The organism is Acinetobacter sp. AOR18_HL, from assembly GCF_027855145.1.
GTDB lineage: Bacteria > Pseudomonadota > Gammaproteobacteria > Pseudomonadales > Moraxellaceae > Acinetobacter > Acinetobacter pittii.
Genome location: NZ_JAKTIG010000029.1, coordinates 57,672 through 173,014 on the forward strand (window position 1 = coordinate 57,672; position 115,343 = coordinate 173,014).

Annotated in this window: 114 protein-coding genes and 4 pseudogenes (2 of these 118 cut by a window edge); 67 read left to right on the forward strand and 51 right to left on the reverse strand. The window is 39.1% G+C overall.

Annotation, left to right across the window (positions count from 1 at the left end; translation table 11 throughout):
• Positions 1-178, forward strand: partial view of a multidrug efflux RND transporter periplasmic adaptor subunit AdeD gene (adeD, locus tag MKL51_RS07355; RefSeq protein ID WP_032041957.1) — the 3' portion only. It extends 947 nt beyond the left edge of the window; the window shows 178 of its 1,125 coding nt (coding positions 948-1,125); the start codon falls outside the window, past its left edge; it ends in the stop codon at positions 176-178.
• 9 nt (positions 179-187) lie between these two features.
• The gene (gene adeE, locus MKL51_RS07360) at positions 188-3,301 is read left to right on the forward strand and encodes a multidrug efflux RND transporter permease subunit AdeE (protein ID WP_032041959.1); all 3,114 of its coding nucleotides are present in this window, start codon (positions 188-190) and stop codon (positions 3,299-3,301) included.
• A gap of 78 nt (positions 3,302-3,379) precedes the next feature.
• On the opposite strand, the gene MKL51_RS07365 is transcribed toward adeE, so the two are convergent.
• Both MKL51_RS07365 and MKL51_RS07370 read right to left on the reverse strand, forming a co-directional pair.
• Positions 3,380-3,985, reverse strand: coding sequence for a nitroreductase family protein (locus tag MKL51_RS07365; protein ID WP_002118380.1), 606 nt, complete (start codon positions 3,983-3,985; stop codon positions 3,380-3,382).
• Positions 3,986-4,022: 37 nt separating this feature from the next.
• Entirely contained in the window at positions 4,023-4,805 is a 783-nt protein-coding gene (locus MKL51_RS07370) for an SDR family NAD(P)-dependent oxidoreductase (RefSeq protein WP_032007044.1), read from the reverse strand.
• Between the two features lie 122 nt (positions 4,806-4,927).
• Here MKL51_RS07370 and MKL51_RS07375 point away from each other — a divergent pair, with 122 nt between their 5' ends.
• A complete protein-coding gene (locus tag MKL51_RS07375) occupies positions 4,928-5,494 on the forward strand; it encodes a TetR/AcrR family transcriptional regulator (protein WP_032007046.1) in 567 nt (188 codons plus the stop codon).
• On the opposite strand, the gene MKL51_RS07380 is transcribed toward MKL51_RS07375, so the two are convergent.
• Positions 5,483-6,649, reverse strand: a complete 1,167-nt coding sequence (locus MKL51_RS07380) for a glycerate kinase (protein ID WP_032007047.1) — start codon at positions 6,647-6,649, stop codon at positions 5,483-5,485. The two genes, MKL51_RS07375 and MKL51_RS07380, sit on opposite strands and share 12 nt — an antisense overlap.
• Positions 6,650-7,048: 399 nt before the next feature.
• Here MKL51_RS07380 and MKL51_RS07385 point away from each other — a divergent pair, with 399 nt between their 5' ends.
• From MKL51_RS07385 to epmA, 5 genes are all read left to right on the forward strand, one after another.
• Positions 7,049-9,457 (forward strand): FdhF/YdeP family oxidoreductase, encoded by a 2,409-nt coding sequence (locus MKL51_RS07385; RefSeq protein WP_032007048.1) that lies wholly within the window; start codon positions 7,049-7,051, stop codon positions 9,455-9,457.
• Positions 9,458-9,535: 78 nt separating this feature from the next.
• The gene (fdhD, locus tag MKL51_RS07390) at positions 9,536-10,327 is read left to right on the forward strand and encodes a formate dehydrogenase accessory sulfurtransferase FdhD (protein ID WP_032041960.1); all 792 of its coding nucleotides are present in this window, start codon (positions 9,536-9,538) and stop codon (positions 10,325-10,327) included.
• 119 nt (positions 10,328-10,446) lie between these two features.
• Positions 10,447-10,839: a YkvA family protein gene (locus tag MKL51_RS07395; RefSeq protein WP_032007049.1), complete on the forward strand. Its 393-nt coding sequence runs from the start codon at positions 10,447-10,449 to the stop codon at positions 10,837-10,839.
• Positions 10,840-10,945: 106 nt separating this feature from the next.
• The gene (locus tag MKL51_RS07400) at positions 10,946-12,013 is read left to right on the forward strand and encodes a 4-phosphoerythronate dehydrogenase (RefSeq protein ID WP_032007050.1); all 1,068 of its coding nucleotides are present in this window, start codon (positions 10,946-10,948) and stop codon (positions 12,011-12,013) included.
• A complete protein-coding gene (epmA, locus tag MKL51_RS07405) occupies positions 12,010-12,984 on the forward strand; it encodes an EF-P lysine aminoacylase EpmA (protein ID WP_032007051.1) in 975 nt (324 codons plus the stop codon). Before MKL51_RS07400 ends, epmA begins: the two co-directional genes overlap by 4 nt.
• Before the next feature lie 58 nt (positions 12,985-13,042).
• Here the strand turns inward: epmA and MKL51_RS07410 are convergent, their stop codons facing one another.
• Both MKL51_RS07410 and radA read right to left on the reverse strand, forming a co-directional pair.
• Entirely contained in the window at positions 13,043-14,014 is a 972-nt protein-coding gene (locus MKL51_RS07410) for a Tim44 domain-containing protein (protein ID WP_270904259.1), read from the reverse strand.
• Positions 14,015-14,096: 82 nt separating this feature from the next.
• Positions 14,097-15,485 (reverse strand): DNA repair protein RadA, encoded by a 1,389-nt coding sequence (gene radA, locus MKL51_RS07415; RefSeq protein ID WP_005073053.1) that lies wholly within the window; start codon positions 15,483-15,485, stop codon positions 14,097-14,099.
• A gap of 343 nt (positions 15,486-15,828) precedes the next feature.
• Here radA and MKL51_RS07420 point away from each other — a divergent pair, with 343 nt between their 5' ends.
• The 5 genes from MKL51_RS07420 to dapF all read left to right on the forward strand — a co-directional run bounded on the left by MKL51_RS07420 (position 15,829) and on the right by dapF (position 21,528).
• Positions 15,829-17,322 (forward strand): alanine/glycine:cation symporter family protein, encoded by a 1,494-nt coding sequence (locus tag MKL51_RS07420; RefSeq protein WP_049069154.1) that lies wholly within the window; start codon positions 15,829-15,831, stop codon positions 17,320-17,322.
• A 313-nt stretch (positions 17,323-17,635) separates the two neighbouring features.
• Positions 17,636-19,042, forward strand: a complete 1,407-nt coding sequence (locus tag MKL51_RS07425) for an amino acid permease (RefSeq protein ID WP_014207418.1) — start codon at positions 17,636-17,638, stop codon at positions 19,040-19,042.
• 140 nt (positions 19,043-19,182) lie between these two features.
• Positions 19,183-19,404, forward strand: a complete 222-nt coding sequence (lptM, locus tag MKL51_RS07430) for an LPS translocon maturation chaperone LptM (protein ID WP_002118887.1) — start codon at positions 19,183-19,185, stop codon at positions 19,402-19,404.
• Between the two features lie 22 nt (positions 19,405-19,426).
• A complete protein-coding gene (gene lysA, locus MKL51_RS07435; RefSeq protein ID WP_032007053.1) occupies positions 19,427-20,677 on the forward strand; it encodes a diaminopimelate decarboxylase in 1,251 nt (416 codons plus the stop codon).
• Between the two features lie 5 nt (positions 20,678-20,682).
• Positions 20,683-21,528, forward strand: a complete 846-nt coding sequence (dapF, locus tag MKL51_RS07440) for a diaminopimelate epimerase (protein WP_002118553.1) — start codon at positions 20,683-20,685, stop codon at positions 21,526-21,528.
• A gap of 86 nt (positions 21,529-21,614) precedes the next feature.
• On the opposite strand, the gene MKL51_RS07445 is transcribed toward dapF, so the two are convergent.
• Positions 21,615-22,238, reverse strand: a complete 624-nt coding sequence (locus MKL51_RS07445; protein ID WP_032007054.1) for a LysE family translocator — start codon at positions 22,236-22,238, stop codon at positions 21,615-21,617.
• Positions 22,239-22,403: 165 nt separating this feature from the next.
• Here MKL51_RS07445 and xerA point away from each other — a divergent pair, with 165 nt between their 5' ends.
• The 4 genes from xerA (at position 22,404) to gyrA (ending at position 28,532) form a co-directional block, all read left to right on the forward strand.
• A complete protein-coding gene (gene xerA / locus MKL51_RS07450; RefSeq protein ID WP_080973505.1) occupies positions 22,404-23,291 on the forward strand; it encodes a site-specific tyrosine recombinase/integron integrase in 888 nt (295 codons plus the stop codon).
• Between the two features lie 461 nt (positions 23,292-23,752).
• Positions 23,753-24,502 (forward strand): electron transfer flavoprotein subunit beta/FixA family protein, encoded by a 750-nt coding sequence (locus MKL51_RS07455; protein ID WP_002118903.1) that lies wholly within the window; start codon positions 23,753-23,755, stop codon positions 24,500-24,502.
• A 17-nt stretch (positions 24,503-24,519) separates the two neighbouring features.
• A complete protein-coding gene (locus tag MKL51_RS07460; RefSeq protein WP_002118921.1) occupies positions 24,520-25,452 on the forward strand; it encodes an electron transfer flavoprotein subunit alpha/FixB family protein in 933 nt (310 codons plus the stop codon).
• Between the two features lie 365 nt (positions 25,453-25,817).
• Positions 25,818-28,532, forward strand: coding sequence for a DNA gyrase subunit A (gyrA, locus tag MKL51_RS07465; RefSeq protein WP_032007057.1), 2,715 nt, complete (start codon positions 25,818-25,820; stop codon positions 28,530-28,532).
• 44 nt (positions 28,533-28,576) lie between these two features.
• Here gyrA and MKL51_RS07470 read toward each other — a convergent pair whose 3' ends face one another.
• Genes MKL51_RS07470 through MKL51_RS07485 form a run of 4 tightly spaced genes read right to left on the reverse strand, consistent with a single transcriptional unit; the run spans position 28,577 to position 33,426 of the window.
• Positions 28,577-29,674, reverse strand: coding sequence for an A1S_2622 family ABC transporter permease subunit (locus tag MKL51_RS07470; protein WP_032007058.1), 1,098 nt, complete (start codon positions 29,672-29,674; stop codon positions 28,577-28,579).
• Positions 29,671-30,801, reverse strand: coding sequence for an ABC transporter permease (locus MKL51_RS07475; protein WP_181949731.1), 1,131 nt, complete (start codon positions 30,799-30,801; stop codon positions 29,671-29,673). Before MKL51_RS07475 ends, MKL51_RS07470 begins: the two co-directional genes overlap by 4 nt.
• Before the next feature lie 3 nt (positions 30,802-30,804).
• A complete protein-coding gene (locus MKL51_RS07480; RefSeq protein ID WP_032007062.1) occupies positions 30,805-31,926 on the reverse strand; it encodes an HlyD family secretion protein in 1,122 nt (373 codons plus the stop codon).
• Between the two features lie 12 nt (positions 31,927-31,938).
• Positions 31,939-33,426, reverse strand: a complete 1,488-nt coding sequence (locus MKL51_RS07485; protein ID WP_270904260.1) for a TolC family protein — start codon at positions 33,424-33,426, stop codon at positions 31,939-31,941.
• Between the two features lie 385 nt (positions 33,427-33,811).
• On the opposite strand from MKL51_RS07485, the gene serC reads away from it, so the two are divergent.
• On the forward strand, positions 33,812-34,891 hold the full coding sequence (serC, locus tag MKL51_RS07490) for a 3-phosphoserine/phosphohydroxythreonine transaminase (RefSeq protein WP_032007064.1): 1,080 nt from the start codon (positions 33,812-33,814) through the stop codon (positions 34,889-34,891).
• Between the two features lie 58 nt (positions 34,892-34,949).
• On the opposite strand, the gene MKL51_RS07495 is transcribed toward serC, so the two are convergent.
• Positions 34,950-35,096: a hypothetical protein gene (locus MKL51_RS07495; protein ID WP_270904261.1), complete on the reverse strand. Its 147-nt coding sequence runs from the start codon at positions 35,094-35,096 to the stop codon at positions 34,950-34,952.
• 259 nt (positions 35,097-35,355) lie between these two features.
• On the opposite strand from MKL51_RS07495, the gene MKL51_RS07500 reads away from it, so the two are divergent.
• A complete protein-coding gene (locus MKL51_RS07500; RefSeq protein ID WP_270904262.1) occupies positions 35,356-36,576 on the forward strand; it encodes a tyrosine-type recombinase/integrase in 1,221 nt (406 codons plus the stop codon).
• Positions 36,577-36,583: 7 nt separating this feature from the next.
• Here MKL51_RS07500 and MKL51_RS07505 read toward each other — a convergent pair whose 3' ends face one another.
• From MKL51_RS07505 to MKL51_RS07520, 4 genes are read right to left on the reverse strand one after another with little or no spacing between them, the layout of a single operon-like run.
• Positions 36,584-36,793 (reverse strand): helix-turn-helix transcriptional regulator, encoded by a 210-nt coding sequence (locus MKL51_RS07505; protein ID WP_068544770.1) that lies wholly within the window; start codon positions 36,791-36,793, stop codon positions 36,584-36,586.
• A gap of 2 nt (positions 36,794-36,795) precedes the next feature.
• Positions 36,796-37,065: a hypothetical protein gene (locus tag MKL51_RS07510; protein WP_270904263.1), complete on the reverse strand. Its 270-nt coding sequence runs from the start codon at positions 37,063-37,065 to the stop codon at positions 36,796-36,798.
• Position 37,066: 1 nt separating this feature from the next.
• On the reverse strand, positions 37,067-37,402 hold the full coding sequence (locus MKL51_RS07515; protein ID WP_016802901.1) for a hypothetical protein: 336 nt from the start codon (positions 37,400-37,402) through the stop codon (positions 37,067-37,069).
• Positions 37,399-37,731 (reverse strand): hypothetical protein, encoded by a 333-nt coding sequence (locus MKL51_RS07520; RefSeq protein ID WP_270904264.1) that lies wholly within the window; start codon positions 37,729-37,731, stop codon positions 37,399-37,401. Before MKL51_RS07520 ends, MKL51_RS07515 begins: the two co-directional genes overlap by 4 nt.
• Before the next feature lie 12 nt (positions 37,732-37,743).
• Between MKL51_RS07520 and MKL51_RS07525 the strand changes: the two are divergent.
• The 10 genes and pseudogenes from MKL51_RS07525 to MKL51_RS07570 all read left to right on the forward strand — a co-directional run.
• A pseudogene (locus MKL51_RS07525) lies at positions 37,744-38,559 on the forward strand (phage terminase large subunit family protein); the annotation flags it as partial.
• 7 nt (positions 38,560-38,566) lie between these two features.
• Entirely contained in the window at positions 38,567-39,970 is a 1,404-nt protein-coding gene (locus MKL51_RS07530; protein ID WP_270904265.1) for a DUF4055 domain-containing protein, read from the forward strand.
• Complete coding sequence (locus tag MKL51_RS07535; RefSeq protein WP_270904266.1) at positions 39,936-41,021, forward strand: minor capsid protein; 1,086 nt, start codon at positions 39,936-39,938, stop codon at positions 41,019-41,021. The genes MKL51_RS07530 and MKL51_RS07535 overlap by 35 nt, the downstream gene beginning before the upstream one ends.
• Before the next feature lie 206 nt (positions 41,022-41,227).
• Positions 41,228-42,076 carry a hypothetical protein gene (locus tag MKL51_RS07540; protein ID WP_270904267.1) on the forward strand — a complete coding sequence of 283 codons (849 nt, stop codon included), beginning with the start codon at positions 41,228-41,230 and terminating at the stop codon, positions 42,074-42,076.
• Positions 41,995-42,468 (forward strand): annotated as a pseudogene (locus MKL51_RS07545) (Rha family transcriptional regulator); the annotation flags it as partial. The gene MKL51_RS07540 and the pseudogene MKL51_RS07545, both read left to right, overlap by 82 nt.
• Positions 42,468-42,734 (forward strand): hypothetical protein, encoded by a 267-nt coding sequence (locus MKL51_RS07550; protein WP_009499909.1) that lies wholly within the window; start codon positions 42,468-42,470, stop codon positions 42,732-42,734. The pseudogene MKL51_RS07545 and the gene MKL51_RS07550, both read left to right, overlap by 1 nt.
• A gap of 66 nt (positions 42,735-42,800) precedes the next feature.
• On the forward strand, positions 42,801-43,730 hold the full coding sequence (locus MKL51_RS07555; RefSeq protein WP_270904268.1) for a phage tail tube protein: 930 nt from the start codon (positions 42,801-42,803) through the stop codon (positions 43,728-43,730).
• A 15-nt stretch (positions 43,731-43,745) separates the two neighbouring features.
• Positions 43,746-44,240, forward strand: a complete 495-nt coding sequence (locus MKL51_RS07560; protein WP_270904269.1) for a hypothetical protein — start codon at positions 43,746-43,748, stop codon at positions 44,238-44,240.
• Positions 44,241-44,732: 492 nt separating this feature from the next.
• Positions 44,733-44,942, forward strand: coding sequence for a hypothetical protein (locus MKL51_RS07565; RefSeq protein WP_228128884.1), 210 nt, complete (start codon positions 44,733-44,735; stop codon positions 44,940-44,942).
• Between the two features lie 11 nt (positions 44,943-44,953).
• Positions 44,954-45,424, forward strand: a complete 471-nt coding sequence (locus MKL51_RS07570) for a DUF2335 domain-containing protein (protein WP_000077909.1) — start codon at positions 44,954-44,956, stop codon at positions 45,422-45,424.
• Positions 45,425-45,508: 84 nt separating this feature from the next.
• Here MKL51_RS07570 and MKL51_RS07575 read toward each other — a convergent pair whose 3' ends face one another.
• The gene (locus tag MKL51_RS07575) at positions 45,509-46,015 is read right to left on the reverse strand and encodes an Arc family DNA-binding protein (RefSeq protein WP_139887724.1); all 507 of its coding nucleotides are present in this window, start codon (positions 46,013-46,015) and stop codon (positions 45,509-45,511) included.
• Between the two features lie 126 nt (positions 46,016-46,141).
• Between MKL51_RS07575 and MKL51_RS07580 the strand changes: the two genes are divergently transcribed.
• The 17 genes and pseudogenes from MKL51_RS07580 (at position 46,142) to MKL51_RS07660 (ending at position 61,091) form a co-directional block, all read left to right on the forward strand.
• Positions 46,142-46,312, forward strand: coding sequence for an Arc family DNA-binding protein (locus MKL51_RS07580; RefSeq protein ID WP_139887723.1), 171 nt, complete (start codon positions 46,142-46,144; stop codon positions 46,310-46,312).
• A gap of 79 nt (positions 46,313-46,391) precedes the next feature.
• The gene (locus MKL51_RS07585) at positions 46,392-46,778 is read left to right on the forward strand and encodes a hypothetical protein (RefSeq protein WP_139887722.1); all 387 of its coding nucleotides are present in this window, start codon (positions 46,392-46,394) and stop codon (positions 46,776-46,778) included.
• The gene (locus MKL51_RS07590) at positions 46,775-47,329 is read left to right on the forward strand and encodes an antA/AntB antirepressor family protein (protein WP_139887721.1); all 555 of its coding nucleotides are present in this window, start codon (positions 46,775-46,777) and stop codon (positions 47,327-47,329) included. Before MKL51_RS07585 ends, MKL51_RS07590 begins: the two co-directional genes overlap by 4 nt.
• A 96-nt stretch (positions 47,330-47,425) precedes the next feature.
• Positions 47,426-47,602 (forward strand): hypothetical protein, encoded by a 177-nt coding sequence (locus MKL51_RS07595; protein WP_014466185.1) that lies wholly within the window; start codon positions 47,426-47,428, stop codon positions 47,600-47,602.
• 8 nt (positions 47,603-47,610) lie between these two features.
• Positions 47,611-47,785 (forward strand): annotated as a pseudogene (locus MKL51_RS20980) (DUF4236 domain-containing protein); the annotation flags it as partial.
• 611 nt (positions 47,786-48,396) lie between these two features.
• The gene (locus MKL51_RS07605; RefSeq protein ID WP_110981820.1) at positions 48,397-48,798 is read left to right on the forward strand and encodes a J517_1871 family lipoprotein; all 402 of its coding nucleotides are present in this window, start codon (positions 48,397-48,399) and stop codon (positions 48,796-48,798) included.
• A gap of 66 nt (positions 48,799-48,864) precedes the next feature.
• Positions 48,865-51,633 (forward strand): hypothetical protein, encoded by a 2,769-nt coding sequence (locus tag MKL51_RS07610; protein WP_270904270.1) that lies wholly within the window; start codon positions 48,865-48,867, stop codon positions 51,631-51,633.
• A gap of 80 nt (positions 51,634-51,713) precedes the next feature.
• On the forward strand, positions 51,714-52,139 hold the full coding sequence (locus MKL51_RS07615; RefSeq protein ID WP_270904271.1) for a hypothetical protein: 426 nt from the start codon (positions 51,714-51,716) through the stop codon (positions 52,137-52,139).
• Positions 52,140-52,389: 250 nt separating this feature from the next.
• Positions 52,390-52,548 carry a hypothetical protein gene (locus tag MKL51_RS07620; RefSeq protein WP_162901060.1) on the forward strand — a complete coding sequence of 53 codons (159 nt, stop codon included), beginning with the start codon at positions 52,390-52,392 and terminating at the stop codon, positions 52,546-52,548.
• A 75-nt stretch (positions 52,549-52,623) separates the two neighbouring features.
• A complete protein-coding gene (locus MKL51_RS07625) occupies positions 52,624-53,091 on the forward strand; it encodes a hypothetical protein (RefSeq protein ID WP_110138879.1) in 468 nt (155 codons plus the stop codon).
• Positions 53,088-53,585, forward strand: coding sequence for a DUF1833 family protein (locus MKL51_RS07630; protein WP_270904272.1), 498 nt, complete (start codon positions 53,088-53,090; stop codon positions 53,583-53,585). Before MKL51_RS07625 ends, MKL51_RS07630 begins: the two co-directional genes overlap by 4 nt.
• Complete coding sequence (locus MKL51_RS07635; protein ID WP_086324228.1) at positions 53,585-53,968, forward strand: hypothetical protein; 384 nt, start codon at positions 53,585-53,587, stop codon at positions 53,966-53,968. The genes MKL51_RS07630 and MKL51_RS07635 overlap by 1 nt, the downstream gene beginning before the upstream one ends.
• Entirely contained in the window at positions 53,934-56,768 is a 2,835-nt protein-coding gene (locus tag MKL51_RS07640) for a host specificity factor TipJ family phage tail protein (protein WP_270904273.1), read from the forward strand. The genes MKL51_RS07635 and MKL51_RS07640 overlap by 35 nt, the downstream gene beginning before the upstream one ends.
• Before the next feature lie 55 nt (positions 56,769-56,823).
• The gene (locus tag MKL51_RS07645) at positions 56,824-59,979 is read left to right on the forward strand and encodes a hypothetical protein (RefSeq protein WP_270904274.1); all 3,156 of its coding nucleotides are present in this window, start codon (positions 56,824-56,826) and stop codon (positions 59,977-59,979) included.
• Positions 59,980-60,042: 63 nt separating this feature from the next.
• Positions 60,043-60,330 (forward strand): phage holin family protein, encoded by a 288-nt coding sequence (locus tag MKL51_RS07650; RefSeq protein ID WP_000397631.1) that lies wholly within the window; start codon positions 60,043-60,045, stop codon positions 60,328-60,330.
• Entirely contained in the window at positions 60,323-60,772 is a 450-nt protein-coding gene (locus MKL51_RS07655) for a lysozyme (protein WP_270904275.1), read from the forward strand. The genes MKL51_RS07650 and MKL51_RS07655 overlap by 8 nt, the downstream gene beginning before the upstream one ends.
• A 124-nt stretch (positions 60,773-60,896) precedes the next feature.
• A complete protein-coding gene (locus MKL51_RS07660) occupies positions 60,897-61,091 on the forward strand; it encodes a hypothetical protein (RefSeq protein WP_151305591.1) in 195 nt (64 codons plus the stop codon).
• 95 nt (positions 61,092-61,186) lie between these two features.
• On the opposite strand, the gene MKL51_RS07665 is transcribed toward MKL51_RS07660, so the two are convergent.
• Positions 61,187-62,119, reverse strand: a complete 933-nt coding sequence (locus MKL51_RS07665) for a hypothetical protein (protein WP_057086101.1) — start codon at positions 62,117-62,119, stop codon at positions 61,187-61,189.
• Between the two features lie 246 nt (positions 62,120-62,365).
• Here MKL51_RS07665 and MKL51_RS07670 point away from each other — a divergent pair, with 246 nt between their 5' ends.
• Positions 62,366-62,854 carry a YaiI/YqxD family protein gene (locus MKL51_RS07670; protein WP_078210287.1) on the forward strand — a complete coding sequence of 163 codons (489 nt, stop codon included), beginning with the start codon at positions 62,366-62,368 and terminating at the stop codon, positions 62,852-62,854.
• A gap of 7 nt (positions 62,855-62,861) precedes the next feature.
• Positions 62,862-63,770 (forward strand): DMT family transporter, encoded by a 909-nt coding sequence (locus MKL51_RS07675; protein WP_005067734.1) that lies wholly within the window; start codon positions 62,862-62,864, stop codon positions 63,768-63,770.
• A gap of 29 nt (positions 63,771-63,799) precedes the next feature.
• On the opposite strand, the pseudogene MKL51_RS07680 reads toward MKL51_RS07675, so the two are convergent.
• Positions 63,800-63,901, reverse strand: a pseudogene (locus MKL51_RS07680) (PilZ domain-containing protein); the annotation flags it as partial.
• Positions 63,902-64,029: 128 nt separating this feature from the next.
• Between MKL51_RS07680 and MKL51_RS07685 the strand changes: the two are divergent.
• From MKL51_RS07685 to MKL51_RS07695, 3 genes are all read left to right on the forward strand, one after another.
• A complete protein-coding gene (locus MKL51_RS07685) occupies positions 64,030-65,265 on the forward strand; it encodes a lipoprotein-releasing ABC transporter permease subunit (protein ID WP_031944989.1) in 1,236 nt (411 codons plus the stop codon).
• The gene (lolD, locus tag MKL51_RS07690) at positions 65,258-65,944 is read left to right on the forward strand and encodes a lipoprotein-releasing ABC transporter ATP-binding protein LolD (protein ID WP_002118798.1); all 687 of its coding nucleotides are present in this window, start codon (positions 65,258-65,260) and stop codon (positions 65,942-65,944) included. The genes MKL51_RS07685 and lolD overlap by 8 nt, the downstream gene beginning before the upstream one ends.
• A gap of 81 nt (positions 65,945-66,025) precedes the next feature.
• Positions 66,026-68,458 carry a DNA internalization-related competence protein ComEC/Rec2 gene (locus MKL51_RS07695; protein WP_032041965.1) on the forward strand — a complete coding sequence of 811 codons (2,433 nt, stop codon included), beginning with the start codon at positions 66,026-66,028 and terminating at the stop codon, positions 68,456-68,458.
• Here MKL51_RS07695 and MKL51_RS07700 read toward each other — a convergent pair.
• The gene (locus MKL51_RS07700; RefSeq protein WP_080612814.1) at positions 68,411-69,394 is read right to left on the reverse strand and encodes a lysophospholipid acyltransferase family protein; all 984 of its coding nucleotides are present in this window, start codon (positions 69,392-69,394) and stop codon (positions 68,411-68,413) included. The two genes, MKL51_RS07695 and MKL51_RS07700, sit on opposite strands and share 48 nt — an antisense overlap.
• A gap of 133 nt (positions 69,395-69,527) precedes the next feature.
• On the opposite strand from MKL51_RS07700, the gene sppA reads away from it, so the two are divergent.
• Positions 69,528-70,544 (forward strand): signal peptide peptidase SppA, encoded by a 1,017-nt coding sequence (gene sppA, locus MKL51_RS07705; protein WP_002118954.1) that lies wholly within the window; start codon positions 69,528-69,530, stop codon positions 70,542-70,544.
• Between the two features lie 23 nt (positions 70,545-70,567).
• Entirely contained in the window at positions 70,568-71,368 is an 801-nt protein-coding gene (locus MKL51_RS07710; RefSeq protein ID WP_002118584.1) for an alpha/beta fold hydrolase, read from the forward strand.
• A 77-nt stretch (positions 71,369-71,445) separates the two neighbouring features.
• Here MKL51_RS07710 and purN read toward each other — a convergent pair whose 3' ends face one another.
• Positions 71,446-72,075 carry a phosphoribosylglycinamide formyltransferase gene (gene purN / locus MKL51_RS07715; protein WP_270904276.1) on the reverse strand — a complete coding sequence of 210 codons (630 nt, stop codon included), beginning with the start codon at positions 72,073-72,075 and terminating at the stop codon, positions 71,446-71,448.
• Positions 72,072-73,142 carry a phosphoribosylformylglycinamidine cyclo-ligase gene (gene purM / locus MKL51_RS07720; RefSeq protein WP_002118876.1) on the reverse strand — a complete coding sequence of 357 codons (1,071 nt, stop codon included), beginning with the start codon at positions 73,140-73,142 and terminating at the stop codon, positions 72,072-72,074. Before purM ends, purN begins: the two co-directional genes overlap by 4 nt.
• A gap of 135 nt (positions 73,143-73,277) precedes the next feature.
• Between purM and cxpE the strand changes: the two genes are divergently transcribed.
• From cxpE to MKL51_RS07740, 4 genes are all read left to right on the forward strand, one after another.
• Positions 73,278-74,471 carry a chloramphenicol efflux transporter CxpE gene (gene cxpE, locus MKL51_RS07725; protein WP_002118385.1) on the forward strand — a complete coding sequence of 398 codons (1,194 nt, stop codon included), beginning with the start codon at positions 73,278-73,280 and terminating at the stop codon, positions 74,469-74,471.
• A gap of 20 nt (positions 74,472-74,491) precedes the next feature.
• Complete coding sequence (gene hda / locus MKL51_RS07730; protein WP_002118656.1) at positions 74,492-75,190, forward strand: DnaA regulatory inactivator Hda; 699 nt, start codon at positions 74,492-74,494, stop codon at positions 75,188-75,190.
• Positions 75,191-75,527: 337 nt separating this feature from the next.
• Positions 75,528-77,378 carry a rhombotarget A gene (rbtA, locus tag MKL51_RS07735; protein WP_032006977.1) on the forward strand — a complete coding sequence of 617 codons (1,851 nt, stop codon included), beginning with the start codon at positions 75,528-75,530 and terminating at the stop codon, positions 77,376-77,378.
• Between the two features lie 14 nt (positions 77,379-77,392).
• On the forward strand, positions 77,393-79,810 hold the full coding sequence (locus MKL51_RS07740; RefSeq protein WP_032006979.1) for a CSLREA domain-containing protein: 2,418 nt from the start codon (positions 77,393-77,395) through the stop codon (positions 79,808-79,810).
• A 103-nt stretch (positions 79,811-79,913) separates the two neighbouring features.
• Here MKL51_RS07740 and MKL51_RS07745 read toward each other — a convergent pair whose 3' ends face one another.
• The 5 genes from MKL51_RS07745 to MKL51_RS07765 all read right to left on the reverse strand — a co-directional run bounded on the left by MKL51_RS07745 (position 79,914) and on the right by MKL51_RS07765 (position 83,184).
• Positions 79,914-80,303 (reverse strand): DUF3106 domain-containing protein, encoded by a 390-nt coding sequence (locus MKL51_RS07745; RefSeq protein ID WP_002118619.1) that lies wholly within the window; start codon positions 80,301-80,303, stop codon positions 79,914-79,916.
• The gene (locus tag MKL51_RS07750) at positions 80,293-80,613 is read right to left on the reverse strand and encodes a hypothetical protein (RefSeq protein ID WP_017399235.1); all 321 of its coding nucleotides are present in this window, start codon (positions 80,611-80,613) and stop codon (positions 80,293-80,295) included. The genes MKL51_RS07745 and MKL51_RS07750 overlap by 11 nt, the downstream gene beginning before the upstream one ends.
• A complete protein-coding gene (locus MKL51_RS07755; RefSeq protein WP_002118814.1) occupies positions 80,603-81,217 on the reverse strand; it encodes an RNA polymerase sigma factor in 615 nt (204 codons plus the stop codon). Before MKL51_RS07755 ends, MKL51_RS07750 begins: the two co-directional genes overlap by 11 nt.
• A gap of 159 nt (positions 81,218-81,376) precedes the next feature.
• Positions 81,377-82,153 (reverse strand): TrmH family RNA methyltransferase, encoded by a 777-nt coding sequence (locus MKL51_RS07760; protein ID WP_032006980.1) that lies wholly within the window; start codon positions 82,151-82,153, stop codon positions 81,377-81,379.
• A 59-nt stretch (positions 82,154-82,212) separates the two neighbouring features.
• Complete coding sequence (locus MKL51_RS07765; RefSeq protein ID WP_032006981.1) at positions 82,213-83,184, reverse strand: class 1 fructose-bisphosphatase; 972 nt, start codon at positions 83,182-83,184, stop codon at positions 82,213-82,215.
• Between the two features lie 185 nt (positions 83,185-83,369).
• On the opposite strand from MKL51_RS07765, the gene MKL51_RS07770 reads away from it, so the two are divergent.
• Positions 83,370-83,555 (forward strand): NF038105 family protein, encoded by a 186-nt coding sequence (locus MKL51_RS07770; protein ID WP_002118730.1) that lies wholly within the window; start codon positions 83,370-83,372, stop codon positions 83,553-83,555.
• A 50-nt stretch (positions 83,556-83,605) separates the two neighbouring features.
• Here MKL51_RS07770 and pal read toward each other — a convergent pair whose 3' ends face one another.
• From pal to MKL51_RS07820, 10 genes are all read right to left on the reverse strand, one after another.
• Positions 83,606-84,166, reverse strand: a complete 561-nt coding sequence (pal, locus tag MKL51_RS07775) for a peptidoglycan-associated lipoprotein Pal (protein WP_002118513.1) — start codon at positions 84,164-84,166, stop codon at positions 83,606-83,608.
• Positions 84,167-84,193: 27 nt separating this feature from the next.
• Positions 84,194-85,474, reverse strand: coding sequence for a Tol-Pal system beta propeller repeat protein TolB (gene tolB, locus MKL51_RS07780; protein ID WP_032006982.1), 1,281 nt, complete (start codon positions 85,472-85,474; stop codon positions 84,194-84,196).
• A gap of 93 nt (positions 85,475-85,567) precedes the next feature.
• On the reverse strand, positions 85,568-86,968 hold the full coding sequence (gene tolA / locus MKL51_RS07785; RefSeq protein WP_032006983.1) for a cell envelope integrity protein TolA: 1,401 nt from the start codon (positions 86,966-86,968) through the stop codon (positions 85,568-85,570).
• Between the two features lie 3 nt (positions 86,969-86,971).
• A complete protein-coding gene (gene tolR / locus MKL51_RS07790) occupies positions 86,972-87,424 on the reverse strand; it encodes a protein TolR (RefSeq protein WP_005067772.1) in 453 nt (150 codons plus the stop codon).
• A complete protein-coding gene (gene tolQ / locus MKL51_RS07795; RefSeq protein WP_016140259.1) occupies positions 87,424-88,122 on the reverse strand; it encodes a protein TolQ in 699 nt (232 codons plus the stop codon). The genes tolR and tolQ overlap by 1 nt, the downstream gene beginning before the upstream one ends.
• Before the next feature lie 24 nt (positions 88,123-88,146).
• Complete coding sequence (gene ybgC / locus MKL51_RS07800; protein WP_004699892.1) at positions 88,147-88,554, reverse strand: tol-pal system-associated acyl-CoA thioesterase; 408 nt, start codon at positions 88,552-88,554, stop codon at positions 88,147-88,149.
• A gap of 212 nt (positions 88,555-88,766) precedes the next feature.
• Positions 88,767-90,101, reverse strand: a complete 1,335-nt coding sequence (locus MKL51_RS07805; RefSeq protein ID WP_017385824.1) for a M20 family metallopeptidase — start codon at positions 90,099-90,101, stop codon at positions 88,767-88,769.
• 204 nt (positions 90,102-90,305) lie between these two features.
• Positions 90,306-91,310, reverse strand: a complete 1,005-nt coding sequence (gene ruvB / locus MKL51_RS07810; protein ID WP_032006985.1) for a Holliday junction branch migration DNA helicase RuvB — start codon at positions 91,308-91,310, stop codon at positions 90,306-90,308.
• A gap of 7 nt (positions 91,311-91,317) precedes the next feature.
• Positions 91,318-91,917: a Holliday junction branch migration protein RuvA gene (ruvA, locus tag MKL51_RS07815; protein WP_002118762.1), complete on the reverse strand. Its 600-nt coding sequence runs from the start codon at positions 91,915-91,917 to the stop codon at positions 91,318-91,320.
• A 93-nt stretch (positions 91,918-92,010) separates the two neighbouring features.
• Positions 92,011-93,351 (reverse strand): deoxyguanosinetriphosphate triphosphohydrolase, encoded by a 1,341-nt coding sequence (locus tag MKL51_RS07820; protein WP_005067780.1) that lies wholly within the window; start codon positions 93,349-93,351, stop codon positions 92,011-92,013.
• Between the two features lie 309 nt (positions 93,352-93,660).
• Here MKL51_RS07820 and purL point away from each other — a divergent pair, with 309 nt between their 5' ends.
• The 5 genes from purL (at position 93,661) to MKL51_RS07845 (ending at position 100,304) form a co-directional block, all read left to right on the forward strand.
• On the forward strand, positions 93,661-97,494 hold the full coding sequence (purL, locus tag MKL51_RS07825) for a phosphoribosylformylglycinamidine synthase (RefSeq protein WP_270904277.1): 3,834 nt from the start codon (positions 93,661-93,663) through the stop codon (positions 97,492-97,494).
• Between the two features lie 119 nt (positions 97,495-97,613).
• Positions 97,614-98,351: an abortive infection family protein gene (locus MKL51_RS07830; RefSeq protein ID WP_032006989.1), complete on the forward strand. Its 738-nt coding sequence runs from the start codon at positions 97,614-97,616 to the stop codon at positions 98,349-98,351.
• Between the two features lie 35 nt (positions 98,352-98,386).
• Complete coding sequence (locus MKL51_RS07835; RefSeq protein ID WP_262728297.1) at positions 98,387-99,592, forward strand: multidrug effflux MFS transporter; 1,206 nt, start codon at positions 98,387-98,389, stop codon at positions 99,590-99,592.
• 200 nt (positions 99,593-99,792) lie between these two features.
• Positions 99,793-99,918, forward strand: coding sequence for a KGW motif small protein (locus MKL51_RS07840; protein WP_002118600.1), 126 nt, complete (start codon positions 99,793-99,795; stop codon positions 99,916-99,918).
• Between the two features lie 68 nt (positions 99,919-99,986).
• Positions 99,987-100,304 carry an NIF3 1 gene (locus MKL51_RS07845; protein WP_002118807.1) on the forward strand — a complete coding sequence of 106 codons (318 nt, stop codon included), beginning with the start codon at positions 99,987-99,989 and terminating at the stop codon, positions 100,302-100,304.
• On the opposite strand, the gene MKL51_RS07850 is transcribed toward MKL51_RS07845, so the two are convergent.
• On the reverse strand, positions 100,301-101,101 hold the full coding sequence (locus MKL51_RS07850; protein WP_270904278.1) for an enoyl-CoA hydratase-related protein: 801 nt from the start codon (positions 101,099-101,101) through the stop codon (positions 100,301-100,303). The two genes, MKL51_RS07845 and MKL51_RS07850, sit on opposite strands and share 4 nt — an antisense overlap.
• A 109-nt stretch (positions 101,102-101,210) precedes the next feature.
• Between MKL51_RS07850 and MKL51_RS07855 the strand changes: the two genes are divergently transcribed.
• Positions 101,211-101,786 carry a nicotinate-nicotinamide nucleotide adenylyltransferase gene (locus tag MKL51_RS07855; protein ID WP_078221487.1) on the forward strand — a complete coding sequence of 192 codons (576 nt, stop codon included), beginning with the start codon at positions 101,211-101,213 and terminating at the stop codon, positions 101,784-101,786.
• 11 nt (positions 101,787-101,797) lie between these two features.
• Here the strand turns inward: MKL51_RS07855 and MKL51_RS07860 are convergent, their stop codons facing one another.
• The 8 genes from MKL51_RS07860 to dapD form a co-directional block, all read right to left on the reverse strand.
• Positions 101,798-102,160: a glyoxalase superfamily protein gene (locus MKL51_RS07860; RefSeq protein ID WP_032004427.1), complete on the reverse strand. Its 363-nt coding sequence runs from the start codon at positions 102,158-102,160 to the stop codon at positions 101,798-101,800.
• A gap of 11 nt (positions 102,161-102,171) precedes the next feature.
• Positions 102,172-102,741 (reverse strand): CAP domain-containing protein, encoded by a 570-nt coding sequence (locus MKL51_RS07865; RefSeq protein ID WP_068529052.1) that lies wholly within the window; start codon positions 102,739-102,741, stop codon positions 102,172-102,174.
• A 118-nt stretch (positions 102,742-102,859) separates the two neighbouring features.
• On the reverse strand, positions 102,860-103,321 hold the full coding sequence (locus tag MKL51_RS07870) for a peroxiredoxin (protein ID WP_270904279.1): 462 nt from the start codon (positions 103,319-103,321) through the stop codon (positions 102,860-102,862).
• 17 nt (positions 103,322-103,338) lie between these two features.
• Positions 103,339-104,025 carry a diphthine--ammonia ligase gene (locus MKL51_RS07875; protein WP_270904280.1) on the reverse strand — a complete coding sequence of 229 codons (687 nt, stop codon included), beginning with the start codon at positions 104,023-104,025 and terminating at the stop codon, positions 103,339-103,341.
• A gap of 96 nt (positions 104,026-104,121) precedes the next feature.
• A complete protein-coding gene (locus tag MKL51_RS07880; protein ID WP_002118993.1) occupies positions 104,122-104,538 on the reverse strand; it encodes a hypothetical protein in 417 nt (138 codons plus the stop codon).
• 16 nt (positions 104,539-104,554) lie between these two features.
• Positions 104,555-105,223, reverse strand: a complete 669-nt coding sequence (queC, locus tag MKL51_RS07885; protein WP_002118843.1) for a 7-cyano-7-deazaguanine synthase QueC — start codon at positions 105,221-105,223, stop codon at positions 104,555-104,557.
• 40 nt (positions 105,224-105,263) lie between these two features.
• Entirely contained in the window at positions 105,264-105,974 is a 711-nt protein-coding gene (queE, locus tag MKL51_RS07890) for a 7-carboxy-7-deazaguanine synthase QueE (RefSeq protein WP_002118723.1), read from the reverse strand.
• 98 nt (positions 105,975-106,072) lie between these two features.
• Positions 106,073-106,894 carry a 2,3,4,5-tetrahydropyridine-2,6-dicarboxylate N-succinyltransferase gene (dapD, locus tag MKL51_RS07895; RefSeq protein WP_002118664.1) on the reverse strand — a complete coding sequence of 274 codons (822 nt, stop codon included), beginning with the start codon at positions 106,892-106,894 and terminating at the stop codon, positions 106,073-106,075.
• A gap of 295 nt (positions 106,895-107,189) precedes the next feature.
• On the opposite strand from dapD, the gene carO reads away from it, so the two are divergent.
• A complete protein-coding gene (gene carO / locus MKL51_RS07900) occupies positions 107,190-107,939 on the forward strand; it encodes an ornithine uptake porin CarO type 1 (RefSeq protein WP_014207379.1) in 750 nt (249 codons plus the stop codon).
• Between the two features lie 96 nt (positions 107,940-108,035).
• On the opposite strand, the gene MKL51_RS07905 is transcribed toward carO, so the two are convergent.
• The 6 genes from MKL51_RS07905 to MKL51_RS07930 all read right to left on the reverse strand — a co-directional run bounded on the left by MKL51_RS07905 (position 108,036) and on the right by MKL51_RS07930 (position 113,545).
• A complete protein-coding gene (locus tag MKL51_RS07905; protein WP_002118601.1) occupies positions 108,036-108,959 on the reverse strand; it encodes a CysB family HTH-type transcriptional regulator in 924 nt (307 codons plus the stop codon).
• 71 nt (positions 108,960-109,030) lie between these two features.
• Positions 109,031-110,092 (reverse strand): sulfate/molybdate ABC transporter ATP-binding protein, encoded by a 1,062-nt coding sequence (locus MKL51_RS07910; protein ID WP_233733012.1) that lies wholly within the window; start codon positions 110,090-110,092, stop codon positions 109,031-109,033.
• An 11-nt stretch (positions 110,093-110,103) separates the two neighbouring features.
• Positions 110,104-110,988, reverse strand: a complete 885-nt coding sequence (cysW, locus tag MKL51_RS07915; protein ID WP_002118746.1) for a sulfate ABC transporter permease subunit CysW — start codon at positions 110,986-110,988, stop codon at positions 110,104-110,106.
• Positions 110,985-111,818 (reverse strand): sulfate ABC transporter permease subunit CysT, encoded by an 834-nt coding sequence (cysT, locus tag MKL51_RS07920; protein ID WP_005073131.1) that lies wholly within the window; start codon positions 111,816-111,818, stop codon positions 110,985-110,987. Before cysT ends, cysW begins: the two co-directional genes overlap by 4 nt.
• Positions 111,819-111,898: 80 nt before the next feature.
• The gene (locus MKL51_RS07925) at positions 111,899-112,507 is read right to left on the reverse strand and encodes an RBBP9/YdeN family alpha/beta hydrolase (RefSeq protein WP_002118423.1); all 609 of its coding nucleotides are present in this window, start codon (positions 112,505-112,507) and stop codon (positions 111,899-111,901) included.
• 30 nt (positions 112,508-112,537) lie between these two features.
• On the reverse strand, positions 112,538-113,545 hold the full coding sequence (locus MKL51_RS07930) for a sulfate ABC transporter substrate-binding protein (RefSeq protein ID WP_001212602.1): 1,008 nt from the start codon (positions 113,543-113,545) through the stop codon (positions 112,538-112,540).
• 263 nt (positions 113,546-113,808) lie between these two features.
• Here MKL51_RS07930 and pabC point away from each other — a divergent pair, with 263 nt between their 5' ends.
• Complete coding sequence (gene pabC, locus MKL51_RS07935) at positions 113,809-114,621, forward strand: aminodeoxychorismate lyase (protein WP_002118496.1); 813 nt, start codon at positions 113,809-113,811, stop codon at positions 114,619-114,621.
• Position 114,622: 1 nt separating this feature from the next.
• Positions 114,623-115,343: the 5' portion of an endolytic transglycosylase MltG gene (gene mltG / locus MKL51_RS07940; RefSeq protein WP_262439995.1), read on the forward strand. The gene runs 350 nt beyond the window's last position; only the first 721 of its 1,071 coding nucleotides appear in the window; the start codon lies at positions 114,623-114,625; its stop codon lies beyond the right edge, outside the window.

A 115,343-nucleotide genomic window follows, 5' to 3' on the forward strand; every position in this document is an offset into this window, starting at 1 on the left:
ACTTGTTTGGATTGTTGGAAAAGAGAATAAAGCCGAGCAACGAAAAATTACTCTAGGTGATGCAATTGATAATCGTTGGTTAGTGACCTCTGGCTTGAAAGCAGGAGATCAAGTCATTGTTGAGGGTCTGCAAGGCTTAAGTGCCGGCATGACGATTGAACCTACCCCAATGAGTTGAGGATTGCGTATGTTGTCGAGTTTTTTTATTGCACGACCTATTTTTGCTTGGGTCCTCTCTATTTGTATTATGGCATTGGGGACGATTTCGATTTTAACGTTACCCATTGAACAATATCCTGACATTGCACCACCGGGTGTAAATGTTACTGCAAACTATCCGGGAGCATCTGCCAAAACTGTTGAAGACAGTGTTACCCAGATTTTGGAGCAACAAATTAAAGGGATTGATGGTCTACTTTATTTTTCATCGAGTAGTAGTTCGGCGGGGCAAGCAAGGATAAGTCTTAGTTTTGATCAGAATACCAATCCTGACACTGCTCAGGTGCAGGTGCAAAATGCTGTGAATCAGGCACTTAGTCGATTGCCTCAAGAGGTTCAGCAGCAAGGGATCACTGTGACAAAGTCACAAGGCGATAGTTTACTGGTCTTTGCGCTTTACGATGAAAGTGGGACTAGATCTTCTGTCGACATATCTGACTATATGGTGAGTACACTGCAAGACCCATTAAGTCGGGTCGATGGAGTGGGTGAAATCACCGTATTTGGTGCTCAATATGCAATGCGCATCTGGCTTGATCCTCATAAATTAAACAGTTATGGATTAATGCCATCAGATGTTAGAACTGCAATTGAAGCACAAAACACTCAAATTACAGCAGGAGAATTGGGCGCATTACCCACGCGTGATGGGCAGGCTCTAAATGCAACAGTAACAGCATTATCTCGGCTACAAACTGTGGGCCAATTTGAAAATATTATTTTGCGGACACAAACAAATGGTGCGGTTGTATTACTTAAAGATGTTGCCCGAGTCGAGCGTGGTGCAGAGAGTTATCAGACTTCTACACGTTTGAATGGAAAACCAGCTTCGGGTATGTCTATTCAACTTGCTTCTGGTGCCAATGCATTAGAAACGGCTGAACGAGTTAAAGCTGAAGTCACACGGTTAACTGCCTCTATGCCAGCGGGTTTAAAAGTTGCATACCCACGCGACAGTACGCCATTTGTAGAAGCTTCTGTAAATGGAGTGATTAAAACTTTAGCTGAAGCGATTGTTCTCGTTATTATTGTCATGTTCTTATTTTTGCAGAGCTGGCGTGCGACTTTAATTCCGGCAATTGCTGTTCCAGTTGTATTGTTAGGAACATTTGGTGTGTTGAGCGTACTTGGCTATAGCATTAATACACTGACTTTGTTTGCGATGGTACTCGCAATTGGTTTACTGGTAGATGACGCGATTGTCGTTGTAGAAAATGTCGAGCGGGTTATGCATGAGCAAAATCTTGATGCTCGGCAAGCCACCCTAATTTCAATGCAGGAGATATCGGGTGCGCTCGTGGGTATTGCCATGGTACTCGCAGCGGTATTTTTACCTATGGCATTTTTTGGTGGTTCCGTCGGGATTATCTATCGCCAGTTCTCGGTAACGCTCGTATCGGCAATGGTACTTTCAGCAATTGTTGCTTTAACACTTTCACCTGCGTTATGTGCAACATTACTCAAACCTGCAAATGAAAAACATAAGCAGAGAAAATTCTTTACTTGGTTCAATCGTAAAGTCGAACAAGGGCAGTCAGGCTACCGCACAAAGCTAGTTGCTGTTTTAGGTAAACCCAAAGTCTTTATGATCATATTCGTAGGTATTACAGCTTTGTTAGGTTGGCAATATACGCGTATGAATACGGGGTTTTTACCACAAGAAGACCAAGGCTCGGTTATGGTTCAATTTAGTACGCCTGTAGGCACGACACTAGCTGAAACAGAGCGGGTTGGTAATCAGATTGCAGATTACTTTTTGACGAAAGAAAAGAATAATCTCAATGTGATTTTCATGGTGATGGGTAGAAATAACGCAGGCAGTGGGCAAAATGTGGGAATGGCATTTGCCGGACTCAAACATTGGGATGACCGAGAAGGTAGTGAAAATACAGCCGAAGCTGTGATTGCTCGTGCAAATGCACATTTTAAGTCACTGCGTAACGCACGTGTTCAGGTACTTTCACCCGCTGCTGTAAGAGGCCTTGGGCAATCTAGTGGCTTTGAATTTTGGTTGCAAGATGCTGAAAATAAAGGACGAGATGCTTTACTCGCAGCACAAAATAATGTGTTAAAAGCAGCAAATGCTGATTCTGGCCTAGCTGCAGTACGTTTAAATAGCTTAGAAGATAAAGCCCAGTTACAAGTCGATATCGATCAAAGAAAAGCCAGTGCTCTTGGATTAGCCCAAGCAGATATTAGTAATACGCTCTCATCGGCGTGGGGCGGATCTTATATTAACGATTTCATAGATCAGGGACGTGTTAAGCGAGTTTATTTGCAAGGAGAGGCAATCTATCGTTCCTTACCTCAAGATATTGGGCAATGGTATGTTCGCGGTGCTACTGGTGAGATGACGCCATTTTCTAGCTTCTCTTCTGTGAAATGGCAGATGGGCCCTCAAATGCTGCAACGCTTTAACGGTCTTTCAGCCGTTCAAATACAAGGCTCTGCGGCAGCTGGTGAGAGTTCTGGTGGGGCTATGGATAAGATGCAGCAGTTAGTAGACCAACAACAAGGTTTTAATCTTCAGTGGAGTGGGTTGTCTTATCAAGAGAAACTAGCGGGTGGCCAAACGATCTGGTTATATTTAGCCTCAATCATCTTTATCTTTTTATGTTTGGCAGCACTTTATGAAAGTTGGTCTATTCCTGTCTCTGTCATGCTAGTGATTCCTTTAGGTCTTATTGGGGCTGTAGTTGCTGCAAGTCTGGCAGGTTTTGTTAACGATATTTACTTTCAGGTCGCTATGCTTACCACCATTGGGCTTTCTGCCAAAAATGCCATTTTGATTGTTGAATTTGCGGCAGCCAAGTTAGAGGCTGGTCAGGCATTAATGGACGCTATTATTGAAGGTGCGGGTCAGCGATTACGGCCAATTATTATGACATCTCTGGCTTTTGTTGCAGGTGTTCTTCCATTGGCTGTATCTACAGGAGCAGGGGCTGTTAGCCGAAAAGAAATTGGTATCGCCGTAACTGGTGGGATGATTTCGGGAACTCTACTTTCTATTTTCTTTGTGCCTTTATTTTTTCTTTTAGTTCGTCGTTTAACCAATAAGTTAAACACCAAAAAGGCCAAATGATTTTACAAAATAGAATGTCATTAACAATTAGGCCCTCATGCTATAAATAGCATGAGGGCCTAAAATCTGACTAAAAACTTAGAATGTATTTTGAATAATGACATCGTCGTAAGGAAGTTTGCCCACGCGTGGGTAAGGTTCGGAAGCTGACTTACCAACAGCAATCATTAAACATACCACGTGATCTTCAGGTAAGTTAATGAGCTTCGCCATTGCGTCAAAGTCAAAACCATCCATAGGGCAACTGTCTAAACCATGCTCTTGAGCAAGAAGCATCAAGGTTTGAGCAAAAATACCTGCACTACGCATAACTTCGTCACGTTGGGTTTGTGGACGGTCACGGTAATATTGGTCAATTGCGCCAGCCATAATATTTTGTACTTCTGGAGTCGCGCCATCCCACACACGCTTAGCATCAACTTCCCATGTATTTACTTTTGCACACAACACAATTAGTAATGATGATTCTGTAACTTGTGGTTGATCCCAAGCAATGGTGCGAATTTTTTGTCTTAACTCAGTATCTTCAATGATGACTGGACGCCAATGTTGTAAGTTAAAAGCGCTTGGCGCATTTGCTAAAACTTCTTGCAACAACTGCTTTTTGTTATCTTCAGAAAGTTGAAAAGCAGGGTCGAAGCGTTTAACTGCGCGGCGGTTACGGATGGCATCAATAACATTCATAAGATTTTCCTACTTAAGAGTTGGGTAGCGGTATTCGTTAATTTTTATAACGTTGGGCTACATCAGCCGAAGAAAAGTTTGGTAGTAATGTGATACGTGATTTTTCAAAATTATTCCATTGATTTTCGTCTTTCAGCACAGGAATTGTAATTGTTTCTTTACGATCAAAACCAATCAGAGCGGCATCGACCAAATCATTGACATCCATTAATGGTGGAACTTGGCTTAAGTCGATGCCAGAACGTTCCCAAATTTCGGTTTTAGTTGCCGAAGGCAATACGGCTTGAACATGCACGCCATGATTTTTTAATTCTAAATATAAGCCTTGGCTAAAAAATTGGATGAAAGATTTACTTGCGCCATAAATGGTAGAACCAAATTCAGGCGCTAATCCAAGCACAGAGCCTAAATTAATAATTGCGCCTTTACCTTTATGTCTAAGTGATTGCGAAATTGCATGAGACAAACGAACAACCGCAGTCATATTTAAATTAATAAGTTTTTCAATGTCTTTAATATCTTGAGTTAAAAAGTTTCCGTTCAGTGCAATGCCAGCGTTATTTACCAAGATTTCAATATCAGCATCGTTTTTGAGTACATCTTCAATTTTACTGATGTCTTGATCGTTTGATAGATCGGCTTGAATGAACTCGACTTGTACGCCGTATTTTTCTTGAAGATCTTTTGAGATTTTATCTAGACGGTTGGTGTCTCGTGCAACCAAGATTAAGTTATGGCCACGTTGAGCAAATCGGTCTGCATAGACAGAACCAATTCCTGACGAAGCTCCTGTAATAAGTACTTTCGATTGAGCTGACATGTGATGTCTCCACGCTTTAATTTTTAGATGATAACTATAATCTAAAATATGCAAGTTTTGATGTCAACCATAATCAATGTATAATTGTGACGAATAGGGTGAGTAAAAGTGGGTAGGCCAACATGAAAGTCAGTAAAACTCAGGTAAAAGAAAACCGAGAAAAAATTGTCGAGAAGGCGACTCAACTGTTTCGTAGCAAAGGCTATGACGGTGTAGGCATTGCTGAATTAATGTCTAGCGCAGGCTTTACCCACGGTGGGTTTTATAAACATTTCAGCTCGAAAACAGACCTTGTCTCAATTACTGTTAAACATGGGCTTGAGCAAGTCTTAAAAAGAATAGAAGGCTTAAACTTAACTCAATTTATTCAGCTTTATGTGTCTCGCACTCATCGAGATAATCGAGATTTGGGATGTACTCTAACAGCATTATCTTGTGATGCTGCAAGACAACCAGACGAAGTAAAAGTCGAATTTGAAGAGGGCATTGAGCAACTTATTCAGTTCATTATGAATGAACGTGCAAAACAAGCTTCTTTGGAAGCGCCAGAGTTGAGAAAGCAAGCTATTAATATTCTTGCTCAATCCGTAGGGGCAATTGCCTTGTCTCGCGCATGCCCAGACCAATCAATCCTTAGCGATGAAATATTGGAAAGCTGTAAAGAGAGTCTTTTAAAGTTAGCCGATTAAACTTTTTTTATCTTTCAAGCTGGTTTGGCTAAACTGAATTAACCTCGCTATATCGACGGTTCGCTCATAAATGAGTTTGGTTGCATGTTCGCAGGCTTGTTCTAATGTGATGGGACCATTTGTTAGCGAAAAAGCAGCCGTAACGCCGTGCTCATAAAGTGCTTGATAGCCTTGGCCTAAAGTTCCTGCAATCACAATGACAGGAACATTGTGGGCTTTGGCAATTTGGCTTACCCCGAAAACGGTTTTACCGCTTAAGGTTTGTTGGTCAAATTTACCTTCACCGGTAATGACCCAATCTGCGTCAGAAATTTTATGCTCAAGCTGATTCAGTTCAGCCACGACTTTGACTCCAGCTTTAAAGTCTGCATTTAAATAACTTTTGGCTGCAAAGCCTAAACCTCCTGCAGCACCAGAACCCGCTTCATCTCGTTTATCGAAACCTAAAAGTTCCGCAGAGACATCGGCAAAATTGGAAAGCGCTTCATCAAGTAGTTGTACTTGAGCAGGAGAAGCTCCTTTTTGTGGCCCAAAAATAGATGATGCACCGTTAGGACCGCAAAGTGGATTGCTCACATCGGCAGCCAGTAAAAACCGCGTGTGCTGAATACGTGAGTCGAAATGTGTTAAATCAATTTTTGATAGGTTGCTTAGAGCGAGACCACCTGCGGGTAAAACCTCTTGGTTGGCATCGAGTAAAACCACACCTAAAGCACTCAGTAATCCTGTGCCGCCATCATTAGTAGCACTACCACCCACAGTTAAAATAATGTCTTTTGCGCCTGCGTCTAAAGCATCCAGAATGAGCTGGCCTGTTCCAAACGTTGTGCTGTGGCAAGCATCACGCTCTGACGGTGGGACTAACTGTATGCCGCTCGCTTGAGCCATTTCAATGATGGCGATTTTTTGTTTTTCTAACCAGCCCCATTTGGCTTGAACAGGCTGACCTAATGGCCCGACTACAGTTTTTTCACGCCATTCACCTTCACAGACCTCTAACACTGCTTCAATAGTTCCTTCGCCGCCATCGGCCATCGGGCATAAAATCGTTTCTGCATGAGGAAAAACTTCTTGCCATCCTTTGGCAATGGCCTGAGCTACGTTTAAAGCAGATAAGCTGTCTTTAAATGAGTCAGGGGCGATCACAACCTTCATAAATGCTCTAATGTGGATAGATTTTTAATTGTTTTATACTGTTTAATACGAAAAAAACATAGATAAAGACATGTAAACATCAATTTTAAAAGGCTTTCAATCTGTTAAAAATAAAAGCCAATAATGTTTTGATCTGTAAAAGGCGGAGTTTCTATCTTTTTAACTCATTGTTTTATATGTTTTTCTATAAATAGCGCCGTTGGCCTAAATGATTGTAATTGTAAAAAATATGGCACATATTATAAGAACAGTTGAGCCAGCTTTTTAAAATATGGTGAATAACATACCAAGCGGACTCTGCCCATAAGATAGACAGCAGCGATTCTTAATATAAGCATAATTAAATTGTGGTTTTATTGGATCTGTTGAATGCCTAAGAAGAAATAAGAGGATGAAAAAGTGGATAATTCAGAAGAACAAAAGCATATACAGGAAAATAACGGTTTTGCGCGAATTGAGCCATATACTCATCCTGCTGGCGGGTGGGGCGCACTCCTTAGTGTTGCTCGAAACTTAAAGCGACAAGATATTTTAGGTAAAGGTTCAATTACCTTACTCAACATTAACCAGCCTACAGGTTTTGACTGTCCCGGCTGTGCATGGCCAGAAAAGAAAGATGCTCATGCCTTTAACTTCTGTGAAAATGGTGCAAAAGCAGTTGCCTTTGAAGCAACCAGTAAAACAGTGACTCCTGAATATTTCGCAGGGCATACCGTCAGTTGGTTATCAGAACAAAGTGACTTTTTCCTCGAAGACTTAGGCCGCTTAACAGACCCAGTTCGCTATGATGCTGCAACCGATAAATATGTGCCTATTTCATGGGACGATGCATTTAAACTCATTGCTCAACATTTACATGTGCTAGACAACCCAGACCAAGCGGCATTTTATACCTCTGGCCGTGCCAGTAACGAAGCAGCATTTTTATATCAATTATTTGTGCGAAGCTTTGGTACAAATAACTTTCCAGACTGCTCGAACATGTGTCATGAAACCACAAGTGTTGGCTTACTTGACTCGATTGGTTTAGGAAAAGGCACAGTCACCCTAGAAGACTTTGACGTAGCCGATGCTATTTTTAGTTTTGGTCATAACCCCGGAACCAACCATCCACGTATGTTAGGTACTTTGCGTGAAGTATCTAAACGTGGCGGCAACATTATTGCGATTAACCCAATTAAAGAGCGAGGTCTTGAGCGTTTCCAAGACCCGCAAGCACCGCTTGAAATGATGACTAACGGTAGTACGCCAATTAGTCGTTATTATTTCCAACCTAAAATTGGGGGCGACTATGCACTAATGTTAGGGATGTTAAAGCACTTAAATGAGTGGGATAAAAAAGCACTTGCCTCAGGTAAACCAAGCGTTTTTGACCGAAACTTTATTGCGGTTAATACCGTTGGTTTTGATGAAATGATTGCTGAGGTTGAAAGAACTGAATGGGCAGATATTTATAAACACTCAGGGTTATCGCCTGAACATTTAGAAAAACTCGCCAAACTCTTTTTAGAATCAGAGCGTTCAATTTTCTGTTGGGGAATGGGTATCACGCAACACCGCCACGGCACAGCTAACGTACATATGCTGGCAAATTTATTGTTGGCGCGTGGACAAATTGGCAGACCGGGTGCAGGGCTATGTCCAGTTCGTGGACACAGTAACGTGCAAGGCGACCGAACCATGGGTATTAATGAACTGCCTAGCCCTAAATTACTCGATAACATTGACCGCGTATTTGGAATTAAATCACCGAGAAAAAATGGGCATGGTGTTGTTGAGACCATTAAAGCCATGGCTGAAGGCGAGGTCAAAGTCTTTATTGGTTTGGGTGGGAACTTTGCAGTTGCAACGCCAGATACGCCGCATACCCAAGAAGCACTTAGAAAGTGTAATTTAACCGTTCATGTCGCAACCAAGTTAAACCGTAGCCATTTGGTGTGTGGTAAAGATGCACTTATTTTGCCATGTTTAGGGCGTACCGAAATTGATGAGCAGCTTCATGGCCCACAGGCAATTTCAGTCGAAGATTCGATGAGTAATATTCATTTGTCAGCAGGGCGTAACGCTCCAATTTCTGACAATATTTTGTCTGAACCAGATATCGTCGCCCGAATGGCTGAAGCAGTGCTTCCAGACAGCCAAATTAAGTGGAAATGGTATATCGAAAGCTATGACCGTATTCGTGACTCAATTGCCGATGTATTTGATGAGTTCCATGACTTTAATTTACGTGTTTATAAGCCGGGTGGCTTCCACCTTGAACATCCAGCCAATCAGCACATCTGGAATACAAAAAGTGGTAAAGCGCAGTTTATGATTACACCGCTGAGTGAAGTCTATGCCGATAAAGAAAATCAGTACGCTGCCGCATATACCGACAGTAAAGTTTATACCTTAATGACCACGCGTTCTCATGACCAATACAACACGACACTTTATGGTCTAGATGACCGTTACCGCGGAGTGTTTGGTCAGCGCCGTGTGTTGTTTATGAACCAAGCTGATATTGATGAAGCTGGTTTCGAAGCAAACCAATGGGTCGATATTGAAAGTGTTTTCTCGGACGGTGTGAAACGTATCGTGCATAGTTTCCGTATTGTGCCGTACAACATTCCGCGAGGCAGTTTAGCCGCTTACTATCCAGAAACTAATCCTTTGGTGGCATTAAGTAGTCATGATAAATATGCCAAGATTCCTGCTTCAAAAAGCGTTCCTGTGATTTTGCATCCCGGAAATGCGCCAGAGCATTTTAACTTGGCAACCGCAGTAGCCCCTGAAGATGCCGATAAGAAAGTAAGCAACCTTTAATCAAAGGCAATATTAAAAAATATCATCCAAACAAATGGCGCTCTAAACAAGCGCCATTTTGAAATAAAGGAAATAATTTTGACACCACATTCTTATGGGGTTGAAACATTACTAGTACAGCGGTTTAACAAAACCAACTCTGAAAATGTTTTAGATCATATTGTGCAAGAGTACCCAATCGCCTTGGTGTATAACGGTATTTCGCATGCGGTGATGATGGCCACACCGACTGATGTTGATTTATTTGCCAAAGGCTTTAGTCTCTCCGAAGGAATTTTAACAAGCTTAAAAGAGCTATATGCGCTTGATGTACATCAAAATGAATTGGGCATTACGGTTGAAATGACCATTTCATCTAGAGCGTTTGCTGCATTAAAAGAACATCGCCGAATGATGGTAGGCCGTACAGGCTGTGGTTTATGTGGAATTGAAAGCTTAGAGCAGTTTCAGTTAGATGTTCCTAAAATTACAACGCATGCATCAAAAATATGGCTTGAGCAAATTCCGAGTGCCATTTCTCACTTAAAAGCCCAACAGGAAATTACCGCTTTAACGGGTGGCGCACATGCCGCAGCATGGGTGATTGATGGACAAATCGTGGCTTTATTTGAAGATGTTGGCCGCCATAATGCTTTAGATAAATTAATCGGTTATTTAGCGCAAGAAAACTACGACACCAGTTTAGGTTTTGTGGTGATGACCAGTCGGGCAAGTTATGAGCTAATACGAAAATGTGCTCAGCTGAACATCAGCCTACTGGCGTCAATTTCAGCACCTACCAGCATGGCTATTCAATTAGCAAAACAATCTGGCCTGACTTTGGCGAGTTTTTGTAGAGGAGATAGATTTGTTTTATATACAGAAATTTAAAATATATTGTTCAAGATGAAGAACCTAAAATAGAGCTCATCTGACATTTCTTTGGCTTTTAAGCTAAGGATAGGTTTTATGGATTATTATAAAACTCTAAAGGTTCAGAGTCTGTCCAAATGTCTTGGTTACAATCACTAAAAGAATGGGCAAAACGTCTAAAAAAACAAATTATTATGCTTTGGTTTGCATCAAAGCATCCTCAAATGCCATGGTTCCCAAAAGTTATTGCTGTGGTGGCTGTGGCTTATGCCTTTAGTCCAATCGATTTAATTCCAGATTTTATTCCTATTTTAGGCCTTTTAGATGAGGCCATCATTCTACCGATGCTGATTTGGTTAGCTATGCGTTTTACACCTCAACAAGTCATTTTAGATGCGGAACAACAAGCTGAAGAATGGTTAGATCAACAGGAGCGTCGACCTCAAAATTATTTGGTTGCTGTGTTGATTATTCTAGTTTGGATCACACTGGCCGTAATGGCCTATTTCTACTTTGGTGGTGGCTTGTAATTTGCAAACCGTCAAAGTTTAGAATCGTGAATTTAAAGGCATTAACATTGTGCTTTGCTACAACTCAAAGGATAATAACGTTTTTATAAGCTATGGGTTGCAGACAATGAAAATCGTCGCAGATGAAAATTTGGCATTTACCGATTACTTTTTTTCTGAGTTTGGCGATATTCAACACAAAGCAGGGCGCACTTTAACCCATGCAGATGTAAAAGATGCTGAAGCTTTACTGGTCCGCTCGGTTACTGCAGTTAACGCAAGTTTAATTGAAAACACAGCATTAAAATATGTGGGCAGTGCCACAATCGGGACCGATCATTTAGATATTGCGGCGTTAGAAAAACAAGGAATTACATGGGCAAATGCGGCTGGTTGTAATGCGCAAGCGGTTGCTGAATATGTCATTACTGCTTTACTTCATTTAGATGCAAACCTTTTAGAACAACAAGAAAAATTTACCCTAGGTATTGTTGGCCTTGGCAACGTCGGTAAGCGCTTGGCTTATATGGCTCAGTTACTTGGCTGGAATGTAATTGGCTTTGACCCATATGTGAAACTAGACACAATTGAAAATGTAAGCTTAGAAACTCTGTTGCAACAAGCCAATGCCATTTCAATTCATGTGCCGCTTACAAAAAACGGTCAACATCCCACATATCATTTGTTTGATGAAAAAGCTTTTGCAGCGCTTCAACCTGACACGATTTTAATTAATAGTGCACGTGGTCCAGTCGTGAAAGAAGCCGCTTTAATGGAAGATATTCAACGTACACAGCGTAAAGTGGTGCTTGATGTATTTGAGCATGAACCAGTCATATCAGAAGAACTCATAGACATGTTGGCTTTAGCAACACCGCATATTGCTGGTTATAGCCTTGAAGGAAAAGCCCGCGGTACCCAAATGATTTATGAAGCGTTTTGCCAAGAATTTGGATACGACATTAATAAGCGTTTTGAAACTCAGCTACCTGCATGCGAAGACTATTTTTCAGGATATGATTTAAAAGCGGTGTTAAACCAAAAACTATCTCAAATTTATGATATTGCTCAAGATGATGCCAACATTCGTGCCTGTATTAAAGACGGAAAAGTAGAGCAAAAAGCATTTGATTTATTACGTAAAAATTATCCGCTGCGCCGTGAATGGGCAGCACATGGGGGACCACAGGCATGAGTTTAAGTTATCAACCTACTTGTTCAATTGATGCCTTAAAAGCACGTGCCAAGCTCTATACCCAAATTCGTCAGTTTTTTGCGGAACGTGATGTTATGGAAGTTGAAACACCGATCGTTTCACAAGCAGGTGTCACCGATGTGCATCTAGCTTCGGTTCAGGCTTTGCGCCATATTAATGGCAAATTGCAAACGCAATATTTACAGACTTCACCAGAGTTTGCGATGAAGCGTTTATTGGCGAGCGGTAGTGGGCCGATTTACCAGATTTGTAAGGTGTTCCGCGATGATGAACACGGGCGTAAACACAATAGTGAATTTACCATGCTTGAATGGTACCGTCCGGGTCTGGACTTAAAAGCGTTAATGCATGAAACAGCCGATTTATTGCAAACCTGTTTGCAGCATCGTTTTGGTGAAGTTCGTCCTTTTGTTTTAAGTTATAAACATGCCTTTCAAGATCGTCTTGATATCAACCCTTTGCAGGCAACTTTGAAACAACTCAAAGATACGGCAAATCGTGTGGGGTTAAATCTCGACTTGGGTGATGATCGCCTAGCTTATATGGATTTGTTATTTTCTCATTTTGTTGAACCAAGTTTAGGTTTTGATGCTCCAGTTTTTTTAACTGACTTTCCAGCAGAAATGGCCTCTTTGGCAAAAGTGAAAGTAGATGAAGATGGGGAAGAGGTCGCGGCGCGTTTCGAGGTTTATATTGAAGGCTTAGAGCTAGCCAATGCCTACGATGAATTGCTCGATGCAGATGTGTTACGTTCACGCTTTGAAGCAGATAATGCAGAGCGGGCTAAGCAGGGGCTTCATGTTATGCCTTTAGATGAGCATCTGTTAGCAGCGTTGCCTCATATGCCGGAATGCTCAGGTATCGCTTTAGGTGTAGACCGTTTACTCATGGTTGCAATGGATCAGGTCAAAATTGAAAAAGTAGTGACCTTTCCAGCAGAAATTGCTTAAACGCTGACAAATAAAAAAGCCACAATATTGTGGCTTTTTTATTTAGGATTTATTTAGCTTAAGCTTGTTGAATACCTGCAACAACCCAGTCTTGCTGAGAGCCAGCAGGTTTAACAAAGTGCCAGATTTCGGTAAACGGTTGTGGCAAGCTGTTTAAGTCTTCACTTACTGTACCAGTGAAACGTACGCTTACTACGTATTGACCATTTTCAGTCGCACTATCTACAACCATCGCATTCAAGTTACTAAATTCAGCAACGTCTTGATCTTGGTTGGCCATGATGTCGTTATACATAGAACTATAAAGTTCTGGTGTTAAGTAACGGCGAATTTCTTCAATGTTACTTGCAGTATTCATCGATTGGATGTGATTAAAACGTTGACGTGCAATACGTAAGAACGCAGCTGGTTCACTACCATCTGGAAGTTGATTGCCATTGCTCGTTGTAACACCGCCAAAAGGTGCTTGCGTTGCTGCACCGCCACCCACAGATTGACCAAAGATATTTGTATTATCGCCAGCAATACGTGGAGTTGCTTGTGGTGCAGCAGAACGGCCAAATGGGTTTTGACCGCCATTATTTGGTGCGTAAGGATTATTAGCTGCTAATTTTTTTTTTGATCCCAATTTACGGAATACAAAGAAAGCTAGAGCTGCTGCAAGTAATACCCAAATCCAACTTGGAATACCACCTTTTTTCTCTTCTTGTGCTTGCGCCTGTGTTGCTTGTTGTTCAGTAGATGTTGGTTTGTCATCAGCTAAAGCATTTGCTGCAACAGCACCTACGGCAGCACCAGCCACACCAGCTGCAACCATTGAACCAACGCCTGGACCAGATTTCTGAGGCGCTGTAGTAGTTTGTTGAACTGGAGTCACTTGACGAGGTTGTTGATAAGACTGGCTTGAAGTGGTAGATCGTGCCATACCGTGGCTTTTACCACCACCTGCACGTTTAGCTTCAGCAAGAGGCGAAATTGCTAAAGCAGCCATTAAAATACCGGTAATCAAGCCACGCTGGTGTACTTCCATAGGAAATTCCTGTTTAAAGTTAATTTACAATAGTATTTATGCAGGTATTTACCTTAAATTTCAACCTTAAAAGTATGTTTTTTTATGTCAATTCATCACTGAGTTGCATGGCTTCGGTCAAGGCTTCATGCAATCGAGCAACAGCAATGACTTGTACGCCCGGAATTGCCTTTTGAGGGGCGTTTCCTCTTGGTAAAATGACATATTTAAAGCCATGTTTTGCTGCTTCTTTTAAGCGCTCTTGACCATTAGGAACAGGACGAATTTCACCTGAGAGACCAACTTCACCAAAAACTGCAAGTTGTTGAGGTAATGCTTTAGTACGTAAACTTGAAGCACAGGCTAATAAGACAGCCAAATCAGAACCTGTTTCGGTAATTTTTAAGCCACCTACAATGTTGACGTATACATCTTGTCCAGTGGTTTGCACGCCGCCATGACGATGCATTACAGCAAGTAGCATATTTAAACGGTTTTGTTCCAGACCAAGTGCAACACGTCGTGGTTGTCCTTGAGCATCATCAACTAAAGCTTGCACTTCGACCAAAAGAGGCCGAGTTCCTTCACGGCTAATCATGACAATTGAACCGGGAATCGCTTCATCATAACGACTTAAGAAAATGGCAGAAGGGTTAGCAACTTCACGTAAGCCTTTATCAGTCATGCCAAATACGCCAAGTTCATTGACGGCGCCAAAACGGTTTTTAACAGCACGAATCATGCGATAGCGAGAGTCTGATTGACCTTCAAAGTAAAGTACGCAGTCCACCATATGCTCTAAAACACGCGGACCTGCCAGTGCACCTTCTTTGGTCACATGGCCAACAATGAATAGCGCTGTGCCACTATTTTTTGCATAACGGGTTAATAAAGCAGCAGATTCACGAATTTGTGAAACACCACCCGGAGCTGACTGGAGGGTTTCTGTATAAAGTGTTTGAATCGAATCTAGAATAGCGACTACAGGTTTTTCTTGTTCTAAAACCTCACAAATGCGTTCTACACAGGTTTCAGCCATGACTTTTAATTGGTCAGTTGGCAGGTCAAGACGTTGCGCACGAAGCGCTACCTGAGATAAAGATTCTTCACCCGTAATATAAAGTGCAGAGCTTTTTGCGCTTGCCATATGGGTCGCAGTTTGCAAAAGAATGGTTGATTTACCAATACCGGGGTCACCACCAATCAGCACCACAGAACCGGTCACCAAACCGCCGCCAAGCACTCGGTCAAATTCGCTAATACCTGTAGGTAACCGGGTTTCATGCGAAACTGAAACTTTATTTAGCGTTGTAATGTTAGCAACTTGACCCGCATAGCCCCCAATTTTAGGGCGTGCCCGGTGAGCAGTAGTTGGCTCAAGTTTAACTTCAGTCAGAGAATTCCATTCACCACACTCTGAGCACTGACCAGCCCATTTAAGATGATCGGCACCACATTGCTCGCAACGGTAAACAGTTTTGACTTTGCTCATAAAAAATTGAAATTTTGCTCGATATTATATAAATATAGTTCTTAGGAAGTTCTTCATTCTTATTTCCAAAAATTTTCATAAAAGATAATGAGGAAATTTGAAGGAATCTTCTAAGGAACTAATAAGGGAAAGACACCAAAAATAACACGATATAGGATTTTTACAAGTCAGATAGAGTTTGTTTTCAGTGGATATAAAAAATCTAAGCTATCCCCAAGGAAGGTGTTTTTACTGAGGTATGTATCTAACTGTTTATTATTGATATGGCATAGATATTGCTGAAGTGAAAAACGAACAAAATAATATGAGTATTGTATTTTAAAAATACAAAAGGTTGATATCTATGAGTGCAGCAGAAATTGTTGATTGGATAAATAGCATAATCTGGAGTAAAGGACTTATTTACCTGTGCTTAGGCGCGGGTTTATTTTTTTCTATTTTGACAAGGTTTGTTCAAGTACGTCAAATGAAGGAAATGGCCAGACTATTAATAAAAGGTACTTCTTCTGAACAAGGGATTTCATCTTTTCAGGCTTTAGCCGTTTCATTATCAGGTCGAGTTGGGGTCGGTAATATTGCAGGGGTGGCGGCAGCAATTGGTTTTGGTGGACCAGGTGCTGTCTTTTGGATGTGGTTGGTTGCATTTTTAGGAGCAAGCACGGCATATGTAGAATCAACTTTAGGTCAAATCTATAAAGTTGAGTATCAAGGACAATATCGCGGTGGCCCAGCATTTTATTTTGATAGAGGTTTAGGTCAGCGTTGGTTAGGGGTTTTATTTGCAATTTCAGCAATTGTAGCCTGTGGTTTGTTTTTACCAGGCATTCAAGCAAATGCGGTAGGTAAGGCATTTACCCAGATTACAGGCGAAGGGGCAATTATTTTTGGTGATATTGGTTTATTTAAACTTGTAGCACTTGTAGTGATTGTGGGTTTACTCGCCATCATTATTTTTGGTGGAATTAAACGGATTGCACGCTTTGCTGAATTCGTTGTTCCTTTTATGGCAGCTGGTTATATCCTAATGGCTGTTGTGATTGTTATTGCGAATATTCATGAATTACCTGGAGTAATCAAATTAATTTTTGAAGATGCTTTTTCTCCTATGGCGGGTCTTGGTGCAGCGATCGGTTGGGGGGTAAAACGTGGTGTTTATTCAAATGAGGCGGGGCAAGGAACAGGGCCACACGCAGCTGCCGCAGCGGAAGTTCAACATCCGGCTCAACAAGGTTTTGTGCAGGCATTCTCGATTTATGTCGATACATTATTCGTCTGCTCTGCAACAGCATTCATGATTTTAATTACAGGTATGTATAACGTACAAGGTACATTAGAAGCAGGCCAATTTATTGTACAGAATGTTGGGGCTACTGTTGAAATTGGCTCTCCTGCATTTACTCAAATGGCAGTAAGTACAATGTTTGGTAATTTTGGCCAAATTTTTGTTGCCTTAGCTGTGTTCTTCTTTGCCTTCACAACGATTGTTGCGTATTACTATATTGCTGAAACTAACATTACTTATCTAAGTTATATTACAAAATCTCCATCATTATTGTTTGTGACGAAGTGCTTTATTATTCTATCTGTGTCTTATGGAGTATTAAGTGCAACTGGCTATATATGGGGAATTGGTGATATCGGTGTCGGCTTAATGGCGTGGATTAATATCGTTGGTATTATCGTGACATATTTTGTATGGAAGCCAACGATTAAAGCACTGAAAGATTATGAAGCACAGCAAAAAGCTGGAGTAAAAGAGTACACATTTGACCCTGTGAAATTAGGAATTAAAAATGCGACATTCTGGGAAGAAAAACTGAAGAATAAGCAAAAGTAAATTTTCAAAATATAAATTTATTTCCTGATCCTTAATCGAAAAGACTACCTTACTGGTGGTCTTTTTATATATGCGGAAGTTAAACAAGTACGGCAAAAATTGACTTGAGAGTCCGTTGTATTGCAAAAGGCTTGTGCGTATTATCGGATTTAATTGTATGTAGCTTGGAATCATCAGCAATACAGACAAATTGGTTAGCTGAAAAGTTGTCAAAAAATATACATTTAAAAGATACCTGCAAATGGTGCGATATCGTCTTTTTGATTTGAATTTAGCTAACGGACTAAAAAAATTACTGGAGTGTATTTATAAAATGTCGAATCAAAATCTGAGCGAGCCTCATGAACAAGGTGAGCTCCATCGAAGCCTCTCCAATCGGCATTTACAGTTGATTGCGATTGGCGGTGCAATTGGTACAGGATTATTTATGGGATCGGGTAAAACAATTAGCCTTGCTGGTCCATCAATCTTATTCATTTACCTGATTATTGGTGTGATGGTGTTTTTTGTCATGCGTGCGCTTGGTGAATTACTTCTTTCAAATCTTGCCTATAAATCATTTATTGACTTCACCACAGATTTAATCGGTCCATGGGCGGGTTACTTTGTGGGATGGACATACTGGTTATGTTGGATCACCATTGGTATCGCTGACCTTTCTGCAATTATCTACTACTTACAATTCTTCAATAATGGTCTGCCTTTCTCGCCTGTCGAAGGGGCGATGATCAGTGTTGCCGCGATTGTATTTATTATGGGTTTAAACCTGTTAACAGTTCGCTTATTTGGTGAGTTAGAATTCTGGTTTGCGCTTATTAAGATTCTTGCGATTATTATTTTAATCGCTGTGGGCCTATGGATGATCTTTACAGGCTTTACCTCAAGTACAGGGGAAGTTGCTTCATTTACTCATCTTTGGGCTAACGGTGGTTTCTTCCCAACAGGTGTACATGGTTTCTTGGCAGGCTTCCAGATTGCAATCTTTGCTTTTGTTGGTGTGGAACTTGTGGGAACAACGGCTGCGGAAACGAAAGATCCAGCACGTAACTTACCAAAAGCAATTAACTCAATTCCAATCCGTATCATTATTTTCTACGTATTGGCATTGTTGATCGTAATGTCTGTAACACCTTGGAATAAAATTGATCCGGCGATTAGTCCATTTGTAAACTTGTTCAGTCAAGCAGGTGTGGCAGCAGCAGCGATTTTGATGAACTTGGTGGTATTGTCATCAGTTATGTCGTCAATGAATAGTGGTGTCTTCTCAACAAGCCGTATGTTATTTGGTTTATCTCGTGAAGATCAGGGTCCAAAAGCTTTTGGTAAATTGAACAGACGTGCGGTACCGGCAAATGCATTGTATTTCTCTGCTGCGTGTTTATTGTTAGGTGCGGCATTACAGTATTTTGTTCCAAATACAGTTGAGGCATTTACGCTTGCAACTACACTTTCAACGATTCTGTTCATTTGCGTGTGGTTACTCATTATCTGGAGTTATATCCGTTACTACACTACGCGTCCTGAGCTACATGCGAAATCAACATTTAAATTACCGGGTGGTCTATTTACATGTTGGATCACGATTATTTTCTTTATTGGTATGATTTATGTGCTGTCTTTAGAACCAGATACGTTCAAAGCGCTTAAAGTCAGCCCAATTTGGTTTGTTATCTTGATCATTGGTTATTTCTTCTTCTATAAACCACGTCATAAAAAGTAATTAAATTTATTTGCTTATGATCAAACGCTGGCTGAAAAGCTGGCGTTTTTTATGCATATTGTTTTTCTCTTTAAGTTTACTCTTTAGCCGCCTGCATGATCACGGTATACTGCATCGAATTGTTTAAATCAGGTGCTCAGATGCGTCGTGTCATTTGCCTCATCAGTTTATTGAGCAGCAGTATTTTGCTTAGCGCTTGTGGTCAGTCAGGAGCATTACAGCTACCTTCTGATCCGAATTATGACAAACGTGCGAAATACTTGCTCTATCGTAATAAAGAACAGAAACAAGTTGTTCAACAGGATGAGCAGGCTGAACAGCCAGTTGAATCATCAGCCCCAACCCAAACAACTTCACCTTAAGCTTTGAAATAAGGACACATTCATGAGTTTCACTCGCATTAATGGAGTATTGCATGCAGAGCAATGTTCTATGGAGCAGCTTGCGCAGCAATTTGGCACCCCTTTGTATGTTTATTCAAAAGCAGCTTTTGAAAAGCATTACTTAGATATGGACCGTGCTTTTGATTTTATTGATCATCAAATCTGTTTTGCGGTGAAATCTAACTCAAATATAGCTGTTCTTAATGTGTTGGCAAAACTTGGTGCTGGTTTTGATATTGTATCAGGTGGTGAACTTGCACGCGTTTTAAAAGCAGGTGGAGATGCATCTAAAGTTGTTTTTTCTGGCTTGGGTAAAACCGAAGCCGATATCGAAACATCGTTAAATGTAGGCATTGCTTGTTTTAACGTAGAGTCTTATGCAGAACTAGACCGCCTTCAAAAAGTTGCAGCTCGTCTAGGCAAAAAAGCGCCAATTTCTTTACGTGTAAATCCAGATGTAGATGCAAAAACTCATCCTTATATTTCAACTGGTTTAAAAGAAAATAAATTTGGTATCCCAAGTGATACCGTTTATGAAACTTATCAATATGCTGCATCTTTGCCAAACCTTGAAATTATTGGGATTGACTGTCACATCGGTTCGCAATTGACCGAGACTAAACCGTTTGTTGACGCTTTAGATCGTGTCATGTTGATGATCGAAGAATTGAAAAAACTTGGTATCAATCTTAAACATATTGATATCGGTGGTGGTTTAGGTGTTTGTTATAAAGATGAAACACCGCCAAGTGTTGAAGAATATGCCAACTCAATGAAACCTGCTTTAGAAAAATTAGGTCTCAAGGTTTATATGGAACCGGGTCGTAGCATTAGTGCAAATGCAGGTGTGCTTTTAACAAAAGTTGATTTGCTCAAACCAACGAGCCACCGTAACTTTGCCATTATTGATGCTGCAATGAATGATTTAATTCGCCCTGCTTTATATGAAGCTTGGATGGATATCCAACCTGTAGTGCCAAGTTCAGATACTGAAGAAAAAACTTGGGATCTCGTTGGAGCAATCTGTGAAACAGGTGACTTCATTGGTAAAGATCGTTCATTGGCTTTAAAAGAAAATGACTTGTTAGCTGTTCTTGGCGCTGGCGCTTATGGTTTTGTAATGAGTTCAAATTACAACACACGTGGCCGTGCCGCAGAAGTGATGGTGTCAGGCGATAAAGCCCATTTGATTCGTGAGCGTGAAACGGTTGAATCCCTTTGGGAAAATGAACGCTTGTTGCCTGAGGAGTAAATGAAATGTTGTTAGAATTTACTAAAATGCATGGCCTAGGCAATGACTTTATGGTGGTTGATCTGATCAGCCAACGTGCTTATTTAGATACGGAAACAATTCAACGCTTAGCCGATCGTCATTTTGGCATCGGTTTTGATCAACTTTTAATTGTTGAACCACCAGATTTACCGGAAGCAGATTTTAAATATCGTATTTTTAATGCAGATGGTTCTGAAGTTGAACAATGTGGTAACGGAGTACGCTGTTTTGCTCGTTTTGTACATGAGCGCCATTTAACAACTAAAACAAGTATTACTGTCCAAACCAAAGCAGGTATTGTAAAACCTGAGTTGGGACAAAATGGTTGGGTTCGCGTCAATATGGGCTACCCAAAGTTCTTGCCGAATGAAATTCCATTCATTGCAGAACAACCAGAAGCTTTATATACACTTGAGTTAGCTAACGACCAGAACATTAATATTGATGTGGTCAATATGGGCAATCCTCACGCTGTCACTATTGTTCCAGATGTATTAACTGCAGATGTTGCCGGCATTGGTCCACAAGTTGAGTCACATAAACGGTTCCCTGAACGTGTAAATGCTGGCTTTATGCAAGTAATTGATGAAAAACATGTTCGCTTACGTGTATTTGAACGTGGTGTTGGTGAAACATTAGCTTGTGGTACAGGGGCATGTGCTGCTGCGGTAAGTGGTATGCGCCGTGGCTTACTTGCGAACTCAGTTGAAGTTGAGCTTGCTGGTGGTAAGTTACAAATTGAATGGCAAGAAGGCGATGTGGTCTGGATGACTGGTCCAACAACTCATGTTTATGATGGGCGTTTGGATTTACGTTATTTCCAAGGTTAATAGCATTACCTAAATGGAAGCCTCTTTTCATCAGCTAAAGTGATAAAAGAGGCTTTCTTTTATATGTATAATAATATTTGATTTAATTATCTTTTACTCAAAGCTAATTTCAAAGCAAACAACACAAAAATACTGCCAGTAATTCGGTCCATATATTTCACAAATTTAGGTTGCTTAAGATAACGTGACAGTGGTTGCATAGTCAAAATTAATAAAGTTGACCATAACATTCCAATCACCACATGAATCATTACCAGTCCCATCACCCAAGTAACTGCTGATGCTTGTGGTGGAATAAACTGTGGAAGAAATGAAATATAAAAAATACCAACTTTGGGATTAAGTAAATTACCTAAAAAACCCTTAATAAACCAATTTTGTGAAGGAGAGGTATTTGAACTATTCTCTTGCATATCTGCAAGTTGGCTACGTGGTTTTAAAATCATATTTAAACCCAGCCAAGCTAAATAAGCAGCACCCATCCATTTTAGAATATTAAAAGCGATATCAGATGCCATGAGCAAGGCACCTAGACCACAGGCAACCACAATTCCCCATACAATACAGCCAAGGCTAATACCGACCGCTGCTTGAAATGCTTTCGATTTACCTTCAAGTGTTGCTGTACGAATAATTAAAGTCGTATCCAAACCAGGGGTAAGTGTAAGTAAGGTAATCGCAATTAAATAAGGGATGAGTATGGTGGTCATGGCAGCAAGGTCCAATGAATACTTGGTTTAAATTGTAATATATAAATTAGATCAGCATTAGGTTGTGCGATATCAAATTTTCATGATCACATAGTTTTTGGTACACTCAAAAAAATGAACAAATAAATGGAGAGCAATTTGGATTTTGCATTACAACTGCTCTCAATGTGGTTAAAAGAAAGAAAAATACAGAATCAATCTGAGCACACGATTACTGCTTATGAACGAGATGTTAAAAGCTTTCTTGAGTTCTGCGAGCACAAACAACTAGATTTGAGAAATATTGAAGCTTCAGATTTAAGAGAGTACTTAGCGCAGCGTGTCGAACAGGACCAGTTAAGTTCAAGTAGCATGCAACGTCATCTCACTTCAATTCGTCAATTTATGAAATGGGCTGAACAAGGTAAATATCTAGAAATTAATCCTACTGACGATTTTAAGTTAAAACGACAACCTAGACCTTTGCCCGGCATGATCGACATAGAAACGGTTAATCAAATTTTAGATCAACCTATGCCTGAAAAACCAATTGATCAGCAGCTTTGGTTAAGAGATAAAGCGATGCTCGAGTTACTTTACTCAAGTGGTTTACGTCTGGCTGAATTGCAGGGATTAACTGTTAAAGATGTAGATTTTAATCGCCAACTTGTTCGTATTACAGGTAAAGGAAATAAAACACGTATAGTACCATTTGGGAAAAAAGCAAAAGAAAGCCTATTGAACTGGTTGAAAGTTTATAAAATTTGGAAAGGACATTTTGATCAAAATGATTCTGTCTTTATTTCCTTACGAGGAGGGGCGCTCACTCCAAGGCAAATTGAAAAACGTGTGAAGCTTCAAGCACAAAGGGCAGGTGTAAATGTCGATTTACATCCGCATTTACTCAGACATTGTTTTGCTAGCCATATGCTATCGAGTAGCGGTGATTTGCGTTCAGTACAAGAAATGCTAGGCCATAGTAATTTATCTACGACACAAATTTATACGCATATTGATTTTGATCATTTAGCACAAGTATATGATCAAGCTCATCCAAGGGCACATAAAAACTAAAATTTAAAAATAGACTCAATAAATAGATAATTAAATTGATAAGTTTTAGCTGAATGTTGAGATCATTTGTATTTTTTTACAAATTTGTTTAAGAGAAATAAGGGAAACTACCCAATTGACAATTTTGATCTTTGAGTATTTTGTGGACGACAGGGTCTAAAAAACGTCGGATTTATGGTTTTTAAAAGTAATCTTATGTTTCTAGCTAATATGCTAAATAAGATAAAAAGATAATAAAAATCAATGTATAAAATAGAGTTTAAAAAGAATAAAATAGGCCCTCATAGCAGTCTAAAATTTTTTTATGAACTGATGATTTCATTTTTTTTGTGCTGTTCCAGAAAATTGTGACTTGACCGAAATGCCAAACACATTGCAAGATAGGGTACCTAAAAAATTTTAATTGAAGAGTTAATATACTTTTCTCAACATTTACTTTTGCTAGAACAGCCGAGGATTACATGAAGGCTCTTGTTGCTGTAAAACGCGTGGTTGATGCCAACGTTAAAGTTCGTGTTAAGCCGGACAATAGTGGGGTTGACCTTACCAACGTAAAAATGTCAATTAACCCATTTTGTGAAATCGCAGTGGAAGAAGCGGTTCGCTTAAAAGAAAAAGGAACAGTATCAGAAATCGTTGTTGTTTCTGTAGGTCCTAAAGAAGCTCAAGAACAAATCCGTTCTGCAATGGCTCTAGGCGCAGACCGTGGTATTTTGGTTGAAACTACTGATGAAATTGGCGCTTTAGAAGTTGCTAAAATTTTAAAAGGTGTTGTTGAAGCTGAAAAACCAGAACTTATCCTTCTTGGTAAACAAGCAATTGATGATGACTCTAACCAAGTAGGTCAAATGCTTGGTGCATTATTAGGTGCTGGTCAAGGTACATTCGCTTCTGAAGTGAAAGTTGATGGCGGTAAAGTACAAGTGACTCGTGAAGTTGACGGTGGTTTACAAACTGTTGAACTTACACTTCCTGCAATCATCACGACTGACTTGCGTTTGAACGAGCCACGTTATGCAGCATTGCCTAACATCATGAAAGCTCGTAAGAAGCCACTTGATACAAAATCTCCTGCGGATTATGGCGTTACAGCTGGTACTAAGCTTAAAACTGTTAAAGTTGAAGCTCCAGCAGAACGTAAAGCTGGCGTACAAGTGAAATCTGTAGATGAGCTTGTTGAAAAATTGAAAAATGAAGCGAAAGTGATCTAATACGGAAGGATAAAATCATGAGTATTTTAGTTATCGCTGACCACAACAACCAAGTACTTAACGGTGCTACTTTAAACGTTGTTGCTGCAGCACAAAAAATCGGTGGTGATATTACTGTATTAGTTGCTGGTTCTGGTGCTCAAGCAGTTGCTGATGCTGCTGCTAAAGTTGCTGGTGTAAGCAAAGTTTTACTTGCTGACAACGCTGCTTATGCAAACCAATTAGCTGAAAACGTAGCTGGCTTAGTTGCTGACTTGGCTAAAGGTTACAAATACGTTTTAGCTGCTTCTACAACGACTGGTAAGAACATTCTTCCACGTGTTGCTGCTCTTCTTGATGTAAGCATGATCACAGATATTATTTCTGTTGAATCTGCGAACACATTCAAGCGTCCTATCTACGCTGGTAACGCGATTGCAACTGTTCAATCTGACGAAGCAATCATTGTGGGTACCGTTCGTGGTACAGCATTTGATCCAGTTGCTGCGGAAGGTGGTTCAGCTGCTGTTGAAACAGTTGGCGAAGTAAAAGATGCGGGTATTTCTCACTTCGTATCTGAAGAAATCGTTAAGCTTGATCGTCCAGAATTAACTGCGGCTCGTATTGTAGTTTCTGGTGGTCGTGGTGTAGGTTCTGGTGAGAACTACCATAAAGTACTTGATCCATTAGCTGACAAGCTTGGTGCAGCACAAGGTGCTTCACGTGCAGCAGTTGATGCGGGCTTTGTACCTAACGATTTCCAAGTTGGTCAAACTGGTAAAATCGTTGCGCCTGAGCTTTATGTTGCTGTAGGTATTTCTGGTGCGATCCAGCATTTAGCTGGTATGAAAGATTCTAAAGTTATTGTTGCAATCAACAAAGACGAAGAAGCACCAATCAACAGTGTTGCTGACTACTGGTTAGTTGGTGATTTGAACACTGTAGTACCAGAATTGGTATCTAAACTTTAATCTTTACCGATTAAAGTTAAAAAACCCTTAGTTTTTACTAGGGGTTTTTTATTGTGGATAGTGACATGGAATGTATAACTGAGAATTTTATCTCATTTGAGGTTTGATTTTTATAGAATAAAAATCACATAGTTTTATTAAGAATAGAACATGCTCGTTATGGCGATATGATAAGAATAATATGCAATTAAATTATACAAATATCACCAGATTGGCGGTGTAGATTCCGCACATTACACAGTGCTTTTATGCTATAGTATACAGCTATATTTTTTTCGATTTTAGTTCAGTTTCCGGAACTAAATTTTTTGCAAGATCAAGACATATAAGCAGATGGAAATTTCTATCTGTAAGAAGGAGTATGCATGAGCGTATCGGAAATCCGACCGATTGCCATTGAGGACGAACTCAAGCATTCATATTTAGATTACGCGATGAGTGTAATCGTATCTCGTGCATTGCCGGATGTGAGAGACGGTCTGAAACCTGTTCACCGTCGTGTGCTTTATGCCATGCACGAATTGGGCAATGACTATAACAAAGCCTACAAGAAATCTGCGCGTGTTGTTGGGGACGTAATCGGTAAATATCACCCTCATGGTGACTCAGCTGTTTATGAAACCATTGTACGTATGGCTCAGGACTTTAGCTTACGTTATTTATTGGTAGATGGTCAGGGTAACTTCGGTTCGATTGATGGTGATAGCGCAGCTGCAATGCGTTATACCGAAGTCCGTATGACCAAGCTTGCACATGAGCTTCTTGCAGATCTAGAAAAAGACACGGTTGACTGGGAAGATAACTACGACGGATCTGAGCGTATTCCTGAAGTACTTCCGACACGTGTTCCTAACCTGTTAATTAATGGTGCTGCTGGTATTGCCGTAGGTATGGCAACCAACATGGCACCGCATAACATGACAGAAGTTGTAAATGCGTGCTTAGCCTATGCTGACAATCCAAATATCTCGATTGAAGGATTGATGGAATATATTACTGGTCCTGACTTCCCTACAGGCGGTATTATTTACGGTAAATCAGGTATTGTTGATGCTTACCGTACAGGTAAGGGCCGCTTACATATTCGTGGTAAGTACCATTTCGAAGAAGATGAAAAGACAGGCCGTACAACGATTGTCTTTACTGAAATTCCATATCAAGTAAACAAAGCAAGAGTTATTGAACGTATTGCCGAGTTAGTGAAAGAGAAAAAACTTGAAGGTATTTCAGAACTTCGTGATGAGTCTGACAAAGAAGGTATGCGTATTGCAATTGACTTAAAGCGTGGTGAAAACGCGGAAGTCGTTGTAAATAACTTATTCTTAAATACCCAGCTTGAGAACTCATTCAGCATCAACATGGTTTGTCTTGATAATGGACAACCAAAATTGATGAATTTGAAAGATATTATTGCGGCATTTATCCGTCACCGCCAAGAAGTTGTGACACGCCGTACTATGTTCGAACTGCGTAAAGCACGTGAACGTGGTCATATCTTAGAAGGGTTAACCGTTGCTTTAGCCAATATCGATGAAATTATCGAGACTATTAAAACTTCTGCTAACCCTGCTGAAGCGCGTGAGCGTTTACTTGCAGGTGAGTGGGCTGGTGGTGGTGTCGTTTCATTGCTTGAAAAAGCTGGCGCAATTTCTGTTCGTCCAGATGAAATCGAAGGTGAAGATCCAAATCGTCCATTTGGTTTAACTGAATCGATTTATCGTTTATCACCAACACAAGTAGGCGCAATTTTAGAATTACGCTTACATCGTTTAACAGGTCTTGAACAAGACAAATTACATGCAGAATATACTGAAATTTTAGGTCAAATCGCTGAACTTACTGCGATTTTGAATGATTTCAACTTATTGATGGCTGTAATTCGCGAAGAGTTGGCACTGGTACTACAACAGTATGGTGATGGGCGTCGCACTGAAATTATTGAATCACGTATTGATTTTAGTCGTGAGGATTTAATTCCTGAAGAGCAAGTTGTATTAACGGTTTCACAAACAGGTTATGCAAAAACTCAACCACTTTCAGACTATCAGGCTCAGCGCCGTGGTGGTCGTGGTAAGTCGGCAACTTCAATGAAAGATGATGATTTTATTCAACATCTCATTGTAGCTTCAAACCATGCGACTGTGCTGTGCTTTACTAACGTAGGTAAAGTATATCGTCTTCGTGTGTTTGAAGTGCCTCAAGCATCACGTGGTGCCAAAGGCCGTCCGATTGTGAACTTGTTACCTTTAGATGCGAATGAAACAGTAACAGCTATCTTGCCGTTAACTGAGTTCCCAGAAAACCATTACGTATTTATGGCGACAGCATCAGGTACGGTTAAACGTGTTGATTTAGAGCAATTCGCTAACATCCGTTCAAATGGTTTACGCGCAATTGAGCTCAATGAAGAAGATACCTTAATTGGTGTTGCGATTACTGATGGTAATCAGCAAATCATGTTGTTCTCGAACGAAGGTAAGGCAATCCGTTTTGCTGAGACTGACGTACGCGCAATGGGTCGTACTGCGAAAGGTGTTCGTGGTATGCGCGTGAGCTTTGCAAGCAGCACTTTAAGTGAAGAAGATGCAGATGTTGAAAATGATGAATCAGATGACAATGACGATTCAGCAGATTCAAATTTAGTAAGCCGTATCGTATCGCTTGTAGTTGTACCTGAAACAGGTGAAGTACTGTGTGCAAGTGCCAATGGTTACGGTAAGCGTACTCCAGTAAATGACTTCCCGACCAAGAAGCGTGGCGGTAAGGGTGTAATTGCGATTAAGACAAGCGAACGTAACGGTGAGCTTGTTGGTGCAGTGTCTATTGACGAAACCAAAGAATTGTTACTTATTTCTGATGGCGGTACATTAGTTCGTACCCGTGCAGCAGAAGTTGCAATGACTGGTCGTAATGCACAAGGTGTACGTCTAATTCGCTTAAGCGAAGAAGAAACTCTAGTAGGCGTTGTTTCTATTGAGGCTGTCGAAGATGAAGAAGAGTTTCTCGAAGGCGAAGTAGATACTACTGAAACTGATAGCGAAGAAGCTGTATCAAATAATGAAGATGCTTCTGAAGACTAAGTAAAACTTAAATAAAAAAGGAAGCATAAGCTTCCTTTTTTATTTTATGAAGAAGATTTTTTAACAAGCCGATAATAAGATAAACCCACCAATATTAATCCAAGGGTTCCAAGAAAAATCAGTTTTGGTACAACCGTGGCTAATGGAACACCCATCTGATTAAGTTGCACAAACATTTGTACCGCATGTGTTGAGGGTAAACACCACGCAAACCATTGTAGCCATTCAGGCATTGCTTGATGAGGCCAAGCAGCTCCAGTTAGTAAGAATAAAGGTACAGAGCTAAACACAATAATATGTCCGGCACGTTCCGGCATATCCAAAAGTGATCCGATCAACATACCTAATCCAATCACACAACTAATAAAAATAGGAACAGCAACTAGTAAACCAGTGAAGTTTCCACCGTGTGGGTAGTCATTGAACCACAAGGTAAAACCGAAAAGATAAAAACATCCTAAACAGCCAATGGTAAATATACTTGCGAAGATTCCAGCAAAACGAACAGCTGTAATTTTTTCATGTTGCTCCCGATAGCTAGCTATTAACATTGCCAAACCTAGCACAATCGTTTGATGAATAATTAAAGATGCAACAGCCGGAAAAATATAACTTCCATATCCTGAAAGGGGATTAAATAACGGCACTTGATGAATAGAAAGCGCTGGCTGGAAGTGTGTGCGTTGTCCAAATTTTTCAATATATTCTTTTAATGTAGCTTCTATCGAGGTTGCCAGACCTAAACCAATTTCTTTAGTTTTTAAAAAGTTGGTTGTGCTTAAATATAAGCCGATTCCACCTGTTTCTCCGCGGCGTAGGCTTTGGGTTAAGTTATTTGGTAAAAGTAAAATACCATCAGCTTTTTGCTCACGTACCATTTGTTCAGCTTGTAAAAAATTGCTGGTAACGGTAACGATATGAACATGGGGGCTATTTGCACTTTGGCCAATCAATTGAGAAGTTAAGAGGCTTTGCTCTTCATCGACAATCACGATTGGAATAGATTCTGCACGCTCAGCTTTATAGGCGGTAGGATAAAAAAAGCTATAAAGAATGACCGATAAAATTAGCGTTGTGAAAACTGAGCTATTACTTACAATGTCTTTAAATGTTTGCCCATAAGCCTTAAAGAATTCTTTCATTGCGTTGCCCCTCGAACTAATTTTTTAAGCAATAGACAACTTAAAAAGAAGTAAATCAGGCAATAACCGATGAGTATTAAAAAAGGAATCATTGAAATGAAAATTGGACTGCCGATCACCCATTGTTCGGTTTGAAGCTTGGCATAAGGAGTATACGGAATAATGAGTGACCAAAATTTGGTAAAAATAGGGGCATTATTTAAAGGTAGCGTAACGCCAGCGAAACTTAAAGAAGACCCGCCATATACCGCGATAAAACCAAAAGTTTTACTTAAATTTTTGGTTGCAAGAATGACGGTGCTGCTAATCAAAGCGTAGGCAAAATAAAGTAGAAACTGTGCGCATAGCAATAAACTAAGAGAACCTGCTACGAACCAGCCCCGGATTTCGACTAGCCAAAACATCCATACCCATGTCCATGCACAAAATATAAGGCTATAAAGCAGATTTTTGGCCAATAAGCCTTGAATAAAACTTTCTCGGTTTACCCATGCTGTTAATGTGCCACGTTTAAGTTCTTGTCCAATAGCAAAGGCAACACAGCAACACAGCAATAAGTGCAATACAGCAGGAACCATGAAGGGTTCTAAATAAAACTCATAGCTCATGCTTGGATTATAAAGCGTTGAGATTTTTACATGAGCTGTAGGAACATCTAAATAGGGAATACTATTTACAAGATAACTTTGACCAGCATAGTCTGCTAAAGCATTGAGGGTACTGATCAGCATTGCTGAAGAAATCGTATTTCCGACACTAAAAAAAGACTGGTTAAATGCAATGCTGATTTGAGCATCTTGTGCTTTAACGAAGCGCTTTTCAGCACCGTCTGGAATAAAAACATACCCCCATATTTTGGTTTCATTGAGTAGTTGTTCAGCCTCAGCAGAACTTGCCGTAATTGTTTTAATGTCTACTGTATGATTCAACGAAAGATACTTTTCAATATTACGGCTGAGTTCACTTTGGTCCTGATCAATAATTGCAATTGGTAAGTGTTCAGCTTTACCTGCGTAAAACATGCTGCTAAACATGAAAATGATAAAAGCAGGGATAAGTGTCACCATGCACAAATCCCATTTATTGCTTTTTAGATAGTTTAGTTCCCGTAATATACTGGCAAACATGCTTTATTTTTCTTCTTTAATTTTAAATAGAACACTCATACCAACCTTTAAGTCTTTGACAGGATTTTCAGGTACCAGATGTAATTTGAAGCTACGAATATCATAGCCTCCAGTTTGGCGAGTCGTTTTAATGGTGGCAAATTCACCTTCAGCATCAATATTCTTGATTTTAAAATTCACATTCTGATTAAGAGCTGGAATGAATCCTTCAAGAGTTTTATTTTTATAAACAGAGGCGTATTGATTTTCACCTACGTTTAAACTTACCCATAAATCATCATCTTCTAAAATGCTGACAACAGGCACGCCCATAGCGACTAATTCAGAAGGTTTACCATAAGTTTTTGAAACTGTGCCTGAAATAGGTGAGAGTAAACGTGTCTCTTCCTCTAAAGCTTTTGCTTCAGCTACTGCAGCTTTTGCAATTTCAACCTGTGCATCTGCTGTGGATTTTTGTTGGCTGGTACTGCCACGTTTTGCACGGGCATATTGCTGATAAGAGGCTTCACTTAATTCTTGAGCAGAAGTTTGTGCAGCAAGCATTTCATCTCTTCTTTGACGTGAAATGACGCCTTGTCTATATAAATTCTCACCACGTTGGTAAGTAGTTTTGGCAAGGTTTGCTTGTGCTTTCGTACTTTGCCAGTTGGCATAAAGAGTATCGATATTTTCTTGTTGAGAACCTCGATCTATCGTAGATTGAAATGCTAAAGCCGATTGTAAGGTAGCCAAAGCTTGTTGCTTTTTAGCTTCTATTTCAGGGCTAACCAAACGAACAAGGGGCTGGCCTTTGGAAATTTTCTGGCCTTCTTGTACATAAATTTCTTCAATACGACTTGGAACTTTTGTACTTACGTGAATAGTTTCAGCTTCAACTCGGCCTTGAAGTTCAATAGGTTTCGGCTGATAGCTTTTCCACAAACCAAAAATAATTAAACCTAATAGGGCAATAATAATTACACCAATAATCAGTTTAATTTTAGAGTTTTTAGGTGGTTTTGAATCATCTTTATTTGTGTTTGATTCTTGATGGTCACTAACTTGATCATCTTTTTGAACTTGGGTGGTTTCTGCCGTATCCGCAACAGGAGAATCTTGTTCTGAATGAGCTGAGTCTTGATTCATTTTATACTCCCATTAACGAATATAGTCGGTATGTGGTTGATTGACATAAGCTTTAAACTGGTCAATTGAGCCGTGACTTTGCAATAAAGTCGCGAGTGACATGACATATTTATAAGCATTTAAAGCCATTTCAGTTTTTAACGCACTTAATGCATTTTGCGCATCAATCACTTGGGTTGCTGTACCCATTCCTTCGCGGAAAGAAAGTTCTTGAATACGTAGGTTTTCTTGAGCGGCATTTACGTTTCTTTGTAAAAGCTGATGACTTTGTTGAGCAGAGTTGAGCTCGTTATATGATTTATTCAAAAGTGCTTCAATCTCTTGTTTAGTTCGTTCAGTCATGAGTTCAGAAGCGTAGCGCTTTAATTCAGCGGCATGAATATTCTTATTTTTATCTACCCCAGAAAATAGGTTGTATTTTGCCATTACACCGACAATCCAGTTTTCATTTTCATCAAGAGCATATTCACCAAATGCAAATAGACTTGGTTTTTTTGCTGCTTGTTGAGCTTGAATATTTACGTTAGCCAGTTGAGTATCCATCTGCATTTTTTGTACAAGGCTAGACTTTTGTGAATAACTGGTTAAAAGTGATTCTAGAGACTGGCTGGGAGTGTTGTTTACAAATAATGGTGTACTTAAATCGACATTATTTTGTTGATGTAAAAGATTATTAAGGCTAAAGCGGCTGGCGTTTAAGTTAGCTTGAGCATTTTGTAAAGTACGTTCTGCATTATTACGAGCGACTTCAAACTGCATGCGTTGCCCTTTACTAATAAATCCTTGTTGTTCGAGCTTTAGGGCATTGCTGTAATGTTTTTGCATTGCATTAAAGTTAAATAAGCTACTTGCAACCAGCTGCTGCTGTAACTGCACATTAAAGTAACTTTGTACTACTTCAAATCGCTGTATATCTTGTTGTTGTTGGCTTGAAAGTTCAGAGCGCTGTGCTTGTATATTTGCTATTTTTTTAGCACTGCTGGTTAAGCCGCCTGTATAGAGTGGCATTACGACTGAAATAGAAGGGCGTACCACCTGATCTTCGATAGTCAGGTTTGCGTAATCAGGAAAGCGATTTATACCATCATGTATGGTTTGGTTTGCACCTTCTTGAACTTGTCCCAGCACATCTGATGGAATGACATTGTTCCACTGTGAAAGTTTGTCAGTTAGTCCTTGGCTTAAATCATTCTCAAGTTTTTGTTTAAAAGAACCAAGGGGAACATCTGTTTCACTATGAAAAGCGTAGGCTCTGACATTTAAATCAACTCTAGGTAATCCGAGGCCTTTTACTGCTTCAGCTTCTAATTGAGATGCTTGCTGTAATGCCTGGTTGGCCTGAGTGCTATATGAACTTTTCAAAGCTTGTTGTTCTGCTTCAGCATAACTTAAGCTTTCGGCGTATAAGTGATTAGTGAAAAAAAAGCCTAAAGCCAAAGCAAGATGTTTGGGTTTAAATGAAAAGGGAAAAATAGACTGTTTATATCGATGTGTTGGCATTTTAAATAACAATTTTTGGCATCCCTTATAGTTTAAATTTCTTGTTATTAAATTCAATTATCATCTTGTTTATTATACATTTGTATAAAAACATGGTGGTTTTTAGCTCCTTTAATTATTGAATTTACTAAGCCAATATTTTTGTAATAGCTATCAAGGTATGTGAAATGATAATCACAAGTCAAGTTGATCTTTTTGCTTAAAAAATTTTTTAAATGAGGAAGCTGGTCATTAAAACTAAAGAAATAACGACAACAATAATTGAAAAAATAAAGCTAAATACAGTCCAGCATTGAAATATTTACTTGAGAAGCTGCTGCAAGCTTAAGCAATCTGTGGTTAAATGCCATTTTTATTGTGTTTGACTTTATACAAGGGAAAAATCATGCGCGCGTACAATTTCTGTGCTGGTCCTGCTGCATTACCTACTGCCGTTTTAGAAAAAGCTCAACAAGAATTGTTGGATTGGCAAGGTAAAGGTCTATCCATCATGGAAATGAGTCACCGTAGTGCTGACTATGTTGCTGTGGCTGAAAAAGCTGAAGCAGATTTACGCAAGTTAATGAATATTCCAGAAAATTATAAAGTACTATTTTTACAAGGCGGTGCGTCATTACAATTTTCTGCGATTCCTTTAAACCTTTTAGGTAAGAACAGTAAAGCCGATTATATTCACACCGGCATCTGGTCTGAAAAAGCGTTAAAAGAAGCAAAACGTTATGGCGATATTAATGTTGTAGAAGCTGGCATTAAAGTAGATGGCAAGTTCGCAATTTCTGAACAAAGTGAATGGAATTTATCTGACGATGCAGCATATGTACATTATGCGGATAATGAAACGATTGGTGGCTTACAGTTCGCAGGAATTCCTGATGTAAAGGCTCCACTTGTTTGTGACTATTCATCAAGTATTTTATCTGCTCCATTAGATGTGACCAAGTTTGGTTTAATCTATGCTGGCGCACAAAAAAATATTGGTCCTGCTGGTTTAACAATTGTCATTATTCGTGATGACTTACTTGATCAAGCTAAACCAGAAATTCCAAGTATTTTAAAATATGGTGACCAAGCCAAAAATGGTTCTATGGTAAATACGCCATCGACTTACGCTTGGTACTTGTCTGGTTTGGTATTTGAGTGGTTGCTAGAGCAGGGTGGGGTAGAGGCGATCCATAAAGTGAACCTTGAAAAAGCTCAGTTGTTATATGGTTATATCGACTCAAGCGATTTCTACAATAACCCGATCGCAATTCCAAACCGTTCAATTATGAATGTACCGTTTACCTTGGCAGATGAAGCTTTGGAAAAGCAATTCTTAAAAGAAGCGGAAGCTAATCACTTGTTGAATTTAGCTGGACACCGTTCTGTAGGTGGTATGCGTGCAAGTATTTATAATGCCGTACCATTAGAAGGCGTACAGGCTTTAATCAAATTTATGGATGATTTTGCAAAGCGTAATGGTTAAGCAAATCAAATAAATAAAGCCCTCAAATGAGGGCTTTATTTATTGAATAAGTTATAAATTAAAAAGGCACTAAACCAAACTGGTGCATGAATAGGGTAGCTAAGAACATACCCAAGACAAAAAAGCAAAACGCACCAGTATCGACCTTTACGCGCAGGCTACTGGATTGAATGAGGCTGGTAGTTTGTTCGGGTATAATCTTCATTCAATAACCTAATTATTAAAATATTAGTGAAATTCAATTAGTTTCACCCTTTTTAGCACAAATATCAGTCTATTGAAAGTATTATCGCATACTAGAACATACTGAATAACTAAAAACATAAAATATGCACCATTATATTGTTTAGCTATAACTAACTAGAACATAATGACACATCCAAACAAACAGCTTTTGCGTACATATTCGTGTACACAAGCTTTTGTTTATCTCATCTGTGTACATATTCTAGCGAGTTTTAATAATGGCTCTTTCAGAAGCTTGGCTAAAAACTAATAATGGCAAGGTTCGCGATAAAGTAGAAGAAGTTGCTGATCGCGACTCAATGAGCGTAAGAATTTCGCCTAAAGGTAAAATTGTCTTCCAACTTCGATATAGATTTAATGGCAAGCCACATCGTTTAGACTTAGGCTCATACCCTAATATAAGTTTAAAAGATGCTCGTGCAGAGGCTAATAGATTGCGTGCTTTGCTAGAACAGGGTAAAAATCCTAAAGTCGAGGTTTTTGTAGAGCGAAATAAACATATTGATCCACTTACCTTGGACCAGCTTTTTGACAAATGGTATGAATCATTTTGTAAGCCTAATAAAAAACTACATGATCAAGTAAAGAGTGCTTATTTAAATCATATATCACCACAGCTGGGTAAATATCCAATTGAGCGAGTTGATATTGAGCACTGGCTAGAATTATTTGAGAATCTAGCAGCTAAGCAACCAGGCACAGCTAAAGTACTTTTATCGAACATAAAACAAATGTTGAAATGGGCAGCAAAACGAAAGCTTATTTTAACTAATGTACTTGCTGATATTTTCCCTAAGGAAGATTTAAACATTACTTATATCCCCTCTAAACGAGTTTTAACTGATGAGGAATTAGTAGTTTTATTTGAATGCTTGAAATGGTCTAGATTAACTGAAAAAAATAAAATATTTATTCAGCTATGCCTTATATATGGTTGCCGTAAAGGTGAACTTCGCCTTGCTGAGAAAAAGCACTTCGACTTAAAAAAGAAAGTCTGGTTAGTTCCACCTGAAAACCATAAGACAGGCTATAAGAATGATAAAACCTTAATACGTCCAATTTTGCCAGAAATGGAAGCTCTAATTTTAGAAGCCATGGAATTAAGCAAAGGGAAGTACTTATTTAATAATGGCGAAAAAGATGAGGCTATGAGTAGCTCGGCATCTACTGCCTTATCTGCGAGTGTTATTGGTTGGGTCAAGCGCTTCAAGAAAGAAGATATGAACCACTGGTCTATGCATGACTTAAGGCGTACAGCACGTACTAACTTTAGTAGATTTACTGAACGTAGAGACGTTGCGGAAATGATGATTGGACACAGTATGCCGCAGATTCAGGAAGTGTATGACCTTTATGACTATGTAAAAGAACAAGCTGAAATTTATGAAAAATGGATTGCTAGATTAGAAAAACTTAAGAAGGGAATTATTGAAGATTAACGGCTGCTTATACAGCCGTTTTATATCGATCTATGCACATACGCTCCCAGCGACTTACCTCTTTTGATAAGTAGCGTTTCATACCACCACCTACTGAAGGTAATGCTGGAGCAGGGAAAGGCTCCCCATATTGAGTGCCTTTCTCCCAACGATTTAAAGTCTGCTTAGTAATCCCAAATCTTTCACAGACTTCATTTGAAGTGAGATACTTATTCAATTTCACCCCTCCACCTCATTAAATTTCTTAACTATTGCCTCTCTAGCTTTCATTAAGAAATGTTCACGTTCATTGTCTTCAAACTTCCCATCGCCCTGCATTTCTTGCGATTGGTAAATTGTCTCATCACCGCAATCAGGGTAATCAACTCGAAATTCGCCATGTCTCAAGCGGAGATATCCAATCTGATGGCCTTGGAAAACAGCATCATATTGTTCAGGGCTTTCATCACATGTTTTGATTAATTCAACTTCATCAGCAGTCAATAACATTTCACCCCTCCTTACTTTCCGCTTTAGGCTTTGCCCACCACAAACAAGGCCCATCTTCTGTATCAAAACCGGCAATAAGAAAGGCATCTTTTATAGGTGTTTGTGGTTTCCAGTTTGACCAATCTGCACAGTCGTCTTCAGGAATTTCTGGAATATCCCAATATTCCAAACGCTCAACAAGAATTTCTACACCAAGATTAATTTGTAGCTGAGCCCATTGTTCTTTTGTATAAAACTCAGCATGCTCTCCAATAGTGTCGTGCTTCTCTATATCAGGGTGGAACCAGCAGCTATTTAAATCATCTGGTACTTGTGTTGGTTGTATTTGATATTTCATCCCTCAGCCCCCGATTCGCTTGCTACAAATAACGTTCCGTCTGGATCTACATTCATTTTTTGGCATAAAAGAGTTGCGGTTGTAGAGCCTATGCCTACCATCTTTGAAACATGTGACCAGTTTTCACGAGTCTTCAATACTTTTGAGCTCTTTAATGATCTGCGTAGTAAGTCCAGTAAATCAAACTTAAAAACTTCGCCATTTCTTTGAAGGGTTATGGTGTAATCTGGCACCGCCTGAGCTTTGGCTTTTTCTTGCCACGCATACCAAGCACCATTTAAAAAGTAAACACAATGTAAATGATCGGAATTGTTGGACTTGTAATTCATGCTTAGGGTGGGGTAGGCGGCAATGTTCTAAGAATTGGTACTCCAAAGGGTTATAACCATTGCTATGACACTTGGATGGATGGTCAGGATGGTAGAGAGCCTGATCATAAGAGTTGGATCTATACATCATTACAAGGCGGGAACATTCCAGAAAGCGAAATTGATGTCGCTCGTCGCAAGATGGACCCAAAGACCTTTCGTCAAGAATAAGAAGCAAGCTTTGAAACTTATCAAGGCGTTATTTATTACTGCTTTGAGCGCGCCTTTAACTGCACAGAAAGGGTCGTAAAAGAAGGTGATGTACTTCATATCGGCATGGACTTTAACGTGCAGAAAATGGCAGCAGTTGTCTACGTTCGAGATGGTGAAGAGCTTTATGCAGTGGGTGAGTTTAAGAATCTATTCGACACACCAGCGATGATTGAAGCAATTAAAGCTAAATATCAGAACCATGAAATTATCGTTTACCCAGATGCTTCTGGTGATAACCGCAAATCAAGTAATGCAAGCGAGACAGACATTGCGCTACTCAAGAAAGCTGGGTTCAAGGTTCAAGTTAATAGCAAAAACCCTGCTGTTAAAGATCGTATCAACTCAATGAATAGCCGCTTATGCAACACAATGGGCGAAAGACGTCTATATGTGAATCTCAAGCAGTGTCCAGAGTTTGCACGAAGCCTTGAACGCCAAATCTATGATGAAAATGGTCAGCCAGACAAGAAGGCAGGCTTTGACCATCTTAATGACGCTGGTACTTATCCAGTTGCTTATATGTTCCCATTAAACAAAAAGACAGTGGGAGAAACTTCAATTATTGGACTACTGTAGGTGAAGTATGACAGTTAGTACTGTTCATCCGGATTATGCAAAGGCATTGCCGGATTGGGAATTTATGGATTATGCCTTGGGTGGGGAACGTTGTGTAAAAGAGCAAGGTGTAACGCTTTTACCAAAGTCCCAAGGCATGATAATGGCCGAAGAAGTAGATCCAAAAAATAAGTGTATCTATGAGGCATTCAAGCAGCGAGCAGAATATCCTGAATGGGTGCGTGATTCTAAAAGAGCAATGATTGGTTTAGTGTCAAAACTTGAGCCAGATATCAATATTGTAGATTCACGCCTAAAACCATTAATTGAACAAGCAACTACAGATGGTTTTGGCTTAAAACAATTATTCCTGCGAGTTGTTGAAGCTCAGCTTTCTTATGCTCGTTGCGCTTTGATGCTAGATTTTGATGATTCAGGCAAGCCATACATAGCTTTGTATTGGGCAAAAGACGGCATTAACTGGAAAGAAAAGACAGTTGCAGGTCGTACAGACTTGACGCTTTCAGTATTTAAAGAAGCCCATGATAATTCTGAAGATGAATTTGCTCACAATAAAGAATGCTTTTACCGCGCTTTAGATATCAATGATGGCAAATACAGGTCACGTTTATTTGCTGACGACAATACAGTTAGTGAAGAAACATATCCGGGCTTAGGTAATAAGACACTTTCTTTTATCCCAGTTGTATATGTTGGCAGCATGAATAACACGCCTTCAATTGACGAAATGCCTCTAATGACAATGGCTAAAGCAGCTGTGAAGTATTACCAGTTAAGTGCTGAATACTTTCAGGAGTTGCATTTAACTAGTCATCCTCAGCCTTGGGTTTCGGGTGTTGATGAAGATAAGCCGTTACGGGTGACAGGCCCAATGGCTGCATGGCAATTACCGCAAGGTGGTCAATGCGGATATCTCGAAATTCAAGGTGTAGGCATTGAAGCGAAACGCATTGCAATGCGTGACCAAAAGAACGCAGCTTTAGAGGCGGGCGCTCGTGTAATGGATATTGGTGGGGCTGAGTCGGGTGAAGCTCGCAAAGCCCGCCAAGATGACCAGTATTCGACATTGTACGGAATGGTTATTACTGCCGCTGAAGCAATTGAACAGGTCATTAAATATGGTGCATTGTGGCTAGGTCTTAGTGACAAAGACTACCGTTTCAATGTTAAGCCTGACTTTGGCTCACTAGGTTTTGACGTCAATCTTGCTAAGCAACTCTATGAGGCTGTATTGGGAAATAAAATCTCTATGGAAACTTATTGGGATTATATTCGTACTGGGAAAATCCCTGATATCGAATATTCCCAAGAACTAGAGCGTATTGAAACTGAAATGACCAACAGTCCTATGACTGGATATGTTGCAGGGGTGACTAATGGCAACTCAGATGTCACAACAGGCGCTACTTGATGCTTTGGTATCACATCAGGCATATCTTTATAGGCTCTCATCTACTGAAATCAATAATCTCTTAACACAGTTTGATTCACTATCAAATGAGATGATCTCAAAGTTAAGAGATTTATTAGATGATTTGAGTGATGCTGAAAAGACTGCATTGATGGCAGGGCAATACACAACGCCAGCTTTAAAAGAAGTTAGAACATTAGTTCAGACTTGGCAGGCAAATGTTGCAGCAGGATTGCTTGAGAGCTTCACAGTAAGCGCTACTGCCTTGGCGGTATACGAAGCCACATATCAGGCTAAAACTCTCGATAATCGCAAAATAGACCCAAATGGAAAGACACTATTCAACAAGGCAAAGAAAACGCCTTTGAGTGGTGGTGTACTGCTTGATTCTATTTTTTTGCGTATTGCTGATGACACACGGGTGAGGGTTGAGCAGACTATTCGAGATGGTTTATCTCAAGGCCAGACGAACCAGAAGATTGTTCAGCGGATCAAGGGGAAAAAAGCTCTTAATTACCAAGATGGCTTGCTTGATCAGAGTAGAAATCAGATTTCTACAATGGTGCGAACTGCACGAAGTCATGTGTCTAATGTCGCCTTGAATGAAACATACACTGCTATTGGAGTTGAGTATGTGAAGTTCATTGCAACACTGGATAGTCGAACTTCTAAAATCTGTATGGGCTATTCGGACAAGGTTTACAAGAAAGATGAGCCTCATCCGGTTCCGCCGCTTCATCCAAACTGTAGATCGATTCTAATTCCTGTTTCTGATGACTCAGGAAAAACGATTGGTATGCGTCCATTCAACAACAAGGTGAATGGCGAAGGTGAAATAGGTGTTGTAAATTCAAATACAACATTCAAAGGTTGGTTTGACAAACAAGATGCAGCTTTTCAAAAGTCTTGGCTTGGGCCCGCACGTTACAAGCTATTCAAAGATGGTAAATACTCTCTTGATAAGTTTTTAGATCCGTTAACAGGTCAGCCATTCACACTTACAGAACTCAAAAAGCTTGATGAAGAAATGTTTAAGAGGTTGGGATTATGATCATTGATTTAAAAGGTGAAGGCTCACTAGAGCTTTCAAGACTTTCAACGCGAAGTAAGTTCAGATTGCGTCGATGGCTTAGAAGAATTAACAAGCCTGTCAAATAAATTAAACCTTAGCACCTTCGGGTGCATTTTTATTGCCTGAAGCAAAGCCAAAGGCTCCAACAATTAAATCCGCAAGGCGGTGTCTCTAGGAGATTTTAGATGTCTGAATTTTTAAAACGCCAATTAATGTCTTTACAAAATCAAGCTGGTGCAGATGGAGGTGAAGGTGGTTCTGGTGGGCAAGGCTCAACACAGATCAACTTTGAAGATCCAGCGATTAAAGCACAGCTAGACCAATACGTTGAACAGCATGTTTCTGGTCTTAAAGCAAAAAACAACGAGCTTCTTGGCAAGAACAAAACTTTATCTGATGAACTAACAAACTTCAAAGGTCAGTTCGAAGGTCTGGATATTGGTGCAGTTAAAGGATTGCTTCAAAAAGCAGGGCAAGACGAAGAAACGAAATTACTTGCTGAGGGCAAGATTGACGAAGTATTCGGGAAACGCACCGAGAGATTAAAGGCTGAACATCAGAAGTTGTTTGATGCAGAGAAGGCTCGTGCAGATAAGGCTGAAGCTTATGCAAATAAGTTTAAGCAATCAGTTGTTAAAGGCCAAATTGCACAAGCATTTAGTGCGGCACAAGGTTTATCAGAAGCGACAGACGACATTACAGCACTCGCTTTATCTAAGTTCTCCTTGGATGAAAACGGCAATGCTGTAGCGATCGATGCTAATGGCGACGTAATTATTGGGAAAGACGGGAAAAACCCGCTTACTCCAAAAGAGTGGATTGAAGATATTCGTGAATCAAAACCCTACTTCTTCCCAAAACCTAATGGTGCAGGTGGTCAAGGCGGGAACAATTCAGGCAGCAAAAACACAATTAAACGTAGTGAGTTCGATGCAATGAACCCTACTGAAAAGAGCCAAGAACAACAAGTTATGCAGTTGCTCAAGCATTTGGAAAGAGGCATTCAGACGTTCTCCGCTCCATTAAAAATATGAAGTGCTCCACAAAGTTTCGTGAGCGCAATTTTGCGTTTACCTTAGAAAACAAGAAGATAGGGAATACAAAGCGACAAACAGGTTTTTATCAGATGACTGAGCGAGGCTTCATGTTCCTTGTAATGGGATTCAACGGTGAAAAAGCAGATGCCATTAAAGAGCAATTTATTGATGCATTTGAGTGGATGGCTAATCAACTCAGTCAAGTTTTCCAATCAAAATGGGCTAGATATAACTCTCTAACGAATTATCACCAAGGCAGAAAAGCACAAATCAGTGGATGTGCGAGCGCAATGGGCCAGTGGCGATGGGAAAAGGAACCACTAGAAACTGAAATTAAGGAATTGGAGTACCAGCTTCAGCCACAACTTGACTTTAAGGATGCCAAGTAATGGAAATCGCATACATTGTTGCTGAATGCCGTCCATCCACTGACGAAGATAATTATGCCGATATTAATATTGGTGATGATAGCTACATTTTCTGCTCAATTGAGCCTGTTATGGATACAGGTAATTGGCAGAAAAACATTCAGGCTGCAATTCTAATTGGTATCGATATTGAGCGAACTAGGCCAGAACACAAACATATAACCCTTCATGCAGAAAGCATTTTGAAACTATGCAAGGGTATTCAAGGTAAGCCCTTAAATGCCTGAGAACACAACCAAACAACGCCCTCAATTCGAGGGCTTTTTAATGCCCGAAAATTAAGGAGAACTTAGATGAGTTCTGGTGCACGTATTAAATTATATTATGCTGAAGAGCAAACCCCCGAAGTATTACCAACTACACCCGTATGGAAAACCGTACGCCGAGTTACTGATGGCTTAACTGAAAACGTCACTACTGAAGCATCAAGCAGCGTTGCAGATACTCGCTTCCGTCAAGGTGGTTTTGCAACTGAAGCAGAAATCACAGGTTCTTTAGAAGTTGAATTATCTATTGGCTTGTTTGATGACTTCTGGTCAGCAGTTGCAATGAATAACTGGGCCAGTGATGTTCTTAACTTTGGCGGTAATGTGCGAAAGACATTTACCTTCGTCAAAGTATTTGAAGATATTAACCAGGTATTTATTTACCGCGGTGTACGTATAAATGAAGCTACGATGTCTATTGCTACTACTGGCAAAATCACAGCTACATTTGGCTTGATGGGCACTCTGTTTGAGCTCACTACTACAAACCCTGTTATTTCGCCTTTACCAGTCCCTGAATTAGTCCTTGTTTCAGCGCTTAACGTTGGTGATCTTAAAGTTAATGGTGAAACTGTGGTTGGTACTGCTTGTATGCAGTCTCTTGAATTGACCATTAACAACAACATGGAAGCAATTCGCTGTATTGGATCTAAAAAGCTCACTGCAACGACTTATCTTGAAAAGATCGTAGATGTGACTGTTAACACTCAATACATGTTCTCAGCGCAATCAGCAGCCTATATCGACTTCATTAAAACCCGTGACACCATGCCGCTAGAATTCTCTATTGAAGATGATGCAGGTAATGGTTATGCATTCCAGTTCCCACAATTGGAAGTAGCAGAAGCCAATCACCCGGATGGTGGAGGTGAAGATACGATTACTATCGACATTAACTATAACCATATTCGCGTATCACCAGTTATTACTCGTGTGATTGCACCTGTAACACCTTAATAAGGGGAATTAAAAGTGGCTTTTGATATTGTTGAAAAGAACAAAGACATTACTTACCCATTTGAATGGGTGGACTTCCCAACTGGTGGAAAATTTAAGATTAATGGAATTATGCAGCCAGAGTTTCAGCGAGCACTAGAGATTTTTAATCTAGAAACCGCAGAAGAAAAGGCTGACATTAACCTTATTACAAATGAACGCATTGAAAAGCGTAATGACAAATTCGCTTATGCAGTTGGTGTATTCCTTGTGAATGATTGGAAGGGAATTGAATTAACAGATGGATCAGCACTTGAATACAACCGTGCCAATGTTGAAACTATCTTCTGTAAATCTGCACAAAAGAATCAGTTAATTGATTTTGTGATTAAAGAAGCTACCCGCATTCAAACAGAATCCCTTAAGAAGCTTCAGGACATTGTGGGAAAGTCACAAACCTCTACACCTATGCGAACAAATACGCGGGGCTCACGGACCACGAAAAAAAGCAAAGAGAAGCACTCGGTGTAAAGCTTCCTGATGCGCCTGACTATTCTTATGTAGCTAATGCAATTCTGTCTGCATATAACACAATTGCAAGATCTAGACGCTATGAACAAGGTGTTCCTCTGGCGCTAGATATTTCAGCAATTAATGCTTATGTAGAGCAATACGACTTACCAGTTGAGCGAAACATCTTTAATGACTGCATCTTTACACTCGACGATATGTTCTTGGATGAGGCGCATAAGAAGGCGACGCAACGAGCGACGAAGACTTAAATGCTGACTTTCGGTACATATCTTAGACTTTGCGACGTGATATAGCGCACTTGATGTTACATAATACGCCTATTCCCTTGACATTCCCGTAAAGATTCCTTATTGACATAAATGTCATTAGTGCGTACCCTTGTTCCTATAGAGACCCTGTTATCGAATGATAAGAGGGTTTTTCTGTCATAAAAATTGTATGTTTTATGACACCCATTAAATATAAGGGCGATAAAAAATGAACAAAGGTATGAAGTACTTTACAGAAGGTCTGCTAGCAGCTTTTGTATTAGCACCTCGTGTCCCAGTACATGCTGTTGAGCCTGCAAAAATGGAAGATCCGCGACCAATTGGTAATGCAGCAAAACATTGGGAAGCAGTCGGTAAAAACATGACAAAAGCTACCAACAGAATCGCATGTGACTTGCGCAGTAAACAACCTGAACTTAACTCATTATAAATACCTAATTAATGTCTCAACATCGTCGAACTAAACGTGGCATCGCAACAAAAAATGGCAATGATGTATCAGTTGCTGTGGAAGAGGCGGAAAGCTACTCACCATACCCGCCTCCTGATTTGGTTAAGGCATTTGAAGAAATCCAACCTGGTCTAGCTAGCCGTTTAATGCAGATTGTTGAGAATGAGCAAACGATGAGTCATGAAGTGGCTCGTCATCAAATGGCAGAAAATAAACGTATCAACACTGCTAACATTGAGAATCAAAAGCACAACTCTCAATTATTCCTTCTTGGTTTAATATTTGGCGTGTTGATAGGAATAGGAATTCTTTGTGTAGCAGTTTATGCACTGTATGCTGGTTATCCTTGGGTTGCAACGGCTGCTTTCTCAACCTTAGCAGCTATTTTAGTAATCCTAGTGCTTCGCAAAGTGCCTGCTTCTAATGGTGAGCAGACATCTAAGCCGTCTACTCAAAAATAGTAAGCAACACCCAAACAACCGCTAGAGATAGCGGTTTTTTATTGCGCCAAAAAGCACCGTGGGGTGCTTTTAATATATTGGGGATTACCAAGAGCTTTTAACTGGATCATCTTTATCCTGATCATCATCAATTAACTTTTTAGACTCTTCTAAAGACTTGTTATAGAACTTTTTAACATTTGGATACTTCTTAAAAACCTTATCCATATATTCATCTTGGGTACCATTAAGCATTGATTCGAACATGCCTGTAATCATTTCCATCATTTTCATGGAATTAGCGAGTTGTTCTTCTAAGCTTTGAATCTTTTTGTCTTTCTCAGATTCAGAAGAAATCTCAATGTTGAGTTCTTCACCTTTACTTTTATTTAATTCGCGCTCTTCAAGAACTTTGGTAAGACGTGCCTCTAGTTCTTCAGGTGGCATATTTAAAGGTGATAATTCAGGCTCTAAGAGGAAGCTTCGCTCTAAACGAGCAACAATATCTGCATTCATAGAACGATTATAAGCTTTAGCTGAGGCAGCAACTTTATCTCTGAGTTCCTCTGGCCATCTAAGCTTATATTGTGGATCTCTTTGATTTTCACTCATGAAGCATATACCGCATATTCTAAACTAAATACATCATAAAGGACCCATAAGGTACTTGACAACGGTCCCCATTGGGTCCATTATTGCTGTGTACCCAAGAGGTACTTGATTTAATAGGAGTGAATTATGTCAGTTTTAACAAAACCTCATCGGAAATTGCAATACAACTTGCGAATCGAACACGAACTTCATGATTGGTTAAAGAAAATAGCAGAGGAGAATGAAAGACCAGTTAACTATGTAATTAACCAAGCGATTAAAAATATGCGCAAAGAAATTGAAGGTGCGAAAGCATGAATTTAGTAGACAACAAAAAAGCCCCTGAATCTTGGCGGATGCGGAGCTTGATTGAAGTCATAACAGTGAGATATGAACTATGTTAAATATACCATTCGAATTTAATAAAGACAAGGTTCCTGACCTAATAGACCTATTGCCAAGTATGCCTGTCGATATGTTTGTGAAAGTTGCTGATCAAAATGGATCTGTTTCATTAGAAGAGGAAGAGTTTTTGGAGAAGGTTAGTAAAGCTGCTAAAAATGCATGCCACCCAGTTTTAAGAGGAATCAGTGCAATCGGTGTATTGCTTGCTACTGCTACAGAAGAAGTTCCACTTGAAACTTTTAATGATATTGGCTGGTTAATCCAGTCACTTGGTGAGCAAGTTTCTGCTTTGAATAACGTTCAAAGTGAAGCAGAAGTACTTTTAGGTGCTAGCCGCAAAAACAAAATCTCTAAAGGTAATGGAGGATTAATGTCATGAATATGCTTATAAACCAAGAAACATTAATTTCTGTTATTGATAGAGATATTGGTGGTGAAGTTCAACCATGCGTAGATGCGCGTGAGTTGCATAAATGGCTCAAGTCAGGAGAAATGTTTTCTAAGTGGATTGTTAGCCGCATAAAGAAGTATGGGTTTGATGAGAATCAAGACTTTACTTGCTATTGGGAAATTTCCCAAACCCAAACTAAGACAGGGCGAAAGGGTAAAGCAAGGATTAAAACTTATATTCTTTCATTGGATATGGCTAAAGAACTTTCCATGGTTGAAAACAATGAACAAGGTCGGGTTGCAAGGCGTTATTTTATTAATTGTGAAAAAGCATTACGCCAAACAGCATTTGGATTAATGAATCAGTTTAATAAAGCAGTTTTAGAGTTTGAGAAATTCACCGAAATAGCTTCAAATGCTGGGCGAACTTTATGTTTAGTTGGAAAACAATACAAACCACAAGCATTAAGTAGGGTTGAGGAGTTGAAACAAAAGATTACTCCTTTACTTCCATTCGAAGAAGATGAGATGCAAGCTTAAATTCGACAGGAACCCGCCTAGTGCGGGTTTTCTTTATGTGACATTTAATGATCAGTTTGTTAAAGTTAGTACACTTTATAATAAACGGTAAAAACCATGAAACAAGTCATTTTAAGTCTTTTATTAGTTTTAAGCTCATTAAGTGTTGCGGAAGCAGGTAGAGGGAGACAACCGTGCTCTGGTAAGAAAGGTGGGATAAGTCATTGCGATGGTAGTAAGTTTGTTTGTAATGATGGTTCCATCAGTGCTTCTAAAAAGATCTGCTCTAGATAGGTGATGTGATGGGATTGAATTTTAGAAAAAGTATAAAAATTGCTCCTGGAATCCGTGTCAATATTAGTAAAAAAGGGCTATCAAGTGTTTCTGTGGGTGGGAAAGGTGCACGTGTAAATGTAAGTAAGAAGGGTACTCGCACAACAGTAGGTATTCCAGGTACTGGTCTTTCTTATACAACAAATACCAGCTACAAGAAGTCAAAAGGGACTTTAAATGACCCTATTCACTTAATACAACAAGAAGGTTTAGGTAAAGAAAAAAGAAACATTTTAGTTTCTATTCTTTTATGGATAGGGATTCTATGGGCGCCTTATATTTTTGCATGGTTCACTTTGCAAAGAAAATACTCCAATACTGAGAGATTTATTGCTTTTGGTTGGCTGATAATTGTTGTAATAGCAATGTTGATTAAATAACAATGAAGCTAATAATAATTTTATCATGCCTATTGCTTAGTTTGATTAGTATTAATGTATTGGCAGATAGTGATAGTGCTGACCCAAATAGACTGGAAGAACTTGCAAAAACACTTTCTTCCGGCTCATATCCGCATCCAAACGATATTGAGTTGCCAAAGGTGAATTACTCTAATTTGCCTTCTATAAGGAAGTCAATTGAGCAAGGTGATCGGCAAATAGGTAATGAAAGCAAAAATAGAAAATCTCAAAAGATGCATAGTAAAAATGCACAATTAGGATGTTCATGTAGCTCATATAAATATTGTATTGGTCCACGCGGTGGTAGGTATTGCTATACTTCAGGCGGAAATAAATCTTACAGATAGGTTAATTATGAATAAATTATTTTTACTTGGTTTAACGGTTTTGTTAACAGGGTGTGTGACTCCCGTAACTCAAATGATGAATAATAATTTTAGTGATATTGAACCAACTAAACCTCAAGCAACAGGTATCTGGACAACTACTGTTGGTGCAGGGCTTTCAACTATTAAATTGAGCGAAGATGGTAATGGGATTCTTTGTGAAGACACAAGTGGGCACCTTAACCTGAATAGACTAAAGTATTCAAATGGGCAACTTTATGCTCAAAATGGAATGATCTTAAAAGTAATTTCTCTTAATCAAGATATTTTAGAAGCGAAAACAACTTTATCCGCTTTTAATATTAATATGGTTTACAAGAAAGATAGTGACCTTAAAGCTGCATCCCTTAAGTGTGCCAAAGAGTTATAGAACTAATTTTTTAAATAAACCCGACCAAGTGTCGGGTTTTTTATTGCCTAGAATTTGGAGAATGAAATGCCTGAATCTGTAAGCCGCTTGGTTATTGTGGTCGATGCCAAAGATGGCAAAAAAGAAGTCGATGCTTTAGATAAGTCTCTAGGTAATGCTGAGAAACAAGGCGATAAGACTGCAAAATCAATTAAAAATGTAGGTCAAGAGACAGGTAAAACTACTGATTTATTCTCCAAATTTAAGGAACAAATTAATTCATCTCTTGGCAATACACGCATTGGGTCTGTTATTGGTGATGTCACTGAAAAAGTTGCAGCTTTGCGTGGTGGCGCTTTGATGACAGGTGCAGCACTTACAGGAATGGCGGTGGGTGGTGCAGCAGTAGCACTTGCTGGACTTTCTGCAATGGCAATTCAAGCCGCTAAAGCTGATGCTGAGATGATTGTTTTAGCAAATAGAGCAAACACTAGCACACAGAACTTTCAAATCCTTTCTCATGCTGCTGAACAACTTGGAATGTCGCAAGATGGTTTGGCACAGTCATTGGCAGATGCACAAGAAAAGCTTGGTGAATTCACTGCTAGTGGTGGTGGAGGTGAGGCAGCAGACTTCTTTGATGCCTTAAAAAATAACACCAAAATGACAGATGCAGAGATTCAAAAATTTGCGAAGACTTTGCAGGGTAAAGATGGTGTTGAAGCACTTCAGCTAATGAAAGATAAGCTTGATAGTGTTGGAGCATCTGCACAAGAACAAAGATTTGTCTTTGAAAGTCTAGGTAATGATTTAGGTAATTTACTTCCATTGTTCGAAAATGGAGGGGCTTTATTAGATCGTTATGGAGAGGCATTAACAGAAGCGGGGATTATCAAAAGCAAAGAAGCTATTGAACAGTCTCGACTGCTTGCTGCTCAAACTAAGTCAGTTCAAACTCGTTTTGAGGGATTTAAAACCCAATTAGCATCTCAGACGATGCCTGTCTTGAACTCACTTTTAAGTAGTTTCTTACAAGGGGCTGAAGATGGTGGCCAATTTGGTTCCGTAATTCAATCTGTAGGTGTAATTGCCAAGGGTGTGGCAGTAGGAATTATTGGTCTAGCAAGTGCAATTCAGGTCGTTATACGACTCATTCAAGGCTTTGTAGAACAAGCAGCAAACGTTGGCGCTACTTATGCAAATGTGATGACAGCTGATGGAGTTGTTGCTAAAGGGCAAGCTCTAGTAAATGGTTTTAAAAATGGTTGGTCTATCGCCAGTGATACTGTAAACGATTCAGTAGCGACCATTAAAGGCTCCATGAAGTCCATGAATGATGTGCTAGATGCATCAGTTCCTAAACTTGATAAGTTAGGTCAGTTGTACTACGACACTAGTGGAGCAATAGACAAAACTAACAAGGGCCTTAAAACAAACGCAAAAGAAGCTAAAGATGCAGAGAATGCTGCAAAGAAAGCTGCTCAAGAGTCGAAAAAGCATGCTCAAGAATTAAAGAAGATCAATGAAGAACGTCTCAAAATTCAATATGAGTATTCTGATAAATCCAAACAAATTGAAATGGATTTACAGAAGGAAATTGAACGCTTGCAAAAATACGGCATGACTCAATATGTCTCTGTGGCGATTCAGAAAGCAAATGATGCAAAGCTCATTAGTGATGCTCAACTTGCTTATGATCTTTACTCCTTCAAGATGAATGAGCAAGAGAAACTTAACGCAAAAACTAAGGTTGAAGGACTGAGAATCCAGAAGAGTCGTGAATATAACGCAGAGGAAAAGAAGTCTCGTTTAAAAGCCTTAAAGGAACAATACGATTATGAAACTAACCTAATAAATCTTGCTGCTGAACAAAGAAAACGTGCTTATGAGCAGACTTATAGTAATTCACTAAGAGATATTCAACAGGCTAGAGCGCTCTTGGCAGCACCCAAGGGAGAACGCGAAGGTTTATCAACGCAGTTCGGGGAAAGTAATGCAATGTCTGATAATGACAATGCATTATTGAATGAACAAGATAACTTAAAAACAAAACTAGCCAAAGGTGAAATTCTAACTCTTGAATACAACAAGCGTATTGAGGATGCTGTTAGGCTCCATGAGGAGACCAAGCATAAGATACAAGAGGAATATGCAGAAAAGTATCAGGACTTGCAGAATACGCAATATCAGGCTGAATTGGGTATGTATAACAACCTTTTATCTCAAGCGTCTAATGTTTGGGGTGGGTTTACTCAGTTAATTAAAGATAGTGCAGGCGAACAGTCTGCTGCATATAAGTCTATGTTCTTGATGCAACAAACAATGGCAATTGCATCTGCTCTCGTTTCAACTCATTTGGCTGCTGCACAAGTAATGGCCGATCCTTCTGCATTAACGCTTGCCCAAAAAACAAGTTATGCAGCAATGATTACAGGTTTGGGTTATGCGAATGTAGGATTAATCGCTGCTCAGACAATTGCAGGTATCGCTGGCTTCTCTTCCGGCGGCTACACAGGCAACATGGGCCGTGGTGATGTTGCTGGTGTAGTTCATGGTCAGGAATATGTATTGAATGCCGCAGCGACTAAGCGAGTCGGTGTTGATACACTGAATGCCATTAACTCAGGGCAAAGTCTTGAGAAAGCTACTTCTAATCAACCTATTGTTAATATCTATAACTTGCCGGGGCAGACTGCTGAGGTAACTCAGAATAATGACGGATCTTTGGATGTTCGCATTAGGCAGATTGCTGGCGAAGTTGCGGAGCAGGTTTTCTTACAGGGAATTCAAAACCCTAATAGTAGAATCAGCAAGGCATTCAAGCAAAACTACAATGCAACACCTAGACGGCAATAATTAGTAGCCACTTCGGTGGCTATTAAATTTATTCTTTGATAAATTCTAATCTTCTTAATTAAACTTTATGGAAAAGAAGAATGAGTAGAAATGATACTAATTTATTGATAAAAGCAATTTCAGAAAATGCACATCGAAATGAAGATTACCCAGATTTCTATGTAACAGTCGGGGTTGGTGGCAGCGTAATTACTGGCACTGCAATCAGTGAAGAAGAATTTTTCGAACTCGAAGAAAATTCACTTTGGAAGGAATTCTTTTATTCCCATATCAAAGAGCCGAGAGAAAAGATAATTAAAAAGTTAGATGATGGTGAGGAAATTAAATTTCCAGACTCACTTAAAGAACGTTTTTTGTATCTTAAAGATGCAAAATATATTCAAAACTCAAAATTGTTCCCAGCTGCGGGCAGACCATTAAGTATTCAGATCCGTGTTTCTGATATTTCAACTTTAAGCCTTGTTGAATTTTGTCAGGGCAAGCCTGCTGATGAGCAAAACCCTTAATTAAAAGTACAGGCATAAGAGAAGAACCGTAAGCGGTATGTAAGTAAAACCGTTTGACGTATCACGTATAAAAGAGAACAAACGAATAGCTGTCTACGGGCGGCTTTTTCTATTTCTGAATGCGGAAAAACCGCATGAGGAATTAAAAAAGATGGGATTTTAAAATCCATAAAAGCAAAAACCCCGATGTTGACGCATCGGGGTTTTTTACAACTTAACCAGAGCAAGATTATGGAGATTTACAATCTATATGAATAATCATACATCAAAATCACAGTTAAAGGTAGATGGTAAAATGAGTGAATCAGGTGCCGATCGTGTCGGATTATTACAAGGTGTAGCTTATATAATTATTGCTCTTTCTGTTCTGATTACAGCAGTTGGAGGTGTACTTTGGCTCTTAAAATAATCTCTAAACTTAAATTTTAAAACCGACCCAATATGAGGTCGGTTTTTTAATGTCTAAAATTCAGGAAAGGCAAATATGAGAAAGCTATTCTTGCCACCCAATGAGCAGGACTATAACCCAACTTTGGGAGATGGGGTGTTAACCCAGCAACTCACAGTTGGGATGCCACGGCAAAGACGCAACTTTATAGGTGCAACACATGGCGTTCCGTTAAGTTGGTCGCTCGATATTGATCAAATGGAGTTACTGCTAACCTTTTATTTTGCAAATCAATATGACCCTCAGCCTTTCTTGATGGATCTGATTTTAGATTACACGGAAATTAAGGAATATCAGATAGCGTTCATAGGGGCTTTGAGATGGAGTAAACAGGGTAATTTGTGGCGGGCTAATATTGAGGCTGTTGCTAAGCCATCACCACGAAACCCAGATGAGGATAACCAGGTCATTGAAGCATGGAGACTTGGACTTATTCAAGCATCGCCATCATTAGAAAAATTAGCTAATAAAGCAGCAGCAGACGCTCTGGAGCCATTCCTATGAGTGATATTACTGAATTTCATTTGGATTCTAGCCCATCAGTTGTTTTGCTTGAATGTATTGAAGTGAAGCATAGCTTGTGGCCGAACCCACTTCGATATGTGACTAATCATGCAAATGGCATAACAGTTACCCATGAAGATTCGACCCAAGCTGTTTATGAGTATATGCCCCTAGCCATCCAGAAAGGCAAGACCTCTGATGATCTGGACCAATCTATCAACATAACGATAGGGGAATTGGGGCAGATAGTGCCGCAACTAATCAAGATCATTCTTGATGCGAACAGCGAAGAGAAGCCACAAGTAATTTATCGCTCTTATTTGTCGAGTGACTTAACTGCTCCAGTTGATGTTATTCAGGGTTTAGAAGTTGAAACAATGAATCAAGACTATCAGGCCTGTACTTTTGAAGCTGCAGCACAAAGATTAAATAGCGTTGGAACTGGACGTATTTATACAACTGATATGTTCCCAAGTTTAAAAGGGTTCTTCTGATGAAAAGTATTGATAGTTTGCTAGATCGACACTATGACCCGCAAAACTATCATTGTGTTCATTTTTTGCTTGAAGCTGCCCATTTTATTTTTGACAAGGATTACTCCAGTTCTTTTATTGGTTTGACTGGATCGCTGCACGAGACATTAAAAACATCACGCAATACAGCTGTAAAAAACAGGCGAATTGATCACCCAATTGACGGCTCCATTGTCCTGATGACAAATCACAATCAAAGCTCCCATGTGGGGCTTTTTTATTGTGGGCGTGTTTTGCACCTCACTGAGCTTGGTGTTCACTATTTAAACATTCAAGTATTGAAGAAGTTCTACAAACGGATTCGCTATTATGAGCCGATTACGCATATTCACAAATCCAATTGATGGACAAGACAATGTTCTACATGTTCGCACTGATCGGGTTCTTGAAGCATTTAAATACATAAAGAAAAAACATCCCCAAGCACGAATTTACTTGCAGCCAGCATGTGCCCACAATGATGTTACGCCTACTAATAAAATTGATGAAGCATCACTATTAATGTTGTCCAAAAAGCATGACTTTGATGTTGTGTGTGAAGCAGGTGAGCCAGCAACAATTATTGCTGTGGTGTCCCTTGTAGTATCTCTAGCATTCTCAATTTATACAATTTTGACTATGCCAGATGCGAACAAAGGTGTAGAAAAAACTTCATCTAACAATAAACTTGGCAACCGCGAAAATACACAACGAATTGGTGGTCGCATTCCTGATCCATTCGGTACTGTTCTAGCAATCCCGGATCTTATTGCTCCACCACTTCGATACTTTCAAAACAATGTCGAAATTGAAGAATGTTTGATGTGCTTGGGTCGTGGTTATTATGAAATATCAGATGTGAAAGAGGGTGAAACTTCAATCAACCAGATTGATGGCGAGTCCGTTTCTGTATATGACCCAAATCAAAGCCTTGATACTACTAACCCAATGTATCGCTATGGGGATGTTTTAAATTACGCTCCGCTAGTTGGTAAGCAATCCCGAAGCATTACAGGGCAAACGCTTTTAAATCCAAGCTCTGCGCGTGTTGTTGAAAATACAATCACCTTTACTTATCCAAACGTTATTAATGTCGCTACAACAGCTTTCGTAAATGGCGAAACTATTTCTATTGAAGGTGCTCAATACGGGGTTAAAGATCAACTGTTATCGGGAACTGTAGATATAGGTCTTGACTATGTATTAACAGTTGCAACAAGTACAGATATTTACCAGCCTCAAAACTTCAAAGGCCTAACGATCCAAGCGTTACTAATAGACGATCCAGTAGAGGGGACTCTAGATTTAGCTGGAGTTTACGAAGTAAGTAATATTGTTAAATCAGGTAGTGCTGGTTCATGGGTATATGAGATCTCATTAGGTAATCCGCAAGCTGTTAACCAGAATTTCTTGAAGATGACAGAAGCGGCCTCTAGCTCTATTTCTGGCACACTCACAGATAACATCGACAGTATGGACCTAGATGGAACATACACAATCAATATTAACTCAGGCACAACTATCACCTTGTCGGCGCCTGATGTCATCAATCCAGATTGGTTGAAACTTCAGAATTGGGGCAGTACAGCAGGCAATATGGTTGGCTTATATGGTTCTCAAGAGAATTGGTTGGGGTGGTATGAAACCGACACAGAAGGCGACCAAATATTTGCTAACTTCAATGGCCCCCAAGGTCTATATCATATTGGCGAGAAGGGCTATAAAGAGGTTATTGGTGTTCAGCTGGAAATGGAGTATCAACTTCTAAATTCAAATGGTTCGCCTACAGGTTCGATATATAGTATTTCTGAAAACCTTTTTGGCAATCCTCAGAGTATTGCCAGCCCTGTAGGCTTGACTTTGAAAGCAACACTGCCATCTACTAGCCGTCTTAGATATCGCCTGAGACGTCTTACTGTGCATTCTTCAAAGGGTACAGTAGTCGATGAAGTTCAAGCGCATTCTGTTTATATCATGACGGCTTTAACTAAGCTTTCTTACGATGATGTAACTTTAGTTCGCACAGTTACTGTTACGAATGACATTACATCTGGAGTAAAAAAGCGTGAGTTAAATATGCTAGCTACGCGCAAAGTGTATTCTTATGAAACCGGTACTCAGTCTGTAGAGCGTATTGCATCTAACAAGTTTGCTGACATCGTTTGTGCCGTTACTACAGATGATTATATTGGCCGTAGATCAATAGACACCATCGATATTCAAGACTTGTATGCAACTCAAAGTCAGATCCAGAACTATTTCGGAACTTCTAAGGCTATTGAGTTTAACTACACGTTTGATAATGACAACATGTCATACGAAGAGACCCTTGCAACTATAGCATCTTCTGTCTTTTGTAATGCACGAAGAACATCAGGGAAAATCTATTCTCAATTTGAGAAGGTGAATCCATCGTCATCAATATTGTTTAACCATCGCAATAAAAAGCCTCAGTCTGAGACTGTGACAACTCGGTTTGGCAAGGACAAGCAATATGATGGTGTTGAAGCGACGTGGCGTAATGCTAGTGAAAACTACACAGAAGAGTCAATTAAGCTTCCGAATGACGGTATCACCAATCCGAAGAAAATTGATTTGATAGGTGTTACGAATAAAGTTCAAGCGCATTTCTTGGCACATCGAGCATGGAACAGGATTAAGTATCAAAGAGAGACAATTCAATTCACTGCCTACGGTGAAGCGGATTTAGTCACTATTAATGATCGCATTGCAGTAGTGAAAGATTCTATCCCTACATTGGTTCCGCTGGGCGAAGAAGGTGGTTTTACATCTGGAGAAATTGAAGCTTGGACTGGTCAAAATATCCAAATCTCTCAGCCTGTCCATTTGGATGCAGCTAGGGCATACACAATTCATCTGCAATTAGCAAATGGCTCAGTAGAAACAATGCTGGTCACACAAGGAGTAGATGAATGGCACTTAGTTTTAGAGCGTTTACCAATACTGCCATTGATCACTAGTTCTGATGGAAAAGTTACAGCAACGAATTATTCAATCACACTGTCAAATGAATTAGATAGTGAGGCTTATCTCATTTCTGAAAAATCGCCGAGCGCCACTTTTGAAAGTGAGATTACTGCTGTGAACTATGACGAACGTTACTACTCAAATGATAGTGATTACATCAACAACCTAATTCCATAAATCAAGATTAACCACAAGCCCGCTTTATGCGGGCTTTTTTATTGGGTGTAAAAATATGTCAGATTTACAAACCAAAGTAGATAACTCAATTGTCGACATGGGGACAGTTGAAGAGTTCACGAGTGCCGATGAGTTTACAGATATAATTAGTCGATTAGGGCGTATTTTTCCAAGCCTTGCAAAAGCTATTCGCACACTGATGGAAACTGGCGGCTGGAAAGCTTACAGTACTGAAGTTGAGCTATTAGCTACCGTTCCAACAGTCAACCCATCAGTTGGATATGCTTTTGACACCAAAAAGCTTTATAAGTGGAATGGCACTGTCTGGATTGACGAAGGGCTGAGCCCATTAGATTTATCTAAAGACTACGTAAATCAAAAAACAAATCCACTCTTAACATCGTTATTGGTTTCACTAAGTGTGCTTGATAAAACGATAACGTCTGATACAAGTGTTGCGCTTAAAGAAGTATCAAAAATGCTCATCAAAAATGTAAAAAATACAAGTGAAACTAGCAAGTTAACTGTTTCTATTGATAACAATTCCGAAAACTCAGCATCTATTGTTCTTTTACCAAATGAGTCTGTGTCGAATAATATTCAAACAGACCTTTGGTCAAAATTGAGCATGAATAGTGCAGACTTTACAAAAGTTGTTGTTGCGGGAACAAATGGCTGGCGTATTCAGTATCAGTATTATGCGTATGCATTTGACAAAGCAGTTGATAAGTATAATGTTTTTGATAAAAATTCTATCTTTGAAAGCCGCACTCAAGTCAATCTAGAGTCAGCTACGGGAATTGCTATTTCAAGCCATGGCGGTGGATATCTGCAATTCTATGTACCAACATCTGTGTTAACAGCTGCAGGCTTACCGAACAATGCAGAAGCAGCAGATGGTTATCTAATTCCGCGCATCGCTCAATCGGACATCTTTGCAATTCAAAGAAACTCAACTTTAACAAAAAATATTGATGAGATTCTTTTGAATAAAGGCTCTTTAGTGGTTGATTTCACTGGTAATCATACATCTACTTTAGAAACTTATGTGCTTGAAAAGCCGAAGGTACTTGATGTGACAAATCTTGACTTTAAACAGTATATCGCAGATGTAAAAAATAGTACTGGCGTTGCTTTAACTAACCAGCCGATTGAATTAAAAGTAAATTTTAATTACGGTGAAGTTGCAAGCAACGAGCACTTAATTGTTTTAGATGAATCCGGCAATGAGTATGAATGTCAATTTGGTGATGAATATCACGTGAATCACCGTTTTGATAAGTCCACGGGTTTTTATGCAGATGGCTCATTAAGATCAGGCACAATTGTAATTTATGACTCATTAGCAATTAATGAGAAGAAAAGTTATGTTGTTCGTGCATATCAGCAAGTTGTTCGTGATTCAATTAAACCTGAACTTGTATTTGATTCTGTAAATAATCGGTACTCAATTGATTTTGATGGCTTCACATACTATTTCACTAAAGATAATAGTTATTATCTAAAATCGATTGTGAATGGCTCTACTACACATAACATCAAATACAGCACAAGAATCCGTGCTTTTGACCTAGCCTCTTACGTATTTGCTGGCGATGCAAGTATTAAGCTAGTTAACGCCGGGGATAACTATGTTGAAGTTGAAACGGTTGTATACAATCAAGCTGTTTCTACGTTAGCTGCAAATCAGCTTAAAGCGCGAACTAGAACAAAAATATTCAAAGCTGGAAAAGTAAAGATTGAGACTGCAATTATCTGTGTGAATCAGATTGATGGTCCAACAATTTGCGGCTTGATGGGCGAGATTTATAACTCAGACGTGACGTCAAATGCAGGTTCTACAAACCCTGTGACTGCATCATTGTCTGACTTCTATCGAACGCTCACATACAGCAAAAATGGCACAGTGAACATTCTTCCGCTTTATTATCACGGTGATAACAACCGAGGTGACACGGTCGCATACGGCCCGATTCGTGACATGTATTTAGGCCAAGTACTCACAACATCTTATTATCAGTGTCGAATTGGTTTCACTCAAGAACCGACTAGCGAATCTGCAACTACGTGGGATTATGAAAAAAATTGGGCGTTTGTACATGGCTTTTTTATTGATCTCAAGTCAAATCTTACAGATCCGAAATCAATATGCGATAGAGCTTACAATCAGACCACTGGATTTTTAGGCACTGGTCAGCGTATTGCTGTGACTCGCAGAAACTTACTCGGCCGTATGGCTGAATATGTGTCTGGCGCTGATGAGTGGTGGGAAGACTTCTATGCACCAGCTTCCAACGACACGCTTAAGATGTATGCTGCAAAAATTGTTTCAGCACTAGCATTCAACAGCGGTTCTATTGATGAAATTTACACACAGTTTATTGCTTCAACAAATGCGCGATTCGGTTCGAATCTAGGGGCTGCGTGGAAGAACGGAACTTTTTCACTATCGTTTGGGACTCGTAATACGATTCCAGCTTTGCAGTGGCTTTATTTTTACTATCTTAAAAATGGAGATACAGTAAAAGTCGATGCATTAAAAGCTTTGATACAGCCTTTAGCAACAGAATTTGTAATCTATTACAACTCAAAGGGAGGTATCGGAAATGTTGGCTCGGGTTCTGATGTGGGTGCTGGCAACATTATTCTCGCTGGTTATCGTGTGTTAGCTTTAGCACATAAAATGGGTCTTGATACAGATAACAGTATTAAGACTGTTATTGATAATCTACTCACAAATGTTCATTCAAATTATCAGATTTGTAAGAACTATGTGAATGATGCTAAGTCAGCTCGTTATACACAAACAATCTGGCTGCATTATCATGCGTTTGCGATTTATAGCTATGTCATCGGTAACAAGTTGATGAACTATGAAAACTCGATTGATGTTCAGTCGTGGTTGCTAGCAAACATCAATGGAAATGGTATGCCGAAAGACATGCAAGCAAATCAAGCTGAGTCTAGACGCGGTGGGCGTAATACTCTTGCATTTATGTCTGCACCGTTCTTATTCACTAAATCGAATTCAGGGATTAATGCTGTTAGCGAGATGTTTAAGCAGCTTGATTTTGAAGAGAAAGGTGAAGTCAGTAATGTGCCGATTTTCGGGTTTAAGCGCTTCACACAAGAGTCTGTAGATTCAGACACAGTGATGACAGCCGAAGCTTTTGCAGACATTTGGTTGAGCTTTTACTTTAATCTTTATTAATAAATCAACTTAATAAGACCCGCTTCGAGCGGGTTTTTTTATTGCCGGAATTAGGGGGAAGGCATGGAATTTTGGAAATTCATTCAGGAGTTTCTACAAACTTTTGGCACAGCAATCACTTCATTTTTTATGGGGTTCATTATGGCTTATTTCCGAACGAAGAAAAAACTAGGTAAGGCTGATTGGGCAGAGTCCATTATGTGTGGGCTTTTTTCAGTTGGTGTCTGGTCTTTACTTGAGTGGCTAAATGTCCCGCAGATTGTATCTGTTGGTATCGCTTCTGGCATTGGTTATATGGGCACTCATTTTGTTAGTAACTTAATTGAAAAGCGAGTGAATAGAAATGAGTAAAACCACAAGCAATGCAGGGCTAAATCTCATCAAAGGTTTTGAAGGTAAGCGCCTTAATGCTTACGATGATGGGGTAGGGGTTTGGACAATTGGATTTGGAACTATTAAATATCCTAATGGTGTCAGAGTTAAAAAAGGTGATACCTGCACAGAACAGCAAGCGGATACTTATTTGAAAAATGATTTAACTAAGTTTGAAGTAGCTATTAATAAATTAGTTAAAGTGCCTCTTACTCAAAATCAATTCGATGCACTAGCATCTTTCACATATAACCTTGGTGAAACTAATTTAGCCAATTCAACCCTATTAAAGAAGCTCAATAAAGGCGACTATCAAGGCGCTGCTGACCAATTCCTTGTCTGGAATAGGGCAGGCGGTAAAGTTATGAAAGGTTTAGTTCGTCGCAGAGAAGCTGAACGAGCACTCTTTTTAAAGAAGTAACTTATATGTGTAAGCGTACTAAGGTTGCATCCATCATCACATTGCTGTGCTTCCTTTTCTCAGGTTGCACAGCTCACACTATTAATAGTAACGTTAATGTCTCTATTTGTGTGAGAGCGCTTTAATGTCCAGTCAGCTAATTAAGATTCATGATTTTGCCAATACTCGAACAGAGGACCTTTTAGCAGATCTAGACAAAAGCGGAGAGGTCACTAAAATTTATGACCGTAACGGCAATGAACTAAAAATTAATTTCTTGCGTGAAGAAGTCTATTATAAAAAAACTTGGTGGAAGTTTAGTAAGAAACAAAAGAGCTAATTTTCTTTATGTGTACAGAAGTGTGTACATACATTGAAAACTAGCTATTTAAGTTTAACGTAACTTATTGAATATAAAAATTAAAATTATATTAATCAGGTATTCTTAGCACAAATAGTCGCCTGAATCCAGATATTACCGCGAATATATTCGCCAATATTAAAGTTTTTATACAAATCGTTTTTGGTCGCAATGCGCACTAATATGGCAGGAAGATCATCTTCTAAAACCAAAGTGACATCATAAAGGGTATATTCTGCCCCCATAAATGTCATAGAAGTTTTACCAACAATATTACCTTGGAACCATGCTTCATCTTCTTGACCAAGATTTTCGCCATATAAATAAGCGACCATTTTAGAAAAATCAACGGTTACAGGTTCTTGATCTTCTGGAGTTTTTGGTTGCCATTCATTAATGAGTTCCTGTAAGTTTTCAGGAGCAACACCATTATGTTCAGTTAAAATTGCATTTAATGCACGGTGATGTTTAATAGAAGCGGGGTCATCAACAATGATTTTTTCACCTGCTGGAACAGGTTCTAATTCATAAGCCCATGCATTAAATTGGACTTGATAGTTTTGATTTTTATCATATTGACAGTAGTTAACACTAAATAAATTATCAAATGCATAAACAGTTGTATTTTTATTTAATCTTAAACTTAACACGGCTTGTGTAGCAGAGTCGCAAGTAATGATGCGTTCAATTTTCGCATTATATTGATATGGACTTTCAAAACTTGGGAAGGCTGTTTTAAGCGCGCGAGGTTTTTGATTTTCAACAGCAATAATTTGATTGATGGTAACTTTTTGGTCTTGTGGACCTTGAATGAGCCAAAAAGATTGATCCATGTCTTCTTCATGTTCACACAAACCCATTGGCATTACAGGTGCATCAAGTGCCAGTCCTAACCATTTTGGTACATCTGTTTCGGGATGGGAGGTCAATAGATTCCAATGTTCTCCATGACTACCAAAATTTTGGTCATTTACTTTAATAACTTCTGGACTGTTTTGATTTTTCATAAGCACGATGCTGTTGGGTTCACATTACTTGTTATATTAAATCGAGGGTGTTTGCTATTTTTCAAGTCACCATATGTAAATTCTCTTGTAAAAGCGCGTATTTAGTCATTTAAGGGGAAGCAACGTTTCTATTTATAAGTTAAAAGTACGTTTAACTTATAAAAAATTTAAATGTTGAAATTAAAAATCAGTTTAATCGTTATTTTTACTCACCTTAGAAAAGCATCTGTTAGACTAATATTTTTAGTGGAAATAGAGAATAACGTGCTGCCATTTAAGCTATGGGTAGACGCAGACGCCTTACCGAAAATTTTACGTGAAGTGATTTTACGTGCATCAGATCGTTATCAATTAGAAGTCATTTTTGTAGCCAATCAAAATGTTGGGATTACGCCTTCTGTTCGTATTAAATCAATACAGGTTTTAAGTGGTGCCGATCAGGCAGATAAAGAAATAGTTGATCGTATGGTTGAAAATGACATTGTCATTACGCAGGATATTCCACTGGCAGCTCAGGTGATCGAGAAAGGTGGAGTTGCTATTCATCCCCGTGGTGAAGTCTATACAACGGCGAATGTTAAAGCGCGTTTACATCTACGTGATTTCATGGATACGCTCCGTGGTGCAGGTGTGCAAACTGGTGGACCGCCTCCTATTTCCGAACGAGATAAACGTGAATTTTCAAGTTCATTAGATCAAACGATTTTAAAGCAAAAACGTAAAACAGCTAAGTGAGCATCGCATGCCATCGCAAACCAATTTGGCTCTAACCTATGCCTTGTTAGTGTTTATCTGGGCAACAACTCCGTTGGCAATTGTCTGGAGTGTGTCTGATCTACATCTGATGTGGGCATTGTTATTACGCTTTTTTATTGCATTGCCTTTGGCTGTCATCATATTACTAATTTTGAGAACACCTTTTCCAACGCATCGACAAGCAGTTCATAGCTACATTGCCGGATCTTTTAGCTTAATTGGTTCTCAAATTTTCACTTATGCCGCGACCCAATATTTAAGTTCAGGCATGATTGCGCTTATGTTTGGCTTAGCACCGATTATGGCGGGGCTTATTGGTCGGTTTGCTTTTGGCCAACAACTTTATAAGCTGCAATGGTTGGGTATGGCAATTGCGGTCTGTGGGCTAGCTATTATTTGTCTGAGCGGTGCGAATCAGCATGTACACCCGTTTGGTATTGTTCTTATGCTGATCAGTGTGTTTGTTTATTCATTTTCAATTTTCTGGGTTAAGAAAGTTAATGCACAGATCCAGCCGATGGCTCAGGCAACAGGCTCTATTTTAGTGTCTTCTATTTTTGCTAGTTGTTTTATTCCATTTATTTGGCAATATGCACCGACACATTTGCCAGAAGCCAAATCACTATTTGCCCTAATTTATACGGTACTCATGGCTTCACTCGTTGCCATGTTCTGTTATTTCAAACTTATACAAAATATTCAGGCAACGACTTTATCTTTAACGACAGTTATTACCCCTATGTTAGCGATGATCATTGGGGCTGCTTTAAACCATGAACAACTTTCAATTATGGTTTTTGTAGGTGCTTTCATTATCTTGTCTGGACTCTTTTTATATTTCTATAAAGATATTCAGGCAAACCGGAACTTTGCTCAACATATGAAGTCTAAATAGGAGAAGATTTGGGTAATTTGTTGAGCTTATTCATTAAATTGTTCTAATTCGTAGCGAAATGCACGATCAAATTGATCTCCCAACTCAACTAGTAGAAAATAGCGCAGCAATATAATATTAGGATTATTAAGGATAAGTCAGAACTTACTGATTTTTAAACCTTAATACAGCATCTAACGGTATGGCCAAATAGTAGATGTTGGTGCAATTTGCCATCAACATCTTATATTTTCCATCAATGACCTTGGATTTAGAAGGTATGTTTAAACCAATCTCACTGTATATAGGGTTGAGATATACTCGCGCAAGACGCAGTAATCATTTTATTTCTTTTATTGCATTGGTTTCGATGGTCGGTTTGACACTAGGTGTCGCTGTGCTGATTACAGTACTTTCTGTCATGAACGGTTTCGATCGCGAATTGAAAAACCGTGTGTTAGGAATGGTGCCGCAAGCAACAGTTTCATCTACACAAATCCTCACGGATTGGCCTGAACTCGTGAAGCGAGTTGAACATCATCCACATGTAACAGGGGTTGCACCTTTTACGCAATTGCAAGGTATGTTAACTGCGCAAGGGCAAGTCGCTGGTATTATGGTGACGGGTATTGACCCAAAATATGAAAAGAATGTCTCTATTATTCAAAATCATATTGTTGCCGGAAGCTTAGATTCACTTAAAAAAGGTGAATTTGGTATTGTTCTTGGTAAAGATATGGCTGATTCATTGGGCTTACGTCTAAATGATAGTGTGACATTGGTTTTACCAGAAGCAACACCGTCTCCAGCAGGTGTTGTACCTCGTTTCAAGCGTTTTAAAGTGGTTGGTATTTTTAGTGTAGGCGCTGAAGTCGACTCTATGGTGGGTTATATCGCCCTATACGATGCTTCAACTTTATTACGCTTACCAGATGGTGCCCAAGGTGTCCGTTTAAAACTAGATGATATTTTTGCAGCGCCACAAGTTGCTGACGACTTAGTAAAAAGTTTACCAAACAATTTCTATGCTACGAACTGGACCTATACGCATGGTAATTTATTTAATGCCATTCAAATGGAAAAAACTCTAGTCGGTTTATTGCTTGTCCTTATTATTGTGGTTGCAGCATTTAATATTGTTTCATCATTGGTCATGGTGGTGACTGATAAAAAATCTGATATCGCAATTTTGCGTACATTAGGTGCTTCGCCGTCGATGATCACTAAAATATTTATGGTTCAAGGTACCGTGATTGGGGTGATTGGTACAGTTGCAGGTACGGTTTTAGGTGTAATTTTAGCTTTAACCATTAGCGATATCATTTCATGGTTTAACAATGTGTTGGGCTTAAATCTATTTGATGCTTACTTTGTACATTACCTTCCTTCTTATTTGAGATGGCAAGATGTGACGATTATCGTGATTGTTTCTTTACTTTTAAGCTTCTTGGCGACTATTTATCCGGCGCTTCGTGCTGCCAAAGTTCAACCTGCCGAGGCTCTGCGCTATGAGTAAAATTGTTTTAGAAGCGAAAGAAATATATAAACATTTTGATGACGGTAAATCTAAAGTTGAAGTCATTAAAGGTCTTTCTTTACAAGTTGAAGCAGGGCAGTTTGTTTCGATTGTTGGTGCGAGTGGTTCTGGTAAAAGTACTTTGCTTCATGTACTAGGTGGTTTAGAGCAGCCAACTCAAGGGCAAGTATTTTTAAATGGTCAGCGTTTTGATAATTTAGGTGAAGCTGAACGTGGTTTTCAGCGCAACCAATACCTCGGTTTTGTTTATCAATTTCATCATTTATTACCTGAGTTTTCTGCGCTTGAAAATGTCGCGATGCCTTTAATGCTTCGTGCAGATAGCCAATTTAAATCTGTAAAAGCGCAAGCTGAATATTTACTTGATCGAGTTGGGTTATCTCATCGTATGGATCATAAGCCAGGGGAGCTTTCGGGTGGTGAGCGCCAACGTGTGGCTTTAGCGCGTGCTTTAGTCACTAAACCTGCGGTTGTTCTGGCTGATGAACCTACAGGTAATTTAGACCGTAAAACAGCTCTAGGTATTTTTGAGTTACTGACCGATCTGAAGAAAGAACTCAACATGGCGATGTTAATTGTGACCCATGATGAGCATTTAGCTCAGGCTGCTGATTCTATTTTGCACATGCAAGATGGACTATGGGTGAGTGGTTCTTAAAAATTGTCATTAAATCACATTGTTAAAGCCCACTGAGTTGGGCTTTAATTTTGCCCCTAAAAAGATAACGATATGACTTGAATGTTAAAACTTATTTTAATGGGGTGGATTGGGGGTATTGTATTTATGGGGATAGATATCCCTTTAATAATGCAATATGGGTGGTTAGGTAAAGTCTTGCTTGTTATCGGCTTTATTCTTTATATTTTTAAGAGAAATTTATTCTTAAATCGCCCCATATTAAAAGCTATTTACTGTCTAGTCTGTGCTATTAGTCTTTTTACTATAGGACATCAATATGCTCAGCATGCCTTAAATGAAAGATTAGAACTGCGACAAATGCAGCTTAAATCTTTAGATATTATCGTGTATGTCGATCGTATAAGTGAAGAAAAAGAAGATAAAACACAACAACCCGTTCAGGTACTAGGGCAGTCCCTACATCCCGTCAATTGGCTATTATATTTAAAAAATCAAAAAGTAATCTCAGCTATAGATGAGCCAAAATTACAATTAGGTCATTATTATCGAATTTCTGGCAAAACCAAACCTGCTCATAGTTACGCAGTGGCTGGTGTTTTTGACCAAGAACAATGGTTCATTCAACGAAATATAATGTCCGCTTTTAGTGTTCAGCATATTGAGCCTTTAAGCTCTGATGAAATTTATCAGTTGGGTTATCAACATCATTTAAAAGAGCAACAAAAATTCTTTAACAGACAAAAGTTAAATGTAGAAAAGTTGCGCCTAACATTTAGATTAATGTTAAAACAATCTCCTTTGCAAAATAAAGGTCTGTTATTAGCTTTGTTAACAGGGGACGAAAGTCTCTTAAATGATGAGATTAAAAATCAATTTAAGGAATTAGGAATCTCTCATCTGTTAGCCATTTCAGGGCCTCATGTACTCATTTTTGCTATCATGTTGTCTTGGGTATTACATCAATTAATAAGACGTTATTATCCGCAGCTTTATTTGCGTCAACCTAAACAAATTTGGACCATGATTCCATTATGTTTTGGTGTTTTGATTTATACGGCATTTGTTGGTTTTGAAATTCCTGCCTTAAGAACTTTACTCTCAGTATTTTTATTTGCTTCTTTGGTATTGATTAAAGTGCCTGTTAAACCATTTTCACTCTTGGTTTATAGTGCAAGTCTACTTTTACTTTTCGATCCCTTCAGTGTTTTATCCGCAGGTTTTTGGCTGTCTTATGGTTCTTGCTTTATTTTATTACGGATTTATCAAACTATAGAGCAGGCTCCAAATGTTGTTTCAACTAGTCTGTTATCTAGAATCATTCTTTTCAGTAAAATTTTAATTGAATCTCAAGGCAAAATATTTATTGCCTTATGTCCCTTAATGCTGATTTTCTTTCAACAGATTTCATGGGTTGCTCCTTTTACAAATATTATTGCAGTTCCTTTACTCGGAGGAGTGATTGTTCCTTTAAATATTTTTGCAGCTTGTGTATGGCTTATTTTTAAATCATTCGGAAATTTACTTTTTCAAATTAATGACGTCCTGATTAGTATAGTACTGTCATGTTTTAATCTTTTAGAAAAGTTATCTCTACCATTACAAGGTTTTAGCCTGACACCACTTGCTTTAGTTTGCCTTAGCTTCGTTATTATTATCTTATTTTTACCGCGTGGGGTTTTACCAAAATCTTGGGGGCTAATATGCTGTTTACCCTTGATCATTCCAGATAAGTCGTCCCAGCAAGTTCAATTAAATATTATAGACGTAGGACAGGGGCAAGCTATTTTCTTGCAGCACCCGCAGCAGACATGGCTCATCGATACGGGTGGGTCTTATGATGAGAAAGCTTTTAGTATTGGTCAAAATGTGGTGATTCCATATTTACGTCAAAAGGGAATTAAACAACTGGATCACGTCGTACTGTCTCATCTTGATCAAGATCATAGCGGAGCATTTCCTTCAATCGCTCAGGCTTTTCCTATTAAACAAGTCATATCAAATGAACGATGGACAGAGCAAATTAAAGAACCATTTACCTATTGTCATCAAGGTCAAAAATGGCAATATCCACAATTAGATATTGAAATCCTTTGGCCTAAAGAAAAAGATTTAAACTTAGTTTCTTCAAATCAAAATCAATATTCTTGTGTGGTTTATATTCATTTAAAACAGATAAATGGCTATCAAAATTATTTAATTATGGGTGATGCAGGGTGGGAAGCAGAATATCAACTCATGAAAGAATATCCTGATTTCAAGGTAGATGTTCTGGTATTAGGTCATCATGGAAGTAAACATAGTTCAGCTTACGACTTCTTAGCGACGTTAAACCCCAAGCTTGTTGTTGCTTCTGCTGGCTTTAATAATCGTTATGGTCATCCAAGCAAAGAGGTTTTAGCGAGAATACAAGAGCTTAATATTCCATTTAAAAGCACAGTTGAGCAAGGAACATTGAGCTTTGTATCTCGCAATCAAGAGATGGTTTTATACACTCGACGTCTCGAGCGTACTTGGCTTCACAGGAATTTGTGAAGCTTCTGCTTTAAGTCTATCTACAATTTGAAGTGCTTCATTCGGATCAATATTGTAAATATTATCTAAAGCGGGATTTGCTTTAAAACGTTTATAACTCCAGTGATAGTGTTCTGGATAGTGCTGGATCAGTTGTTCAATGGCTTGATGAATAACAAAAGTTCCATCATCGGCACTACCTTCGTAAATCTTCTCATCCATAGGTTCAATATGCATCGTAAAACCGTTGTGTTCATTACGAATCGCATAAAGAAATAATGCTTTGGCTTTTGTTTTTTGGATGAGCTTGGCGCTTAAATTACTTGAGGCAAGTGGTACACCAAAATAATTGATCATATCCCCACCAACATTAGGTGTATGGTCGGGTAAAATTACAGTGGTTTCGCCTTGTTTGAGTGCTTTAAAAATTTGTCGAACACCAGTCTCATCGGTAGGTACCAAGTTGGCTTGTTCACGGCTACGTGCTTCTCGAACAAAACGGTCTGCATCTTCATTTTTTACAGGCTTGTATAAAATAGTCATAGAAGTGAACTGGGCACACCAAGCATTCATGATTTCCCATGTACCAAAATGTGGAACAATCAAAACCACACCTTTTTTTGCTGCTAGTGCTTCATGAAAGTAATGTTCACCCTCAATATGGTGAATACGTGAAATATTCTTACTATTTGATGAGCCCCAAATACTTAAAAACTCGAAGTATGAGGTTAACTCGTTACGAATAGCTTGTTGTGTAATATCTATTCGTTGCTGTGGTGTTAAGTGGGGAAGAGCAATTTGTAAGTTAAGTTCTATACTTTTTGATGTTCTAGTAATTTTTAAAGTATTGACTAACCCTGCCAACATACGGGCAATAAAACGTCCAAATTGAATGGGTTGACGGCTAAAAGTTTTGAGTAAGTAATAGTTCATGCTTTTTACATCTAGTTTGGTCATCTATCGCGGTAAAAAGGAGGCAACAAGTAAAAAAAGATAAAAATATTATAAATGAAATCATATAATTTAGACAGTTTTTATCAAATCAACGTATATAATGACATCATTTTAGATTGATTTGGATTGGAATTTTATGTCCGATTGGCCACCAAAACCACAAAATGAACCTATAATCCCTAAACAAAATGGACCAGAATGGCAAATTCTTGAGAAGGCTGTACTTGCTTCAGTAGAAGAGCAACGCCGTAGTCGTCGTTGGGGTATCTTCTTTAAAACATTAACTTTTATTTATCTATTATTCATTATTGTACTCATGGGCAAAGGCTGTTCAACCAGCAAAGAAGGCTCTGCTGTAAGTAGCAGTAGTGCTCATTTGGCAGTGGTGGATATTATTGGAACGATTGATGCTTCGAGTAATCAAGCGGTAAATAGTGAAGATACGAATAAAGCGCTTAAACGTGCTTTTGAAGCCTCAAATAGTAAGGCTGTTGCACTTAACATTAACTCACCTGGCGGTTCTCCAGTTCAGTCTGATGAAATCTGGCAGGAAATTCGTTATTTGAAAAAACAGCACCCTGATAAGAAAGTCTATGCCGTTATTGGTGATATGGGGGCATCGGGTGCGTACTATATCGCTTCTGCTGCGGATGAGATTATTGTCAACCCATCAAGTTTAGTGGGCTCAATTGGTGTAATTATGCCTAACTATGGCATTACTGGTTTAGCTCAGAAGCTCGGTATTGAAGACCGCACTTTAACTGCCGGAACGAATAAAGACATTTTAAGTATGACAAAACCGATTGATCCTGTTCAAAAGCAACATATTCAATCTGTTCTTGATAATGTTCATACTCACTTTATTACCGCAGTGAAAGAAGGCCGTGGTAAGCGTTTGAAATCGAATGATCCAGCTATTTTTTCTGGCTTATTCTGGACGGGTGAACAAGCAATTCAATTAGGTGTTGCTGACCGTTCAGGTAATATTACGAGCTTGATGCGCGAACTAAACCTTGATAATAAAGTTGACTACACAATTGAGCGTAACCCACTACAATCCATTTTGGGTCGTATGGGGGCACAAATCGGGCAAGGAGTAAGTGAATCTATTGCTCAAGAGGTGCAGACTAGTCAAAGCGCAAAATTACAATAAATCTGTATTTTTAGGATAACGGTATGTCAATGAAACCGGTTATACACTTTGCACATGCCAATGGTGTGCCATCTATGGTGTATCAAAAATTGTTTGATCAATTAAAAGATGAGTATGACGTAATTTATGTTCCACTCATTGGTCCTGACAAACGTTATCCTGTGACTAACCATTGGCCTGCTTTGGTTGATCAAGTTATTGATAGTATTGTGCGTCAGGCGAAAGGACGTAAAGTCATCGGATTAGGCCATTCTCTTGGTTCGGTTTTAACATTGATGGCATCTTTTCGACGTCCTGAACTGTTTTCTCAAGTCATTATGTTAGATCCGCCTCTTATTTTAGGGCGATATTCATTTGCTTTTCATATGGCAAAATTATTTCGTCCTAAATTGGTTGATGCGATGACACCGGCGGGCTTATCTGCACGTCGTCGTGAACATTGGGAATCGAGAGAGCAGGCTGCTGAGTTACTTCGTCCTAAAGGATTTTATAAAGATTTTGATGAGGATTGTTTTCAGGCTTATATTGATTATGCTTTGAAAGAAGATTCGATTCGCGGTGGAGTAACTTTAACGATTTCTCGTGAAGATGAAGTTGCAATTTTCCGTAAAAATCCTTCTTGGTGGTGGCTGCCTATGCCAAAACCTAAGATGCCTGTGCATTTAGTGGTGGGTAAAGGAAGTGATTTCTTAAAAAGAGGCTTTCCTCAAATGGCAAAGCGAAAAATGGGAATCCCATTTACTGTGGTTGAAGGGGGCCATATGTTCCCTCTAGAGCATCCTATTGATACAGTAAATTCTATAAAGAAATTGATTCATCATTAATTAAATTAATTTAAAGCTTATAAAAAAAGGACATGCCAGCATGTCCTTTTTTTATTTTTGTTTGTTAGTAAAATACTTTACCAACTTGCAAAACGAATAGGGTCTTTTAGAACTTGATTACGGAAATAGGCTTGCCCATCTTTCCATGTAAGTTGACCGTTACACAGCCACTCTGCAACTTGTGGGTAGATAAAGTGCTCAAGTGTGTGCACTCGATCTGCTAATGAAGCGGTAGTATCATGTTCTTTAACTGATATAGCTGATTGGGCAATAGATTGACCAGAATCCAGTTCAGCAGTTACAAAGTGTACGGTACAACCATGTAAACGATCACCTGTGTTTAAAACACGTTGATGAGTATTCACACCTTTGTAAGCTGGAAGAAGCGAGGGATGTATATTCAGCATTTTCCCTTGCCATTTGTTGACAAAGGTTGGTGTTAAGATACGCATGAAGCCAGCTAAAATAACTACATCTACTTCCCAAGCTAAGAGTTGCTGATGCATTGCCTCATCAAAAACTTCGCGCGTTGGAAAGTCTTTATGGGAGATAACCGCCGTAGCAATATTGGCTTTTTGAGCACGCTCTAGGGCATAAGCATTTGCTTTATTAGACAGTACACCTACAATTTGCCCTGATAGATTTGCATCTATCAAGGCCTGTAAATTACTGCCATTCCCAGAGACTAGAACAGCAATTTTTATCATGCAAAGATCACACGAATTTTTTCGTCTGCACCTTCCACTGACTCAGAATTTTCTTGGATATGTCCAATTTTCCAAGCTTTTTCGCCTTGAGCATTAAGTAGTTCAATTGTTTTTTCAGCATCATTTGCATCAACAGCAATAACCATACCTACACCACAGTTAAATGTACGGTACATTTCAAAGCGTTCTACATTGCCTTCGCGTTGTAGAAGTTGGAACAATTCAGGCCATTCCCAAGAAGATTCATCAATAACCGCTTGAGCACCATTTGGCAATACACGAGGTAAGTTACCTGGTAAACCACCACCAGTAATGTGCGCCATAGCATGAACATCAACTTGTTTGCAGAGTTCAAGAACTGGTTTTACATAAATACGAGTTGGTTCCATTGCTACATCAGCAAGCGGGCGACCATCAATCGTTTGAGTTAAATCAACGTTTTTAACGTCTAAAATTTTACGTAGTAATGAGTAACCATTCGAGTGAGCACCACTTGATGCAACACCGATAAGTACGTCACCAGACTTTACTTTAGAGCCATCAATAATTTTGCTTTGCTCAACAACACCAACGGCAAAACCAGCAAGGTCGTAATCTTCGCCTTCGTACATGCCTGGCATTTCCGCGGTTTCACCACCTACAAGTGCGCAACCTGCAAGCTCACAACCTTTACCAATACCAGTAACAACATTTGCAGCAACGTCAACATTTAAGTGACCAGTCGCGTAATAATCAAGGAAGAATAATGGTTCTGCGCCACAAACTAAAAGGTCGTTTACGCACATAGCCACAAGGTCTTGGCCGATTGTGTCATGACGATTGAGATTAAGGGCCAAACGTAATTTAGTTCCTACACCATCGGTTCCAGAAACTAAAACAGGCTCTTCATAACCTTTAGGAATTTTGCATAGTGCACCAAAGCCACCAAGCCCGCCCATTACTTCAGGACGACTTGTACGTTTAGCGACTGACTTGATACGATCGACCAGTGCGTCGCCCGCTTCAATGTCGACACCCGCATCTTTGTAGCTTAAACCGGTATTTGGGGTAGAAGTTGAGTTGCTCATAAATGAAGTCTCCGCATTGGCGGCAGATTATAACCTGAATATACGAAACTCTTATGTTATTTATGCTCGAAAATGCTATCTTTAATAAAAATATTTTTTCATTTATAACGATTAAATCAAAAAAGGCTAGATTTTATGCAAGATCGTATACTGCGCCGTATTTTTTTACTCGCAGGTATTGTATTGCTGGTATGGGTGTTGTACTTACTCAAGCCTGTAGTCATTCCTTTTATCGGTGCTTTTTTCCTGGCTTATTTATTCAGTCCACTTGTTGATGTGCTGGTAAAAATGAAATTGCCTCGCTGGTTAGCAATTAGCGTGGTATTTGTTGGAATAGGTGTAACCTTAACTATTGCACTCTGGTATTTAGTTCCACTGATTTGGAAACAATTAGTTTATGCCCGAGATAGTATTCCAGCAGGTATTCACTGGATTAACGCTACCTTTTTACCTTGGGTGTCTTCCACATTTAATGTCCAGCAAATGGAAATTGACACAGAGCAGTTGTCTAAAGCTGTCATGGAATATGTCCAAACAAACTATAGCGCAGACAGCATTCAGGCAGTGTTATTAAAACTGGCTCAATCTGGTTTGAATTTTATTCAGATTGGTGGGACAGTTGTTTTAATTCCAATTATTGCCTTCTATTTCTTGCTTGATTGGGAACGTATGTTACAAAACTTACGCCGTCTCATTCCGCGTCCATATGAAGCAACTACTTTACAGATCGTTGGTGAATGTCATAGCGTTTTAGGGGCATTTGTTAAAGGTCAGTTTCTTGTCATGCTCTTGCTTGGCGTAGTATATGCAGTTGGTTTACAACTCATCGGTTTGGAAGTTGGCCTTATTATTGGTATGGTCGCAGGGCTTGCTAGTATTATTCCTTATTTAGGATTTGCCGTAGGTATTATTGCCGCTGTTATTGCCAGCCTGTTCCAGTTTGGATTAGATTGGATGCATCTATTACTGGTTGGTATCGTCTTTATGATTGGCCAAGCGGTAGAAGGCTATATCCTACAGCCATTCCTACTGGGTGATAAAATTGGCTTATCTCCTGTAGCAGTTGTTTTTGCAGTATTGGCAGGTGCACAACTTGCAGGCTTCTTGGGAATGTTAATTGCATTGCCTGTTGCTGCGGTTATTGTAGTGTTGTTGAAGCATTTAAGAGAGAATTACGAAAGAAGCTCACTTTATGCTCCACCATCTACATTAGTGATCCAACATGGCGATATTGAGCAAATTCATGTACAAACCGAAAGCACTAAGCTTGATCTTGAAGTTAAAACACAGCAAGATACAGATGAACTAAAATCTCCTAACCAGAAATAATTTCAAGGTTAATTCAATATATGCGTCAACTCCAACTGGATATAGAACCTCAACTTGATGCCCGAATCAGTGATTTTTCGGGACCGGGTTGGGGGCATGTAGTCGATGCCGTGCGTCAACTACATGCTGGTCTGGTGAGTAGGTTCTATATTTACGGTGGAGCGGGGACGGGGAAGAGTCATTTACTTTCTGCAATTTGTGATTCTTATTTAGAAATAGGCAAATCTGCTATTAAAGTATCTTTGCTCGAACTGCTTGATGCACCTATTGAGGCAATTACCTCTTTAGAACATTATGATCTTGTTGCTTTGGATGATATTGAATCGATTAGTGGTGTGCCTCACTGGCAGAAAGCTGTTTTTCATTTAATGAATAATCACGAAGGACAACTGGTGTTTTCGTCGCGTGTAGCACCGATTGAATTAAAGCTGGAATTACCAGACCTACAATCACGACTTACACAAGCCGTTAGTGTAAAAGTGCCAAGTGGAAGTCTATATGCAGACCGCTATGCCTTGGTGACATCTGTAATGGCTAGACGGGGTATTCACTTTGACCAACAAATTGTTGATTACTTATTATTACATGGTCCTCACCAAGCATCTCTTTTACTGCAAACTGTTGCTCAGTTAGAAAAACTACTCAAAGGTGAAAAAACAAAACTTTCTAATGCGACTTTAAGACAAATTTATGCTTTGATTGATGAGTATCAACAGTAGAGTTTCTAGCTTAAATTTGCTGTTTTGCTTAAATTAAACTCATACAATTTAAAAAATGGCTTTCCCTACATAAGTTTTTTTCATTTCAGAAAAGCTATATTTATAACTTATAAATTCTTTTTTAATTTTTTAATACGACAATTTTTTGTATTTAAAAAACTTTTTTAGGTCTACGAAGCTTTTTGTAATCTAGCTCAAAAATGACTCTACAGACCGACCAAAATGTCTTGAGAAATTCTACTTCCTGTGACAAAGTACGCACAAAGGATGCGATTGCAAAAGCGGAAATTTTGCAATATTGACAAAGAAAAATGAAAAAAGATGTAAGGAGATGGGTATGCTCAAACGGAGCATTGCTTTTGCTTTATTGGCTGCTGCTGGACACGCTTATTCTGCCGATATTCAAGTCACAACTACAACTGATGAAGACGTCGATAACACGGTCTGTTCATTACGCGAGGCTGTCGAACTTTTAAATAAACTTAATTCAAGCGATTCTAAGGTTGTTGCGTCTGTAAAAGATGGTTATCGTGGCTGTGCTAGTGGTGACTCAAATAATATTATTTTGCAAAGAGATAAAGAGTACACACTTAATGAAAAAATAAAGATAACAGCTCCTCTGACAATTAGTACTGCTAAAAATGATTCTACGCTAGTTGATACCGATCAACCAGGTTCGCATAACGCTACAATAAAAATGATTGGTACTGATCAGTTATTTAAAATTGATGATGAAAGTATTGAAAAAGCATCAATTTCTGTTTCGCTAACTGATCTTAATTTACAAGGTGCGGGTTTAAAATTTAAAGCCGTCACTGGTGGTTTGATTGATAATCATGAAATATTGAAAATTCAAAACTCTCGTTTAATTGATGGATACGCAGCTCAAGGGGGAGCAATTTATAATAGAGGATTGGTCACGAAAAGTGGCCAGACCTATGGGTTCGTCACAATTACCAATACTCTTATTCAAAATAATAAAGCAACAGAAGGTGGAGTAATTTATAGTGAGCAGCCTTTGTATTTGATCACGCAGTCTGTGATTCGAGACAATGAAGTTAGTTCTGCTGCTGGATCACTTTTCTTCAGTGCAAATAAATTTGATGATGAAAGTACAGGGGGATATTTAAGCCAGCGTTCTACCGGTCTGAGTAACAGTACTTTTTTTCATAATAAAGTAGGTTTTATTGCAAATGTTCAAGATGGGATGTTTGTTAATAACATTACGATGATTAAAAATGATAAAGGATTATTTCTAGATGCTCCCCAAGGTAATGCTTCTATTTCAAATAGTGTTTTAGTTGGAAATACGATCAACTGCCAGGCTACTAGTGCCGATAAAGCAATTATACAAAGTAATTTGGTGACAACAGAATGTAATAGAAATGCGACCTCTAAGCTCCCTAATATTCTTTATCCTGCTAATGAAAAATTAATAGCAGGTAGTACAGATGAGGGAGTATGCGATGTAACAGCGAAAGAAGGTTTATTTTGTCCTTTTAACACTCCTAAAGATAGTTTTTTAGGTTTTTTTAAGCCTCGACTTTTAGAAAGTTATAATACTTTAGCTGACTCCTTAATTATTAATAAAGGTCGTTTATATAGTGACGGCACTTCAGTCGGATTAGCAAGCTGTGAAAGTGTTGATCAACGTGGGAAAAAACGTAGCGGTTATGATGAGCTATGTGATCTTGGAGCGATTGAATATATTTTAGATACTGAGATATCCTCAGTAGGTCAAGATATTAGATATGGCCAAGTTGCAAAATTTAATATTCTTGGTTCTCTAAGTGAAGCAGATTTAGTGACTCCAGCTACGTGTAAGCGATTGTTTGGCGAGCGAGCTGATGGAAAAGAATGGCAACCAGGATGCCTTAGAATTAAACAAAGTACAGACACACCAGTTTCTAAAGGCAATATAACTTTAGATCAAAATGGAAATGTAATTTATACACCAAATGGGAACTGGCATGGCGCGGATATTTTTAGTATTCAGGTTGTTACGAGTGTGTCTCGATTTAATGAAGGCGTAGAGTTTCAATATATCACTATCCCGACAAGAATTGTTCAGGATCCTTTATCTGGAATTGAAGACAAATCTGTCAGTACCGGAGGTGGAGGTAGTGTTGGTGGGGCCTTTATTTTAAGTTTATTAGGTTTAATTGCTTTACGCCGTTTCAAGTCATAATCAGGGATGAGACTATGAAAAATTATAAAAAGGCATTATTAGCGTTAGCTGTGCTTGCAAATATGCCACTTTTTGCTGATACCACAAATAAAAGAATTGAGGTCACAACTTTTGCTGATGAAGATGGTGAAAATACGAACGCATGTTCATTAAGAGAAGCTATTAAAGTTGCAGAAACTCGTAAATCCGCTTATGGGTGTACTGTATTTAGCCTCGATACTGATCAGGTAATTCAGTTAAAAGCTGGAACTTATACTTTAAATAAAGAATTGGTGCCCAATGCTAATATTTCTATTTATGGCTATGGTGAACGTGAAGAAGATAAAATTTGGTCAGAAAAGAATGTTTTAACAAATGACTATCCTGCTCTACCAGAACTTAAAACACGTATTAATGCTGCGGGCAAGTCGCGTATATTTAACACAGCGGAAAATCAAAAAGCTCTATTCCTGCAAAATATTATTATAGAAAATGGTATAGCTTCAAATCAAGGTGGGGCTATTTATGCGGGTGGTAATGTTACATTATTAAATTCTCAAATTTTAAACTCTCAAGCTCCAAAAGGTGGAGCTGTTTTTCTTGGTGGTAGCGGAGTAAATTTATCAATAACTCATTCCCTCTTGCAAGGCAATCAAGCAAGTACTGGTAGCGTGTTAGCTATGAGTTGTAAAAATGGTACTGAGTATGCCAAACGAGAGGTTACTCTTACATCCTCAAGTATTATCAAGAATGGTTCGAGCAATTCTGCTAGTACATTTGAATTTTGTGGCGAGCCGAAAGCTACTTTTACAATTAATACAATTGCTCAAAATATTGCCAGCACTGTAAATGGGGTTATTTTAAAATTTACAGGAGATGCGATTCCTAGTAATACAACAAATCCATCAACTATTTTAAGTGGTGGAAGTAGTTTAAAGCTACAAAATAACACTATTGTTGAAAATAACGCACATACAACTTTCCTATATGACAGTTTAGGTGGGAAAGAATTGAATTTTAATATAATTGGATACAATCCAGTTGGATATGCTTGTCGATATTTAGCAGGCTCAGCAGCTGATTTGAAGAACTCAGGTCTTAGATTATCTTTTAATGCACTAAATTTAAGTAATAATACTGATAAATGTGATTTACCAACAGAGGTACTTTCGTCAGCTAATAAGACAATTGATATTTCAGGTGTTCCATTTAACTCTTTACTTGAGCGCCATGAAAAAGCTGCAGCAGTAACTGGTTTTTTACCACTTTATTTTCCATTGGTAGCTGCTGGAAAAGAAGATTTAATAGATGTAGACCCTGAGGGTAAAGCTATATGCGCTGATATAGATCAACGTGGTTTAGCTCGACTCCCAACTAATAAACTATATTATCAGCCCGATAACATTGCTCGTAATAGCTGTGATATAGGTTCAGTAGAACTAATGAAATTAACTGCTGGTGATTTAAGAGGTTTAGGCAACAGCTCTCTCACTACTTTACTTGAGGGATACCAAACCCAGTATGATACTGCAGAAAAAAATCTCACTAATCCACTTTATTCATATTTGTGGAATGTCTTAAAAATAGATTTGGCAAATTATAAAAATCTTCTTGATCAAACTAAAGCAAATGCAAAATACCGAGCGATCTATATTGATTTGAAGGCAAATGGCTTACCTTTGCCAAATGAAGATAGTAGCCATCTTCTAAAGTTTTTTAATAGTACGGACTATAATATTAATCTTGAATCTGTTGGAACAGGATTGATAGATGACAAAGTTGCAAGCACGGAAAAAGACGATAAACTTTTTTGTGAGTGGAATAGTGCTTTACAGCAAATTATATTCTATCGATCGGATGATATTACTACTCAAGCTGGTGACTACAACTATTGTAAATATACGATTAGTAGTAAAGATGGTTCTACTCAATCATCTGGTCTTTTAGAAGCACGATTTGATAATGTTGCACCTGTAGCAAGTGATAGTAAAGTTGTATTCCAATATTTAGCAAATGAAATAATTCCATTAAATTTACTTAAATACGCAAATGATGATGGAGATGGTCCAGCTAATACACTTATTACAAAGCCTAATAAACCTCAGTTTGCAGACTTGCCTATATATTTGCCAAGTAAAACTTCAAAAGATGGAATTTTTACAGTAGTTAAGGCAGATAGAGAAGGCCCTTGTCCAGGTGAAGATAAGGATAATACTTGTTATGGTGGTAATATTTATATTCAAGCTAAAAATAGTTTTAATAACTTCAATGATACATTAACTTATTACGTATATGATGCTGATAATAAAATTTCAAATGCAGGTACTATCAGTTTAGTGAGTAGTAATACTACTGCTGGAGGTGGTAATAGTGGAGGCGGTGGTGGCAGCTTGGGAATTTTATCTTTAGCATCGTTACTTGGTTTAGCAGCTTATAGACGCTATCGTAAATAAACTCAAAGAATAAAAAAAGCCTCCAATTGGAGGCTTTTTATAAGAAATAAAATCAAAATAATTAAGTGATTAGATGCCTTATCTTTGATAGCCAAATAAGAACTTAGTGTTCTAAATACTTGTTCATGTATTCTTCACGAATTGCTGTTCTTTCTTCACCATTCGCTTTAAGCATCCGCTCACGTAAGTCTTTTCGCTCTTGCGTACTCATTTTTTGCCATGCTTCACGCATTTTTTGTTTTTCAGCTTCAGGAAGTTGAGTAAACCAGTCCATGCGTTGCTGTAAGTTGGTGCTTTGATTCGCTGGTAGCTCTTTTAAACTCTGGTAACGTTTAATGACTGCACGTTGCTCTTCTTCGGAAAGGGCATCCCATGTGTCATCGACTTGTGCATTGGCATCTTTAGAAAAAATCCAAAAGCGTTCAAAACCTGCAAAACTTGTCTGCAAGAAACTTAATGAACACAGGATAAGCGCTAATTTTTTAGCTGCCATGTTGTACTTTATCCTCACCCAACACCATTAACATCTCTAAATCTTCCACCATTTGTGGAGATAATTTAGGATTTACGATCACTTGATTTTGTGGCTTATCCACAATCTCGACTGAGTTAGGCAGAATCACAAAACCTGTAATTGCTGCGGCAAGTGCGAAACCAGTCATTTTCCAGACACTATAATAAGAGGCTGGTTTTTGTTGAATATGGTCAAGCACATGATTCATGACCACTGTTTTATTTTTATGGTGATCTGCCAAACTATCAAGTTTGGATATCACCTTTTTAGTGAAATCATCATGATTCATCAGAACCTCCCAAGGGATTTAAATGTGCCAAATATTCTCTAAGTCCCTGAATTGCTCGGTGATAATGGGTTTTCACACTACCTTCGGTACAGTTCATGATCTGAGCTGTTGTATGGGTGTCAAACCCTTCCCACGCACGTAACATAAATGCCTGTTGTTGACGAACAGGTAGTTTTTCAATCGCTTCCCTAATTTCCTCTATCGTTACCGCTTGATCGAGAAAATCTGCAGGATTAATGGCTTTTTCATCAACTACATCGATAACTTCGTCGTCGTCATTATCCAGACTAACTTTTTTGAAGAATGAAAATGGGTTTGCTCTACGAGCTTCTTTGCGGCGCCAATCCTGAAGTTTGTTATTCAAAATAGTGTAAAACAGGGGATACCATTCTTCAGTACTTTTATCGGCATAAGATTTGTGTAAAGCAATAAATGCTTCTTGAACCAAATCCATCGCAATACCTTGTTGACCTTGGGTAGCACTCTCCATCATCACCAAAGCACGACCAGTAACATCTTGCATAAAAACTTTCAGGCGTTGCTCAGCCGTGCTGGCATGAGCACTAGATGTTTCCGATCGAGACTTTTTCGGTGCTAAATCCATGGAGATGGAAAATCCTGTCATTGGACATACCCACCTTATCTTCAATATATCTCTTATATAACGTTGAAAAGAGGTGGGAGGTTGACAACAATCGGTTATTTTTTACTAGTGTAATTGATTTTTTTCACAAATATGTGCGATGTAAAATAAATTAACGTTTTATTGGCGTTGGCGGACCATCTCAAAAAAACAAATAGATCCTGCAATTGCCACGTTTAATGACTCTTGTCCACCTGGTTGAGGAATAGTCACTGATTGTGCGTGATCTAATGCATACTCACTAGCGCCTTGACCTTCATTTCCTAAAATCCACACACACGGTTTAGAAAGGTCTTTTGAGTAAAGACTAGTTGAGCGATGAGAGCTAGTAACAAAAACCGGGATTTGAAATTTTGGAAGGATATCTGTCAGCTGGAAGTTTTCAAAACAATGTAAGCTAAAATGAGCGCCCATACCTGCTCTTAAAACTCGTGGTGACCAAAGTGATGCAGAGCCTTGTGTGCAAATGATTTGTTTAATATTTGCTGCTGCTGCTGAACGTAGCAAAGTACCTACATTACCCGGATCTTGAATATTTTCTAGAATTAAGGTGTCTACATTGTAGTCGATGGTTGATGCAGTTTTAGGTAGATCAATAATCGCTAAACAAGGTAAGCTTGTACCTAATGTGCTTAAATCTCTATATAAAACTTCACTAATAACAAAGATATGGCCTTGATGTAGTTCTGTTATTTTCTTTAAATCTTCGTGTTCTAATGCTTGTTCTGTAGTAAATAAAGAAAAAATCTTTTTTTGCTGTTGTAACCAAGCCAAGCAAAGATGTGTGCCTTCAAGAACGGTTTGTTGGTGCTTTTTTCGGGCGTTACTGAGTTCGATTAATCCACGCAAATGTTTAATTTTTGCATTGTCTTTTGATTCTAAAAAAATAACCGCCATAAGAAAATATCCAACAAAAGGGCACCATCATACTATGATGCCCTAAGTAATTAAAATTATTAGTGATAGCTTGTTACGCGTTCAACTTCATTTTTAGAACCAATGATTACAGGTACACGTTGGTGAAGTTCTGTAGGTTCAATCTCTAGAATGCGTACACGGCCAGTAGTTGATGCACCGCCTGCTTGTTCAATGAGCATACTCATTGGGTTCGCTTCATACATTAAACGTAAACGACCAGCTTTTTTCGGATCTTTTAAGTCGTATGGGTAAAGGAAAATACCACTACGACATAAAATACGGTGAATATCACCCACCATACATGCTACCCAGCGCATATTGAAATCTTTTTCACGAACAGATGTCTTGCCCGCGAGTAATTCATCAATATATTGTTTTACGGGTTGTTCCCAATGACGTTGGTTAGATGCATTAATAGCGAATTCTTGAGTATCTGCTGCAACCTGTACATTCTCATTAGTAAGCAAGAAGGTTTGAGTTTCTGGATCTAAAGTAAAGAATGCTACGCCATTTCCTACAGTTAAAGCCATCATAGTTGATGGACCATAAAGCACATAACCAGCAGCAACTTGCTGTGTACCAGCTTGCATGAAATCGTTTGCTTGTGTTACTGCATTTTTTGCAGGCAAAATAGAGAAAATCGTACCTACACACATATTAATATCGATATTACTTGAGCCATCTAATGGATCAAATAAAACGAGGTATTTACCATTTTCTTGTGCAGGTGTGAACTCATCAAGCTCTTCAGAAGCGAGACCGCCTACGTGCGGGTGTATTTTTAAAGCATCAATTAAGTAGTCATTCGAAATCACATCAAGTTTTTTCTGTGTTTCGCCTTGAACATTTTCATTGCCAGCACTACCTAAAATACCAGCGAGTGCACCTTTTTGTAATGCTTGGTCGATTGTTTTACAGGTCGCGGCAATAGTATCGATGACTTGAGCCAACTCAGGTGTTAGATTCCCTTTTTGTTGTTGTAAAAATTGGGACAAAGTGAGGTTGGACATAAAAAAACGCTCCTGTGCTTCAAGCATCAAAATGAGTCAGATAAATACGTGGCATATTCTAGATGAGAATGTCACAAAATAAAAATTATCTTACTTTATTTGTGTTGGATTTATGCTTACAAGGCCCAATTAAAATGGTATGTTGATTGCATTACAAAGGATTGTATATTTTTAGGAGAATCGAAATGACAACAAAGAAGTTTGATGCGACCCCCACGGCAGGTGAACCAATCAATCTAGATGAAATTTCGAAAGAAAATGTTCAGGAAGCTTGGAAAGACTACGAGGCAAAACCTGAATATAAAGATTTTAATAAGCATGATTTGATTGAGTCCATGCAACATCCTGAAGAAGAAAAGAAATCTTCTTAAGTAATAAAAAAACGCTCATATTATTATGAGCGTTTTTTTATGCATATCCCTTATTTTAATAAAGGAGGGACTGCTTCGTAATTAATCTCAACGCGGCGATTTTCTTTCCACGCTGATTCATCATGTCCCGCATTAACAGGAGCTTCTTTACCATAACTTACAGCTTCAAGTTGCTGCGGGTTTACACCATTGGTAATTAAATAGCTTTGTACAGCTTTAGCACGACGTTCACCTAAAGCCATGTTGTATTCACGTGTACCACGTTCATCTGTATGGCCTGTTAATGCAACTTTTGAATTTGCATTTGCGATAAGGAACTGAGCATGAGCTTGAAGTGTTTGGTAGTCTTCAGTAGATAAATCGCTGCTGTCATAATCAAAGTGAACAACGCGTTTAGCCAAAGCCGCTTTATTTGCTTCAGTTACACCTTTAGATGAAGCACCTGCCAAATTTTGAGCATTTAATGCAGCATCTTCACTTAAACCAGAAGTGTTTACCGTGCTTGGATTTGTACCAGTCGTGGTCGTCGCTGCAGGTTTACGGCTAGCACAGCCTGTCATTACGAGTGCTACGCTAAGAAAGGGTAGAGCTAAATATTTAATTGATTTCATGATCATCTCCGTCAATGGAATTAAAAGTTATTTTGGTGCCCAGGCTGGTTCACGTACTTCACCTTGTTCGCTTGGTAAATTCATACGGAAACGTCCATCAGTAGACATAATAGACAACAAGCCACGGTTGCCTTCACGAGTTGCGTAGACCACCATTTGCCCATTTGGTGAGAAACTTGGTGATTCATCTAAACTAGTTGGGGTAAGAATATTGGTGATGCCAGTATTAATGTCTTGAATTGCAACTTTATAACTGCTGCCACTTGGGCGATGAACAAGTGCAATCTTTTTGCCATCTGCACTCAGAGTTCCACGTGCATTAAATGACCCTTTAAATGTCAAACGCTTTACTGAGCCATCAGCAAAGGTGTAACGATAAATTTGGGCAGAGCCACCACGGTCAGAAGTGAAAATAAAGGATTTTCCATCTGGTGTATAACGTGCTTCGGTATCAATTGCCGAGTCATTTGTCATGCGTTTGACTTGGCGAGTTGATAAATCCATTTGATAGATTTCAGGGTTGCCATTCATAGATGCTGTAAACAGCATTGATTGGCCATCTGGTGAGAAACTTGGTGCGCCGTTTAGACCTCGGAAACTGGTAAGAACTTCACGTGTTCCAGTTGATAAATCCTGTAAATAAATTGCTGGACGTTTAGTTTCAAAAGAAACATAAGCAATTTTTTTGGCATCTGGTGTCCATGCCGGAGAAAGAATTGGATCACGAGATGATAAAACGGTCTTTGGTTGTTCACCATCCGTATCTGCAATTTGTAGTGTATAACGCTCGGCAGGTGTTGCAGGGTTTCTTAGTACATATGCAATACGGCCACTAAAGTCACCTGGAATACCAGTAAGCGCTTGATAAATAGCATCACTTACCATATGGCCAGCCTGGCGTATGCGTGCAGTTGGTACATTTAAAAGTTCATTTAAAATGTATTGTTGCTTTTGTACATCATAAAGTTGGTAGTGAACTTCAAAACCTGTCGCTGTTTGTTTAATTTGTCCAGTAACTACATATGGAATACCAGCAGTTTGCCAGTCAGAAGCTTGAATCTGATTGATAGCAGCATTGGCAGGCAAATTTTTAGATGAGCTTGTAAAGCGCCCAGAACGGTTTAAGTCTGTTTCAACAATAGGATAGAGCCCATTGTCATTGGTAAACGGGACAATAGCAATTTTGGGTGCCTGATCTGGAGCTTTAGCAATTTCCAGATATAACTGGGCAAAAGCAGTTGTAGAAGCAATAGGGCTTAAGGCTGTGATCAGTGCTAAAGATAGCAGGTGTTTGCGGCTCGTATTCATAAGTTTAAAGTCATAGCAGGTATTTTTGTGACTGTTGATTTTGTAGCATAGTTACATGCCTTAAACTATTTAAAGCATGTAACTCTTTCAAAATTATTGCGCTCTAAATGTAGAGCTGACACTTCTTGCTTCACGTCTTGCATCTGGATCTGATGGCATAGGATATGGTGCTGCGGCTTGAATTGCAGCTTTAATACTTGCGTCTAAGGCATCATCACCACTTGAACGCGTGATCACAATAGAGTTAACGCTTCCCGAATCGGAGAGAGTGAAGCGAACACCAACTGTTTTACCACTACTGCCAGTTGGAACGTCCCAAGAGCGTCGAATTTTTTGTTCAAAATCGCGTCTAGCTGAAGAAGCAACTTTTTTAGCTTCAGCTTTCTTTTGAGCTGCTTCTTCTTGTGCTTTTTGAGCAGATGCAGCTTTGGCTTCGGCCTCTGCTTCAGCTTTACGCTTAGCATCGTCAGCAGCTTTTTGCTTGGCTTTAGCATCAGCCTCAGCTTTGCGTTTAGCATCGTCAGCAGCCTTTTGCTGTTTGGCTTTCGCATCGGCCTCAGCTTTACGTTTAGCATCGTCAGCAGCCTTTTGCTGTTTAGCTTTTGCATCGGCATCAGCTTTACGTTTAGCCTCGTCATTGGCTTTTTGTTGCTTAGCTTTTGCATCGGCCTCAGCTTTGCGTTTAGCTTCCTCAGCTTTTTGTTGCTTAGCTTTAGCATCTGCTTCAGCTTTACGTTTAGCATCATCTGCAGCTTTTTGCTGTTTGGCTTTAGCAGCAGCTTCAGCTTTGCGTTTAGCGTCATCGGCAGCTTTTTGTTGCTTGGCTTTAGCATCTGCTTCAGCTTTTCGCTTAGCTTCTTGTTGTGCTTGAAGCTTAGCATTTTCGGCCTTTTGAGCTTCACGTTTTAATTTTGCATCAGCCTCAGCTTTACGTTTAGCGTCTTCAGCAGCTTTACGAGCTTCACTTTGCTCTTGCTTAGCTTTGGCATCTGCTTGAGCTTTTGCCGTTTGTTCGGCCTTACGCTTTTGTTCGGCTTCTGATTTTGCTTTAGCTTTAGCCTGCTGTTTTTGTATTTCCTCTTTACGTTGCTGTTCCGCTGCTTGTTTCATTTTTGCAGCTTCTTCAGCTTTACGTTTTTGCTCAGCTAACTTAGCTTGTTGTGCCTGTTCGGCCTTTTGCTGTTGGGCAGCAAGTTGTTGAGCTGTTGGAGGAGGAGGCGTAGTCGGAAGATTTTGAGGAAGCGTTTCATCCACAACAGGGGCTAATACCTCTTTTGCTTCATTGGTAGCTGTAGTCTCTTGTTCAACTTCTTTTGCTAAAGGAGGAGGCAAATCTTCTGGCTTAACTAAAATAGTTGTAAGCTTTTTTGGCTGTTCAGGTGGTTTACTCAAGCCTAAAAAAAGCAAGCCAACAATGGCAATTGCATGAACTCCGAGTGTAAAGCTCAATGCAATCGCATTTTGTTTAAAGGGCGGCTTTTGATTTTTGTTCATAGCTTATTTTAAAGGCTCTGTCAGAAGGCCAACTTGAGTTAAACCTGCTTCTTGTAAACTCGCCATCAATGATACGACTTCTCCATAAGGACGAGACTTATCACCATTGACTAAAACTGTGAGTTGTTTATTTTCTTGTTCAGCTTGTTTTTGAGCATCGCTTAAAACTTCTTCAAGCTTTTCACGAGATAATGGTTCATTATCTTTGTAATCTTCATACTGAAGATAAATATTGCCATCTTTGCCAATTGTTACCATGGCTGGCATATCTTTTGATTCAATTGGATGGTTATTTGCTTGAGGTAAATCGACCTTGATACCACTGGTAATCATAGGGGCAGTTACCATAAAAATAACCAAAAGCACGAGCATAACGTCAATATAAGGTACGACGTTCATATCACTTTTTAATGGTTTTTTTATGCGCTCAAAGCGCCCTGAACGCTGAATTGCCATTATGCATCTTCCTGTGATGAACCCACAGATTGACGTTGCAATAAAGCAATCATCTCTTCAGCAAATAAAGCGCGATCAGAATAAACACTTTCACTTTTAGCAGTGAAGTGGTTAAAAGCTAATACAGCAGGAATTGCGGCAAACAAACCAATTGCAGTTGCAATAAGTGCTTCGGCAATACCCGGTGCAACAGTTGCTAGAGTTACCTGATCGACCGCAGCTAAACCGATAAAGGCATTCATAATACCCCAAACAGTACCGAATAGACCGATGTACGGTGCTACAGAACCGATACTTGCTAAAGTACCTAAGCCGTATTCTAAATGGCTCTGATCACGACTCAAACCTACACGCAAAATACGTTCAGTGCCTTCTATTGTTTGTGAAACAGGAGCCTGACGCTTTTTGAGTTTAAAAAATTCGCTCAACCCTTGATAAAAAATATCTTCAAGCCCAGAGCGCTTTGAGTTGAGTTGGGCATTGTTATAAAGTGTATTGAGTTCAGCACCAGACCAGAACATTTTTTGGAAATGTTCATCGTCTTGATGTGCTTTTTTATAACTCATATGTAACTTGGCAATCAGATACCAACTAAAGATCGATGCTAACAATAAAATTAGCATGACCAACTGAACGACTGGACTTGCTTGTAAAATAAGGTCAGAAATATGCAGGGTTGATTCAATGTTTGTTGCCATAGGTTACATATGCCGGTTGTTTTTTTAGTCTTGTTCCAATTCTTTACGAATAAGATCACGTATTTCTTCTGGAAGACGACGAGCTACAAGTTCTTTACTTAAACATGCCAACTCAACCTCGCCAGAAGCAAGCAAGATTTCACCACGATAAATATTTTGTTGCAACACAAATGACGCAGCTTTACATGAAACTACACGTGCTGTAACAGTAATTAAATCATCCATTAAAATAGGACGCATGTATTTTACGTCAATTTTGTGTACGACAAAGTTGTAGTCTTTTTGATGCCAGTAATGATCAACGCCAGAAGCACGGAGCCATTCAGTACGGGTACGTTCCATATAGCGAATATGGTTGGCATGGTAAACAATACCACCTGCGTCCGTATCTTCAATATAAACACGAATGTTGAATTCAAAATGATTCGCCATGAGAGTATTCCGTTTTAGTTCACTATAGAGCTTTATATTTAAAATATGGCTTTGAATAAAACATCAGCTCTATTCAACAGCCATACATCTGCTTTTAAATACGGGGCAGTTTAGCAGATTGCATACTAAGTCCTATGGCACAACCTTTCAATTGCGGTTGCTGTATTTCTAATCTAAAAACGCTATATCTTATGGCTAGCAAGCTTTTTAAGTTAAGAGGGCTTCCATGAAGTTTGAACTTGTTTTGATATATTCGGATAATCTAATACGAATCTTACATGTAGCTCGGTCCCAGTTTTTAAAGCCTTGTTATCTACAATAAAATAAGGGCTATGATTTGGTGCCGCCTGAGTTAAGTCCTGATTTTCTGGTGTTGCACCCAAGAAAACAAAGAATGATGGCATTAACTTGCCATAATAGGCAAAATCTTCACTTGCGCTTGCATTATGATCTAAAACATGGAGTTTTGAATCGCCAACAACTTTGGCCAGGGTTGGCTGAATAAATTGAGTGAGCGCTTTGTCGTTCATGGTTACTGGAGCGTAAGGAGCAATTTCAACTTTGGCGGTCACGTCATTGGCTTGAGCGTTATGCTCTATCATGGCAGGTAAACTTTTTAAGATATTTGCCCGTATCTGTTCGTTATTAGAACGAATAGTACCGATCATATTGACCTGTTCAGGAATCACATTTCCTGCCGTACCCCCTTGAATGTTACCGATGCTGACAACGCCCATGCCTTGGGTGAGATCAGTTCTTCGACTAATAAGGCTCTGTAAATTATTAATCATTTGTGCCGATGCATAAATCGGATCTCTACCTAACCAAGGGGTTGAGCCGTGAACCTGCTTGCCGTTGACCTGAATACGCAAGTGATCTGCACTATTTAAAATGGCACCATCTTTATAATAAAGGTGCCCACTTTGCATACCAGATATGACATGCATTCCAAAAATAGCCTCGGGTTTATAATCTCTAAATGCGCCATCTGTGATCATTTTTCTTGAGCCGATTTGATCACCTTGCGTAAAGTTGTCTATATCTGCTCCCCCTTCTTCAGCGGGTTGAAAAACAAAGACAACGGTACCCGATATTTTATCTTTATTCGCAGCCAGAATTTTTGCTGCACCTAATAACATTGCTGTGTGTGCATCATGTCCACAGGCATGCATCACATAAGTTTCTTTACCTTGATAAATTGCTTTTTGTTTACTCGCAAAGGGAACACCACTTTTTTCTTCCATAGGTAGTGCATCCATATCGGCTCTAAGTGCAATAATAGGGCCGGGTTTATTCCCTTTTAAAATACCAATAACGCCTGTTTTCGCATAACCTGTTTTGACTTGAATGCCATAGGACTTTAATTCTTTTTGAACTAGTGCAGATGTTTTAAATTCCATATTGCCAAGTTCAGGATGCTCATGAATATGTTGTCTTAATTGAATTACCTGATTTTCATTTTGTTGTGCAGCATCTTTTACCCAATCTGCTAGGCTCAGCTGGCTCATTAAAGCGAGTGGAAAAATCAAAGCGGCTTTTTTGTACATATCCTTATCCTAAAAATATTATTGTTCATAAGATTTGCTATCTAGATTTCTTATAATTCAGTTTTTAAAAATATTAAAAAATCAATAAGGTATAAAGAAAGACTTAAAAGGTATAGAGTGACTAATTTATTGATAAGACAATTATTATTTTAATTGGATAGAGAGATTAAATTAAAAAAGGAAGAGAAAATTCTCTTCCTTTGATTAGTTTTTAGGCTCGGGTGGTGTCATTCCAAACTGTAAATAAGATTGGTTGGTTGCAATCCGACCTCGTGCAGTACGCATGACATAACCTTGTTGAATTAAATAAGGTTCAATCACGTCTTCAAGCGTACCGCTGTCTTCAGCCATCGCTGCTGCAAGCGCTTCAACTCCAGCAGGGCCACCATCAAAACGCTCGAGTAACATGCTCAAATAACGTCGGTCTAGGGTATCTAGGCCAGCTTTATCAACATTGAGCATATCAAGCGCACGCTGTGCCATTTCATGGGTCACTTCGCCTGTGCCTTTCACTTGGGCATAGTCACGAACACGTCGTAATAAACGGTTGGCGATACGAGGTGTTCCGCGTGATCGGCGTGCTACTTCTTCTGCGCCTTCAACTGTAATGGGTACATCCATTAAGTTTGCAGAGCGCGACACAATGTGAGTCAAGTCTTCTACAGAGTAAAACTCAAGACGTTGCACAATACCGAAGCGGTCACGTAATGGTGAGGTCAGTAAGCCCGCACGTGTGGTCGCAGCGACGAGTGTAAAAGGGGGTAAATCGAGTTTAATTGAACGAGCAGCAGGGCCTTCACCAATCATGATGTCGAGTTGGTAATCTTCCATCGCTGGATACAGAATTTCTTCAATCACCGGTGAAAGACGATGAATTTCATCAATAAATAAAACATCGCCTTCTTCAAGGTTAGTCAGCATTGCCGCTAAATCGCCTGCACGTTCCAAGACAGGCCCTGAAGTCGATTTGAGGTTGCCACCCATTTCACGTGCAATAATATTAGCTAGTGTGGTTTTACCTAAGCCGGGCGGACCAAAAATCAGTGTGTGGTCGAGAGCTTCACCACGACCACGAGCAGCGCCAATGAAAATTTCCATTTGCTCGCGTACGACTGGTTGCCCAATATAGTCGGCAAGAGAAGTTGGGCGAATAGCCCGATCAAAATGATCTTCAGGTTTTTCTATTCCACTGATTAGACGGTCTTGCATAAGTGTTTTACTTCATCATGGATTTGAGAGCAGCGCGAATAATATCGGCTGATTCTGTGTAATCGGCTTTAACCGCAGCAACAGCTTTTTGTGCTTCAAGTGGCTTATAACCTAAAGATTGCAAAGCAGCTTCTGCTTCTGCAACAGGAGAGTTTGCAGCAAATTGAATTTGAGGCATGGTCGCCACAGTTGAAGTGCCTTGAGCCAATGTTTTGAAACGGTCACGGAGTTCAATCATTAAACGTTCAGCTGTTTTTTTGCCAACCCCTGGAACTTTGACCAGCGTATTAATATCATCATGTTCAATGGTGTGAACCAATAACTCAACACTTAGCGTCGATAAAATACCCAATGCCATTTTCGGACCGACACCGTTTACTTTTAATAAGGTGCGGAAAATTGTTTTCTCTTGAGCATCACTAAAACCGTAGAGTTGTTGAGCATCTTCACGAACAACCAAATGCGTCCATAACGTAACTTTCTGGCCTTTTTGTAATTGGCAAAATGTTGAAAGTGGCGTATCAATTTCATAACCCACACCGTTCACATTTAGTAAGACAGTAGGGGCTTCTAGGGCAAACACTTCGCCAATTAAACATCCGATCATAGCGTAATTTCACTTATTCATAACTGTAAATCTGGTCGTTCTAAAATGAATTGAAAACGACACTAGTTTTATTTCTTTCTATATCAAGCCAGCTTAAAACAAACCTATTTTATTGCCTTGTAGCTCTTGCGCCAAGCTATAAGCCTGATGATCTGAGAACTTACTGATAATATCGAGGACTTGCATGATATTGCTGTAGTGATTATTGCTAAAGTTAGCACCATATAGATTAAGGATAGACATTAAACGTTGTTCTTTAAAGCTTAAAGATTTATGCGGAGTTGTGAGTGGTACAAATGCATCTAAAATCGTTTGTAAACTTTGGTGCGCAATAATTTCTAAACCAGACTTCTGCGGGTGCTCAAAAATTTTATCACGTGCCAGATTTTTGGCAGTTTCGATACCAATTGCAATATCTGGCGAACAATATTGCAAAAGATTGCCTTTAAGCTGACCTGTAATGATTTCGTAGTGATTTTTGGCAAAAGCCGTAGTGACTTCATCAACAAGACGTTTCATAACGCGGCCGCGTAATGCTGAGATCTTTTGTTGCCATGTACTGTTTGGATGAGATAACTCTTCAGGTTGACCATAGTCGGCAATAAGATTTAGGAATATTGGTTCAACTTCTTGGTAACTCAGCATATTCAAGACAATGCCATCTTCTAAATCAATTAATGCATAGCAAATGTCATCAGCAGCTTCTAGCAGGTAGGTGAGTGGATGACGGCAATAATGATATTCACCGAGTTGAATCAGCCCGAGCTGTTCAGCAATCTGTTTTAAAATTTCTTTTTCAGACTGATAACAACCAAACTTTGCTCTTTGATGGGAAGGGCGGTCACCCTGCGAAGCAATTGTTTTTGAAAGCCATGGATATTTTAGATAAGCACCTAAAGTTGCATAAGTTAAACGCATACCGCCATCATTTGGATGATAGTCAATGCGACTTAATAAACGTAATCCTTGAGCATTACCTTCAAACTGACGTACATCGGCTTCTTCTTCGGGACTTAGTTTCTTTAAAAAATCATCATGTGAAGCATCATCGAACCATTCGCGAATTGCGTATTCACCCGCATGTCCGAAAGGGGGATTACCTATATCGTGGGCCAGACAAGCTGCCTGAATAATTGCCCCGACATCGGCAGGTGAAATCCAAACGGGTAATTCGTCTTTTATTTTTTCTGCGGCAAGCATGCCCATTGAGCGACCAATGCAGGAAACCTCAAGGGAGTGAGTTAAGCGGGTATGAATGCCATCATGCTGTGCTAGAGGGTGAACTTGCGTCTTACGGTTTAACTGACGAAAACTTTGAGAAAATATAATGCGGTCATAATCTTTATGGAATGGGCTACGAGCCAGTTCTGTACTACTTTTTTTGCTACCTAAACGAACTGCAGACAGCAGTTCTAACCAACGCATTTGTTCCATTTATCATTATTCAAAACTATAAAACCTGATCATGCCAAAAAAAACTTAAAAGCACTAGCTTGGTGCGACATAGTTTGTCTTAGTTCGGGTTTTATTATGTTATTGAATAAACATGCAACAATTTATTTTTAGCAGGAATGACTAAAAAAATGATTTTGAACAAAAAACAAATCACTTCTTGCAGAATTAGGTTACAGAATACTGATTCTACATCTAGCTGATTTTACCAAGAAGCAGTAGAATATGCGCTCTCTCTAAAGTCACATTGCGGTAAGGTTCACAAGACCTGCCCGTGGAGCCAAAATCAACATGTTTATCGTGGCCGGTGCAGCAGCACATTCTTCTTTTAAGAAAGCTCAACTATTAACACGTTTATCGTCAATTAGTTCTGTTCAATCTTTTGACAGCCAATGGGTCTATTTGTTTGATCAAGCGCTCAACGAGCAGCAACATCAATCTGCTTTGCAATTATTGAATGACGGTGAGTCTTTTGAACTTCGTCAATCTGCAAGTGATGAGATTCAGATTTTAGTTACACCACGTGTGGGTACTATTTCACCTTGGTCTTCTAAAGCAACTGATATTTTCAAAAACTGTAATACGCCAGTACACCGTTTAGAACGTGGTCTTTTATTCACGTTAAAAGGCGTTACTGAAATTACGAATGAAGTTAAACAAGTACTTCACGACCGTATGACAGAAACAGTTTTTGCTCAAATTGAAGATGCAAAAGTATTATTTTCAGAAACAGCTCCAAAACCATTAAATTCAATTGATATCTTGGGTCAAGGCAAAGAAGCTTTGGTTAAAGCGAACAATGAGTTCGGTTTTGCGTTATCTGAACAAGAAATTGATTATTTAACAGAAGCATTCGGTAAGCTTGGTCGTAATCCAAATGATATCGAATTGATGATGTTTGCACAGGCGAACTCTGAACACTGTCGTCATAAAATCTTCGGTTCTGAATGGACAATTGATGGTGAAAAACAACCATTATCATTGTTCCAAATGATTAAAAACACTTACAAAGAATCACCAACTGATGTTTTATCTGCATACAAAGATAATGCTTCAGTAATTGTGGGTTATGACACGATGCGTTTTTATCCAAAAGCGGATGAAAATGGTCACTTTGTTTATAAATATAAGAGCCAAGCAGCTCATATTTTAATGAAGGTTGAAACTCATAACCACCCAACAGCAATTTCTCCATTTGCTGGTGCTGCAACTGGTTCAGGCGGTGAAATCCGTGATGAAGGTGCAACTGGTCGTGGTGGTAAACCAAAAGCTGGTTTAACAGGCTTTACAGTTTCTAACTTAAATATTCCTGGTTTTGAACAACCTTGGGAAGAAAACTACGGTAAACCTTCACGTATGGCATCGCCATTACAAATCATGATTGAAGGTCCATTAGGTGGCGCGGCATTTAACAACGAATTCGGTCGTCCTGCATTAAATGGTTATTTCCGTACTTTCGAACAAAATGTAAATGGTGAAGTGAAGGGCTTCCATAAGCCAATCATGATCGCTGGTGGTTACGGTAACATTCGTCCTGACCATGTAGAAAAAGATGCGATTCAACCTGGTGACTTGCTCATTGTATTGGGTGGCCCTGCAATGTTAATCGGTCTTGGTGGTGGTGCAGCATCTTCTGTAGATAGCGGTACAATGGGTGAAAGCCTTGATTTCGCTTCTGTACAACGTGAAAATCCAGAAATGGAACGCCGTTGCCAAGAAGTAATCGATACATGCTGGCGCTTAGAAGACTTCAACCCAATCGTTTCTGTACATGACGTTGGTGCGGGTGGTCTATCAAATGCTATGCCTGAACTTGTGAATGACCATGAGTTGGGTGCAGTTCTTAACCTTCGTAAGATTCCTTCATTAGAACCGGGCATGAGCCCAATGGAAATCTGGTCAAACGAAGCACAAGAGCGTTATGTTCTTGCAATTCGTCCAGAGTCTTTAGAACAGTTCGAAGCAATCTGTGCTCGTGAACGTTGTCCATTTGCCGTGTTAGGTGAAGCAACAGAAGCACGTCATTTAACTGTTGAAGATCCATTGTTCCAAAACAATGCAGTTGATATCCCAATGCAAGTAATGCTTGGTGGTACACCGCGTATGCAACGTTCTTATGAAACAATTGAGCGTAAAGGTAACGAGTTTGACGCTTCAAAAGTTGATTTGAAAGATGCGATTTTCCGTGTATTGAAAAATCCTACAGTTGCTTCTAAATCATTCTTAATCACCATTGGTGACCGCTCAATTACTGGTATGGTTGCGCGTGACCAAATGGTTGGTCGTTGGCAGATTCCTGTTGCAGATGCGGCAGTGACGACTACAAGCTTACAAGGCTTCACTGGTGAAGCAATGGCTATGGGTGAACGTCCACCAGTTGCATTGTTAAATCCAGCAGCGTCTGCTCGTTTGGCAGTTGCTGAAGCAATTACTAATATTGCATGTGCAAACATTGAACAAATTAGCGATATCAAACTTTCTGCAAACTGGATGGCTGCTGCTGGTCAAAAAGGTGAAGACCAAGCGTTGTTCGAAGGTGTAAAAGCGATTGGTATGGAAATGTGTCCAGCTTTAGGAATTGCGATTCCTGTAGGTAAAGACTCACTTTCAATGCGTACCACTTGGAATGACAACGGCGAAGATAAAGCTGTAACGTCTCCAATGACTGGTGTAATTACCGCATTTGCTCCAGTAATGGATGTTCGTAAAACTTTAACACCTGAACTTAAGAATTTAGAAGATTCAGTACTTGTACGTATTGATTTATCTAAAGGCCAGTTCCGTTTAGGTGGTTCGATTCTTGCGCAAGTATATAAAGCAATCGGTTCAATCACTCCAGACGTTGATAGTTTTGATGATTTCAAAGCGTTCTTTGCTTTAATTCAAGATTGGAACAACCGTGGCTTGATTCAAGCTTATCACGACATTGGTGATGGTGGTTTACTCGCAACTGTTGCTGAAATGATGTTTGCTGCACGTTTAGGTGTTGCATTAGAAGATCAAACTCCAGCAAGTTTGTTTGCTGAAGAAATTGGTGCAGTTGTTCAAATCAAAGCAGCTGATTGGGAAGCTTTACAAGCAGAAGTTGCTGCTTCTAGCTTAAAAGATGCAATTGCTGTAGTTGGTCGTGTAAACAACACAGATCAATTATCTGTAAACGGTTTGACTCTAGAGCGTGCAGAATTGCAACAAGCTTGGTCTGAAGTATCTCATCAGATCCAACGTTTACGTGATAACGTTGAAACTGCTGACCAAGAATTTGCTTTAATTGCAGATAAATCACATCAAGGCTTAATTGCTAAACCAACATTTGACTTGAATGAACCTATTGAAGCACCGTTCATTAATACACGTCGCCCAAATATGGCGATCTTGCGTGAGCAAGGTGTAAATGGTCATATTGAAATGGCAGCAGCCTTTGATAAGGTTGGTTTCAATACCGTTGACGTGCACATGAGTGATTTACTTGCTGGTCGCGTTAGCCTAAGTGATTTTGAAGGTTTAGTGACTTGTGGTGGTTTCTCTTACGGTGACGTAATGGGTGCTGGTGGTGGCTGGGCAAAATCTGTATTGTTCAATGCGAAATTACGTGATCAGTTTGAACAATTCTTCCATCGTGAAGACACGTTTAGCTTAGGTATCTGTAATGGTTGCCAAATGTTGTCACAATTAGCGCCACTTATTCCAGGTGCTGAACATTGGCCACGTTTCCACCGCAATATGTCAGAAGTTTTTGAAGCTCGTAGTGTAAACGTTCGTGTTGAAAAATCTGTTTCTGTATTGCTTAATGGAATGGAAGGTTCGATTTTACCGATTGCTGTAGCACACGGTGAAGGTCGTGCAGTTGCGAGTGAAGCTGATATTGCAGGCTTGAATGCAGCGAATCAAGTTGCTTTGCGTTATGTTGACAGCCATGGTAACCCGACTCAACATTATCCATTGAACCCGAATGGTTCGCCGGAAGCGATTACTGGTGTAACATCTAAAGATGGTCGTGCAACGATCATGATGCCACACCCAGAGCGTACTTTCCGTGCAATTCAACACTCTTGGAGTCCAGAAGAATGGACTGAAGATGGTGCATGGTTACGTATGTTCCGTAACGCACGTAAGTTTATTGGTTAATAAAATTTATTACTTAAAGAGCCCCGAAAGGGGCTTTTTAATGTGTATTTAGTCGTATTTAACTATTAAAAGAGAGAAATTTTTCAGTATGATTAACTTTTAATTCTAATAATTGGAAAATGGATAATTTACTCATAACGTTAGAAACATTACAAAATTTATTGATTTCACATGCTACAGGCGGGAGTGAAAATGACATTGAGTATCAGAAGTTAAGGCATCAAATTTTATCTAATGGGTTTGATAGTTCATTAGTCCCAAGATATTTAGTAACTTGTAGAAATTTAAGTCAATTTTGGCAGTTTATTAAATTTGAATATGGAACTTATGCTGAGAGGAGAGATTTTATTTGGAAATCATTTCAACCATTATTTGAGAAGTTAGAAAAAATTAATATTTCACCATCTGATACTGTAATTAAAGCAGCTATCCAAAATATTGATTCGCAATATATTCATTTGACATGGCAAAAAGCACTGGAGCGTCGTCAAGATGATCCTGAAGGTGCTATTACAATTGCTCGTACACTTTTAGAATCAACTTGTAAATATATCCTTGATGATAAAAATGTGGATTATGGAACTACACCTGATTTGAACCATTTATATAGATTAACAGCTAAACAACTCAACATAGCACCTTCTGACCATACTCAATCGGTATTTAAACAAATTTTAGGTGGTTGTACTTCTGTTATTGAAGGGTTGGGGGCTCTGCGAAATCGAATAAGTGATGCTCATGGTCAAGGTAAAATAAACTTTAGACCAGCTTCAAGACATGCTGAACTTGCAGTTAATTTAGCTGGTACGATGGCTGTATTTTTATTTTCAACTTGGGAGTTTCAGAAAGGAAGATAATTTTTCATTTAATATAAAAAATTGAGAGAAGAAAAATGAAATCAAAAATCCATTTCCATGAATTTGCATTACTAATGGCATTGCTCATGTCTATTGTTTCTTTTTCAATAGATGCAGTCTTACCTGCTTTGGGCGAAATCGGACGAGTTTTTGACTTAAAAAATAATAATCAGACACAGTGGGTCATTATTGGTATTTTTTCCGGTATGACGATTGGTCAACTGATTGCTGGCCCTCTATCCGATGCGATTGGCCGTAAACGTATTTTATTCACAGGAATTGTTATTTACTTTCTGGGAAGTTTGTTGTGTTTTACCACACAAAGTTTTGAATGGTTTTTAGTTGGACGTTTTATTCAAGGGGTTGGCGTATCAGGTCCTTACGTGGCTTCTATTTCAATTGTTAGGGATAAATACAGTGGGGCTCAAATGGCCCGCATCATGTCTTTAATTATGATGGTGTTTATGGTTGCCCCAGCAATTGCACCAAGTTTGGGACAGCTCATTATCCATTTCTTTGGTTGGCGTGAGATCTTTGTTTTATATATGGCCTATGCCACAGTTGTGGGGGCATGGGTGGCTTTACGTTTGGAAGAGACGTTGCTTCCAGAAAATCGTTTACCTATGCGTCTACAAGCATTTCGGGAAGGTTTTAAAGAAGTTGTAAGTAATAAAACCACCATGAGTTATTTGCTATGTGCAGGTTTTTGCTTTGGTGGATTCATTGGTTATTTGGGTACTTCTCAGCAAATTTTTATGCAACAGTTTGGTAAAACAGGGCAAGAGTTTAGCGCTTATTTTGCTGTGCTTGCTGGTGTGATGGGAATCGCTTCATTTACAAATTCTAAAATTGTTATGAAGTTTGGTATGCGTCCAATCTGTATTTATGGCTTTCTAGGTTTGTGCTTAATTTCTTTAGTTTTCTTAGGAATTCAACTTTTAGGTGTGGCTGTTTCATTCTGGATGTTTATGCTTTATGCCTGCATTTTATTTTTATTATTTGGAACTTTATTTGGAAATTTAAACGCAATTGCAATGGAACCGATGGGACATGTTGCTGGTATGGCATCGGCCATTATTGGTGCAGCATCTTCTGTTTTGTCACTTATTCTAGCCTCTATTATTGGGCAATTATATGACGGTACATTAATACCAATGACTGGCGGCTTCGTCATTTTATGTGGGTTAGCATTTATGATGACAATATATGAGAACAGATATTTAAAGAAATCGAATGCTTAAAATTATAAAGATGCAGCTAGCACACTGAAATTTAAAATTTTGTTCAGAATAAGAGCTACATATAAATGAGTGTAGCTCTTTTAAGCATTTTAGAAAAATTATAAGCCTATAGACATTCGGCTATTTAACACTTTATAGTTTGTTCAAAATTGGATCAATTTTTGCTTTCTCTGTAACAACGATAAAAATCGGAGATCAAAATGATGAAAAATAAGTATCACATAAGAACAATGTATACCAAAGATAAGGGCTGGCGCTTGTTTGGCTTGGCGCTTGCCATTCAAATCCTCTTTATTGGAGCAAATTATTTGGTAATGATGAGCTGACTTTGATTTAGAAGCTTTTTTAACGGTATGATTTAAAGCAAGTTTACTAGTTTTGAGTCATTCTACTTATGTTAAAGCTGATTTATTACGTGCCTGATTCACATCTTGAGTCGACTAAACAAGCTATTTTTTCTGCTGGTGCGGGGGGTATCGGTAATTACGAACACTGCGCATGGCAAGTGAAAGGAATAGGGCAATTTAAACCAGTCAAAGGTGCAGATCCTTATATCGGAGAGCTGGGTGAACTTGAACAAGTTGATGAGTGGCGCGTTGAAACAATTGTAATTGAAGCAAATGCAAAGGCTGTAGCAAAAGCATTAAAGGCAAGCCATCCTTATGAAGAGCCTGCCTTTGAGTTTATTCAAATCATAGAAATTGATTTTTAATTAAACTGCGAAAAATCTGGTTTACGTTTCTGCATAAATGCTTCTACAGCTTCTAGCATTTCTGGAGATTGAACGCGTTGCATAAAGATTTCAGCTTCATGATCAATACATTCAATAATTTGATCTAAATCATGTTTCATCAATGCTTTGGTTTGTTTTAATGAGGCAAGTGGCAAAGCTGCTAAATGTTGAGCGGTTGCCTGAGCAGATGCATAAGCATCTTCAACAACTTCATTAACTAAGCTTGCTTGTACTGCGGTTTCTGCATTAAATTTTTTCGCAGTAAATAGAAGTTCAGCTGCTTTGTGATAACCCGCTTGTTTAACCAATAGTTGGCTTGCACCGCCTTCTGGAGAAAGGCCAAGACTTACAAATGGAATTTGGAAAAGGGCAGTGTTGTCAGCAAAAACTAAATCTGCGTGTAATAAAATCGTAACACCAATACCAATTGCCACACCTTTTACTGCAATAATAAGCGGCTTTGATAATCTAGCAGCAGATTTAAGGAGTACAAACGGAGGAACTTGACCTGCTGGACCTAGATTAGGATTTTGTACAAAACCCATAAAATCTTTCATGTCATTACCAGCGGTAAAGTCTTGCTCTACACCACGTAGAATGATTACTCGTACATCTTTGTCTTGGTCAGCTTCATCAAGTGCTTTGGCAATCCATAAGTAAAGTTCGCCATACAGTGCATTTTTTGCTTCTGGGCGATTTATGGCTAAGGTGAGTACGCCACCTTCTAAATTTGCGTGTAAATGTTGATGAGGTTGTTGAATACAGCTAAGTGTCATCGTACTATCCTTGCTTTAAACCACGTTGTTAATTTTTAGGTTCTCATTATGGCGCATATTTTTTGTAATGCGGTTAACTGGTGAGTTCATAAAAAGTGAAAATCTAATTATGTATAAATTTGACTATCTCGTTTTTATAGGGCGTTTTCAACCATTTCATTTAGCTCATATGCAGACAATTGAAATTGCCTTACAACAAAGCCACTATGTCGTTTTGGCATTAGGTTCTGCTCAAATGGAACGTAATATTAAAAATCCGTTCTTAGCAGTAGAGCGCGAGCAAATGATCTTGTCAAATTTCTCGTTAGAAGAGCAAAAACGCATTCGTTTTGTACATGTAGTAGATGTTTATAATGACGAAAAATGGGTAAAACAAGTCAAATCTTTAGTAAATGGCGTAATTGAACCGAACTCAAAAGTTGGTTTGATTGGACACTTTAAGGACGAGTCTTCATATTATTTACGACTATTTCCTGAGTGGATTATGGTTGAGCTTGATAGTTTAAAAGACTCTATCTCGGCAACGCCAATGCGTGAAGCTTATTATCGTGGTGAAATCCAAACCGAATTTTTCCCTGTAGGAACTATTCAATTTTTAGATGAGTTTAAAAAAACACGTATTTATCAACAATTGCAACAACGTTTTGAAGAAGATGATCGTTCTAATCTCGATGATTTTGAATAAATGTATATCGATTAAGCATCTGCCCAAAAGATAATTCGGTTGGAAAAAGGATCAGTGATACTGAGTTCAAGTGTCTCCCAATCTGTTTTTTCAACCTGAGGCTTAGAAAATTTATAATCTTTTTTGCTTAGTTCACTATGCAACTCATAAATATGTTCCCAATAAATACGGATCGCGCTATGAGGACTCGCATCTCCAAAATGCTCAGATAAATGAATAACGCAATCATCTTTAGAAATTTGTAAATATAATGGAAAGTTGTCTTCAAATTGGTGTTGCCAATCAAGCTGAAAATCTAAGAACTCAAGATAAAATGATTGAGCTAATTCGACATCAAAAATTCTTAAAATAGGGGTGATCGAACCTGATTGCATCTTTTTTCCTTTTAACGTGTACCAAATTGTTGAGTCCAATAGCTCTTTTGTTTTACAGATTGATCAGAAGCACAAGCAATTGCATAGGTTGTAAATTTAGGGTTCATTAGGTTACTACAATGTAGGGGACTCGACAGCCATCTAGACATCACTTCATCTAATGTTTTCTGTCCACTCGCGACATTTTCACCATTGGCTTTACCGAGTGTATTATAAATTTTCAAACGTGATTTTAAATCTAGTCCCGTGGAGCCAACATGTCCAAGAAAGTTGTGTGTTGCCATATCTTCACTATGAGAAAGTGCACCTTTATATAAATTATTACTCCAACTTAATGGTCTGGTTGCAGCGAAATGTTGTTGTCCACATTGGCGTGATTGCTGGCGAATTTGATTAATTATTTTAAGTACGGTTTGTTGATAGGCAGGGTTTTGTAAATCTTGGCAACTTATTTTTATAGGTGGAGTTTCAACTTGCGTGGTAGATGGTGTAATTGAGGGCGGCATACTGGATGAACTAACGGAGCATGCAGAAATAACAAGACCACTAGACAGTAAATTACAAACTTTGAGCAGACCCATGTAAATACCTTAGCGTGAATTATTCTAATGTCTTTATCATACGCCAAAGTAAAGGAGTAAGTAATTTGTTCATATACAAAAAACGAGCATCATGCCCGCTTTTTGTTTCTTAAGTTTATTAAGCTGTTTGTAGAGCTTTTAAGTCTTCTAGAACTTGCTCTGCATGCCCAGCTGCTTTAACTTTGCGATAGCTTTTAACTAAAGTTTTGTTATGGAAAATAAAAGTAGAACGTTCAATACCCATTACTTTTTTACCATACATATTCTTTTCTTTAATCACATCAAAGTGATTACAAAGAATTTCTTCTTTATCACTGATCAGATCAATAGTAAGTGCTTGCTTCTCTGTAAAATTTTGATGGGCTTTTACCGAGTCACGTGAAATACCGAAAATACGGGCACCTAAAGCATCAAACTGGTCTTTCAAACAAGAAAAACCCACTGCTTGTGTTGTACATCCTGGTGTTGAATCTTTAGGATAGAAGTAAATGATTAGCCATTCATTTTCGACTTCGTTCAAGTTCACTTCGCCGTGTGTAGTAGGGAACACCTGATTTGGCAATTGAATATTCTCAGACATTTCTTATCCTTTAAAAGTTAAATTTGATCTAATTCAAGTGGTAAAAAAGCGTATTCCTCATGATAAACAATATTGAGTTTTCTTACAGGGATTGCTTTGTTAAAAATTGGTCCATCAATCACAGTCGTATGAAATTCACCGCCCTCACCACATGGATCAATGCCACGGTTCTCAAGCTCTTGGATATATTCTAAAGTTAAAGTTTTTCCTAAATCTTCTACCTTCATTCCGAGTGTAAGGTTTACGGTCACCACTACACTCTGGAATCCAAGTTGAATAAATTCTTCAACAACTTCACGATGCGGACGTAGCCAAAGAGGCATTCCTAATTGAAGACCTACTTGTTGCGTTACTCTATCATGCCAACAGCCGTGTTCAGGCATATCAAGGTCACCTGAAACCAGTACCTCGGCTCCTTGTTGCTTTGCTTGATTGAGTAATTCAATAAACTTTACTTCATAGTCATTCCAACTTGATGAAGCCATAAACACGGGCAAGCCGATTGCTTTAGCTTGCGCTTGAATAATATTAAGAGGCATGGCATGTGAGCGAGAACGTTGGCCTTGTTCTTCTAGCATTACGATCAATCCAATCACTTCGCCTGTCTGCATTGCATGGTAGAGTGCTAGAGAACTATCTTTGCCTCCACTAAATGAGACAATAGACTTTTTATGGTTAGCATTAGTTTTCCATTGTTCTTGCATTGCTTACATCAAATGAATTGGTCAAAAGTGCTGTTATTTTAACAGAGCTATAAAAAAGCCTGCATAAATGCAGGCTTAATTTGGAACATTAAAATCTTATTTTTTAGGAGCTTGTTGTTGAGCTGCCTTCATTGCATCTTCAGTTAACTTTTCAAGCTTAGTTGTTAACTGAGGACCGAAACATGCTTTAAGATCACGGTTTTGTTGTTGTACAAATCCTAGAGAACTTGGGCTTTTCTTCGCATTGATTGCGCTTTGGATTTCCCATTTTTGTGCTTCAGTCACTTTACCTTGTGCTTCAACTTGGCAGCTACAGAATTTACTAACTTCAGATGAACTTAACTTGCCGCCTTTAGCAGTTTGTTCTTTACAAACGTTAACTAATGCACCTTTAACGTTAGTGCTTTTATATGCCGCTTGAACTGGGTTTTCAGCTGCTTGAACTGAACCAGCCATAAGTGCAGCTGCTGAGAATAAAGATGAAAGAATAAGATTTGATTTTAACAACTTCATAAATTTTACCTACTTATTACGGTATATAGCGTGTTGGATCAGTAACACCAGCATCGATAAAGCCTTCTTTACGCAAACGGCAACTGTCACATTTACCACACGCACGTCCTTGAGCATCTGCTTGATAGCAAGATACCGTTTGACTATAGTCTACGCCATGTTCAATCCCTAAACGTATGATATTCGCTTTGGATAAATGTAACAGGGGTGTTTCAAATTTAAGTGGTTTTCCTTCTACGCCAGCTTTAGTTGCTAAACGGGCCATATTCGCAAAAGCATCAATAAATTCAGGGCGACAATCAGGATATCCTGAATAATCAACAGCATTGATACCAATAACAATAGCTTCAGCATTAAATACTTCAGCTGCTGCTAGAGCATACGAGAGGAAAATAGTGTTACGCGCTGGTACATAAGTTACAGGAATACCTTCTTGTAACTGTTCTGGTACTGCAATGTTGTGATCTGTAAGTGCTGATCCACCTAAATTTGCTAGATCAATATTAATTACACGATGTTCAACACCTGAACGCTGAGCTAATGCTTTTGCAGCATCAAGTTCAGTGGTTGAGCGTTGACCATACATAAAACTAATAGCAATACATTCATAGCGCGCTTGTGCCCAAGCTAGGCAAGTGGTTGAGTCTAAGCCGCCTGAAAGTAAAACAATGGCACGAGAGCGCATATTTTTCTCCATATTCGGAATGATTTACTTTATTGAGTGATTAACGACCTGATTCATCGTTCCAAAGCAGTTTATGTAACTGAAGCTGGAAACGAACAGGTAATTTATCATCAAGTATCCACTGTGCCAGATCACGTGCTAGACGTGGCAGGCCTACAGCACCTTTTTCAACCGCAAAGGCAGGGGAGAACCAAACGGTACTGACTTTGGTTTGCAGTTGATATTTTTCAACTTGTTGCTTTGACCATTCATAGTCTTCACGATTACAAATCACAAATTTGATTTGGTCACGTGGTGTTAAATGGTCAAGATTACTGATGAGATTGCGATGTTCTTCACCAGAAGTTGGAGTCTTTAAATCGAGGACTTTTGAAACACGGGGATCTACTCTTGATACATCAAGAGCGCCACTGGTTTCTAGAGAAACGTCAAAACCTGCCTCACATAAACGTTGTAATAAAATCAAACAGTTTGGCTGAGCAAGAGGTTCACCACCTGTTACACAAATATAAGGTGTTTGAAATTGTGTAGCTGTTTCAATGATATGTTCAAGTGAAAAACGTTCGCCACCTTCAAAGGAATAGGTGGTATCGCAATAGCTACAACGTAATGGACAGCCTGTTAGACGAATAAATACAGTCGGTAGGCCAGAGGCATTTGCTTCACCCTGCAACGAGTAAAAAATCTCGGTAATGCGTAAACCGGACGCAGGGTCTGAGACAGGAATTGCAGAGGAACGTAAGGAAGCCATTCTAGAAATACCACACTATATAAAAAATAAAATCTCTACGATCAGTTTGATCGTAGAGATGAGGAGCGATTAAAGCTCCGCAAGAGAGTTATAACAAATTAGTCAGCGCGTAACAAATCGTTCAAGCTTGTTTTTGAACGTGTTTGCGCATCAACTTTTTTCACGATAATTGCAGCATATAAGCTGTAAGTACCACATTTAGATGGCAAGCTGCCTGAAACTACAACTGAACCTGCTGGTACACGACCATAATGGATTTCGCCTGTTTCACGGTCATAAATTTTAGTTGATTGACCAATGAAAACGCCCATTGAAATGACTGAGCCTTCTTCAACGATAACGCCTTCAACGATTTCTGAACGCGCACCGATAAAGCAGTTGTCTTCAATAATGGTTGGGTTAGCTTGTAATGGTTCTAAAACACCACCAATACCTACACCACCAGATAAGTGAACATTTTTACCGATTTGAGCACATGAACCTACAGTTGCCCATGTATCAACCATTGTGCCTTCATCTACATAAGCGCCAATGTTGACATAAGATGGCATTAACACCACGTTTTTAGCTTGGAAGCTACCACGACGTGCTACAGCAGGAGGAACAACACGAACACCTGCGGCTTTAAATTGCTCTTCAGTCCAACCAGAGAATTTAGTTTCAACTTTGTCATAGAAACGAAGATCACATGACTCGATTGGTTTATTGTCATTCAGTTTAAATGATAATAAAACAGCTTTTTTTAACCATTGATGAACAACCCATTCACCATTGATTTTTTCAGCAACTCGAAGTGTACCGTTATCTAAACCAGCAATTGCTTCTTCAACAGCTTGGCGAATTTCGCTTGAACAATCTGCTGCAGTAAAATTTGCGCGGTCTTCAAATGCTTGCTCAATGATCGTAGAAAGCTGAGACATGATCTTCCTTCCATAAAAAATTTTAAAGATTTTACACTAATTTGTGACAAGAATCTTTCAAAAAACGTGTTACGTTTGATTGATGATATAAATGAGGTAAATCAAAATAAGCTTATTAGATAATCAAGTGTTTTTTACACAAAAATGATTTGAAAATAAAAATTTAACTCAATTTGTATCAAAAAATAACAGAAATCTAGCATTTTTTGTATAAAAAAGAATCTAAGCTGTCATTATTATGATTTCAGTCACAAGATGAATAAATTAAAAACAGAGCCTTTTTGAGGAGAAAACTATGAAAGCATTACGTGTGTTAGTCACAACAACAGCTTTATTCGCTGCTGGTGCTGCAATGGCAGATGAAGCTGTTGTTCATGACAGCTATGCATTTGACCAAAAACAATTACTTCCTGTAGGGGTGCGTGCTGAGGTAGGTACAACTGGTTACGGTGGTGCTTTATTATGGCAAGCCAACCCATATGTAGGTTTGGCTCTGGGTTATAACGGTGGTGACATTTCGTGGACAGATGACGTCTCTGTAAATGGTACTAAATATGACCTAGATATGGATAACAATAATATTTATCTAAATGCTGAAATACGTCCTTGGGGCGCTAGTTCTAATCCATGGGCTCAAGGCTTATATGTAGCTGCGGGTGCTGCTTATTTAGATAATGATTATGACTTAGCTAAACGTATTGGTAATGGCGAAACATTATCAATTGATGGTAAAAACTATCAACAAGCAGTTGCTGGCCAAGAAGGTGGTGTAAGAGGTAAGATGAATTATGAAAATAATATCGCCCCTTATGTAGGTTTTGGTTTTGCACCGAAATTTAATAAAAATTGGGGTGTATTTGGTGAGGTAGGTGCTTACTATACAGGTAATCCAAAAGTTCAGTTAACTCAATATAATCTTGCTCCTGTGAATGGTAACCCAACGTCTGCTCAAGATGCAGTAGATAAGGAAGAAAATGAAATTCGTAATGACGATAAATACAAATGGTTACCAGTTGGTAAGGTTGGTGTGAACTTCTACTGGTAAGATCACAAAAGAAAAAACGAGCTACGGCTCGTTTTTTTTGTACTTTTAATAAAATAAATAAAAGAGCTAAAAAGCTCTTTTATTTATTTTTAATTTTTATTCGTCTGGGTAAGCAATTTTCTTAAGCGCTTTAATATCCGCATCAGGTGAGCATAAAGAAATAAATTCGTAACCATAACCGCGTAATAGATGGCCTTTGCGAACCGCAATCCATGTCGTATTAACACCAAAAATATCAGTTTTGGTTTGCTTTAAACGATAATCACGTTCTGTATCATAAGCTACGTCATTGACAATCCCGACACCCATGCCAAGTTCTACATAGGTTTTGATAACATCGGCATCAAGAGCTGACATTACGATATCTGCATCTAGGTGAGCTTCTTCAAAGGCTTTATCGATTTTAGATCGACCTGTAAAACCACCATGATAAGTAATAAGTGGATATTCTGCTAAAAGTTCTAGAGTGATCTTATCCGCCTGCACTAAAGGATGATTTTGCGGGGTAATAATACTGTGCTGCCATTGATAGTAAGGAATGCTAGCCAGATTTTCTTCAGTCGTTAAAGACTCGGTTGCAATTCCAATATCCGCTTCACCTTGTAAAAGCATTTCTGAAATTTCCACAGGGCTAGCTTGTTGTAAAATCAAATGAACTTTTGGAAATAATTTCTTAAATTGATTAACGATTGGAGGCAATACATAACGCGCTTGAGTATGCGTAGTTGCGATCGTTAATGTTCCTTCATCAACCTTATTAAAATCTTCAGCAAGTCGTTTAATATTTTCAGCATCCACCAACATGCGTTCAACAATGCTAAGAAGTGACTGTCCTGGTTCAGTTAAACCTAAAAGGCGTTTACCTTTACGAACGAAAAGTTGAACACCTAATTCATCTTCTAAATCTTTGATGTGTTTACTTACACCCGATTGAGATGTGTAGAGTGCAGCCGATGCTTCCGTCAAGTTAAAGTTTTGGCGTACTGTTTCTCGGATAATTCTTAATTGTTGAAAGTTCATTTACACTTTTCCTCAAAAGAGGTGAGGAGCGTCTAAAGATCCGCAAGATATTTCCTCACCAAATATATTTCTTAAGCAACTTGGTCTGCAAATAAGTGCAATTGAGATGCGCTCACCCAAACAGTTTGATTAGGTTTAAATGCATGTAATTTTGCAGCTTCACTGCTCAGAGCAATTTCAATTAAACGTCCATTACGGTCTTGTAATTCGGCCACTACTTTTCCAGCAATCCAGATTTCACGTACAAAAGTCGCTTCAATGGTATTCGCTTGCGGTTGCGAGTGAATATGTAACTCATCTGGACGGGCAAAAGCAATCACTTTTCCTTGAGGCGCCTCAACTGCTGTTGGTAATTGAATACGGTCATTACCGATACGGATGATACCTTCCGTATGTTCACCTTCAAATCGATTTGCCTGACCCAAGAAATCAAACACAAATGGCGTTGCAGGTTTTTCATAAACTTCACGAGGTGAACCGATTTGCTCAACATTACCTTTATTCATGACAATAATCTGGTCTGCAACCTCAAGTGCTTCTTCTTGATCGTGAGTCACGAAAATTGAAGTGATATGCAATTCATCATGTAAGTTGCGTAACCAGCGGCGTAATTCTTTGCGTACTTTGGCATCCAGAGCACCAAATGGTTCATCGAGTAATAACACACGAGGTTCTACTGCCAAAGCACGGGCCAAAGCAATACGTTGACGTTGTCCGCCAGAAAGCTGGGCAGGGTAGCGGTCTGCTAAAAAGCCCAGTTGAACTAGATCAAGTAAACGAGTAACACGTTTTTTAATTTCAGTTTCCGAAGGGCGTGTTGCACGAGGGCGAACACGTAAACCAAAAGCAATATTGTCAAATACGGTCATGTGACGGAATAAAGCATAGTGCTGAAATACAAAGCCAACCTGACGCTCACGTACATGTACATTGGTCGCATCTTCACCTTCAAGTAACACTTGACCGCCATCGGCTGATTCTAGACCTGCAATAATACGGAGTAGCGTTGTTTTACCGCATCCAGATGGGCCAAGTAACGCAACCAGTTCACCTTCCGGAAAGTCTAGGGAAATATTCTTAAGCGCATGGAATGCACCAAAGTGTTTTTCAATATTTTTAACTTGAATACTCATGATTTCATTCCTTACGAATCAGTTGAATGCGGTTCTGGTTTATCTTGATGTAGCTCTAACCAAGTTTTTAAAATCAGTGTTAAAAGAGCTAAGAAGGCAAGCAGTGAGGACACGGCAAAGGCTGCGCTAAAGGTGTACTCGTTATATAAAATTTCAACATGCAGTGGCAGAGTATTGGTTTCACCACGGATATGACCAGAAACCACTGATACTGCGCCAAACTCACCCATTGCACGGGCATTACACAAAATCACGCCGTAAATCAGACCCCATTTAATGTTAGGGAGGGTGACCTTCCAAAAAGTTTGCCAACCTGAAGCACCGAGTACAATTGCTGCTTCTTCTTCCTCTGTTCCCTGAGCTTCCATGAGTGGAATTAACTCACGCGCCACAAAAGGAACTGTAATAAAAATGGTTGCTAAAACAATTCCAGGTACGGCATATAAAATCTTGATGTCATGATCCATTAACCAGCCGCCGAACCAACCTTGCGCACCAAAAATTAGAACAATCATTAAACCTGCAATAACGGGGGAAACCGAAAAAGGCATATCAATGATAGTGGTTAAAATAGCCTTGCCTTTAAACTGGAACTTAGAGACAGCCCATGCTGCAGCAACACCAAATATCACATTAATTGGAACTGCAATTGCTGCGGTGAGTAATGTTAATTTCACTGCTGATAACGTATCTGGATCAATCAAAGCCTGAACATAGACTTCAAGGCCTTGTTTAAATGCTTCTACGAAAACCAGAATGAGGGGCAACATGAGGCAACTGAGAAAAAAAATCAGTGCGATTGTAATGAGGGTATAACGTACCCAAGTCGGCTCACGTGTTGCATCACGAGACTGTAACTTCAAGGCAAGTGCATTGCTGTCGGTATGTAAATTCATGTGATGTTTCTCCCTGTACGACGGTTTGCCCATGCTTGAAGTAAGTTAATGACAAATAGAATGATAAAAGAGAGAACTAACATGACCGCTGCAATGGTCGTTGCACCTGCATAATCATATTCTTCAAGACGAGAAATAATCATCAGCGGTGCGATTTCTGTTTTAAACGGCTGGTTACCTGCAATAAAAATAACAGAGCCATACTCACCCACGCCGCGAGCAAATGCTAAAGCAAAGCCTGTAAATAGGGCAGGTAGTAAGATGGGTAAAATAATTTTAGTAATGGTCTGCCAACGATTTGCACCAAGTGCTGAAGCTGCTTCCTCAAGTTCGGTTTCAATATCGCTGAGTACCGGTTGAACGGTCCGAACAATAAAAGGAATACCAATAAATACCAATGCCAACGTAATCCCGATAGGTGTATAGGCAACCTGAATACCAAGTGGTTCCAGATATTGACCTAACCAACCAGTAGGTGCATAGAGTGAAGTCAGTGCAATACCTGCAACTGCGGTCGGAAGAGCAAAAGGTAAATCGACCAATGCATCAACTAGACGCTTTCCTGGAAAGTTATAGCGGACAAGACACCAAGCCAAAAGCAGACCAAACACAACATTAATAAATGCTGCGATTAAAGCTGAACTAAAGCTGAGTTGAAGCGATTTCAAAATACGCTCAGACGTTAAAATTTCCCATAATCCGTCCCATCCGATTCCAAATGATTTGATAAAGACTGCGGCTAATGGAATAAGCACAATAAAAGACACATAGGCGAGGGTGAAGCCCAAAGATAGACCAAACCCAGGCAGCACTCGGGATCGCTGCGACATGATATTTCCTCAAAGAGAAAAGCCTGCTGAAACCAGTAAGCGAATAAATAAAGATAAACAGTGCGGTATAAAGATTGGTATTAAGCAAATTTCAAAGAGAAATGTGTTTTTACCGGGTCGATAGATGAGTGACTACACATCGAATCTTCTGGAATCAAATAGTTCAGCAAATCCGGAAATGGTCCAAAACCTGAGGCAACGTTAATGTGGCCCACTTCACCAAGATTAACGGGATTTAACTTCCATGATTTTGCAAGTTGTAAAGCATCAAAAAAGCCAAGCCATGGATCATTTTCACTAATGAGTAGCGTTGCAGGCACATCAATTTTTAATTGATGAAAATAATCTTTGTAGTCGGTCAAGCTATGGCGAGCAAACCCTGCTTCCCCAAAGCGTGCTGGATTCGCTGGAGCGACTAAAATTAGTTTCTTAACTTGGCTTTTTAACTCTGGATGCTCAGCTAAAGCAGCTACACTTGTTAAGCATCCAAAACTATGTGCAACAATTTGAACAGGAGCTTGAGCTGCTTGAACTGTTTTAACGAATTGCTCAACCCATTCGCTTAATACAGGTCTATCCCAGTTTTTTTGCTCAACACGAGAACTAGACACGAGTTGACGCTGCAACCAAGATTGCCAATGCTGATGTTCACTGCCACCTACACCCGGAACAATTACAGTGTGAATCATGTCTGTTCTCCTTACCTTTAGTGCAAAGAATTACTTCTCTGCACTATTGATTTTCACGATTTGATCGAAAACACCACCATTATCAAAGTGTTGTTTTTGTACTTTTGTCCAACCACCAAACTCTTTATCGATTGTTACAAGCTTCAATGGTTTAAATACATTGCTGTATTTTTTAAGAACAGCTGCGTTACGAGGACGGTAGAAGTTACGTGCTGCAATTTCTTGACCAGCAGGTGAGTACAAATAGTTGAGATAACCTTTAGCAATAGTTAAGTTGCCTTTTTTAGCTGCATTCTTCTCCACAATTGCAACTGGAGGCTCAGCTAAGATCGAAAGAGACGGAGTAATAATTTCAAATTTGCCCGGCTGTTCACGAATAGCTAAATGAGCTTCATTTTCCCAAGCCAGTAATACATCACCAATACCGCGCTCAGCAAAAGTAGTCGTTGCACCGCGTGCACCCGAATCTAGAACTTTAGTGTGTTTATAAATTTGACGAACGTACTCTTGTGCTTTTGCATCATTGCCACCCGGTTGATGTTTTGCCCAAGCCCAAGCTGCAAGATAGTTCCAACGAGCACCACCAGAGGTTTTCGGGTTTGGTGTAATGATTTCTACGCCTGGTTTGATTAAATCAGCCCAGTCTTTGATTTGTTTTGGATTGCCTTTACGTACTAAAAACACAATTGTTGATGTATATGGCGTTGAGTTTTGCGGCAGTTTTTTCTGCCAGTTAGTTGGAAGTAATTTTGCTTTTTCAGCAATTTCATCAATATCTGCGGCAAGTGCTAATGTCACTACATCTGCATTTAAACCATCGATAACCGCACGAGCTTGTTTACCAGAACCGCCGTGTGATTGCTTAAACTCAATATCTTGACCAGTACGTTGTTTCCAGTAAGTACCGAACTGTTTGTTGAAATCTGTATATAGCTCACGAGTAGGATCGTAAGAAACGTTTAAAAATTCTTGGGCTGCAAATGACGAAACAGAAAGAAGTGCAGCGATAACCCCGACTTTTAATTGAGAAAAACGCATGAGATAAGTCCTCAAAAAATATGAAATGTTCAAAACATGAACGCAGAATAGCGCTAGTCTTTATTCTAAAAAAATAATAAAAAACGAATTTAATATGAAAAAAATAGAAATAATAAAAAGAGATAAACTATTCTTAAATCTTGATATATAACAAGTTTCAAAAGCAGATACGAAATCGGTATAATTTTTTAAAATCAATCATTTATTATTTAAATGAAAGGTGTTGTATTGGTGTGCGGCTTTTAGCAAAGGATGGAGCAAACATGTGGTGTTTTAAAAATGGGCAACCCGTTGAGACTATTCCTTTATTAGATAGAGCCTTTCATTATGGAGATGGATGCTTTACCACAATTCGTGTCTTTCAAAATCAGATTGAGCTTAAAGAAAGGCACTGGCAACGTCTAAAACTTGCATGTCAAAAACTGTCTTTAACTGTAAATTTTGAATTAATCGAACTGAGTTTACAGCAGCTGCAAAAGCAGAACCTTGTACTCAACGGCACTTTAAAAATTGTGATTAGTCGTGGGGAAGGCGACCGCGGTTATAGTTTGCCGAAACATGAAGCTGATATTTATATCTGGTTTTATCCAAAAGCTTTAGAGCCGTTTGTGCCTGACTCTATCCAGTGCGGTGTTTTAAATCAGGCCCTAGGTTTAACCATGCCGAGCTTGGTCGGGCTTAAATCTTTAAACCGTCTTGAACAAGTATTGCTAAAAAAAGAAGCAGATCAACTCGGGTGGGCTGAAGCATTAGTTACTGATGTACAAGGTTATATTGTTGAAGGGGTCAGTAGTAATTGTTTTATTCGTTTAAATGATAGATGGATTACTCCTGAACTTCGCTATAATGGCGTCCACGGTGTAATGCGGGCAGAAATTCTGGCGCGTATGCAGCACCATGGTATTGCCTGTGAAGTACGTGTGATTGAATTAGATGAAGTATCTGAAATACAAAGTCTATTCTTTTGTAATGCTTTAAACCCTATGCGAGTGGTCACTCATTTAGGCGAAAAAACGCTAGATACACAGGCATGCATAGATTTATTTCATATCCTTAACTTAAATCAGATTCATTAATATGCCGAAGCCACCTGTGAATGCGAAAGCAAAAAACGCCAAGAAAAATAACAAAAAACAAGCTCCAAAATTTTCTAAGCGATTGGTTCTAATTGGCCTTTTTATTGTTTTAATCTTTACGTTTGCCATTTTATGGTCAAGTTTGTTTAAGGCTTATCCTATCGAAGGCAAAAAACAGATGTTATCTATTACATCTGGAGAAACTTATTCTGGTTTTATTGATCGTTTGGCCAAAGAAGGCAAAATTAGCTTTCCTATTATATTGAAACTTTATCAAAAGTTTATGATTCATGACAGCATGAAAGCTGGTGTGTATGAAATTGAACAAGGGATGAGTGTAAGACAAGTATTAGAGATGTTATCTGACGCTGATAATGCTCAGATGAACCGCGTTTTGGTAATTGAAGGTACAACTTTTAAGCAGCTTATTACTGCATTAAAAAATGATAAAAATGTAAAAAATACAATCTTGGATTTACCTAACGATCAGCTTATGAAAGCGCTTGGGATTCCTTACGATCATCCAGAGGGCTTGTTTGCGCCGAATACTTATTTCTTTGCCAAAGGCGAGACTGACAAGAAAATTCTTACCGATTTATATCATCGCCAAATAAAAGCTTTAGATACAGCTTGGGCAAATCGCGCTCCGAATTTACCTTATAAAGATAAATATGAAGCATTAATTATGGCTTCTATTGTTGAGAAAGAAACAAGTTTAGACA

Excerpts from the sequence above, each read along its gene's own strand:
- gyrA (WP_032007057.1), top strand. The coding sequence starts at position 25,818 with ATGAGCGTATCGGAAATCCGACCGATTGCCATTGAGGACGAACTCAAG.
- MKL51_RS07925 (WP_002118423.1), bottom strand. The coding sequence starts at position 112,507 with ATGATTCACACTGTAATTGTTCCGGGTGTAGGTGGCAGTGAACATCAG.
- MKL51_RS07770 (WP_002118730.1), top strand. The coding sequence starts at position 83,370 with ATGACAACAAAGAAGTTTGATGCGACCCCCACGGCAGGTGAACCAATC.
- MKL51_RS07835 (WP_262728297.1), top strand. The coding sequence starts at position 98,387 with ATGAAATCAAAAATCCATTTCCATGAATTTGCATTACTAATGGCATTG.
- MKL51_RS07610 (WP_270904270.1), top strand. The coding sequence starts at position 48,865 with ATGCCTGAATCTGTAAGCCGCTTGGTTATTGTGGTCGATGCCAAAGAT.
- MKL51_RS07585 (WP_139887722.1), top strand. The coding sequence starts at position 46,392 with ATGTTAAATATACCATTCGAATTTAATAAAGACAAGGTTCCTGACCTA.
- lolD (WP_002118798.1), top strand. The coding sequence starts at position 65,258 with ATGAGTAAAATTGTTTTAGAAGCGAAAGAAATATATAAACATTTTGAT.
- MKL51_RS07695 (WP_032041965.1), top strand. The coding sequence starts at position 66,026 with ATGTTAAAACTTATTTTAATGGGGTGGATTGGGGGTATTGTATTTATG.
- lysA (WP_032007053.1), top strand. The coding sequence starts at position 19,427 with ATGAGTTTCACTCGCATTAATGGAGTATTGCATGCAGAGCAATGTTCT.
- MKL51_RS07500 (WP_270904262.1), top strand. The coding sequence starts at position 35,356 with ATGGCTCTTTCAGAAGCTTGGCTAAAAACTAATAATGGCAAGGTTCGC.
- MKL51_RS07605 (WP_110981820.1), top strand. The coding sequence starts at position 48,397 with ATGAATAAATTATTTTTACTTGGTTTAACGGTTTTGTTAACAGGGTGT.
- MKL51_RS07820 (WP_005067780.1), bottom strand. The coding sequence starts at position 93,351 with ATGGAACAAATGCGTTGGTTAGAACTGCTGTCTGCAGTTCGTTTAGGT.
- MKL51_RS07495 (WP_270904261.1), bottom strand. The coding sequence starts at position 35,096 with ATGAAGATTATACCCGAACAAACTACCAGCCTCATTCAATCCAGTAGC.
- hda (WP_002118656.1), top strand. The coding sequence starts at position 74,492 with ATGCGTCAACTCCAACTGGATATAGAACCTCAACTTGATGCCCGAATC.
- MKL51_RS07515 (WP_016802901.1), bottom strand. The coding sequence starts at position 37,402 with ATGAAATATCAAATACAACCAACACAAGTACCAGATGATTTAAATAGC.
- MKL51_RS07425 (WP_014207418.1), top strand. The coding sequence starts at position 17,636 with ATGTCGAATCAAAATCTGAGCGAGCCTCATGAACAAGGTGAGCTCCAT.
- carO (WP_014207379.1), top strand. The coding sequence starts at position 107,190 with ATGAAAGCATTACGTGTGTTAGTCACAACAACAGCTTTATTCGCTGCT.
- MKL51_RS07805 (WP_017385824.1), bottom strand. The coding sequence starts at position 90,101 with ATGTACAAAAAAGCCGCTTTGATTTTTCCACTCGCTTTAATGAGCCAG.
- MKL51_RS07380 (WP_032007047.1), bottom strand. The coding sequence starts at position 6,649 with ATGAAGGTTGTGATCGCCCCTGACTCATTTAAAGACAGCTTATCTGCT.
- MKL51_RS07370 (WP_032007044.1), bottom strand. The coding sequence starts at position 4,805 with ATGTCAGCTCAATCGAAAGTACTTATTACAGGAGCTTCGTCAGGAATT.
- MKL51_RS07865 (WP_068529052.1), bottom strand. The coding sequence starts at position 102,741 with ATGGGTCTGCTCAAAGTTTGTAATTTACTGTCTAGTGGTCTTGTTATT.
- adeE (WP_032041959.1), top strand. The coding sequence starts at position 188 with ATGTTGTCGAGTTTTTTTATTGCACGACCTATTTTTGCTTGGGTCCTC.
- MKL51_RS07540 (WP_270904267.1), top strand. The coding sequence starts at position 41,228 with ATGTCTGAATTTTTAAAACGCCAATTAATGTCTTTACAAAATCAAGCT.
- ruvA (WP_002118762.1), bottom strand. The coding sequence starts at position 91,917 with ATGATCGGATGTTTAATTGGCGAAGTGTTTGCCCTAGAAGCCCCTACT.
- MKL51_RS07570 (WP_000077909.1), top strand. The coding sequence starts at position 44,954 with ATGTCTCAACATCGTCGAACTAAACGTGGCATCGCAACAAAAAATGGC.
- MKL51_RS07510 (WP_270904263.1), bottom strand. The coding sequence starts at position 37,065 with ATGTTATTGACTGCTGATGAAGTTGAATTAATCAAAACATGTGATGAA.
- MKL51_RS07845 (WP_002118807.1), top strand. The coding sequence starts at position 99,987 with ATGTTAAAGCTGATTTATTACGTGCCTGATTCACATCTTGAGTCGACT.
- MKL51_RS07550 (WP_009499909.1), top strand. The coding sequence starts at position 42,468 with ATGGAAATCGCATACATTGTTGCTGAATGCCGTCCATCCACTGACGAA.
- MKL51_RS07640 (WP_270904273.1), top strand. The coding sequence starts at position 53,934 with ATGAGCCGATTACGCATATTCACAAATCCAATTGATGGACAAGACAAT.
- lptM (WP_002118887.1), top strand. The coding sequence starts at position 19,183 with ATGCGTCGTGTCATTTGCCTCATCAGTTTATTGAGCAGCAGTATTTTG.
- MKL51_RS07470 (WP_032007058.1), bottom strand. The coding sequence starts at position 29,674 with ATGAAAGAATTCTTTAAGGCTTATGGGCAAACATTTAAAGACATTGTA.
- MKL51_RS07765 (WP_032006981.1), bottom strand. The coding sequence starts at position 83,184 with ATGTCCAACCTCACTTTGTCCCAATTTTTACAACAACAAAAAGGGAAT.
- MKL51_RS07745 (WP_002118619.1), bottom strand. The coding sequence starts at position 80,303 with ATGGCAGCTAAAAAATTAGCGCTTATCCTGTGTTCATTAAGTTTCTTG.
- MKL51_RS07480 (WP_032007062.1), bottom strand. The coding sequence starts at position 31,926 with ATGAATCAAGACTCAGCTCATTCAGAACAAGATTCTCCTGTTGCGGAT.
- MKL51_RS07635 (WP_086324228.1), top strand. The coding sequence starts at position 53,585 with ATGAAAAGTATTGATAGTTTGCTAGATCGACACTATGACCCGCAAAAC.
- MKL51_RS07555 (WP_270904268.1), top strand. The coding sequence starts at position 42,801 with ATGAGTTCTGGTGCACGTATTAAATTATATTATGCTGAAGAGCAAACC.
- MKL51_RS07750 (WP_017399235.1), bottom strand. The coding sequence starts at position 80,613 with ATGAATCATGATGATTTCACTAAAAAGGTGATATCCAAACTTGATAGT.
- dapD (WP_002118664.1), bottom strand. The coding sequence starts at position 106,894 with ATGTCTCAGCTTTCTACGATCATTGAGCAAGCATTTGAAGACCGCGCA.
- MKL51_RS07740 (WP_032006979.1), top strand. The coding sequence starts at position 77,393 with ATGAAAAATTATAAAAAGGCATTATTAGCGTTAGCTGTGCTTGCAAAT.
- tolB (WP_032006982.1), bottom strand. The coding sequence starts at position 85,474 with ATGAATACGAGCCGCAAACACCTGCTATCTTTAGCACTGATCACAGCC.
- MKL51_RS07535 (WP_270904266.1), top strand. The coding sequence starts at position 39,936 with ATGGCAACTCAGATGTCACAACAGGCGCTACTTGATGCTTTGGTATCA.
- MKL51_RS07930 (WP_001212602.1), bottom strand. The coding sequence starts at position 113,545 with ATGCGTTTTTCTCAATTAAAAGTCGGGGTTATCGCTGCACTTCTTTCT.
- dapF (WP_002118553.1), top strand. The coding sequence starts at position 20,683 with ATGTTGTTAGAATTTACTAAAATGCATGGCCTAGGCAATGACTTTATG.
- ybgC (WP_004699892.1), bottom strand. The coding sequence starts at position 88,554 with ATGGCGAATCATTTTGAATTCAACATTCGTGTTTATATTGAAGATACG.
- MKL51_RS07870 (WP_270904279.1), bottom strand. The coding sequence starts at position 103,321 with ATGTCTGAGAATATTCAATTGCCAAATCAGGTGTTCCCTACTACACAC.
- MKL51_RS07375 (WP_032007046.1), top strand. The coding sequence starts at position 4,928 with ATGAAAGTCAGTAAAACTCAGGTAAAAGAAAACCGAGAAAAAATTGTC.
- MKL51_RS07615 (WP_270904271.1), top strand. The coding sequence starts at position 51,714 with ATGAGTAGAAATGATACTAATTTATTGATAAAAGCAATTTCAGAAAAT.
- MKL51_RS07665 (WP_057086101.1), bottom strand. The coding sequence starts at position 62,119 with ATGAAAAATCAAAACAGTCCAGAAGTTATTAAAGTAAATGACCAAAAT.
- MKL51_RS07395 (WP_032007049.1), top strand. The coding sequence starts at position 10,447 with ATGTCTTGGTTACAATCACTAAAAGAATGGGCAAAACGTCTAAAAAAA.
- purN (WP_270904276.1), bottom strand. The coding sequence starts at position 72,075 with ATGATAAAAATTGCTGTTCTAGTCTCTGGGAATGGCAGTAATTTACAG.
- serC (WP_032007064.1), top strand. The coding sequence starts at position 33,812 with ATGCGCGCGTACAATTTCTGTGCTGGTCCTGCTGCATTACCTACTGCC.
- pabC (WP_002118496.1), top strand. The coding sequence starts at position 113,809 with ATGTGGTGTTTTAAAAATGGGCAACCCGTTGAGACTATTCCTTTATTA.
- MKL51_RS07620 (WP_162901060.1), top strand. The coding sequence starts at position 52,390 with ATGAATAATCATACATCAAAATCACAGTTAAAGGTAGATGGTAAAATG.
- purL (WP_270904277.1), top strand. The coding sequence starts at position 93,661 with ATGTTTATCGTGGCCGGTGCAGCAGCACATTCTTCTTTTAAGAAAGCT.
- tolR (WP_005067772.1), bottom strand. The coding sequence starts at position 87,424 with ATGGCAATTCAGCGTTCAGGGCGCTTTGAGCGCATAAAAAAACCATTA.
- MKL51_RS07645 (WP_270904274.1), top strand. The coding sequence starts at position 56,824 with ATGTCAGATTTACAAACCAAAGTAGATAACTCAATTGTCGACATGGGG.
- MKL51_RS07655 (WP_270904275.1), top strand. The coding sequence starts at position 60,323 with ATGAGTAAAACCACAAGCAATGCAGGGCTAAATCTCATCAAAGGTTTT.
- MKL51_RS07830 (WP_032006989.1), top strand. The coding sequence starts at position 97,614 with ATGGATAATTTACTCATAACGTTAGAAACATTACAAAATTTATTGATT.
- xerA (WP_080973505.1), top strand. The coding sequence starts at position 22,404 with ATGTGGTTAAAAGAAAGAAAAATACAGAATCAATCTGAGCACACGATT.
- MKL51_RS07905 (WP_002118601.1), bottom strand. The coding sequence starts at position 108,959 with ATGAACTTTCAACAATTAAGAATTATCCGAGAAACAGTACGCCAAAAC.
- MKL51_RS07650 (WP_000397631.1), top strand. The coding sequence starts at position 60,043 with ATGGAATTTTGGAAATTCATTCAGGAGTTTCTACAAACTTTTGGCACA.
- cysW (WP_002118746.1), bottom strand. The coding sequence starts at position 110,988 with ATGAATTTACATACCGACAGCAATGCACTTGCCTTGAAGTTACAGTCT.
- MKL51_RS07565 (WP_228128884.1), top strand. The coding sequence starts at position 44,733 with ATGAAGTACTTTACAGAAGGTCTGCTAGCAGCTTTTGTATTAGCACCT.
- purM (WP_002118876.1), bottom strand. The coding sequence starts at position 73,142 with ATGAGCAACTCAACTTCTACCCCAAATACCGGTTTAAGCTACAAAGAT.
- MKL51_RS07520 (WP_270904264.1), bottom strand. The coding sequence starts at position 37,731 with ATGAATTACAAGTCCAACAATTCCGATCATTTACATTGTGTTTACTTT.
- MKL51_RS07625 (WP_110138879.1), top strand. The coding sequence starts at position 52,624 with ATGAGAAAGCTATTCTTGCCACCCAATGAGCAGGACTATAACCCAACT.
- MKL51_RS07410 (WP_270904259.1), bottom strand. The coding sequence starts at position 14,014 with ATGGAAGTACACCAGCGTGGCTTGATTACCGGTATTTTAATGGCTGCT.
- tolQ (WP_016140259.1), bottom strand. The coding sequence starts at position 88,122 with ATGGCAACAAACATTGAATCAACCCTGCATATTTCTGACCTTATTTTA.
- MKL51_RS07675 (WP_005067734.1), top strand. The coding sequence starts at position 62,862 with ATGCCATCGCAAACCAATTTGGCTCTAACCTATGCCTTGTTAGTGTTT.
- MKL51_RS07485 (WP_270904260.1), bottom strand. The coding sequence starts at position 33,426 with ATGCCAACACATCGATATAAACAGTCTATTTTTCCCTTTTCATTTAAA.
- MKL51_RS07460 (WP_002118921.1), top strand. The coding sequence starts at position 24,520 with ATGAGTATTTTAGTTATCGCTGACCACAACAACCAAGTACTTAACGGT.
- MKL51_RS07710 (WP_002118584.1), top strand. The coding sequence starts at position 70,568 with ATGTCAATGAAACCGGTTATACACTTTGCACATGCCAATGGTGTGCCA.
- MKL51_RS07660 (WP_151305591.1), top strand. The coding sequence starts at position 60,897 with ATGTCCAGTCAGCTAATTAAGATTCATGATTTTGCCAATACTCGAACA.
- MKL51_RS07530 (WP_270904265.1), top strand. The coding sequence starts at position 38,567 with ATGACAGTTAGTACTGTTCATCCGGATTATGCAAAGGCATTGCCGGAT.
- MKL51_RS07455 (WP_002118903.1), top strand. The coding sequence starts at position 23,753 with ATGAAGGCTCTTGTTGCTGTAAAACGCGTGGTTGATGCCAACGTTAAA.
- MKL51_RS07590 (WP_139887721.1), top strand. The coding sequence starts at position 46,775 with ATGAATATGCTTATAAACCAAGAAACATTAATTTCTGTTATTGATAGA.
- MKL51_RS07850 (WP_270904278.1), bottom strand. The coding sequence starts at position 101,101 with ATGACACTTAGCTGTATTCAACAACCTCATCAACATTTACACGCAAAT.
- MKL51_RS07445 (WP_032007054.1), bottom strand. The coding sequence starts at position 22,238 with ATGACCACCATACTCATCCCTTATTTAATTGCGATTACCTTACTTACA.
- MKL51_RS07840 (WP_002118600.1), top strand. The coding sequence starts at position 99,793 with ATGATGAAAAATAAGTATCACATAAGAACAATGTATACCAAAGATAAG.
- MKL51_RS07855 (WP_078221487.1), top strand. The coding sequence starts at position 101,211 with ATGTATAAATTTGACTATCTCGTTTTTATAGGGCGTTTTCAACCATTT.
- MKL51_RS07580 (WP_139887723.1), top strand. The coding sequence starts at position 46,142 with ATGTCAGTTTTAACAAAACCTCATCGGAAATTGCAATACAACTTGCGA.
- queE (WP_002118723.1), bottom strand. The coding sequence starts at position 105,974 with ATGGCTTCCTTACGTTCCTCTGCAATTCCTGTCTCAGACCCTGCGTCC.
- MKL51_RS07910 (WP_233733012.1), bottom strand. The coding sequence starts at position 110,092 with ATGAGTATTCAAGTTAAAAATATTGAAAAACACTTTGGTGCATTCCAT.
- tolA (WP_032006983.1), bottom strand. The coding sequence starts at position 86,968 with ATGAACAAAAATCAAAAGCCGCCCTTTAAACAAAATGCGATTGCATTG.
- MKL51_RS07755 (WP_002118814.1), bottom strand. The coding sequence starts at position 81,217 with ATGGATTTAGCACCGAAAAAGTCTCGATCGGAAACATCTAGTGCTCAT.
- rbtA (WP_032006977.1), top strand. The coding sequence starts at position 75,528 with ATGCTCAAACGGAGCATTGCTTTTGCTTTATTGGCTGCTGCTGGACAC.
- MKL51_RS07630 (WP_270904272.1), top strand. The coding sequence starts at position 53,088 with ATGAGTGATATTACTGAATTTCATTTGGATTCTAGCCCATCAGTTGTT.
- MKL51_RS07685 (WP_031944989.1), top strand. The coding sequence starts at position 64,030 with ATGTTTAAACCAATCTCACTGTATATAGGGTTGAGATATACTCGCGCA.
- pal (WP_002118513.1), bottom strand. The coding sequence starts at position 84,166 with ATGAAATCAATTAAATATTTAGCTCTACCCTTTCTTAGCGTAGCACTC.
- ruvB (WP_032006985.1), bottom strand. The coding sequence starts at position 91,310 with ATGCAAGACCGTCTAATCAGTGGAATAGAAAAACCTGAAGATCATTTT.
- radA (WP_005073053.1), bottom strand. The coding sequence starts at position 15,485 with ATGAGCAAAGTCAAAACTGTTTACCGTTGCGAGCAATGTGGTGCCGAT.
- queC (WP_002118843.1), bottom strand. The coding sequence starts at position 105,223 with ATGCGCTCTCGTGCCATTGTTTTACTTTCAGGCGGCTTAGACTCAACC.
- cxpE (WP_002118385.1), top strand. The coding sequence starts at position 73,278 with ATGCAAGATCGTATACTGCGCCGTATTTTTTTACTCGCAGGTATTGTA.
- sppA (WP_002118954.1), top strand. The coding sequence starts at position 69,528 with ATGTCCGATTGGCCACCAAAACCACAAAATGAACCTATAATCCCTAAA.
- MKL51_RS07760 (WP_032006980.1), bottom strand. The coding sequence starts at position 82,153 with ATGGCGGTTATTTTTTTAGAATCAAAAGACAATGCAAAAATTAAACAT.
- MKL51_RS07875 (WP_270904280.1), bottom strand. The coding sequence starts at position 104,025 with ATGCAAGAACAATGGAAAACTAATGCTAACCATAAAAAGTCTATTGTC.
- MKL51_RS07365 (WP_002118380.1), bottom strand. The coding sequence starts at position 3,985 with ATGAATGTTATTGATGCCATCCGTAACCGCCGCGCAGTTAAACGCTTC.
- MKL51_RS07475 (WP_181949731.1), bottom strand. The coding sequence starts at position 30,801 with ATGTTTGCCAGTATATTACGGGAACTAAACTATCTAAAAAGCAATAAA.
- MKL51_RS07575 (WP_139887724.1), bottom strand. The coding sequence starts at position 46,015 with ATGAGTGAAAATCAAAGAGATCCACAATATAAGCTTAGATGGCCAGAG.
- MKL51_RS07400 (WP_032007050.1), top strand. The coding sequence starts at position 10,946 with ATGAAAATCGTCGCAGATGAAAATTTGGCATTTACCGATTACTTTTTT.
- MKL51_RS07860 (WP_032004427.1), bottom strand. The coding sequence starts at position 102,160 with ATGCAATCAGGTTCGATCACCCCTATTTTAAGAATTTTTGATGTCGAA.
- MKL51_RS07880 (WP_002118993.1), bottom strand. The coding sequence starts at position 104,538 with ATGAAGTTGTTAAAATCAAATCTTATTCTTTCATCTTTATTCTCAGCA.
- MKL51_RS07700 (WP_080612814.1), bottom strand. The coding sequence starts at position 69,394 with ATGACCAAACTAGATGTAAAAAGCATGAACTATTACTTACTCAAAACT.
- MKL51_RS07420 (WP_049069154.1), top strand. The coding sequence starts at position 15,829 with ATGAGTGCAGCAGAAATTGTTGATTGGATAAATAGCATAATCTGGAGT.
- MKL51_RS07595 (WP_014466185.1), top strand. The coding sequence starts at position 47,426 with ATGAAACAAGTCATTTTAAGTCTTTTATTAGTTTTAAGCTCATTAAGT.
- epmA (WP_032007051.1), top strand. The coding sequence starts at position 12,010 with ATGAGTTTAAGTTATCAACCTACTTGTTCAATTGATGCCTTAAAAGCA.
- cysT (WP_005073131.1), bottom strand. The coding sequence starts at position 111,818 with ATGTCGCAGCGATCCCGAGTGCTGCCTGGGTTTGGTCTATCTTTGGGC.